The sequence below is a fragment of the Pseudomonas oplopanacis genome (genome assembly GCF_057128725.1).
The window spans coordinates 57672-171665 of sequence record NZ_JBSKHV010000008.1; the positions used below are offsets into that span (position 1 = coordinate 57672).

Sequence of the window (113994 nt, forward strand, 5' to 3'; positions counted from 1 at the left end):
TTACGAACGCTTCTTTCAGCGAGGGAGGCTGGTCAATCTGAGCGTCCAGTGCACCACGAACTTGAGGAGGAAGCCATTTGGCCCCCATGCCTAGCAATAGCTCGTCGATCTGTTCCTGCTCATCCCGGCTAACCTGGCCATCACAGGCTGCACACGCTTGTGCCACAGCTTGCATGGCAATGAGCATCCGGAAGTAGCTTTCGTTATCCGTGATTCGAGAGGTGGCCTTTTCAAGTGCCGACTCAAATCTGTTTTCGCGCTCCAAATACAAGGCCTTCGCCTTGGCCTCACCACGGGACTCAGCTTCCTTGACCTTTGCATCTTCGCGATTCTTGCGGGACGCCCAGAACTCAGTCATGGATTGACCAAAGTTACTTACATAATCCTTAGATGCATCGAAGCTGCTGCTCAATGCGTCACGCGCCGACCCATAGGTGTCAGCGATAGCATCAGCCACGACGTCTGCCGCGCTTGAAACAGTATCGCGGGTAATGTCGTACGCATCTGATGCGACCATCACAACTTTTTCGGAGGTCTCCCCCACAGTTGTCACTGTAGAGTCGTAAGCCTCAGAGACAACATCAACAACTTTGTCAGCTGCATCCGATACCGCTTCTATGGTGGCGTCGTATGCATCAGATGCCAACGTCGCGGTTTTCTCAGAAGTCACAGCCACCGTTGTGAGAGTGGAGTCATAAGCATCGGAGACGACATCTACAACCCTGTCGGTTGCATTCGATACAGCTTCTTTGGTGGTATCGAAGGCGTCGGATACGCTTTCTTTTACGTGATCAGCTGCTTGAGCAACCGAGTCGAGGAGTCGTTTGAACATTTGCCGGCGAATCCCTGTCAGGCTATAAGGGCCCGATTGTGGGAAGCTTAGCTAGATGATGTCAATATGCTTCTATTGTCGCCTTCCAGTATCTTCGCCAGGAATCTTCGCCAAGAGCGGTGGGCTGATGTTACGAGCAATGGGGAAACCTCTCACGCAGCTCAATACGATAATGCTTAAGTGGCCAAGGGCCTAGGCGACAACCATGCCAGCAGTGCGAAAGCGATCGGCCATGTAGACCTAGAGATTGCTCAACCAGCCGCGCCGCTCAAGCTCAAGCTCCGGACTAACGTTCAGGATACTGCCGGCATAAAAAAGCTCCGAATCTACTGTTCGATTGCATTGCTAAGGGGCAACTCAGATGCGCTCACCAGTACTCAGAAACTTCTGAAAACTTCCACGCCCAACGCCTCGCAAAAAGCTGCCAATGACGTAATTGCCATCTAGTGCTTCGAGCAGCCAGAAACGCCCTTCTTTCCGTACGGTGTGAATTTTTCCTGTTCGCAGAATGGCGCCATCTGCTTTGCGGTAGCCCTCGTGTTTCTCTGCGTGGTCAAAAGAAATACCTGCACACGTATCCTCGGCGATGAAAGCGTCACTAATGAAAGCGGTAATCGGCACGCTGTACTTTCGGTCGCTCGCTCGCACCAAGCGACTCAGTTGAAAGTCACTCACATCTTTACCGTGGATCTCCACTGCAATTTCTTCAGGCATCCGTCCATAGCTCCAAAACGATTCAATATGTTTTTGCTGTGTCACCGCTCACCCAGCGGACATCGAAAACGCGGCCCCCAAGCTTGCTTCTTTTCTTTGGCCTGCAGCAAGGAGCAGGTAAACCGTATTTTTGGTTTCAAACATGCAGCCTTCGTTGAATGATTTTCCGAAGTTGCTGCGCACCCACATGTTCGGCTGGAAACGGCCCTTGCTGTCCAGGACTATCTCATGAGCGAATAGCGTCATGGGAAGCAGGCCGAGCTCCGTAAGCTTTGCCTTCTCATCTGGCGTCACTGAGAAGTCGATCAAAATCCATTTTCGAACGACACAGAATGCTTTGCCTGGGAACTGCTGCGCCGCAAGGGAAACCAAGTCATCTTGGGAGCCATTCCAGCCCGAGGTCTCCCCGTCCGTACCGTAGAAGAGCTGAGCGATTTCATCCAGCGTGACCATAGGCAATACCGATGCTCTCAAATTTTAATCAGCAAATCGGGATCAAAACCTGTTTTTTGATTTGGATACCCGCGAGGATTGGAAACCACGCGGCATCCATGTTTGATGAAGTCCGCTGCGACGTGGGTATGTCCGTAGACCCAAAGATCGGTCTTACTCAACAACTCCGGCCAGTCATTGGCATAGGCTGCAACCAGATTTTCAGGATGGTCATCACCTACGTGATCCAAGGCTGGCGCATGGTGCGTGACTACAACCGTTTTTCCATCGAAGGGCTTTTCCAATTCTTGAGTAAGCCAAGCACGCGCGGCCTTTGATTTAGCTATCAGGTCATCCGGACGTAGGCGTCGGAAATTTGCATCGGTTCTGATCACGGTAAAATCGTTCATCCACTCCCAAGCGATGCGTTTCGCCGCACCGACATCCCCAGTTGACGAGTAATCCGTCCAAGCCGTTGTAACCAAAAACCGGGTTTGATCTAGGATCAGCACTTCGTTTTCGAGTACATGGACGTGCGGCATTGCAGCTTCCTTCATCTTGCGCAGCGTGTGATCGATGTGGCCACCGTAGTACTCGTGATTGCCACACACGTAGATCACCGGACACTGGAACACATCGTTTGCCCAACCCACGCCGCGTGATTTGATATCAATGTCGCCGGCGAGAATCACTACGTCCGCATCGCTTGAAGCGGGCTCGAACTGAGCGAAACCGAGGTGCAGATCTGAAAAGATTTGGATCTTCATGGATTAACCTGCTGCCGTTGAAGTGGCAGAGCGATTCGGGGTCTGATAGTTGGCACAATGGAAATGCTTCCCGGCGGCAGTCATGGCGTCGTAGATCGTTCGAATATTGCTGAGCAAGCCTGCGTCGATCACGTCGGACGAGCTGCTGTAGATTGCTCCGCTATCGACTTTATGGAGCAGTACGTACTCACCCTTTCCGTCATAGCCGACGATCACACTGATCAACTTTTCCATCCGGTCTAAAGAGCCCCCATTAATGCAAGCGGGAGTCACAACCTGAACCGCCTCAATCGTGTGCTCGCGGCTCCGCTGAGAAATTAGGTGGGCCAACATAGAGGGGTCTGTTGGCATCAATTTTTTGAACCGAACCCCTGTTCCTTCACAAATGCGAAAGCGAACGTGATACCAAAAATCTTCCGAATCTCGCTCGATCATTCGCCAAGCCGTGCGGCCAGGCCCTAGAAAGCCGGGTAGGCCGACCATACAAGGCTTATCTGAAATAAACATGATGGTTATATCCGCTACATCAATAGTTTGGTTTGGAGAGCTCTTAAAGCGTGAGTGACACCACCCGCCATAACACGCTCTGCGGCGTTTTTTCTGCATTCAACGAGCCTGGGAATTTGGCTTCGGACAAGAAGGAATGAGTCCTTGCCGGATTTTTGCGTCCACTCGCCAGGTGTCAATTTATGCCTAATGTTTTTTGTTGCATCCTTTTTGAAAGTATGAGTTAAGCAGGAAGGCGAGCACGATACCAGACCCTATAACTCGATGTACAGAGTAGCTGGGTCAATAATTTGCTGGCCTTATCCTCCGTTTTGAGGACAAGTCGTCATGCTGGCTCAGAGTCTCGCGGTGGTGCTTCGCGCGCTACGAAAAACAAGAGAGCTCACTCAGGAACGACTCCCCTCTAGTAGGAGCTACGCCTTTGCCCTAGAGGCAGGCACGCCGAAAAATATATCGTTAGGCAAGCTACTGGAGCTTTCAAAGAGTCTTGAGATCACGCCCGTGGCGCTTTTGGTGTTGTGCGAGTCTATCGAGAGTGAACAGGACTCTCTGGATGTGATAGGCAAGCTGAAGGAGGAGCTTCGTCATCTCCGCTCGATCGGCCTAGATGAGGAAATACGCAGGGAGCAGCTAAGCTCGAGCCTCGTATCAAAAGCTAAGGCTCGCGAAATCGCTGACAGCAAGAGACTCGCTGTTAAGCGTCTCAAAGAGGAAGGTAAATCAAGAAAGGAAGTCGCCGAAGCCCTAGGTATTTCAAAGTCTTCTGTCCAGAGATTCTGGGTTTGATTGATTCCAGCTACTCACCTGGGCTCAAGTCATCACTGGCAAGACCCGCTGTGTTGAAACCAGTAGCGGACAAAAAAAGCGAATTGTCTCTGGGATGTAGGGCAATGCTAAAAATACGGGTATATCAACGAATACATGCGTGCGTTGGATTGCCGCAACGATCCGGGTAGTCCGCTCGGGCTCAACATCACCCGCTGATAAATTTCGAGCTATCCACGCCCCTGACGCTTGACCCTGTGGCCCTTCTAGCCATCAGCATTTCCTTACGCAACGGTGAGCTCCCCGAAGCGGCTTTGGAACGAGCCCGTGTCGAGCTGAGATTTTCCGATCAGAAGGAGTAACTCCCGCTAAAGATCGAGACGGCGGTTACTGCTTGATCCAAAGTTGTGCATGGCACAGAGGATGTTCTGGTTGTTTTTCAGCGCCGAGTAGTAATAGCGATCAAGCCTCACCTGCAGCGGATACCTGCGACGAATAGCGCAGTCTGAGATGCTGCCTGCGAGCTCAAACTCTGGATCCTCCATGAACAAGATCGCATCCCAGTAGATACAGTCTCGGTACCGGCGTGCGGTTTCGTAAATCATCGGAGCTACAAAGCTAAGCAGACTGCCGTCATGCCTGTAATTCAGCACAAGCGTGCGACAATCTATTTCCCGAAAGTGACGAAGAATGCTCCACATTTTGTAAAAGTTGCCAATCAACCTATACATCCCTAGCTCACTCTCGCACTGTAGGGTGTCCCCGCGCAGATCAGAGCTCATGACATACGAATGCAAATGGCTTATTTTTATATGCAGCATATCCCAGGGCGAGACACCCCAGCGCCGAGAAAAGACAATCAAGTAAGCCATCACGCACGGGCATATGGTACCAAGATTGAAAGCATACCAGTTCCCCGAGGCCGTACGAACAAGACGCGCCAAACATTTTCTATGCAGGCGAATATAGCGACGATATATATATCTACGAATAGACTTAATGGTTGATACAGAGTCTTCGATATCAGCGTGTGGCTGCGTTTCCCGTATAGCATCATAACACCTGATACATTCTTCGCTAGGAGAACTAAGGATGTGATTAAATCTTATTTCCCAAGCGAGCTTTGAAAGAGGAATTTTTAGCATTGAAGCGGGCGTTTCAACCTTAGATGTAAAATATCCAGGCGATGCACGATCCGCTAGGAATTTGTAGACGACTTCTTTGTCTTGCAGTTTGGACGACTCTGCCGCCACTACTTCATAGATGTCCTGTCCTACCAAACGCGATCCACGCTTGATCCAATCTTTGAGCCCGTCACACCAAGTGATTACCTCGACTTGAAAATCTTTAGGCGCCTCTTCTGGCGATAAAACATCAAGGACAATGCCCAAATGCTTGCATCTCTCTGAAGCAGCTGCGATCCCTTCCTTTCCGAGCCATTTCTTCAATAACACGTCCGAGCATTGCTTACAGTCTTCAAGGACTTCATGATGCCAAGGACAATGCGTGATGTGTTCGAAGTAGAATATTACCGAATGATATCCCATATTGATGCATTGAGGGCAGTGTCGGATTCTGGGTCGAGGTCTCATTTCTAGAGTTTCACACTCCCAATATCCGGGCAAGGGAAACCAGCCATCTAAAAACGAATATTTAAGCTCGTTGCGCATGAGCCCACATGCGTCCTCCACTCTTGAATGAGGAACTTGAGCACCGTCCCACCAGCGATCGAACTCCTCGGGCTCGGAGCCACCAACCTCCAAAAGTTCGCGAATCTCATGAAAAGCGCGAGTGTGGTTCCATTTCATCACATGGAGAAATATCAGCCAGGAGGAAGTGTATTTGAACGGAGGCCTAAGAAAGATTAGATGAACTGGATTCGAAGGTTTCACAACACGCCGCTCTGTTTGAGAATATCTGCATAGCTGCCCAGCCCTGACTCTAACGTGGCAGATTCTATAATTTTTTGAGTCACAGTAAACTCGGGGGCGTCTCGTTTCATTGAGCGAATCAAAATAAGCCTGAACACCTCAAATACGAATGCGGTGGGAAGCAGTGGAAGATTATATTTTTTCACAGCCTCAGACATTACCTGATAAATGTCTGAGGCCGTGCTGGCAAGCCGAAAGCCAGCGGCATATGCTTGCGGAAGAAAAAACTGAGTGTAGGTGCAACTGCTTCCGGCGGGATAAGTAAAATCTTCATCATACCCTTTCATAGTTCCAGCCATCCAGGCATGGTCTGTGCAATACGGCAGATCCCATACTTCGCTAAGAAATCGGGTAGTCAACTCCGCACGCTTTTGCTCTTTAAGTAATTCAATGGCATAGCTAATTTGCGTTTGGCTAAAGCCAATGAGCGTGGTGTCGATATTAGCCACGGCTAGTTGATTTTGGATATACTGTAGCTGCTCAAAATCCTCTATCGCAAGCGTTTGAAGCTCATCTAAGAATAGAACCCAGTGCCTCCCCCCCCTGTTTCGCAGGGTGCTTTCTATGTCATTCAGCACATCTACTCGCAACGCCCCAATATCTATTCTCTTGGGCATTCGGAGACCCAATGACCTGGTCAAACTTTTAACGATATTTTCCCGACGTTGCAGATCACCGTTTGTGTCCGCGGAGACGCGCGTCAGAAATCTGTCCTTAAATTCAGGATGACTATTCAGTGCGCTGATCACGAAGTTACATGCCGTAGTTTTCCCCATCCGGGGAAAAGCCTTAAAGACAAGGCACGTCTTATGAAGCATTACACAGTCCATGACTATCCCGAGCACCTGCGGCATGCTAGGAGTTAGTGCGACATAGTTCTTTGTCACTAACGGGTGGTTCCACAGGAGCGTCTCTTGCTGCTCGGCATCATACGGGTCATAAGTGTTCATAAGGCCCTCTTAGAGCTTTTTGACCAATTCGATGAGATCTAAGCTGCTAGGTGGAACAAGAAATTCGCGCTCCGGTAAAGTAGCCTTCGGAGTCAGAGGGAGGGCTGGCTGTTGCGGCGCTACAGGTTGAGCACTATACTCAACCTCGGAAGCGCTACGAGATTGCTCAGTTCTCAGCCTGTCGAGCTTCGATGCCGACTTTCGATCTTGTTTGTTGCTCGCTGCAGCTGCTTTCAGAGTTGCTTCCAGATGTCGCTTGAAGGTCGCAAAAATGCTAACACCACTCGTACGAGCTATGATCTTCAGATACATCAGTGAGTTGATCTCGTCACGGGTTCTAAGGCTATGAGGGAGCATAGCCCAGTCTCCCTGTACCGTGAGAGGCCCTATAGGAGCGCCATTTTCTAGAAACCCTTGTACGACTCGAATGTCCGACTCGTTGACTTCAATGATTATTTTTTCCCCAACGAGATCGGGACTATCCATCAATCTGGTCGAGGTATATCTGGCTCTCTTAAAGTTAATATAAGGTCGATGACCATCTTTGACTCCACCTTTGACTGTCCGCGTGTTTTTTACGCTGACAACCCCCAATGATTGACGCATATCAAGTGGTGGTCGCCTCGGTATATAATGATCCTTCCTTACCAACTGTGCGACCGCTTGAAGTGGGTACAAATTTCGCAGGCCCTCGGTCGGCTCCGCATTCAGGTTAGCGAGATACGCGTAGACCAATTGATCGAGCTCATCACTGGTGACCCGGAACTGAATAGCGGCTAATTCGGGATCAATGGCTCTGCCTTTATCAGGGCCTGCTCCCGTAGTATTTGGAAAGCGTTGAATCAAATCCGCAGCCAGAAGCTTAAATTTATGTTCGATGTTCGGTCGTCTTTCCGGGCGGCCAGGCACACCATATTCATTTATGCATCCAATTTGCATTCGGAGCGTACTAACCTTATCACTCAGGTGTGCTAACGCATTATCAAGTCGAATGATCGACGGCTCTACCTGCGTCATCTCAGGAATGACCTCTGCGGGAAACCCCGCACCCGGATTTATATCCAAATCATTGATTGTAAACTCGGGTCTTGGGAGCTTAGCGCTAAGCATTTGGCGTATTAGTGCCACGACATCTTCAGCAGTCACGTCGTCACCATGAACGACATAAAACCAAAGCACTGCAGAAGTCAGTGACTCGACTGTTGCAAGGAGGTGCAGCTTTTTCAAGAAATGATAGGTTTCAAGCCCATATTCATGTTTAAGTATCAAGATGAATAATGCATCGACTGTATACGAATCAATCTCAATAATCTCCATCAGGCCCCTTGACTTGGTCAGTGAGGAATACCCTGTACCTACAGGTATATGCGCAATCGCACCACGATCACCAGTAATATGAACAGCCCGCTCAAAATTTTGATCTCGCACTTTACTCACATACGCAGTCAAGGTTCTAATGCCGCGATGCTTTGTGTTAAATGGCCACTTCGCTGTCGGGTGTCCATTGTCTTTTAGTATATTTATAAAGGCAATGTGAAGATCTTTTGGCCGCATTGCGAACTCATGCACTTGTTTATTTTTTCCTTTGGAATTCCTCTTCAAGATAAGATCTTTAAGCTCCGACTCAAGTTTTGGGTAAAGCGTGAAAATCGCCCCCAGAACGCCAGAGAGCCCAGCGCCCGATTGCCACAGAGACGCATCAACTTCCTTCGTACGCTTGTAGGTTTTTATTGCAATATGAGGTAAGAGCGCGCGGTAACCATAAACAGATCGATCAGGTGCTAACAGGAGGCAGCGCTTTATCATTTTCTTTAAGTAGCTGCCATCTATGTTGGTGGCATGCTTGATGGATTCGATCGTGCGTCCATCCATGTACATCTCAAGCGCCTGCTTCCTGTGCCGGTAGATGCCAGCAGCCTTCGGCTCCAAAGCCTGCACAGAGATTTCTTCCCAAGGCATCGTGGCCTGGATAAGCTCGATGATTTGCGAGCGAGAGCGTCTGCTCATAGCGCGCGCCAGGCGGTGTTATAACCAAAGCCGTTTTTGCCTACCTCAACGATCACAGATCCTGTAATGATCAATCTACAGATGACACCCAGCGCGATGGCTTGATCTGAGATATCCACATCATCAAGGAGAGACCGGATCGTCCCCTCCTTCTTCAACTGAACCTGGGTGCCCACCAGCTCAGTTTCATGGTCAAGAACGTAACTCCTCACCTGCGATGCCATAGCAATCACTTTCAGCCAGAAGCCCAACTGGTAGGCGACTAATGCAAGGTGGGCGAACGTAATCGAAACGAGCTGAGCGTGCCGAACGACCTGATCAGTGAGTCGATAACGAATGGGCATCGATTTGCGGTCTGGGTCGAGCTTTTCCTCGGCGTCGATCTGATGGAGTGCTACCGAGCCATCCCGGCGCTCAACCCATATCCCTCGGAGCTTCGTGAAATCATCGGTGTCATCCGCATTCAAGCTGATGTCAACATCCTCATCGAATCTGTAGGCCAGCACGCTCGAGCTGGTCTCAAGCTCAGTAGCCCAATGGATAATTTCCAGGTCGCCCAAGATGATGAGATCAGCATTCATTTTCGGGCTATAAGTCATCCAGAGACTTCGATTGTGACCGCTCGTCTTCCTACTAGCCGTTAGCTGCTTTCGGCGGTGACCTTTCATTGTCGCCATGGGACTGGATCTCGCTGGTTGCAGGGGTTCGAAATCGCTTCCCAAAATTTTACTACGACAGACGGCTCCTTCTAGGACTTATTGGAAACTTCAATCAGCATGCAAAGATCGGTAAGATATAAAGGTCAGGTGGTCTCAATGAATTTATGCGCCAACTGCCTTGTAATCTGCATATATTGTTAATTTTATTGGCAAGTGATTCCCTATGTACAAAATTACTTCTTAGTGATGCTATGGGTACGGAATCACTTCCCAATATTAGAAGGGACTTTGACCATATCGACTGAGCAATCGCGAAGTGGATTTTGTTAAGTTCTTGATTAGGCTTGCAACTGGTCGCTATGGAAATAGGGTCATCGTTTCTTCTGAGTACTCCCTTATCCTCGTGTAAGCCTTTCTATCAACCTCGAATACTCAGGAAACCGCTCACTGAGCTTTTCTCGATCACCCAACTCCATATCCGCGTAATCAAACCCCGGCGACACCGCTTCACTGATCAAACCGAATCCTGCCGATCCCTCTACAAGCCGCGAAGCTTTCCAAACGCCGCCAGGTACTTTCAACTGCAAACATTCTCCCGCAATGACATCGCTGCCCATCAAGACAGTCTTCAATGTGCCGTCCGGAAAAATCAGCGAGTACTCGATGGCATCGCCCAGATGGTAGTAATGAACAATATCGGACTGGTTCAGATGAAAATGCCCAACCGGAGAATCTTTCGTTAACAGATAGTAAATCGACGTCATCCGGTAACGCAGGCCACCCGTGGTTATGACCATGCTTTGATCATCCGACTGATACGTTCTGCGGTAGTAACCGCCTTCCAAATGCGGCTCCAGATCTAGCGCTGCGACCAGATCGACGATGCTGGATGCTTTTAAAGTCATTGCGCAAACCCCTGTTGTGCGAAGTTAATGCACGTTCGCAGCATTTAGCAACATAACTCGACTAAATAGTGCTTTAGATGAGTTAGCCCTGTCGGACGCTGACAGGCGCATGTTGTTCCATCAGTTCGACCACCCAATCGATGAACACCCGCAGCTTGATGCTGATATGCCGGTTTGGCGGATAGGCCACGTAGAGTGGCATCGGATCGAGCCTCCAGTCTTCGAACAGTTGCACCAGGTCACCGCGGTCCTCGTGAATTCTGGACATGTATTTTGGCAGCCAAAGTACGCCCAACCCGGCCAGCCCCGCGGCGATATAAGCATTGCCATCGTCGACGGCCAATACGTAACGGCCTTTGATTTGAAGGTGTTCACTGTGGTTATGCATGGCATAAGGCACCGGTTTGCCGGTGCGTGCCCACAAGAAACCGACGATACGATGATCCGAGTCTTCCAGTTCCTGCGGATGCGCGGGTGTGCCGTTGCGCTTCAGATAATCGGGTGAGGCAAATACACCCAGTTGCAGGTCCCCTACCCTCCGCGCCATCAGCGACTGGTCCGTCAACTCGCCGCCGCGCACCACGCAATCGACGTTTTCATCAATCATATCGACGAGGCGATCACTGACGCCCATGTCGATCTGGATGTCGGGATATCGCGCGTAAAACGCCGGCAATGCGGGTATCAGGATCGAGCTGGCCAGCGGGCTGGGGACATCCACTCGCAAGCGGCCCCTGGGCAGTGTTGATGCGTCGGACAGGCTGGTTTCCGCATCGTCCATGTCGGCCAGTAGCCGCAGCACCCGCTCGTAATAAACAGCGCCATCGGCCGTGACGTTGACTTTGCGAGTCGTACGGTTGAGCAATTTAACGCGTAACCGGGCCTCCAACTGCTGCACCAGTTGCGTCACGGTGGTCTTGCTCATGTGCAGCGTTTCGGCGGCCTTGGTGAAGCTGCCCGCCTCCACGACTCGAGCAAATGCCTGCATTGCATCAAATCGGTCCATTGTTGCCCCGGCTATCGATCGGATTGTTTGAGTTTCACAAACAGTGAAGCCTAAGGTTGCTCGTTTATCAGCCGCGCACAAGTACTTACAGTCTCTCCAACGTTAGATCCGGGTCGGTTTTGGCCCTTCGAGGAGGCACCGTATGACACCGCGTGATGTTGTTTTTCCACCTGGACGCCAGGCGCTGTATGAGCGCAATCGCTATTCGCCTGCTATTCGTTCCAATGGGTTTTTATTCGTTTCCGGGCAAGTAGGCAGCACCGAGGCGGGTTCGCCCGAGCCCGCACTGGAAGACCAGGTCCGCCGCGCGTTCAACAATCTCAATGCCATTCTGATGGAAGCGGGTTGCACCTTCGACGATGTGATTGATGTCACCATCTTCATGGTCGATCCCGAATCAACGTTCGAGAAGATCTGGAAAGTAATACCGGAATTCTGGGGTAACGCGCCGCACCCGACGTTAACCGCCGTCGGCGTGACGTGGCTCTATGGCTTCCAGTTCGAGATCAAGGTGATCGCCAGGCTCGCGGAATCTACAACCGGGTGATCCACACAGCGGTGCGCCCCATTCATCAACCTCCGAGACAACGGCAGGCGCCCCGCTACACTTCCTTATCTGCGCCGCGCCTCCCTGGCGGACGCCGATATGGAGGTTCCCCATGAGCGACAGTACCGAACTCTCGACATTCACCGGTTGGGCCGCAACGAAGGCCGGCGCGCCACTCGAGCGCCATAGCTATGATCCCGGCCCGTTGGGCAGCGAGGAAGTGGAAGTCGCCGTGGAGTATTGCGGGGTCTGCCATTCCGACCAATCGATGATCGATAACGAATGGGGCATCAGCCAATACCCGTTTATCCCCGGCCACGAAGTGGTCGGCAGCATCGTTCGCGTGGGCCCGCAGGTACGCGGTCTAAAAGTCGGACAACGGGTCGGCATCGGCTGGTTCAAGGGCAGTTGCATGCATTGTTCTTCGTGTATCGAAGGCTCTCACCAGCTCTGCAACACCGCCAAACCGACGATCATCGGCAGCAATGGAGGCTTCGCCGACCGCCTGCGCTCACACTGGGCCTGGGCGCTGCCGATTCCGGCCGGACTGGACCCGTCCATGGCCGGCCCCTTGTTCTGCGCCGGTTCGACGGTGTTCAACCCGTTGGTGGAGTTCGGCGTCAAACCCACGGACCGGGTTGGCGTGGTGGGCATCGGCGGCCTGGGGCACCTGGCACTGCGCTTCCTGAATGCCTGGGGTTGCGAAGTCACGGCTTTTACCTCGTCGTTGAACAAGCAGGATGAAGCCAAGCGCCTCGGTGCCCACAATGTCATCGCCTCGACCGACAGCAACGCCCTGAAGGCCATTGCCGGCACCCTTGATTTTCTGCTGGTCAGCGCCAGCGCCGACCTCGACTGGGCAGCCATGCTCGGCACGTTGCGCGGCAAGGGGCGCCTGCATTTTGTCGGCATCGTGCCCAGCGCAATTCCGGTGCACGTGTTTGACCTGATTCCCAGACAAAAGAGCCTGTCCGGCTCCCCCGTGGGTTCGCCCAGCAACACGGCGACTATGCTGGAGTTTTGCGCACGTCATCAGATCCTGCCGCAGGTCGAGCTTTTCCCGATGACCAAGGTCAACGAAGCCATCGATCATCTGCGCAGTGGCAAGGCGCGCTATCGCGTCGTGCTGGATGCGAGCAAGTGACCGACTGCTGATGGGCGCAGCCTGAGAACGGAGTAATGGATGCTTTATTTTCAGCAAATGTTGGGCACCGCCGTGTTTGCCATTACCGGGGTTCTGGCGATCCAGAAGGCGGGGGTCGATGTGTTCGGCGCCGTGGTGCTGGGCATCATCACCGCTATTGGTGGCGGGACCGTACGCGACCTGATACTCGATCAACCGATTTTCTGGATCGCAGACTTCAACTACATCTGGGTTGGCCTGATTGCAGCCACGCTGGCTTTTTTTCTCACCAAAAGATTCCAGCAGCGCTATCGCCTTTTGCTGTACCTCGATGGATTTGCGGCCGCGCTGTTCGGATTGGTCGCTACCGAGAAAGTGCTCGGATTGCATCTCGCGGCACCTTTTGCCGTGATGATGGGTGTACTGACCAGTATTGGCGGCGGCATCGTGCGTGATGTTCTGGCCGGCAGAACTTCCTTGTTGATGTCGCGTGAGATCTACGCCACGCCGATCCTGCTGGGGTGCATCGTCTATGTCTTGTTGCGCGATGCATTCCCGACCATCCAGGTCGCTGGGTGGATTGCCTTGCTCTTTACCTCGGGCCTGAGGTTTCTCGCGATTTACAAGGATCTGCAAATGCCAACGATTTTATCCACCCGACAGGGGTAAAAACGAAACTGACATTCGGTGCTACACGCAATGAACCGTTCAACGCTGATCGATTCGAGCAGTGTTGCTGGTAAAAAAATCTACTCAGGAGCTTGGTTATGAGAATCATCGCGACGTTTGTATGCACACTCTTGTTCTCGCTGGCTTTGCCATCGCCGTCCTTCGCCGCTTCAAATTGCAATAACGCGGGCAGTGCAAACGCTGCCAAAAACTGCGTAAAAAACAACAATGATCAAAAAGGCAATTGCAACGGTAATGGCAACTGTGACAAAGCCAAGAATGCCAAAGACAAAGCGGATGATCACGCGGTCAGCTGCATGGAGATCAACAACATGACCCTGCGCCGTCAATGTCTTGATAAGCGCAGGGATTGATTGACGGACGCCAAGTGAATAGCGAGAGCTCTTCGACAGTGCAAAGACGAGCCCTCGCCTCCCTCACTGGTACGGCCCAACCGCCCGTATCCAGCAGCGCGCAGAAAATACCAACGCTTGCATAAAACGACCTAGAACACAGCCTCAATTAAGCAGATTCTCTCGCTCGCCCCCAGGCCAGGCCTGCGTAGGCTGACAATCGAGCGGCGGTTCAGTTCTAGTCATCAAGACTGCCCGCACTCATAAAAATCCGTGACTACACTGACCCAAGTACATCGCTTGTGCCACGAGGGGGCGACCATGCTGGATTACTTCGCACTAGGCCTGCTGTTCTTTGTAGGGCTGGTCCTGTTCTACGGAATCATCGCGCTACACGACATTCCTTACGAAATCGCCGTACATCGCAATCACCCGCACCAGGATGCGATCCATGCCACTGGCTGGGTCAGTTTGTTCACCCTGCATGCGCTTTGGCCATTTCTGTGGATCTGGGCGATGGCGTACCGGGAAGACCGGGGATGGGGATTTGGTGATGGCAAGTCACCACAATTTCATGTTACGCATCTGGAACAACAGGTTGCCGATCTGCAAAGTCGCATAGAGCGACTGGAGACGGCTACAGGCACTGCGCGGGGCAATCCAGCGTCGGACAATCGAGGCGAGGGAATCTAAGCCATGGATCTTCTACTTATTCTGACTTATGCCGCCATCTGCGTTGCCATCTTCAAGATTTTCCGCATTCCACTGAACAAATGGACAGTCCCTACCGCCGTCCTCGGCGGGATCCTGATTGTGGGCGCATTGATTTTCACGATGAACTACAACCACCCGTACTCAGAGGTCGCGCGTTCTTACTTCGTCTCCGTGCCCGTGATTCCGGTGGTCAGTGGTCAGGTGATCGACGTGCCGGTCAAAGGGAATGAGCCTCTGGAAAAAGGCGACGTGCTGTTTCGGATCGATCCTGCTCCGTTCGAGTACAAGATCCAGTCCATCAAGGCACAATTGATCTCGGCAAAAGCTGATCGTGCTCGAATCACTGAGTTGATCAAGCGCAACTTCGCCACCCAACGAGAACTGGACGTCGTGATTGCTCGATCCGACGATTTGCAGGCACAACTGGACAGTGCCCAGTATGAACTGGACAACACCACCGTTCGCGCCCCGAGCAAAGGCTTCGTGACCCATGTTTCCTTGCGTCCGGGCATGATGGCGACCAAGTTTCCCTTGCGCCCCAGCATGATATTCATCCCTGACGAGGGGCATTATTTTGCCGCCTGGATGCGTCAAAACAGCCTGTTGCGCCTGTCGGTCGGCGATGAGGCGGAAGTGGCTTTCGATGGCATTCCCGGCAGAGTCTTCGAGGGACGGGTCTCAAGCGTCATCACCGTTATCGCAGAAGGCCAGGTACAGCCCTCCGGAACGTTGATCGGCTTCACCGGCTCACCGCCGGCAGGCCGGGTACCGGTCATTATCGAGATAACCGATCCGGACTACGCCCAATACAGTAGCCAGATGCCGGGCGGCGCGTACGGGCAGGCAGCACTCTATAGCAAGCACTTTGAGCACATTGCGATGATGCGCAAAATCCTGCTGCGCATGGCTGCGTGGATGAACTACATCTTTCCATTCCATTAATAAAATAACAGGCGTCCCCTTTTACCAAGGGGCGCCTGCCCTCCTCTGCGTGTCCTCGATCAACTGCATTGTCTGTCACTGCACTCCGCCGTCCAGGCGCCGCGTGGTCAGTGGCGTAGGGATTTAACGCGGCATGAAAAGTTTGGGTTGGAGCACCTCATGAACCAACAACGTAGCGATCAGGACGATCGGCTTTCAGGATTAACCCCCCGGCGGGTTGTGAGTTCCCTGCTCCCAGAGTGGCTTGGCAACTATCAACAGGGCTGGTTCAAAGGCGATGCCATCGCGGGTCTGACCGCCGCAGCCGTGGTCATTCCCAAGGCACTGGCCTACGCCACCATTGCAGGCCTGCCAGTACAGATCGGCCTCTATACCGTACTGGTACCGATGGCGATTTATGCCGTGCTCGGCAGTTCACGCCCGCTCAGCGTCAGCACCACCACAACCCTTGCCATTCTGGTCGCCTCCGCACTGGGCCAGGTCAGCCCGCCCGGCGATACGGCAACCCTGATCGTTGCCTCCGCCACCCTGGCCTTGATGGTCGGCGCCATCTTGGTCCTGGCCGGGATACTGCGCCTCGGCTTCGTTGCCAACTTCATTTCAGACCCGGTGCTGGTGGGTTTCAAGGCCGGCATCGGGATTGTCATCGTGCTCGATCAACTGCCCAAGTTGCTGGGCATCCATATCGAAAAAGGTGGTTTTTTTCACAACGTCATCGCCACTGTTGAAGGGTTGGGGCATGCCTCATTGCCGACCGTGGCCGTCGGTGTGTTCATGGTGCTGATTCTGATCGGCATGAAGCACTTTACCCCGCGATTGCCGGCGCCGCTGATTGCGGTTGCGCTCGGCATTGTCGGCATGAGTGTGCTGAACCTGGAGCAATTGGGTGTGTCGGCCGTGGGAGTCGTTCCAATCGGATTGCCCGCGTTGACGCTGCCCGACTGGTCGATCGTGTCGCAACTCTGGCCATCGGCCTTGGGCATTGCGCTGATGAGCTTTACCGAAACCATCGCGGCGGGACGAGCATTTGCCCGCAGTGATGAACCCGCGTTGCAGCCCAACCGTGAGTTGGTAGCGACAGGGTTTGCCAACATCGGCGGTGCATTGCTGGGGGCCATGGCCGCTGGCGGTGGGACCACCCAAACCGCCGTCAACCGCTTGGCCGGTGCGCAATCACAACTGGCGGGATTGATCACGGCCGGACTGGCACTGGGGACTTGCCTGTTGATCGCACCGTTCATTGGCCTGATGCCCAATGCCACGCTCGCCGCCGTGGTGATCGTGTATTCGATTGGCCTGATCCAGCCTTCGGAATTTCGCGACATTCTCTTGATACGCCGAACAGAATTTATCTGGGCGCTGGTGGCACTGGTCGGGGTCATGTTGCTCGGCACGCTGCAAGGGATCGTCGTGGCGATCATTGTTTCGTTGCTGGCACTGGCCTACCAGGTCTCGGACCCGCCCGTGCACATATTGGGACGCAAACCCTGCACCAATGTGTATCGCCCGCCCTCTGCAGAGACTGACGGCGACGAACACTTTGAGGGGTTGCTGATGCTGCGCCCTGAAGGTCGCATCTTCTTTGCCAACGCCGAACACCTCAGTACGAAAATCCGCTCGTTTATCGAGGTGGCAGAGCCTCGCGTTGTGATTCTCGATCTGCGCAGTGTTTTCGACCTGGAGTACACCGCGTTGAAAATGCTCACGGCGGCAGAACAGCGCTTGCGAGAAAAAGGCATTTCATTGTGGCTGGTGGGCATGAGTCCCAGTGTTTACGCGATGGTTATCCATGCTCCATTGGGCCAGGCATTGGGTGATACACGGATGCTCCCCAATCTGGAGCAAGCCGTTGCGGATTATCAACGCCTGCAGCGAGATCAACAGTGATTTCGCACGCGGCCCGGAAGGCGGATGACCTGCGTCATCTTGCCCTTGGTAATTTGAACTACCCTTTATTCGCAAGCCGTACCGGGAACTCGCAACCGGTACACACCCTATTCAAGACCACCAGAGGTTGAAGTATCGCGATGAAAAAAACCAATCGTGAAATAGCCGATTCTGCGGAAAAAAAAGCCGACACGCTTAGCCGCAAAGACTACGAAAAACAGCTCAAGACCCTGCACGTCGAACTGGTCAGATTGCAGCAGTGGGTGGTCGCCACCGGGGCCAAGGTCGTGATTGTTTTCGAAGGCCGCGACGGCGCCGGGAAAGGTGGCACGATCAAGGCGCTGACAGAGCGTGTCAGCCCGCGGGTGTTTCGTGTGGTAGCCCTGCCGGCACCGTCCGAGCGAGAAAAAAGCCAGATGTACCTGCAACGCTACATGCCGCACTTTCCGGCGGCCGGCGAAGTCGTGATCTTCGATCGCAGTTGGTACAACCGAGCGGGCGTCGAGCGGGTCATGGGGTTCTGCGACGAGAAGCAGGTCACCAGCTTTTTAACGCTGGCGCCGTTGTTCGAACGTCTCATGGTCAATTCCGGTGTGCTGTTGTTCAAGTATTGGCTGGAAGTCAGCCCTGAAGAGCAGGCCCGCCGGCTCAAGGAACGCATCACCGACGGGCGCAAGATCTGGAAACTGTCGCCGATGGACATCAAGTCCTACAACCGCTGGGACGACTACACGCGCGCCCGTGACGAGATGTTCGAAGCCACCGACACCGACTGGGCACCGTGGAACGTCGCTCGTTCCGAGGACAAGAAATCCGTACGGCTGAACGTCCTGACTCACTTACTGGGGAACATCCCCTATAAAAAGGTCAAGCAAGAAAAAGTCAGCCTGCCGAAACGCAAAATTGGCGGCTACAAGGCGGCCAATTACCCGTTCAAATACATCGCTGAACCCTACTAGGGTTCAGCGCGATGCGACGGCCTTATTCCTCGGATTGGGCCGCTCGCGCGGTCTCCTCGATGGCGCGGATACTGACGGCGGCGAATATCGCCGTCATCAAGACGCCATTGAAACCCAGCAAGACTGCAAGGACACGCGAGAGAGGCGTTTTGGGTACCAGGTCGCCGTAGCCGATGGTTAAACCGGTCACGAACCCGAAGTAGATCCCGTCAAGCGCCCCCCACCCTTCCAGGTAGGCGATGATCAGACCGAACAGCACGATCGTAAACAACAGAATTGAGAAAATCGGCCAGACAACTCGAATGTAGAACCACACTGTTTTGTAAAACTCGCGACGGACGTGCTTTGCATGAGATTGCGTCATGACATGGGCTTCCTGAAGTTGAGCTTGGCGACATCTGAGTGCGTGGTGCAGTAACACCTGACAGCTTGGCACATGTGAGGAAAAAGGAGTTTTTGATGGCCGACTCAAGCAAAAAAATGAGCCTCGTGGGGCTTACTACACTGGTGATGGTCAACATGATGGGGTCGGGCATCATCATGTTGCCGACCAGCATGGCCCAGCTCGGGGCCATTTCCTTGCTGTCATGGATCGTCACCGCTGTCGGCTCCATGGCCATCGCCTACTGCTTTTCCCAGTGCGGCATTTACTGTCAGCGCCCGGGCGGGTTGTCCGCCTACACCGAAGAGGCGCACGGCAAGTCCGGGTTCTTCCTGTGTTCGTATCTGTACTTCCTGTCGCTGGCCATTGCCAACGTCGCGGTCGCCATCTCCGCCGTGGGGTACATGACCTCGTTCCTGCCCTGGCTGGGCACGGGCGCGATCCCCCTGTTCATCGGCACGGTCGGCCTGCTGTGGCTGACCACCGTCGCCAACTTCGGTGGCCCCGGCATTACCGGCAGAATCGGCGCGATCACCGTCTGGGGAGTGATCATCCCGGTGGCAGGCCTGAGCATCATTGGCTGGTTCTGGTTCAAACCAGAGATATTGGTGTCCGCCTGGAATCCGAATAACCTTTCCAACGCCGATGCGATCAGCAGTGCGATTCCATTGACCCTTTGGGCGTTCCTGGGCATGGAATCAGCGGCGCAGGCCAGCGATGCCGTTGAAGATCCCAAGCGCACCGTCCCACTGGCCTGTCTGTTCGGCACGCTCGGCGCGGCGGTGGTCTACGTGCTGTCGACGACCGTCATCCAGGGCATCATTCCCAATGAACAACTGGCCAACTCCTCGGCGCCCTTTGCGCTGGTTTACGCACACATGTTCAACCCCACGGTCGGCACCATCATCATGGCGCTGGCGGTGATGGCGTGTGTGGGCTCGCTGCTGGGGTGGCAGTTCACCTTGGCTCAAACGGCGAAAATGACCGCTGACCAAGGGATGTTCCCCAAACTGTTCAGCAAGCTCAACCGGCACAACGCGCCCCTCATGGGCATGCTGGTGTGTGGTGTGTTGCAGACGCTGATGGCCCTGTCGACCATTTCGCCCAATGCCGCTGCCCAGTTCGGCAAACTGGTCAATCTTGCCGCCGTGACCAACCTGATCCCCTATGTGACGGCGCTCACCGGGCTGCTGGTCATGATGTACAAGGCGCGGGTTTCGCCAGCGGTTTACCTGCGCAATACCCCCGTGCTGCTGATCGCGATCGCCTATTCGTTGTACGCCCTGCACGCCTGCGGCAAGGATGCTGTGTTCGGGGGCGCCCTTGTGCTGGTGTTCGGCTACCCGCTTTATGGCTGGCTCGCCAAGCGCTTTGCCGTTATGCCTGCCACCGACCCCGCCAGGGTCGACACCCCTTAGCTCTGGTTTCTGGACGGTACTGACATCTGAACTCGGGGGAATCAGGACATGAACGCACAACGAAGCAAAACCATCGCGCTGCTCTTTGCCTGCCTGCCGCTGCTGGCCGCTGCCAACACCCTTGAACGGGTGCGTTCAAGCAATACGTTGACTCTCGGCTACCTGCCGGATTTCGCCCCTTTTAGCGTCAAAGTGGGCGACAAGGTCCAGGGTTATGCCATCGGCCTTTGCGAAAAAATCGCCGACAAGATCAAGGCTGAACTCGGTTTGCCGGAACTACAGGTGAGTTACCAGCCTGTCACCGTCGCCGATGAGGTCAGCGCCGTGAGCTCGGGCAAGGTCGACCTCCTTTGCACACCGACACCGCCAACCCTTGAGCGACGAAAATCAGTGAGCTACTCGGTGCCCATTTACACCGCAGGCCTCTCCGCGGTGGTGCACCAGGATGCCCCGGCGACGCTGCTGGACGTGCTCAACGGCAAAGTCGCTCACACCGGACCCACTTGGCGTGCCACCGTCAACCGTGGCCTGGCCAACCAGACTTACGTCACCACGGCAGGAGGTGTGACCGAGGCGTGGATTCGACAGCAGATGCGCTTGCTGGGCGTGGTCGCCACACTGATCACGGTCGACACTACCTCCGAGGGGCTCGAGTTGATTGCCAAAGGCAAAGCCGATGCCATGTTCAGCGAACGAATGATGCTCAGGAACCTCCTCGACAGCCGTTACCCGACCGGCAATCTGGTGTTGCTGGAGCGTATTTTCGAGTACGCCCCGACGGCCATGGCGGTGCCGCGTGACGATGAAGATTTCCGCTTGCTGGTCGACACCACGCTGAGTGAAATGTACCGCTCCGGTGAGATTGAACAGGCGTACGATAAGTACCTGGAAGGCGCCAGCGAGACGACCAAAAAGCTGTTCAAGGTCTATGCGCTGCCGTAGCGCCGGTGAAAACAGACGGTGTCCACTGGAGAACTCCCGTGATCAAGCACTTGATTCCCCCCGTCATGGTCGCCCTCCTCATCGCGATCAGCGGTTCGTCCTGCCATGACCATCAACAGGACAACGATGAAAACGCCGTGCAACATCCACCGTTTACCGATGGCAACGGCAAGTACATCCCGCAGCAGCAACTTCAGCCTCCGATGATGCCTCGGCAGAGAATGTAAACACGGGTTGAGTTGCCGTGATCCGGGTGCCCTACCGATTCTCGCGTGTATGCCAAAGGCACAGCAGGTAAATGGTTGAGCTCTGAATTTCATAACGTAGTTCGTAGTGGCCAATCAGGATTCGGCGCACATCGCGTGGCTCAAACTCTTCCAGGCGTTCACCAATGCGCGGATTAACCAACAAGGTGCCTGGAACGGCGGTGAGTTGTTGAACGGTATGGATGGCGGCGTCTTTGTTCACCGAGGCCAGAAATTCATACAATCGGGCAATGTCGGAAAGTGCTTTGCTGGTCCACTTCAACTCCATTAGCGCGGCACCGGCAACGGGGAATCTGTACTGAGACTGTCAGCCCACGCCTGAACAGCCTGATGATCGATCACGCGGCCAGCGTCTACATCGGCCAAGGCTTCACGGGTGAGACGACTGCGTTCTTCTTCCTGATCTATCCAGGCAGACAGCGCTTGCTTGACGATCCAGTTCTTGGAGCGCTCAAGACGCTCGGCAATCTCGTCAATCCTCTCGGCCAGATCTACAGGGACGTGAGCCGTCACAGATCGGGTTTTGACGTTAGTAGCCATGGTAGTTACTCCAGTGCTGCTCAGCGCAGCAGATTCTCTTTATGTATTTTCAGACGCCAAGGCCGATGCGGTACTCGCAACCACTGACTGACATTGCGATAGCTACCTTATTGCCGTAAATCACAATGCTTCATTACGATCTAAATTAAATCATAATTAATCACTTTGGGCGCAACAGTGCGGATGTGCGGTCAGTAGATGTCTGAATTGGGCCATGCGGTGGGTTGCAATGCGATGAAAACTCAAACGTGGCTCGGACTCCTTGGCATCGGCGCTCAACTGTCCTTCAGCTCTTGCGCAGGTGCCTTATACCACTTGTCCCTGGGCACCCACTTCTCAGCCTGCGGATCGCCCAAATAATGCGGCGACATGATCTGCACGCCGTACTCATTGAACACATCCTGAATATTGGCGTGCAGCATGCTCAGCAATTCCGCACGCGGTCGAGGCTCTCGAGGGATCGCCTGAGCTACCAGGCGGTATTCCGGATAAAAGTCTGATAACGCGGTTTGAAATACCTGCGGGGCCGGGTCTTCAAGAATGCCTTGGGTGCGTCTGGCGGCTTCCAGCAACATCGCTTCCACCTGTCGCCACGGCGTGTCGTAGCCAATGGTCACCACGGTGTCGACCACGTAACCGGCTCCCTGCACAGTGCGCGAGTAGTTCTTGGTCACGGTGTTGGTGATCATCGAATTGGGCAGGGTCAACACTTCGCCCAGGCCCGTGCGGATGCGTGTGGTAAACATGCCCAGCTCAGTCACCGTGCCTTCGTATTCGCCAATGCGTACAAACTCGCCGGGGCGCAATGTTCGGGTATACGTCAGGATCAACCCGGCCGCCGCTTGGCCAACCACGCTGGACGCGCCCAACGAAATCATCAAACCGATCAGCACCGACAAACCTTTAAATGCATCGGTGCCGGCGCCCGGCAGGTATGGATAAGCCATGGCCAGGGCAAACAGCCACACCGCCAGGGACACCAGGCGTTGGGTTGGTTGCAGGGTTTCATGGTTCAACCAACTGAAGGTGCCGGGGGTCGCCATGCGCCGAAGCACCCGGCGCATGAAGGCGGTAACGCCTCGGGCGATAAAGTAGATCGCCACCGCCACACCCAGCCCGGGAATGGCGCCGAGAATGCCTTGCAGCAAATAGTCGCCGAGCTCCAACAGGTAGGCGTTAAGGCTTTCGCCCCATGGCCGGGTGTAGGGGAATCGCGACAAGACAAACCCCAGCCATTCATAGGTCAGCAACACCACCACGGCCCAGCGCAGCAGTTCAAACGCACGGCTGACCAACGGATAGAGGTAACTGACGTCGAGAAGCTGTGTGCGCCCGACCTTCAGCGCCTGGGTATGGCGATGCACCAATCCCGGGAGTTTCTTCAGCAGTTTGCGCCGCAGATACGCCATGGTGTAGAGCAAGGCGATGAAAATGCCGGTGGCGAGCACCGCAGCGCCAACCGACCTGATGATCAACTGCACGCTGCGCGCTTCCTGGGTTTCAGCCACCACCAGACGCAGATTTTGCGCTGCCGCTTCGGCAGCCTGCTGCGCCGAGTCGAATTCGCTGGCGTCGAAATCCTTGGGCGAAACGATAAACGCGCGCCGGCTGCCCAGCAGCACCATATAGCTGTTCAGCACCGGGTCGACGGTGACGTTCAGGTCATCCGCCTCATCCAGCGCTTCGCCGATCACCGCTTTCGCGCGCTTGACCCGCGACACCGGGGGCTCACCCAATATCGTTGCGCGAAACACCATGACGCTACGGTTGGCGACCTTCAATTCAGCCGGTGCATCCACCACTTTGGGTGCATTTTCGGCCCACACCAACACCGACCCGCACATCCCGAAAACAATCAACATCACCGCGAGCAACCTGCTCCGCATGCGTCAGTTCCTTACGCCACAGGTTTAGATCAAGGGTCTGTATCGCAGCGTAGACGAGCGATGAGTGGTTGTCAGATTCCCGCCGTTGCTGCGTGGTAAGCGATTGTGTAGCGGTCGGCGAACAAAAAAAAACAGGAGCGCGGCAAGCCGGGCTCCTGTTTTTTGTCTGGGCTTAGTGCATCAACAGCACTTCGGCCCAGCCTTGCTGCCATATCGAGCTTCCTGGCGTTCCCTGAAGAACACCTCGTAGCTCATCACCGGTTTATCCGGGTGCTTGTTCTGCATGTGCTCGACGTAGGTATCGTAGTCCGGCATGCCCACCATCAGGCGCGCGGCCTGGCCGAGGTATTTACCGAGGCGACTCAAGTCATTGAACATCAACACCCTCCTCCATCAAGCCTGTGGAATGGCCTGGAATGGCGCTTCTTTATCCGTGCGTTCCTTGGTGCCCCAGGCGGCGATGCCGACCTTGAGTGCGAAGAACAGAATACTGAAGACCACGAACAGGAACAGCGCCGTCAGCGTTGCGTTGGTGTAGGCGTTGAAGATCACATGCTGCATCTGGTCGATGCTCTTGGCCGGGGCCAGCACCTGACCGTTGGCCAGCGCGTCGCTGTATTTCTTCGCCAGGGCGAGGAAACCGATGGCCGGGTTGGCGTCGAACAGCTTGATGAAGCCTGCGGTCACGGTGCAGATCAGCAACCAGACGGCTGGCAGCATGGTCACCCAGATGTAGCGCTGGCGCTTCATTTTGATCAGCACAACCGTTGCCAACATCAGCGCGATACCGGCCAGCATCTGGTTGGAGATGCCGAACAGCGGCCACAAGGTGTTGATGCCGCCCAACGGGTCGATCACGCCTTGGTACAGCAAGTAACCCCACATCGCCACGCAACCTGCGGTGGCGATCAGGTTGGCAGGCCAGGAATCGGTGCGTTTCAGCGCCGGCACGAAGGAGCCAAGCAAGTCTTGCAGCATGAAGCGACCGGCACGGGTACCCGCATCGACCGCCGTCAGGATGAACAGCGCTTCGAACAGGATCGCGAAGTGGTACCAGAACGCCATGGTGTTTTCACCCGGCAGGACGTGGTGCAGGATCTGCGCGATCCCCACCGCCAGGGTTGGCGCACCGCCGGCACGAGCGAGGATGGTGGTTTCACCGATGTCCTTGGCCACCGCTTGCAGGGCTTCCGGGGTAATCGCAAAGCCCCAGCTGCTGACGGTTTGAGCGACGGATACAACATCCGCGCCGACCAACGCTGCCGGGCTGTTCATCGCAAAGTACACACCCGGCTCGATCACCGAGGCGGCAACCATGGCCATGATGGCGACGAAGGATTCCATCAACATGCCGCCATAACCGATGTAACGGGCATGACCTTCACTGGCCAGCAGTTTCGGCGTAGTGCCGGACGCGATCAGCGCATGGAAACCCGAGACCGCGCCACAGGCGATGGTGATGAACAGGAACGGGAACAACCCGCCTTTCCACACTGGGCCAGTGCCATCGATGAACTGGGTCAGCGCCGGCATTTTCAGGTCGGGCATGGTGATCAGAATGCCGATCGCCAAGGCCACGATGGTGCCGATTTTCAGGAAGGTCGACAGGTAGTCACGCGGGGCCAGGATCAGCCACACCGGCAGTACCGCCGCGACAAAACCGTAACCGATCAGCATCCAGGTGATCTGAATGCCAGTAAACGTAAAGGCCTTGGCCCACACCGGATCAGCCGCGATCTGCCCGCCGAGCCAGATCGAACCGAGCAGCAACGCCACGCCGACCACGGAGATTTCGCCAATGCGACCCGGACGGATGTAGCGCATGTAGATGCCCATGAACATCGCAATCGGGATGGTCGCCATCACCGTAAAGATGCCCCAAGGGCTTTCGGCCAGGGCTTTCACCACGATCAACGCCAGCACCGCGAGGATGATGATCATGATCAGAAAGCAGCCAAACAGCGCGATGGTGCCGGGGATACGGCCCATTTCTTCGCGGACCATGTCGCCGAGCGAACGACCGTTGCGGCGAGTGGACATGAACAGGACCATGAAGTCCTGAACCGCGCCGGCCAGCACCACGCCGGCAATCAGCCACAGCGTGCCGGGCAAGTAGCCCATCTGCGCCGCCAACACCGGCCCGACCAGCGGACCCGCGCCGGCGATGGCCGCGAAGTGGTGACCGAACAGTACGTGTTTATTGGTCGGCACGTAGTCCAGGCCATCGTTATTGATGACCGCGGGCGTGGCGCGATTGGGGTCGAGTTGCATCACCTTGGTGGCGATGAACAGGCTGTAGTAGCGATAGGCAACGAGGTAGATAGCGACAGCTGCGACGACGATCCAGAGGGCGTTGATCGCTTCGCCGCGGCGCAGGGCCACGACACTTAGCGCAAACGCTCCCAGAACAGCCACGGCAAACCAGGCGAGGTGTTTAGCCAGACGGGGCATAGCGTGTCTCCTGCCGACAGCCAGTGACTGCGGCGGTAATTTTTATAATTGTGTCCGCGGTGCGGAGCTGGCCCAATATCCCCGCATGCCGTCTACAAATAAATCCGCGTTACTACGTACGCGGCGCCTACGTAGTTCTACGTAGACGGGTTTGATCCCCTGTGGGAGCGAGCCTGCTCGCGAAGGCGATGTATCAGGCGACATTGATGTTGAATGACAAAATGCTTTCGCGAGCAGGCTCGCTCCCACAGGGGTTTTGTATTTCATCTCGCTGACACACCGGTCATTCCGTCCAGCAGCGCTACTGGAAACGCATCCCTTTGGCCTATGATGCCGGCCTTCGCCCTTCTTCGGTCCGGCCTGGAGCCAAGATGCAGCTCAAACACAAAATCGTCGCGCTCGGGATACTGCCGCTGGTACTGGCCATCGCGGTGATCTGTGCGCTGGTGATTTCACTCAATCGCCAACTCGGCGATCAACAAGCCCAGTTGATCGAAGACAGCATTCTGGCCAGCAAGCGTGCCGAGCTTAAAAACTACGTCGAAATGGCACAAAGCCTGATCGCGCCGCTGTACGACGACGGCCACGGTGACGCACACGCCCAGCAGCAAGTCCTGGAAGAATTGCGCAAACTCAGCTTCGGCATTAACGGCTACTTCTTCGTCTACGACCGCGAAGGTCGCAGCCTGATGCACGCGCGCCAGACCGAACTGGTGGGCAAATACCTGTGGGACATGAAAGACCCCCACGGCTTGCCGGTGATTCAGGCGTTGCTCAAAAGTGCGCAATCGGGCGAAGGCTTTCAGCGTTACGCCTGGAACAAACCCTCCTCCGGCCAGGTCACTGACAAACTCGCCTACGTGGTGATGCTGGACCGTTGGGGCTGGATGCTCGGCACCGGCATTTACCTGGAGGACGTCGAACGCGCCACGCAGCAGGCCCGTGACGAAGTGGCTCAGGGCATCCGCAAGACCATGCTGGCGATTGCCGTGGTGGCGCTGGTGGCGGTGCTGTTTGTGTTCGCCAGTGGCATGACGCTCAACGTCAGCGAGCATCGCCTGGCGGATAAAAAACTGCAGCGCCTGACCCAGCGTATCGTCAGCCTGCAGGAAGAAGAGCGATCACGGGTCTCCCGTGAGCTGCACGACGGCATCAGCCAGTTGCTGGTGTCGATCAAGTTTCGCTTCGAACTGGCCAGCCATTTGCTGGAAAACGAACAGGGCCACGACAAGGGCTTGAGCACGCTGAAAGACGCCACCGAACGCCTGGGCGAAGCCATTGGTGAGGTCCGCAGCCTCTCCCACGACCTGCGTTCTTCCTTGCTCGACACCTTGGGCTTGCCGGCTGCCATCGGCCAACTCGCCGCCGAATTCGAGCAACGCAGCGGCCTAAAAGTGACGTATGACGACAACGAATTCGACTGTCACCTGGTCGACGGTGCAGCCGTCGCGCTGTTCCGGATCGTGCAAGAAGGCCTGACCAATATCGAACGCCACGCCCAGGCAAAGAACGTTTCCATTACCCTGCACGGCGCGCATGAATCGGTACGCCTGAGCGTGGTGGATGACGGGATCGGCTTCAATGTCGCCCAGGTCGAACGTCGCCACGCGGGCATCGGCCTGCGTAACATCCGTGAGCGGGTCGAGCACTTTGGCGGACGTTTCGAGCTGATATCGATGCCCGGCAGAAGTGAACTGGACGTGCAGCTGCCGATGAAAGTGCCCGCGACGAAACGCTGACTCACCCCTTACAACAAGAGTGAACACCCGCGATGAACCTGCCCTACCCGATCCGCGTCGCCCTGGTCGACGATCATTCCCTGGTCCGTGACGGGATCAAAGCGCTGCTGGCGGTCATGGCGCCCCTGGAAGTGGTGGGCGAAGCCGAAAGTGGCGCGCAGGCGATCGAGATGGTCGGGCGCTGCCAGCCGGACCTGTTGCTGGTCGACATCAGCCTGCGCGACATGAACGGCCTCGAACTGACGCGCGTATTGCGCAGCCGGTACCCGACGCTGAAAGTCCTGGTGCTGAGCATGTACGACAATAATGAATACGTGAGCGAGTCCGTGCGTGCCGGCGCCAGCGGCTATGTGCTGAAAAACTCGCCCTCGCGGGAAATCATCGCGGCCATCGAAGCCATTGCCAGCGGCGGCACCTTCTACAGCGCCGAAATTGCCCAGCGCCTGATCGCCGATAAAAGCACCGACAACGAGCTGACCCCACGCGAAAGCCAGGTGCTGTACAAAATGGCTCAAGGATTGAACAACAAGGAAATGGCCCGCGAACTGGACATCAGCGTGCGCACCGTCGAAACCCATCGCTTGAGCATCCGCCGCAAACTCAACATCGACAAACCGGCGGCGCTGGTCAAATACGCGATCGATCACGGGATTATTTCGCGCTAGGAAAAAAACCGCCGCCGGCCACTCGACAGTTCAAACAGCCGTCTATGCTCCAGTGATCTTTCTTGGCTGGACACGGAACTATGCCTCCAAGTCGGTCCCCGCTGGTGCAACCGGGCTACCTCACCCTGCTGGGGGCGTTGGCCCTGAGCGGCTGCATTAAGCTCGGCCCGGATTTCCAGCCACCCGGTGAAGAATGGATCAAGCATTGGGACACTCCGTCCCTTGAGCAATCCAGCCAGCGCGGGGCGAATCCGGATCTGCGCCAGTGGTGGCATGTCTTCAACGACCCGGTGCTCGATCAACTGATTGCCCAAGCGGATGCTCACAACTCCAGCCTTAAAATCGCCGGTTTGCGCGTCATGGAGTCCCGCGCCCAACTGGGCATTGCGCAAAGCACGCTGTACCCGCAACTGCAACAAGTGAGCGCTGACAGTGTGTATGTCAAACGTCACCAATACGGTGGTAACAATCCGCAGGACAATAATTTCTGGCAACACAGTGGCGGGTTTGACGTCGGTTGGGAGCTCGACTTCTGGGGACGTTTCGCCCGCGCCATCGAATCCGCCGATGCGCTGTATTTTTCTGCCCAGGCCAACTACGAAGACGCGCTGGTCCTGCTGCGCGCTCAAGTGGCCGATACCTATTATTTGTTGCGCACCACCGAAGCCCGGCTGCGCGTCGCCCGTGAAAACGCCAAACAGCAAAAGCGCAATTTCGAGATCACCGAAAAACTGTTCAAGAGCGGCCAGGACGCCGAACTCGATCTGCAACAGGCCAAAACCCAATACTTGGGCACGCTGGCCAGTATTCCCAACCTCCAGGATCAGTTGCAACGCACGCGTAACGCGCTGGCTGTGCTGATCGGGCAACCGCCGGGCGGGCTGCCGCAGGTGATCGAGAATGACAGCCTGGTGCCGCTGGTCGATCGCGCCGTACTGCAAGATGTGCCCGCCAGCCTGCTGTTGCGTCGGCCTGACGTCCGCGCCGCCGAACTCAACGTGGCCGCCCAGGGGGCGCTGATCGGTGTGGCCGAAAGTGATTTCTATCCGTCGCTGACCTTGCTCGGCAGCATTGTCTGGTCGACTGACACGATCCACGGCACGTCCAGCAGCCTGGACCTGGTCGGTGGCCCCAGCCTGCGCTGGAATGTGTTCGATTACGGACAGATCACCAACAACGTGCGCGTGCAGGACGCGCGGTTGCAGCAGTTGATCGAAGCCTACCGCGACAAGGTTCGCCAGGCTGCGCGCGAGGCCGATGATGCGGCCAACGGGCTGATCCAGTCCCTGGAAAGCGAGCGCATCCTGCGCGAAGCCGGCGGCGCCGCCACGCGTTCGCTGTCACTGGCCAGCGTGCAATTTCGCGAAGGTTACTCCGACTTCCAGCGAGTACTCGACGCGCAACGGGCGCTGCTCGAACAACAGGACAATTACCTGATCGCCCGCGGCAATGCGGTGAGCAATGTCATTGCTCTGTACAAGGCCTTGGGCGGTGGTTGGTACTCCGCCCTGCCACGTGTCGACCCGGCCACGCGCCATCTGATGGAACAACGCACCGACTGGGGCAACATGCTGGACGAGCCCGCCGCCGACCTGCCCGCTTTCCCGCTACCCGCCAAGGACATTAGCCATGAGTGACGCTGCGCAGCCCTCCCCCAACGCCGCCGAGCCCGTGGCGGCCGATCCGGCGAAAAAAGGCATCAAATGGGTGTTGCTGCTGATCATCCTGAGCCTGGTCTGGTATGTGTTGGCCGACCGTTTCACGCCCTATACGCAACAGGCACGGGTCGGTGCATTTGTCATTCCGGTGGCATCGGAAGTCGCGGGCCGGGTGATCCGGGTAAACGTTCACAACAATCAGACCGTCAAGGCCGGCGACGTGGTGTTCGAGGTGGACCCGGCGCCTTACAAGATTGCCGTCGACCGCGCCCGCGCCGACCTTGAGACAACCCGTCGGCAATTGGGCGCCAGCACTGCGGGGATTGCCTCGGCGCAAGCGGCCTTGCGCGCCGCCCAAGCCAACGAAACCAAGGCCCGCCAGGAGAATCAGCGCCTGGAAGGGTTGTACCGTGAAGACCCGGGAACCATTTCCGTGCGCGTTCTCGACGCGTCACGCACCAGCCGTGAAGCCGCGATCAGTCAAACGGCGGCCGCCCGAGCCGAGGTAGAGCGTGCAAAAGAAACCGAAGGTGGCGGTGAAGACGTCAACGCAAAACTGCGCAGCGCCGCCGGGGTGCTGGAAAAAGCCGAACTGGATCTGTCCAACACGCAGACACGGGCACGCTCGGCGGGGTTGATCACGGACTTGCGCACCGACGTCGGGCAATTCGCCGCCGCCGGCAGCCCGGTGATGACCCTGATCACAATTCAAGACATCTGGATCACAGCCGACATGACCGAGAACAACCTCGGCCTGGTGCGGCCCGACACGCCGGTGTCCATCGTCCTCGATGCGGTGCCGGGTGAAGTCTTCGAGGGCCACGTGCGCAGTGTCGGTTATGGGATCAGCGTCGGGCAGCCAGCCCCGCCCGGCACGCTACCCGGTATACAAAATAGCCGGGACTGGCTGCGACCGGCCCAACGCTTCCCGGTGGTCATCGAGTTTTCCGAGCAGTCCATGAACGCACTGCTTGGCAGCGGGAACATTCGTGCCGGCGGGCAGGCTGAAATCATGGCCTTCCCTTCACCGGGCAATTGGCTCAACCCGCTGGGCCGGGTCTTTTTAGGGATGATGAGCTGGCTGTCCTATGCCTACTAAACGCACGCCACGGGCACAACGCGCGTTGCGGTTGGCCAGCGGTGCTGCACTGTGCCTGGCAATCAGTTTCGGCCTGGCGCTGCCGATTCCGTTTCTCGCGCCTGTGCTGTGCCTGCTGCTCCTGGCCTCGGTCAATCGACCGCTGCCGTTCAAGGCTGCCATTGTTCTCGCCCTGGTGGCGATGCTGACCACCGGCATCGGCCTGCTATTGATCCCGATCCTGCGTTACTACCCGTTGAGCGGCGTGCTGTTGGTCACGGTCAGCCTGTTCCTGGTCTTTCGCTGGGGGCTCAGTGGCGGCAACAACCTGATCGTGACCTTGCTGGTGATGGGCCTGACGATGATTTCATCGGCGGGCGTCGCCGAATTCGACTTGGCGGCGATGGTCATCGGCGCGTTGGTCAAAGGTTTGTTACTGGCGGTGATAGTGATTGCGATCAGTCACTGGCTATTTCCCGAACCTGCCAATGCGCCCTCTCCGCCCGCCGCCCCACCGCCGGAGGGGGTAGAAGCCAGTCGGATCGCGCTGCGTGCAACCTTGATCGTTTTACCAACGTTCCTGCTGGCCATGGTCGACCCGGCGAGCTACCTGCCCATCATCCTGAAAGCCGTCGGCCTGGGTCAGCAATGCTCCACGACCTCCGCGCGCAATGCCGGACGTGAGCTGCTCGGCGCGACGTTGCTCGGCGGATTGCTGGCCATCCTGTTCTGGTGTGCACTGAGCCTGTTTGTGCACCTGTGGATGTTCTTCCTGTGGATGCTGCTGTTCGGCCTGATCCTGGCGCGCAAGCTGTATGCGCTTAGCCCGAGCCGGTATGGCCCGGGGTTGTGGCTCAACACCTTTATCACGCTGATCATTCTGCTGGGCCAGTCCGTGCAGGACAGCGCCTTGGGCAAAGACGTCTACACCGCCTTCGCCGTGCGCATGGGACTGTTCATCGCCGTCACGCTGTACGCCTGCGTGATGGTTCGCTTGCTTGACCGGCCGACAGCGGCACCGGCTCAGGGATTGACCTGATAACCCTTGCCTTGCAGGCAGCTGGTATAGGAAGCCTGGCTGTTGGCAGCGCTGGTTTTTTCATCCGCTCGGCGTTCCTGACGCTGGCGCGAACCACCCACCACGACACCGGCCGCCGCCGCACCTTTGGCTTGATTTTGCCGATATTCCTGCTTCACGTTGTCATTCGCGTTGTCGTAAAACTCGTCGTGCTGACGCCCGCGGGCGTCGGCTGCAACAGCACCGGCAGCGGCACCCACCGCTGCGCCCTTCACTCTTCCCCCGGAAGGCGACGTGTCGGTCGAAGCCGTCTGGCTGGCCGCGATGCTCTGGCATTCATTGATATCCAGCTGGGTCTGTTGCGAACTCTGGCCTTTGGTCGGCACAACGGTTTGCGCCCAGCCCTGGGCAGATGCAACCGATAACGCGACACACAGGCTGATGGAAGACAACTTGGGCATGACGACCTCCTGCGCAGTACCGAGCAGTCCGTTGACCACTATCCCGCGCTTGATTGAGCATCAAGAAGTGTAGATCAGCCATCACCCGCCTCAGGGCCCTTATGTCGATTGCGGCCCGTCAACATGAAACTTTTCGATCGTTTCGGCCTGATGACCTAACCTCATAGGCTGAGTGACCAACAACAGGGCCGCACGCCTATGCGTCATGTATTGATGTCAGTGATTCTCGTCGCGCTCACCCTGCTGGTGCCCAGTGGCGCAGCGCTGCCTGCCGACGATCCGACACCGTCTTCAATCATTGCGCCGGAGTCTGCGCCCGCGGCGGTGTCCACCACTGAACTGCAAGGCCTGCAACTGCGCCTGGACCTGATCAAACAGCGGGTTTCACTGGCCAATAACGTCACCATGATGGTCGGCCTGCAAGATTCCGTTCAGTCGTTCATCAATGACGTGGACAACCTGCAATCATCGCTGCTGCCCGAACAGAAACAACTGCAAGCGCAACTGGATGTGCTGAGCGGTCCGGTTTCCCTGGGTGGCGAAGCTGTCGAGAAATCGGATATCACCACGCAACGGGCTGTTCTTTCCGAGCAAAAGAAAGTCGTCGATGCCAGTTTGAACACCCTCGCCGCGCTGAGAGGCAGTGCTGTTGACCTGCTCACTCAGATTGCAAGTATTCGACGCAGTCTCCTGGAAAGCGAAGTCACGCTGCGCAGTGGCAGCATCCTGGGCCGGGATTTTTGGGAACCGTTAATTAATCCCCTCCCGGAGGATCGCCTGCGGCTCATAAATTTCATTGAGCAGGCCGGCAACACCCTTGCGGCCGCCTGGCAACCCGGCCAGCGTTTTTCGGCAATCATGATTATTTTGCTGGCCCTGGTCATCTGGATCTGGGGCCGTCGGCTGGCTGATCGCGGGCTGACCTGGATTTGCATCCATCGCCTGCCTGAAGGGCGATTACGGCGAAGCACGCTGGCGCTGGCGTCTGTCGTGGCCACGGTATTGACCACGGCGTGCGCACTGCAATTGCTGTTTTACGCGCTCACGCGAGAACTGCCGTTGTCGCCGATGATCCAGAACTTCGCCGAGGAATTCGAAAGGGTGGTCTATACCTGCGTGCTGATCACCGGGTTGAGCCGGGCATTGCTGGCCAACCAGCACCCCTCCTGGCGACTGCCCGCTATCGAAGACTCCGTCGCGGAGGCCATTCAGCCCTACCCCAAAATACTGGCCGCCACCCTGCTGGTGATGGCGTCGGCGGCGCAAATCAGCAATGTCTCCGGCATGAGCGGCCCCGCCTTGCTGTTGGGACGAGGCTTGATCGCGCTGGTGGTCGCGGTGATTTTCACCCTGCTGTTCCGCCGCGCCAGTCACGCCCGTAGAGTCCTGGTAGCCTCCGGCGAAGCTACTGAAACGGGGACGGCCCTCGCCGGCCTGATTTACACCTGCACGATCATTGCACTGGTCATCTCGTTCTTCGCCTTGCTGATCGGCTACGTCTCCCTGGCAAGGTTCATCACCTACGAACTGGTCTGGGGATTTATCATCCTCTCCGGCTTCTACATGCTGATCCAGTTGCTCAAGGACAGTTGCGAATACCTGTTCTCACCCAAGAGCCCGAGCGGCAAGGCGATCAAACAGTTGCTGGGGATGGGCGATGTACGCCTTGAGCAAGCCCAGATCATTTTGTCCGGGGCCGGTCGTGCGACGTTAATACTGTTGGCGGTCATTTCGCTGTTTGTCGGCGGCGTGGGCACCACGTTCGGGCAACTGGTGGCCCAGGCAATGTCGATTCTCGGCGGCGACGGCTTGCGCAAACTGAACATCATCCCGGGTCATTTGCTCAACGCCATCCTGGCCCTGTTTGTCGGTATCTACCTGATTCGGGCGCTGTGCCGCTGGCTGGATAACGAGTTCCTGCCAAAAACCGACATGGACCCCGGCATGTGTGCCTCGCTGAGCACGCTGTTCGCCAACATCGGCTATGCCCTGGTGATTCTGCTGACCTTGTCTTCACTGGGCATCAAGTGGACCAACCTGGCGTGGATTGTCAGCGCCCTGTCGGTGGGTATCGGTTTCGGCTTGCAGGAAATCGTCAAGAACTTCGTCTCCGGCCTGATCCTGCTGACCGAGCGTCCGGTGAAGGTCGGCGACCTGATCAGCATCAGTGGGGTCGAGGGCGATATCCGCCGCATCAACGTCCGGGCCACCGAAATACAACTCGCCGACCGCTCGATCGTGATCGTGCCTAACTCCCAATTGATCTCGCAAAACCTGCGCAACGTGACGTTGGGCGGCAGTGCCCAAGGCGTGGCGAGCCTTGAGTTGATGTTCCCGCTGGACATCGACCCGGAGCAGGTGAAAGACCTGCTGTACGACACCTACCACGAGAATGAGAACATCCTCGACAAACCGGCGACGTTTGTCCGCTTCAGCAAACTCAGCCCGGATGGCATCACCCTGACCATCACCGGTTACGTCAGCAGCCCGAGAATTGTCGGCATCACCAAAAGTGACCTGTTGTTCGAGATTTTGAAGCGCCTGGGCGCGGCGGGTATTGAACTGGCCAAACCGGCGACCCCAGCGGATTGATGAGCACCGCTCATAACTCTATAGACGAATTACGCAAAAACATTCGCCGCTCAGGCGGGTCACTCTTTCTGTGAGCCTTGGCCATGCCCAAACGAACAGGAATCGAATCAATGGACAACCGTGCCCCGCTACCGCTTTCCAGACGCACCTTCCTGATCGTCGGTGTCGTAACGGCGACAGCCATGGTGCTGCCACCCTTTATTTCGGCCAAAGCCTGCGCCGCCAATGCCGCGCAGCCGATCAAGGCTGCCGTGTCCCTGTCGGTCAATGGCCAACAGCGCCACCTGGACCTCGACACCCGAACCACACTGCTCGATGCATTGCGCGAACACTTGCAGCTCACCGGCACCAAAAAGGGTTGTGATCACGGCCAGTGCGGTGCCTGCACGGTGATCGTCGATGGCCGGCGCATCAACGCTTGCCTGACACTGGCGGTGATGCACGACGGCGCCAAGGTCACCACCATCGAGGGGCTGGGCACGCCTGAAAAGCTCCATCCGATGCAGGCCGCGTTCATCAAGCACGACGGCTACCAATGCGGTTATTGCACGCCGGGGCAGGTCTGCTCGGCAGTCGCGGTGCTCGAGGAAATGCGCGCCGGCATTCCGAGTCACGCCAGTGCCAGCCTGACCGATTCGCCGCAACTGATCGCCAGTGAACTGCAGGAGCGCATGAGCGGCAACATCTGCCGCTGTGGCGCGTACTCCAACATCATCGAAGCGATCACCGAAGTCGCGGAGGCCAACGTATGAGGCCCTTCACTTACCTGCGTGCCAAATCCCCCGCCGAAGCCGCTGCATTGGCAGCTCAGGTCAACGGCTCACGGTTTATCGCCGGTGGCACCAACCTGCTCGACCTGATGAAACTGGACATCGAAACCCCCACGCACCTGATTGATGTCAACGGTCTGGCGCTGGAGCGGATCGAAGCCACACCCGAAGGGGGCTTGAGAATCGGTGCGCTGGTGCGCAATACCGACCTCGCCGCCGACGCCCGGGTTCGCAAGGACTACGCGCTACTGTCGCGCGCCCTCCTCGCGGGTGCTTCCGGCCAGTTGCGCAACAAGGCGACCACCGCTGGCAACCTGTTGCAACGCACGCGCTGCCCGTATTTCTACGACACCCATCAAGCCTGCAACAAGCGCCAACCCGGCAGTGGCTGTGCGGCCATCGGTGGTTTCAGTCGTTCGCTGGGCGTCATCGGCGTCAGTGATGCCTGCATTGCCACGCACCCCAGCGACATGGCTGTGGCCATGCGTGCACTCGATGCGCAGGTGGAAACCGTACGCCCCGATGGCTCGACCCGGGTGATTGCCATCGCCGATTTCCATCGGTTGCCAGGCAACACGCCGAACATCGAAACCACGCTGGCAGCGAATGAGTTGATCACCGCCGTGACACTGCCGGCGCCACTCGGCGGCACGCACATTTATCAGAAGGTTCGAGACCGCGCTTCATACGCGTTTGCGCTGATTTCCGTGGCGGCCGTCATTCAGCAGGACGGCAGCGGCCGCGTCGCGCTGGGCGGCGTTGCGCACAAGCCATGGCGAGTCGAAACGGCTGAAACGGCAATGCCGCAAGGGGCAAAAGCCGTGGCAGATCAGTTGCTCGCCGGCGCGACGCCCACCCCGGAAAACGCCTTCAAACTCACCCTCGTCGAGCGCACGCTCGCGTCGGTCATGGCTCAAGCGAGGACTCACGCATGAAATTCGACACCCTCGCCACCACCAATCCCATCGACCAGATGAAAGTGGTCGGCAAGCCCACCACCCGTATCGAAGGGCCATTGAAGACCACCGGTACTGCGCCTTATGCCTACGAACACCACGACGTAGCGCCGAACCAGGCGTATGGCGTGGTCGTCGGTTCGGCCATCGCCAAGGGCCGCATTGCCTCAATGAACCTTGAAGAGGCGCAGTCCGCTCCGGGCGTGATCGCCATTGTCACGGCCACCAACGCCGGCAAGTTGGGCAAAGGCAAATACAACACCGCAAAACTGCTTGGCGGTCCTGAGATCGAGCACTACCACCAGGCCGTGGCGCTGGTGGTGGCAGAGACCTTCGAACAGGCACGGGCCGCTGCGCAGCGAGTCGACATCCAGTATGTCAAAAGCGAGGGCGCCTTCGATCTGGCCAGTGTTCACGGTTCCGGCGAGCCCACCAAAGAATCGCCGGACACCACCCATGGCGACTTTACCGCGGCCTTCGCGACAGCGCCGGTGCAGTTTGATGCGACGTACACCACCCCGGATCAAGCCCATTCGATGATGGAACCCTTTGCCTCGATCGCCGCGTGGCAAGGCGATCAACTGACCGTGTGGACCTCGAATCAGATGATCGACTGGTCGGTGACTGACCTGGCGACCACGCTCGGTATCCCGAAGAAAAATGTGCGCCTGATCTCGCCCTACATCGGCGGCGGCTTTGGCGGCAAGCTGTTCCTGCGCTGCGATGCAGTCCTCGCCGCCCTCGGCGCGCGCCTGGCTGGTCGGCCGGTGAAAGTCGCGCTGGCACGGCCGATGATCTTCAACAACTCGACCCACCGCCCAGCAACGATTCAACGCATTCGCATCGGCGCCACCGTGGACGGCAAGATCACCGCCATGGGCCATGAAGGCTGGTCCGGCGACCTGCCCGGCGGCAAAGTCGAAAACGCCTCGCAACCGAGCAAACTGCTGTATGCCGGGGACAATCGCCTGGTGTCGATGCGCCTGAGTACGCTTGATCTGCCGGAAGGCAACGCCATGCGCGCACCGGGTGAAGCACCGGGGCTGATGGCACTGGAAATCGCCATGGACGAGATGGCCGAGAAACTCAAACTCGACCCCATCGAGTTTCGGATCATCAACGACACTCAGGTCGATCCGGTCGACCCCAAGCGCCCGTTCTCCCAACGACAATTGGTCGAATGCCTGCGCACCGGGGCCGCGCGATTTGGCTGGGACAAACGTCATCCACAGCCGGGCACTCAACGCGAAGGTCGCTGGCTGATCGGCATGGGCGTCGGCGTCGCGTTTCGCAACAACCTGCAAGTGAAATCCGGAGCACGGGTGCGTCTGGATGCCAGTGGCACGGTGACCGTGGAAACCGACATGACCGATATCGGCACCGGCAGTTACACGATCATCGCCCAGACCGCCGCCGAGATGATGGGCGTCGGCCTCGATGACGTGGTGGTGCGGCTCGGCGATTCGAGCTTTCCGGTGTCCTCCGGTTCTGGCGGTCAGTTCGGCGGCAATTGCTCGACGGCGGGCGTGTACGCGGCGTGCGTCAAACTGCGCGAAGCGGTAGCCCGACAATTTGGCGTCAACGTGGAAGAGGCTGTGTTTGCCGGTGGTGAAGTCCATGCGGGCGGCAACACCTTTGCGCTGCACGATGCGGCCACCGCAGGCGAAATCGTCGCCGAGGACTCCATCGAATTCGCCGAACTGAGCAAGCAGTACCAGCAATCCACCTTCGGCGCGCACTTTGTCGAAGTCGCGGTCGACAGCGCAACCGGTGAAACCCGCGTACGGCGGATGCTCGCGGTGTGCGCAGCCGGGCGGATTCTCAACCCGACCTCGGCGCGCAGCCAGGTGATCGGCGCGATGACCATGGGTGTCGGCGCGGCGTTGATGGAGGACCTGGTGGTCGATAAGCGCCTGGGCTTCTTCGTCAACCACGACCTGGCCGGCTACGAAGTGCCGGTGCATGCGGACATCCCGCATCAGGAGGTGATTTTCCTCGACGAAACGGACCCGGCCTCATCGCCGATGAAAGCCAAGGGCGTCGGCGAGTTGGGTTTGTGCGGCGTCAGTGCGGCAATTGCCAATGCGATCTACAACGCCACCGGCGCGCGCGTTCGGGAATACCCCATCACGCTGGACAAGATTTTGCAGAAGCTGCCGCCGATGATCTAGCGTTGGCCGCCGCGCTTGAGCGTTTCACTCGGCAACTCTTTGAACAACGCCCGATAGCTGCTGGAAAATCGCCCCAAATGCCAGAACGACCAGTTCATTGCCACTTCAGCGACGGTGGTCTCGTTGGGGGTGCGGCTGAGCAGTTCGCGGTGTGCGCTGTTGAGCCGGCGCAGGCGCAGCCAATGGGTCGGCGTCATCCCGGTGAAGGCCTTGAACGCATGCTGCAACTGGCGCAACGAAACCCCGGCGACCTGGGAAAGCTCGAGCAAATTGAGGGTTTCTTCCGGGGAATCGGCGGCCCACTCGCCGATGCGTTTCATGACCGCGCGCTCTTCGCTGCGGCGCTGTAAGCCACCCCGGTCGAGGCGCACGCAGGCGTTGTCGAGGATGTACAAACAGTCCTCCAGCAATTGCTGCGTCAAGGCTTCCTTGCTCGGTGGGTCGAGGGTTTCGCCCAGGCGGGTCAGCGTGCCGCTCAACCAGCGGCTGAACAATGCGTTCTGCCCCGAGTTCAGCGGCGACAGGAACAACCCTTCCAGCCGCTCCACGTCCAAACCCTGTCGCTGAACGAACTCCGGGCCGAACACCACGGCGATTTCCTGGTAGTTCTCGGGGGTGATCCAGATGTTGCGGCTTTCGCCATTGAGCAGGTAAAGCGCGTTGTCGCTGCGATCGAAACAGAACGCCAACGACCCTTGCGGCGCGCTGAAATTCTGCTCGACGCGGGTGTTCATCTGTTCTTCGTAGATCTCCACGCCTTGCAAGTCCAGATAGCGCACACGCCCGGCGAAATGCCCCGGGGACATTTGCTGATAGTGCTGGACCCAACCCGGTGTGGCGCGGATTTGCTCGGCGACATCTTCGGTGTTGAACGCTTGAACCTGAATCGGACTGGACGCTGACATGGGTGACCTGACGCACTCGTTTGGTGCGTTTTGGTGCTGCTTAAAGTGGATAGATGGAACCGCAAGGCTCGCCCAAGATAGTCGTCAACGCGTCTCAGGGGAAGAGTGCGGTGGATGAAACCGCCCTCCCCGACGTTAATAAAACCAATAACGAGGTCTTTATGAATGTCCCTTTCGATCAGCTGTTCACTTGGCTGAAAGATCACAAGATTACCGAAGTCGAGTGTGTGGTCAGTGACTTGACCGGCATTGCACGCGGCAAGATTGCACCCACCAACAAGTTCCTGCATGAGCGAGGCATGCGCCTGCCGGAAAGTGTGCTTTTGCAAACGGTAACCGGGGACTTTGTCGACGACGACATCTACTACGACCTGCTCGACCCGGCCGACATCGACATGGTCTGCAAGCCGGACCCGAATGCGGTCTACGTGATTCCATGGGCCATCGAGCCGACCGCCATCGTCATCCACGACACCTTCGACAAGTTCGGCAACCCGATCGAATTGTCGCCGCGCAACGTGCTGAAGAAAGTGCTGCAGTTGTACACCGACAAAGGCTGGCGGCCGATTGTTGCGCCGGAAATGGAGTTTTACCTGACCCAGCGATGCGAAGACCCGGACTTGCCACTCAAGGCACCAATGGGCCGTTCGGGCCGTGCCGAAAGCGGTCGTCAGTCGTTTTCCATCGACGCGGCCAACGAATTCGATCCGCTGTTCGAAGACGTCTACGACTGGTGTGAACTGCAGGGCCTGGACCTCGATACCTTGATCCACGAAGACGGCCCGGCGCAGATGGAAATCAACTTCCGTCACGGCGACGCACTGGACCTGGCGGACCAGATCACCGTGTTCAAGCGCACCCTGCGTGAAGCGGCGCTCAAGCACAACGTCGCGGCGACCTTCATGGCCAAACCGATTGGCGATGAGCCCGGCAGCGCCATGCACATCCACCAGAGCGTGGTCGACATCGCCACCGGCCTGCCGATCTTCGCCGACGCCGATGGCAACATGAGCGAGTTGTTCCTGCACCACATTGGTGGTCTGCAAAAGTACATCCCCAAACTGCTGCCGATGTTCGCGCCTAACGTGAACTCGTTCCGCCGCTTCCTTCCGGACACCTCGGCGCCGGTCAACGTTGAATGGGGCGAAGAAAACCGCACCGTCGGCTTGCGCGTGCCGACCTCGTCGCCGGATGCGATGCGCGTGGAAAACCGCTTGCCGGGCGCCGACGCCAACCCGTACCTGGCGATTGCCGCCAGTTTGCTGTGCGGTTACCTGGGCATGGTCGAGCGCATCGAACCGAGCGCTGCAGTGCAAGGACGCGCTTATGAGCGTCGCAACCTGCGCTTGCCGATCACCATCGAGGACGCCCTGACCCAGATGGAAGAATGCGACACCGTCGAGCGTTATCTGGGCAGCAAGTTTGTTCGCGGCTATGTCGCGGTCAAACGCGCGGAACACGAAAACTTCAAGCGCGTGATCAGCTCCTGGGAGCGTGAGTTCCTGCTGCTGAGCGTCTGAGACCTGATTTGCCTGTACTGGCCTCTTCGCGAGCAGGCTCGCTCCCACATTTGAAATGCATTCCCCCTGTGGGAGCGAGCCTGCTCGCGAAAGCGGCCTCAGGAACACCAAAGAATCTCCGGAAGAATCCAATAATTAGAAGAGGTGTCGATATGCGTCTATTGAAATCCATGGTCCCGGTCGCGCTGGCGGCAATGTTCAGCGCCGGTGTGCAGGCTCAGCCACAGGTCAGCGTCTACAACTGGACCGATTACATCGGCGAAACCACCCTCGCCGACTTCCAGGCCAAAACCGGGATCAAGGTGATCTACGACGTCTTCGACTCCAACGAAACCCTGGAGGGCAAACTGCTCGCGGGCCGCACCGGCTACGACGTAGTCGTGCCGTCCAACCACTTCCTGGCACGCCAGGTGAAAGCCGGCGCGTTCCTGAAACTCGACCGCGAACAGCTGCCGAACTTCAAAAACCTCGACCCGAAACTGTTGGCGCTGCTGGAAAAGAACGACCCGCAAAACGCTCACTCGGTACCGTACCTGTGGGGCACCAACGGCATCGGCTACAACGTCGACAAGGTCAAGCAAGTGCTGGGCGTCGACCATATCGATTCCTGGGCCGTGCTGTTCGAACCGGAAAACATCAAGAAACTCAGCCAGTGTGGCGTGTCGATGATGGACTCGGCGGATGAAGTATTCCCGGCGATGCTCAACTACATGGGCATGGACCCGCGCAGTGAAAACCCTGAAGACTTCAAAAAGGCCGAAGCCAAGTTGTTGGCCATCCGCCCTTACATCACCTACTTCCACTCCTCGAAGTACGTGTCCGACCTGGCCAACGGCGACATTTGCGTAGCGTTCGGCTACTCGGGTGACGTGTTCCAGGCCGCCAACCGTGCCAAGGAAGCCAAGAACGGTGTGAACATCGCCTACGCCATTCCCAAGGAAGGCAGCAACCTGTGGTTCGACTTGCTGGCTGTTCCCGCCGACGCGAGCAACCCAAAAGAAGCCCACGCGTTCATCAACTACCTGCTGGACCCAAAAGTGATTGCCAAGGTCAGCGCGTCGGTCGGTTACGCCAACCCGAACCCGGCGGCCAAGGAATTCATGGACCCGGAACTGGTGAACAATCCTGAGGTGTATCCCTCGCAGGCCGTCCTCGACAAACTCTACATTTCGACCACCCCGCCCCAGGCGATCATGCGTTTGATGACCCGTTCCTGGAGCAAAGTGAAGTCCAACAAATGACTCAGTACAGCAACGAACACACCCATTCCTACTACGCCGCGTCGGCAAACGGCCTGACGCCGCGCCCCGCGCTGGCCTCGGACCTGACGGCCGATGTCTGCGTGATCGGCGGCGGCTTCACCGGCGTCAACACCGCCATCGAACTGGCGCAGCGCGGGCTCTCGGTGATCCTGCTGGAGGCCCGGCGGATTGGCTGGGGCGCCAGCGGGCGCAATGGCGGCCAGTTGATTCGCGGCATCGGCCACGACGTCAGCGGGTTTGCCAAGCATGTCGGTGCCGAAGGTGTGCGCTACCTGGAACGGGCCGGCGTCGAATCGGTGCAAGTGGTGGGCAACCGGGTCCGCGAACACGGCATCGATTGCGACCTGCGCTGGGGCTTCTGCGAACTGGCCAACACCCCGGCGCAATTCGCCGGGCTGAAGGCCGAACACGCGGAACTGATCGCGTCGGGCTACGCCCATGAAACCCGTCTGGTCGAACCCGGACAGATCCGCGAGCAAGTGGTGAACTCCGGCGTGTATGCCGGCGGTTTGGTCGACATGGGCTCGGGGCATTTGCACCCGCTGAACCTGGTCCTCGGCGAAGCCAAGGTCGCGCAATCCCTCGGCGTGCAGATCTTCGAGCAGAGCCCTGTGCTGGAACTGATCCACGGCAATACCGTGCAGGTGCGCTGTGCCGGTGGCACGGTGCGAGCCGGCAGCCTGGTACTGGCGTGCAATGCGCATCTGGAGGAACTCGAACCCAAGCTCAGCGGCAAGGTGCTTCCGGCGGGCAGCTACATCATCGCTACCGAACCGCTGTCGCAAGAAGCCGCGGCGCAGCTGATCCCGCATAACGTCGCGCTGTGTGACCAGAAAGTCGGCCTGGATTACTACCGGCTCTCGGCGGACCGGCGTTTGCTGTTCGGCGGGGCTTGCCATTACTCCGGTCGCGATCCGGCGGACATCGCCGCCTACATGCGCCCGCACATGCTCAAGGTGTTCCCGCAACTGGCCAATGCACGGATCGACTATCAATGGGGCGGGATGATCGGCATCTCGGCCAACCGCTTCCCCCAGGTGGGTCGCTTGAGCCAGCACCCGAACGTGTTCTACGCCCAGGGCTACTCCGGCCATGGCCTGAACGTCACCCATTGGTGCGCCAAACTATTGGGCGAAGCCATCCATGCCGGGCACAGCAAAGGCTTCGATGTGTTCAGCGCCGTGCCGCACATGACCTTTCCCGGCGGCCGCGCCCTGCGCTCACCACTGCTGGCGCTGGGCATGCTCTGGTACCGGATGCGCGAAATGTTGGGTTAACGGTGTGTGGCGAGGGGGCTTGCCCCCTCCGTCAATCGACGGGTGCGTATTGCATCTCGCCATTGCCGAACGACCAGTCCTCGCGCTTCACGTCCACCAGACTGATCCAGATATCTTCCTTGCGCAGTCCTGTCCTTGCATGAATGCCCTGGGCAATTGCCTGGTAAAACGCTTTCTTGACCTCAACGGTTCGCCCGGCATTCCAGGTCACTTGAATGAACACAATCCCCGGGGTGTAAGTCAGGCCCAAGTAGCCAGCCGACGGATAAACCAGCTCATCCTTGCGGTGGCGATTGATGATCTGGAACTTGTCATGTTCGGGAACGTTGGCCGTCTGCATCATGGCCTCGTAGACCACATCGCTGATGGCGGCGACGGTTTCTTCGGAGGTATCAGCGGCAACATCGATTCTGGCTAAAGGCATGGTGGTTTCCTGCTGGGGTTGAGGGTTTGTTTGTTGGAGGACGTTTTTAAAGCGGTTTTAAAGAAGACGCGGTGGCTATCGGGCGCGGCGCAGACTTCCCGACCTGCAATACATAGACCCCGACGACGATGCACAGCAGTGCCAGCACATCATGGGCCTGCAACGGTTCATGGATCAGCAATGCACCAATGCCCAGTGCCACGACGGGCGGAATGTAGGTGACACCCGCCGCCTTGAGCGCGCCGAGGTGCTGCACCAGGAAGTAATACAACAGGAACGCCACGCCGGTGCCGATGACCCCAAGCCCGAACACCAGCCCACTCAAGGCGACAGGCTCGTGTGCAATGCGCTCGATCCCGTGAAGGTCGGCGGTCAACAACAGCACCAGCAGTGCCAGGCCGATCTGGTATGTGGACAGCGCCAGCGGCGACAGATCCTTGTCCATCAGGAACCGTCTGGCGTAAACGAATGAGCAACCCAGGCTCAGCGAACCGCCGACCATGTACAGCACGCCACGGATATCAACGCCATTGCCGGCGCTGTTCCATGGCTGAGCGATGAGCAGCACACCGACAAAACCGATCATCAGGCCCGTCACCGTCAAGCGATTGATCGGTTCCTGGCGCAAAAACACAAACGCCGTCAAAAAGGCGAAGAGCGGAATCGCACCACTGAGCATGCCGGCGATTCCCGAAGGAAGCAGCGCCGCGCCCTTGGCAAACGCCAGGTAATACACGGTGGTGGCGAGCAACGACATAACGAAGAAATGGTGCAAGTAGCGCAAATGAGACCAGCGCAACGCACGGCGTGACAGCGCCAGGACAAGGATCGGGACGAAACCGAAGAGCACCCGCAACAGCACAACCTGCATCGGCGTAATCACCTCGGCAGCCCACTTCATGAAAATGAAATTGGTGCCCCAGATCAGCCCGAGCAAAGCAAAGGCAGGATAGACAAATTTGTTCATGATGAACCTCTCCACGGGGAGTTAATGTGCGAAGGTACGGGCTGAAGGCCGAACTGAACAAACGATTAAAAAACCTGCATGGAGTAGAAAAACTTCAGTATGAACAACATGCCTCCCCTCAAGGCCCTGCTCGCATTCGATGCCGCGATGAAACACGCCAGTTTTACTGAAGCGGCGGCTGAACTGCATGTCACCCCGGGCGCCGTGGGCCAGCAGATTCAGAAGCTCGAAGAATGGTTGGGTACGCCGCTGTTCATCCGGTCGGTGCGGCAAGTCCAGCCGACTCAAGCTGCGCTGAACTACTGGGCCGCCGTGCAACCCGCATTGCTGCGGATCCAGCAAGCCAGCAACGAGCTGCGCCTGAGCAACGTCAATGAAGTGTGGCTGTCCATGCCGCCGACGCTGGCTGCGAAGTGGTTCGCGCCACGAATGGCCGACTTCTTGAGTTTCAGGCCCGACATTTCCCTGCACCTGAGCGCATCGACGGCGTTGATCGACTTTGAGCGGGATCGGGTTGATCTGGCGATTCGCTACTTTGACGGCAACGATCCGACGCTGGACGCAACCTTGCTGTATCCGGATGAAGCCCGGCTTTATTGCTCACCCGACTATGCCCGCAAACTCAAGCTCAAAGGCCCCGAAGACCTGGTGCGGGCCACACTCCTGCAAACCACCCTGCTTCCCCACTGGACGCCGTGGTTCAAACGGTTCAGCCAATTGACCGACGCGCAGGTGGCTGGCATCCCCAGTCAACATTTCGACCAGTCCATTCTGGCCATAGAAACGGCACGACATGGACAGGGGGTTGTACTGAGTAGCGCGGTCCTGACTGAAGTGGAAATGCGCAATGGCTCGCTGTGCGAACCCTTTGAAATGCGCCTGCCGGTATCCAGAGGCTATTACCTGGTTCACCACCGTCAGGCTGTTTTACGTCCAGCCGCTGCGGTATTGAAGAAGTGGTTGATTGATCGGGCCCGCGCGGAGCAATCAACCACTTCCACGTGACCCGCTAACGCCCCACCGCTGCTTCGATCGCCGCGATGTCGATCTTGCCCATTTGCATCATGGCCTCGAACGCGCGCTTGGCCACCGCTTGATCAGGATCGGTGACCGCGGCCGTCAACACACGCGGGGTGATCTGCCACGATAACCCCCACTTGTCCTGGCACCAGCCGCAGACATTTTCCGTGCCGCCGTTGCTGACAATCGCATGCCACAGGCGATCCGTTTCGGCTTGGTCGTCAGTCGCGACCTGGAACGAAAAGGCCTGGTTATGCTGGATCCCCGATCCGCCGTTCAGGCCCAGACACGGAATGCCCATCACCGTGAACTCAACCGTCAAGACATCGCCCTGCTTGCCCGCCGGATAGTCGCTCGGCGCGCGGTGGACGGCACCCACGGCACTGTCGGGAAATGTCTTGGCATAGAAGGTCGCAGCTTCCAGCGCGCTGCCGTCGTACCAGAGACAAATCGTGTTTTTGCTGATCATCTTGGTTCTCCTGGATTGGAACTCGAAGGTGCATTTTAGCAGCGCAGAGGATTACGGCCGGACACCAAGGAATTGATCGAGGTTCGAGGCGTGTCAGCCATCAGCGAACCCCGCCGTTACACAGTGGTCACAACAAGTGATGGCATCGCAACTGATCAGCGGCCCGGGGCCTCTAGTGTTCAAGCGCGACGCTTGCAATCCCAACCTTTCAGGGTGCGCCGGATAACGTCAGCAAACCCGGTTCCTGCCAGACGCAGGCACTGACTGCTGTTCCCGTCCAAGCTCCCTTTCTCGGAGTACGGTAATGACACAATCAATACGATTCCTCCTCTCGTTCTTCCTCGCGACAGCGGCATTGGCCTCGGCGAGCTTGCTCAACACAGCAGGTGCAGCCACCGCCGAGGATCTGAACGCCGACGCTCGGCAAGAATTGAAAATCCTCTACAAATCCACCCCCGCTGCAGAAACCCTTTCAAAACAGGCAAAGGCGATCCTGGTCTTCCCGAAAATCATCAAGGCCGGCCTGGTATTCGGCGGTAGTTATGGCGAAGGCGTATTAATGAAGGGCGACAAAGCAGTGGATTATTACAACTCCGTCAGCGGGTCCTGGGGGCTGCAAGCCGGCGCCCAGTCGTACGGCTATGTGGTGTTTCTGATGACCGACAAAGCGGTGAAATACCTCGCCGAAACCAAGGGCTGGGAAATCGGTGTAGGGCCAACGGTTGTTGTAGTGGATGAAGGGATTGCGAAGAACCTGTCCAGCTCAACGCTGAAGGATGACGCGTACGCGTTCATTACCGACCAGCAAGGCTTGATGGCCGGGGTCAGCATCGAAGGCACGAAGATTTCCCAGATCAAGCGCTGAAACCGTTGGATTGATTAGGCGTCGGGGCATCCCGACGAGCACTTTCCTGGTCGATTGCTGCCCGCCGTAATGGGCAGCAATCGGCCAGGCATTGAAACGACCTCCCCCTCCCCGATACAAAGCCCCCCCCTGCTGGCGTGATGGCGCGCAATAAAGAAGCGGTCAAACTCGCCACCGAACTGACGGAAAGCGTGATGTCGTACCTGCACATCCCTACCAGCGGAAAACCTGCGAAGAGGTGATTGTGTTAACCGGCTAGCCGACAGGCATTACAGCCGAAAAGTCCGAAGTGTTGGGAATCACAGCCCATTTATCCGCCTGGGGAAATCGCATTAACTAATGCCAAGCGCCTCAACCCCGAAAGCCACACGGCAATCGACCCAGGCAAATGATCAATGGCTCTACCCCTAACTCTTCAGACCGAGGCAATCATGTCCAAACTTCATTCCCCAGTTAACGTCGGCCCCTTCACCTTCGCCCACCGCGTTGTATTGGCACCGCTGACCCGGATGCGTGCCGAAGACGGCGCCCGCCCTGGCGCCTTGATGGCCGAGTACTACGCCCAGCGCACTTCCGAAGGCGGTTTCCTGATTGGTGAAGCCACCATCGCCGCGCCAAACGGCAATGGCTATCTCGGCGCACCGGGCCTGTTCGAGGACAGCCAGATCGCAGGTTGGAAACACGTCACTGACGCCGTGCACGCCAAAGGCGGCAAGATCTTCCTGCAGCTTTATCATGCGGGTCGCCAGTCCAATGTCGACGTGCAGCCTGCAGACAGTCTCCCGGTCGGCCCATCGGAAATCCTGCACGGCGGCGTGGCTTACACCACTGAAGGTTGGGTACCCAACACCCCGAACCGCGCCCTGACCATCGAAGAGATCGCAGAACAGGTAGAAAACTTCCGCACCGCAGCGGAACGCGGCGTGAAAGCCGGTTTTGACGGCGTGGAACTGCATGGCGCCAACGGTTATCTGGTCGATCAGTTCCTGCAGGACAACAGCAACAAGCGCACCGACAGTTACGGCGGCTCGTTCGAAAACCGCGCTCGTTTCCTGTTGGAAGTGACCAACGCGCTGATTTCCGTGTGGGGCAGTGATCGCGTGGCGGTACGTGTCGGCCCGAGCGGCACCTGGGGTGACATGGGCGACAGCGATCCGGAAGGCCTGTTTACCTACGTAGCGCAGCAACTGGCGCCGCTGAACCTGGCTTACCTGCACCTGATCGAGCCGCGGATCCTGGGCAACATCGAGGACGAAAATGCCGACCCGGCGCCGGTCGCAGCCCAACTGATGCGCAAACACTACAACGGCGTGATCATTGCTGCCGGTGGCTTCAACGGCGAATCCGCCGAGGCCATCATTCAGGCTGGCGACGCCGACCTGGTGGCCTTCGGTCGTCACTTCATCGCCAACCCGGACTTGCCGGAGCGCCTGCGCCACAATCTGCCGCTGAACGCTTATGACCGCCCAACCTTCTTTGGCGGTACCGAAGTGGGCTACACCGACTACGCGTTCTATCAAGAAGAAGCCACGGCGTAATGTCTTTTTCCGGGCGCCAGCTGCTGTAGCGCAAAGACCCAATGAAGCTCCCCTTGCGGTAATGCTGTTCACTTAAACGCAACGCTGTATCTGTGGCGAGGGAGCTTGCTCCCGCTGGGTCGCGAAGCGGCCCCCTTGCTTATCCAAAAAGAAGGGGACTGCTGCGCAGTCCAGCGGGAGCAAGCTCCCTCGCCACAAGTTTTCGTTTGTCCCGAGATTTTCTTAAGTGAACGGTATTACCCCCTTGTGGGGACTGACGCTTAAACAACGAAATTCCTGCCTGTTTAAACGAAGCCTCCTGTTACCACCCAAAGGCTACAACGCCTTGCGCCATCGCCTACGGGTAAGACAGAATCCGCCGGCTTGTGCGTCTTGGGCCCCGTCGTTAACTTGAGTCCCGTCACTGCTCATCAGTGATCGGGTCTGCAAGCCCGCCGGAATACCAGTCGCATAGCCCTGCCAACGGACGCTTGTTCAAGTCCGCGAAATGGCGGCTTTGTGCGGGAGACCTTCGGGTCTGCCGGGTTCCTGGTTTCCCGGTCTTGCAGACCCGCACATAGCTGCCACCCATCATCTGCAAGTGATGGTGGTAGCTCCTAATGAACAATCAGGAGTTTCACTATGAAAAAACCAACACCCAACCCACCGGACACTGACCCGGCATCGCCCTACGAATCCCTCGATTCGAAAAAATTCCACGAAGCGGCCGAACGCGCCCTCGACCACTACCTCAACCCGGCCGCCCAGATCATGGCCAGCAACCACGAACCTGAACCGATGTTCCTCGCCAACCCCAAGTACGACACCGAATCCCTGCTGGTCAATGCCAGCGAATCACTGGGCTCGGCCACCACCATGCTCAGTAATCTCGCGGCGCTACTGGACAACTCAAACCGCAAGACACTGCTGGGGATTACACAAGTGGTGATGTTGGGGGAATTGGCGGTGAATCAGGTATTGGATAAGGTTGAAGTGAAGGTGTAAGCACAGATCCTCTGTGGCGAAGAACCGGTTCGTCGCCACAGAGGGAGAATCGATTACCCATTGGGTGGAACAGAAGACCGCCGATGGCCATGCTATTCATTTATCAAACGTACCGGTGCGCACCTCCCCGTCGCGCACATACCGGGTGATCAGCACACCGTTGGACGTGCAGGTGGAGTTCACCAACGTCAAGGCCGAAGCCTGCGCCGTGTCGTCGAACAAGCGCTTGCCGCGCCCCAGCATGACGGGAAACGTCATCAGCCGAAGTTCATCGACCAATCCGGCAGCAAGCAGTTGGCGCACCAGATCGCCGCTGCCCTGCGTCAACAGGTCGGCACCCTCTTGTTGCTTGAGCGCACGTATCGCATCGGCAATGTCCCCATCCAAGGCATGACTGTTCTGCCATTCCAGCGTATCGGGGCGATGCGTGGCCACATGCTTGGTGGCACGGTTGAACAGGTCAGCAATGCAATGGCTATGTGAATCGGCTGTTTGCCGCGGCCAATACGCCGCAAATATGTCGTAGGTGCGACGCCCCAGCAGCAACTCGAACGGCTGCGAGAACAAGTCCTGTACCGCCTCGCCGGAGACCTTGTCGGCGTGGGGCACGATCCAGCCACCGAAGCGGAATTCGTCGCTGGTGTCTTCGTCAGGGCCGCCGGGGGCTTGCATAACGCCGTCCAGACTCAGGAAAGCGGCAACGGTGAGCTTGCGCATGGTCTTCTCCTGTTAAGTGCATGTTCCGGGAATGCCGGGGATCACAGCGTATCCGCCGTCTCATTCCTTAGTAGATAGTCGAACGAGCTGCTGCGAAATCGACAGTACGCCGAACAAATGAAGGTTCACCGATACAGCACCGTTTCGACTTTCGATTTGCTCAATTGCGAGGCACTTCTATATTGAGGAGGTGCTCTGAACTTCCTGCCTACTGTTGAGCCTTGGCCCATGGCGAATACTGATCAATTGATCATCTGCGAGCACTGCGACTGTGTGTATGAAAAAGTCACGCTCGCCAAACACCAGAAAACCCTGTGCACCCGCTGCGGCGGCGTGCTCCAGCGTTACAACGGCCTGACGGTCGAGCAACGACTGGCGTTGACGTTCACGGCGTTGGTGCTGTGGATTTTCGCCAATTTCTATCCGGTCATGAGCATCAGCCTCAAAGGCCTGAAAAACAGCGCAACCCTGTGGGATTCGGTCATGGCCCTGAGCCTGGGGCCGATCACCTTCATCGCGATGGTCGCAGCGATTGCCATGATCATCGCGCCGATTTTCCAGCTGTTGCTGCTGATCTGGGTCCTGGGTTTTGCCCTCTCGCACCGACGTGCCCCCGGTTTTAAATTCTGCATGCGCTGGCTCGAATCCTTGCGGCCGTGGAGCATGCTCGAAGTCTGCCTGCTTGGGGCAATGGTCGCGGTGATCAAACTGGCCGGACTGCTCGACGTGCTGCCCGGCATCGGCCTGTTTGCCCTGGCCGTGCTCAGCCTGATGATGATCCGCATCGCCGGGCGCGATATCCGTGAATTGTGGGACATCCTATGAACACGCCCCCGGTCGCCAGAGACCTCAACCTCTGCCTGTGCCATACCTGCGGCATGGCCTGCGACATGACCGGTGAGCCTCACGAATGCGAGCGCTGCGGCGCGCCGCTGCACCGGCGTAAAACCAACTCGCTGACCCGCACCTGGGCCTACATGTTCACCGCCCTGGCGTTTTACGTGCCGGCAAACCTGTTGCCGGTGATGAACACCAAGATGGTCGGCAATGGCGCCGACAGCACGATCATGAGCGGCGTGCTGGAATTTTGGGAGGCCGGTGCGTGGGACATTGCCCTGATCATTTTCATTGCGAGTATCGCGGTACCGGGCATCAAGTTCGCGGCGCTGACCTTGCTGCTGGTGACCGTCAAGCGCGAGAGCCTGTGGGCACGCAAGGAGCGGTCGAAGCTGTACCGCTTCGTCGAGGTCATCGGCTACTGGTCGATGCTCGATGTGATCGTGGTGGCGCTGGTCGCCTCACTGGTGAAGTTTCAAGCCCTGGCCGACATTGAACCGCGCCCGGGCATTCTGTTTTTCGGTTTGGTGGTGGTGTTCACCATGCTGGCGGCGATGAGTTTCGACCCGCGCCTGATCTGGGATAAAAAGCGGGAATACCCACAAAACGAGGAGGTCATGGATGAAGTCGCAAGCCACTGAAGGGCCTCAAGCCCCCGGACAGGCCCCGGTCAAGACCGGTCGCAGTCTCTCACTGGTCTGGATCGTGCCCATTGTTGCGGTGTTGGTGGGGTTGTCACTGGTGGTCCACAGCATCTTGCAGGAAGGCCCGACGATCACGGTCACGTTCAAGACCGGTTCCGGCCTTACGGCCAACAAGACCGAGGTCAAATACCGCAACGTGGTGATCGGCCAGGTCTCGGACGTGGAGCTGAGCGACGACCAGAAGAGTGTCAACGCCACGATCAAACTGACCAAACAGGCCGAAAGCTTCACCCGTTCAGACTCGCAGTTCTGGGTCGTACGGCCACGCATCGGTGCTGGCGGGGTTTCGGGCATTGATACCTTGCTGTCCGGGGATTACATCGGCGCCGACATTGGCCAGGCCAATGGCCGCTCGAAAAACTTCACGGGCCTGGAAAACCCGCCACCGATCACTTACGGCGAGCCGGGCAAACGGTTCACCTTGCACACACCGGACCTCGGATCGCTGGACATCGGTTCACCGGTCTATTACCGCAAGATACAGGTCGGTCAGGTGGTGGCCTATGCGCTGGACCCGGATGGCAAAGGCGTAAATATCGACCTGTTCATCCATGCGCCCAATGACCAGTACGTCACCGAAAACACCCGATTCTGGAATGCCAGCGGTGTCGACGTGAGCGTCGGCGCCAACGGCTTCGCGCTCAAGACCGAGTCCTTGTCCGCCTTGCTGGTGGGCGGTATCGCCTTCCGCGCACCGGATTACAACCCGAACGACAAACCGGCCGCCGAAGAGTATGCCTACGAGCTGTTCGAAGATCAGCAAACCGCCCTCGCCCCGCCCAATGGCAAGGCACAGTTCCTGGCCCTGCGTTTCGATCAGGCCATGCGCGGGCTCAAGGTCGATGCACCGGTGGAATTCCTCGGCATGGAAATCGGCAAGGTGGTGTCGGTTAACCTGGATTTTGACCCGGTAAAACGCACCTTCCCGGTCAACGTCGGCATCGTGATCTACCCGCAACGCCTGGGTCAGGCCCACACCAAAATGATCAAGGCGCTCAATCATGACCCCAATGACGAAGCGGCTGGCGTTCGGATGATCGGCACCTTCATCGAAAACGGCCTGCGTGCCCAGGCGCGTACCGGCAACCTGCTGACCGGCCAGTTGTACATCGCCCTGGACTTCTACCCCAAAGCGGAGAAAGTGGCTTTCGACGCGACCGCGCGCCCGGTCATGATTCCAACGCTTCCGGGCAGCCTCGAACAGTTGCAGGAAAAACTCGAAGCCATGATCACCAAGATCAACAAGCTGCCCGTGGAACGCATTGCCGACAACCTCGACAGCAACCTTGTGGAACTGCGCAAAGGCCTGGTGAAATTCAACAGCAAGACACTCCCCGGCGTAGATTCCACTCTGTCAGACGTCGGCAAAACCCTGCAATCGGCCAATACAACACTGCAATCGGCTAACTCCACCATTGCCGAAGATTCGCCACAAAGGGAAAAACTGGGGCAGACCCTGGATGAGCTTTCACGCACGGCGCGATCGTTGCGTGAACTGGCGGATTACCTGGGCCGCCATCCGGAATCGCTGATTCGTGGTCGACCTGACAATGCCGCGGCAAAGGACCTGAAATAATGACCGGGCCGCAGAAGAAAGGAGCAATACCTATGGCTTTTTTGCCGAAGCTCGCCTTGGTCACTGCGCTGTTGCTGCTCGCAGCCTGCCGCAGTGATCCCGTTCACTACCACACCCTGATGCCGGCTCAAACGGGCGGTGCGACGCACTCCAGCGCGGGGTCCATCGAGATTGAGAGCCTCAGTGTGCCGGCGCAGGTCGATCGGCCACAGGTAGTGATTCGCCAAGGCAACAGCGGCCTGGTGCTGCTTGAAACCGAATGGTGGGGGGCGTCGTTGGCGGATGAGTTTCGAAGTGCGCTGGTGGATCAATTGGCCAACGCCAACCCTCCACGCAAGTTGTCGTTGCGCATCGATTTGCAGCGCTTTGACTCCGTTCCGGGACAATACGGGCTGATCGATGCAACGTGGCGCTTGCGCGTCGCCGGCGAAGGCAAAAACGCTGCAATCACTTGTCGCAGCACCCTGCAAACGCCTTCCGGAGCAACCATCGAAGATCTGGCCCTGGCCCAGCAGAACAACGTCAAGCGCCTGGCTGCACAAATCATCCAGGCGGCCAGGGGAACACAACAGAGTTGCCCGTCCTCTTGAGCCCCTTTTCTTAAACGTCGGGCACTGTTCAGCGGTGCCCCGGTCACCGCTGAACTAACCGTTGCATGACGGCTTTATTTCATAAACAAAGCGCCGACAGCTTTCGAGTAAAAGATAAGAATTTTCAATAACTAACTAAGTTAATCCCGCCTTCCCCCTGCGCAATTTTTTCACATTCGTTTCACTCCTCCGCTACCTGCGCGGCTCTAGTTTTGCTCGTAATTCTTCTACTTCAGATTACGAACAAAACATGACTTCGCGCATAGTAAAACTGGCCTCACTGATCACCGCCTCAGTGGTTGCTGTTGTCGTCACGGGTTTTGTCTTGTGGCCGAGATCGCCCACTCACTTGGCCAGCGCCGATAGCGCCGCCAAGTCTGAACTGTTGCAAGACTGGCAGGCTGGCGAGGTCGTAGCGCTGGTCCGTCACGCCGAACGGTGCGACCAATCCAGCAACCCTTGCCTGGGGCCAGCGGACGGTATTACCCGGCTCGGCAATGAGTCTTCTACGGCAGTCGGCCAGCACTTCATGCACTTGGGGATGGCGCAAACCGATGTGTTGAGCAGCTCGACCACGCGCACGATACAAACGTCGCACGCCATGTTCGGCAACGACCCGAAGACTCAGGAATGGCTGGCCAGTTGTGGCAAGACACTGCGCAACGACGTGGTCGCGCACAAGCAGGCTCATCGCAATCTGGTGCTGGTCTCTCACAGTGGTTGTATCGGCGACTTCCTGGCCGAGACCGGTTTCCCGCATGCGGCCAAGAGTGAATATGGCAGTTCACTGTTCCTGCGCATCGACACTAACGGGCAACTTCAAGTGCTCGGCATTGTTAACCCCGAAGACTGGAACGCTGTGCAGGGCCAATAAAACTCGCCATCACTCGCCACCGACTCAACTTGAGTTACCCCACTGCCTATTGAACTTCGCTACCCACGCTGCCCGCTCGCGGTATTGCGCCAAGGACGAGTCATGACTTCACATAACCCACTGCCCCTTTCTGCGGTTCAGTCAAGCCGCGCTCGCGACCCCATCGAGCGATGGCTCGTGCCCGGCCTGCTGTTGGCGTTTGTAGTTTTTTACCTGCTGGCGCTGGTGACGCACGGGTTGTGGATTCCCGATGAAGCCCGCTACGGCCAGATCAGCCAGGAGATGCTCCTGAGCGGCAACTGGGTCGCGCCGCACTTCATGGGTATTCGCTACTTCGAAAAACCCATCGCCGGCTACTGGATGATTGCCATCGGTCAGGCGATCTTCGGCGATAACCTGTTCGGTGTGCGTATTGCTTCTGCAGTGAGTACCGGGCTGAGTGTCTGGCTGACTTACCTGATCGCCCGCAGGCTGTGGAACGATCCGCGCAAAAGCGCTGCCTGCGCGCTGCTGTACATGAGTTTCGGGCTGATTGCCGGTCAGGCCGGTTACGCCAACCTCGATCCGCAATTCACCCTTTGGGTCAACCTGAGCCTGGTCGCGCTGTGGTTTGCCATCGACAGCCATACGTCTCGAAGCAAAGCAGGTGCGTGGGCATTGATGGGGTTTGCCTGTGGCATGGGCTTCATGACCAAAGGCTTTCTGGCGTGGCTGTTACCGGTGTTGATCGCCCTGCCCTACATGATCTGGCAACGACGCATGGGGGAACTGTTGCGTTACGGTTCGCTCGCCGTGATGGTCGCGGTCGCGGTGTGCTTGCCGTGGGTGCTCGCCATCGCGCATCGGGAGCCGGACTTCTGGAATTTCTTCTTCTGGAATGAACACGTGCGCCGGTTCGCCGCCGATGATGCGCAACACGCACGGCCATGGTGGTTCTATCTGCCGCTGCTGGTCGCGTCGAGCCTGCCGTGGGCTGCATTGCTGCCGAGCACGTTGATCAACGCCTGGAAGCAAAAACGCCAACCCGCCATCGCGTTCATGCTGCTGTGGTTGATGTTGCCACTGGCGTTCTTCAGCTTGAGCAGCGGCAAGCTGCCGACCTACATCATGCCGTGCCTGTTGCCGTTGGCCCTGCTGATCGGGCACACGGTCATGGAACAGCTGAATCAGGGACGAGGCCGTTCAATCCGCATCAATGGTGTGATCAACATCAGCGTGGGCACGGCGGCGCTGATCGCCTTGCTCTATATGCAAACCAGCAAGGAGATCTACCAGAACACTGAGATGTTCAGCCTGTCCCTGGTGTTCATCGTGTTGATCGGCTGGATCATTTCCAACGCCTTGCAAGTCATGCGGCCATTGACGTTTTGGGCGATGCCCGCCGTCGGTATCTGGCTGCTGGTTGCGTTGGCACCGGCCGCAATGCCCTCGCAGATCGTCAACAGCAAGATGCCGGATCAGTTTATCGCCGAGCACCTCGATGCCTTGGCGCACACCTCTTCATTGCTGAGTAATGATCTAGGGGCGGCTTCGGCGTTGTCCTGGCGTTTGAAGCGGCCACAAGTCGATCTGTTCAATACCATAGGCGAGCTGAAATACGGCCTCGCTGACCCTGCCATGGACTCACGCAAAGTCACCAAGGACAGTGTCGGGAAGTGGATGACCGAAGCACGGAAAAAAGGCGCGGTCGGGGTGGTCATGCGGGTGAACAGCGTCCAGGAAGTGCAGGAAGTCGAGCTGCTGCCTATCGACGGCGTGCGCTATCAGCGAGGCAATCTGCAGATCCTGATATTTCCGAAAACCGGCCCTGAAAGCGTTTCTGCCAACGTGCCAACTGGGAACCCGTCATGAAATTCTGGGCCAGTGACAAGGGCCGGTTAACGCTGCTGCTGGGTGTCACTGCGCTGATTCTGTTGTTGGGCCTGGGCACCCGCGAGTTGTGGGGCGCGGAAACACGCTGGGCCAACATCGCGTTGCAGATGCTGCAAAGCGGCGACTATTTCGACCCTTATCTCAAGGGTGGCGCCTATTACGACAAGCCGCTGCCCTCCTATTGGCTGATCACGGCCTCCGCCTGGTTGACCGGCGGTCTGGACCATTGGTCATTGCGCCTGTCTTCGGTAATAGCCGCGTGGCTGAGCGTGTGGCTGGTTTACCTGATTGGCGAACAGCTGTTTCGTAAAGGCACCGGTTTGATTGCCGGGTGGATGCTGGCGACCACCTTCTATTTTGTCTTCTGGGCACGGGTGGCCACGGCCGACATCCTGACGGTGTGCGGCGTGCTGGCGGCGGTGTGGTGGTATTGGCGCGGACCGGACGACACCCGCCTCGGCCGCTACCTGGTATTTTTCCTGCTGCTGTCCCTGACTTCGCTGTTCAAAGGCTTGATCGGTTTCATCCTGCCGGGCTTGTTGCTGTTGCCGCATCTGGTGCAGCAAGGACGCTGGAAACGCCACCTCAATCGGCGGCTGTGTACCGCCCTGCTGATCGCCGGTGTTTTCTACATGACCCCGTTCATGCTGTCGCATGTCTACGGTGCACCGACCTATGGTGAAAGTGGCCTGGGCCTGGTGTTGCGCGAGAACGTCGTCCGGTTTTTCCAGCCATTCGATAACATCGGTCCGATTTACACCTATCTGCTTTACCTCCCCGTCTACACCTTGCCGTGGGCACCTTGCTGGCTGTTGGCGTGCGGGGTCGCGTTGCGCAACTGGCGCAGTGTCGAGCCCACTACACGCTGGCTGATCTGGGGCCTGGGGTTACTGATGCTGTTTTTTACCGCCAGTGGCAGTCGACGCAGCTACTACGTGCTGCCGCTTGTGCCCTTCGCGCAATTGCTGGGCGCGTGGTGGATTACCCGGCGCATGGCTGAACGCAACGCGACCGGCACGTTTGCCAGTCGCGGCTTGAGGATCGGTTTCGGGGTGAGCGCAGTCGCCCTGATGGCCGTGCTCGGTGTGCTGTATCCCTGGACCAACAGCGGTGGCGGCGTGGTGGATTTCGGTGACACGGTCAAGCTTGAGGCCAGCAAACGGGCGCCCTTGAATCACTGGCGCATGGTGATGATCGACGTCGACAACAAAGTGCCCCTGTACCTGCAGACCGGCGGGCCAGCGTTTTTTTACGTACAGCAAACCGAGGACTTTCCCCGCACCGGCGACACCGCCGCGCTGATGGCCTGGCTGGACCGCACCAGCGGCCAGCACTGGAATCCGCAGCGCACCATTGTTATCGCGCAGTACCGCAATGGCGATGCACTGCCGCTGAACTACCTGAGTGCCGACCACCAGGTGATCACCACCACGCCCACCAACGGCGAGCGGCTGTTTCACGCCCGTGAAGACCAGAGCGTCGCGTTTATTCCCGAGCCGTCCACCACGAAGAATTGAAACGCCTGGCCCCGCTTCCCGGCGTGCCTTTGAGAACGGTACTATCCTTTCGCCACCTTTTACACATGAGCGGCCGCCCGCCGGTTGCTCACAACGAGGTGTGTGGAAGGAAATTCTGCCGGGGATGAACCTGACATCGTTTGATATCAGTTCCGGCGGGCAAGGCGCTGAGGGGCTGCTAATCTGAATGAAAATGACATGTATTAACGGTTTCTTTGACGTTTTTTTCTCATTTTGCGTTCTACATTCCCTGCCACTCAAAATCATGCAAATGATTCGCATTGATTTGCTAGCGAATCGGCGTGCATGACACCTAAAAAGAACAGGAGCCGCCCCCAGAATGACGCCCTCAATTCCTTCGTTCCTCAAAACCGCACTGCTGACCACTGCACTGCTCAGCGCCGGACACGTGTATGCCGCGGAAACCGCCGGTATCGTGGTCTACAACGCCCAACACGAAAGCCTGACCAAGGCCTGGGTCGAGGGGTTTACTCAGGAAACCGGGATTCCCGTCACCTTGCGCAATGGCGACGACACGGAGATGGGCAACCAGATCGTACAAGAAGGCGCCGCCTCCCCGGCCGATGTGTTCCTGACCGAGAACTCCCCGGCCATGGTGCTGGTGGACAACGCCGGCCTGTTTGCACCGGTCGCGCCGACCACGCTGGAACAAGTCGAGGCGGCTTATCGTCCGGCGCATGGCAAATGGGTCGGGATCGCTGCGCGCTCCACTGTATTCGTCTACAACCCGAGCAAGCTGCCTGAAGCCGATCTGCCAAAATCGCTGATGGACCTCGCCGGCCCCAACTGGAAAGGCCGTTGGGGCGCCTCGCCCGGCGGTGCCGATTTCCAGGCCATCGTCGCCGCCGTGCTGGAACTCAAAGGCGAAGCCGCCACCCTCGAATGGCTTAAAGGCTTGAAAACCAACGCCACGATTTATCGCGGCAACAGCGCCGTGCTCAAGGCCGTCAACGCCGGTCAGGTCGACAGCGGTGTGATCTATCACTATTACAGCTTCGGCGATCAAGCCAAGACCGGCGAAAACAGCAAGAACACCGCCCTGTACTACTTCAAGCACAAAGACCCGGGGGCCTTTGTCAGCGTCTCCGGTGGTGGCGTCCTGGCCTCCAGCAAACACAAGGAAGAAGCACAGGCACTGCTGAAGTGGATCACGGGTAAAGAAGGCCAGAAAGTCCTCGAAACCGGTAAATCCTTCGAATACGCCGTGGGCAAGAACGCGCCCTCCAATCCTAAACTGGTGCCTTTGCAGCAACTCGACGCGCCAGCTGTCGATGCCTCGAAACTCGACAGCAAAAAAGCCGTGGAGTTGATGACTCAGGCGGGACTGCTCTAATTGATGCCTGAAACCTTGCCAGGGGGCGTCGCCACGGCGATGCCCTCGAACTTGCGACGACGTTCCCGTGGCGTCTTCGCAGGTCGCGGCGGCGTGTGGGTGATCGGTTTGTCCGTACTGGTCTCCCTCCTGTCGCTGTTGCCGATTGCCTTCGTCATCGGCGTGTCGATTCAAACGGGCTGGTCGGCCATCGTGCCGCTGGTCTTTCGGCCTCGTGTCGCTGAATTACTGATCAACACCGTGTTGCTGGTGGTGATCACCATTCCGTTGTGCGTGATGCTGGGCCTGGCGCTGGCCTGGCTGACAGAGCGCACCAATCTGCCGGGCCGACGCGGCTGGTCACTGCTGGCCACTGCCCCGCTGGCCGTGCCGGCTTTTGTCCACAGCTATGCGTGGGTGAGCCTGGTGCCACCGATTCACGGGTTGTTTGCCGGCGTGCTGGTCTCGGTCATCGCCTACTTCCCGTTCCTGTACCTGCCGATTGCCGCCACCCTGCGCCGGCTCGATCCGGCCATCGAGGACGTTGGCGAATCACTGGGGCTCAAACCGTGGGCGGTGTTCTTTCGGTTGGTGCTGCCACAGCTGCGCCTGGCCATTTGCGGGGGCGCCTTGTTGGTGGGCCTGCACTTGCTCGCGGAATATGGCCTGTACGCGATGATCCGCTTCGACACCTTCACCACCGCGATCTTTGACCAGTTCAAATCCACCTTCAACGGCCCTGCCGCCAACATGCTGGCCAGTGTGCTGGCGCTGTGTTGCCTGGCAATGCTGACCGCCGAATCCGCTGCGCGCGGCACGGCGCGTTACGCCCGGGTCGGATCAGGAAGTGCACGCGCTCAGCGGGTTGTACGCCTGGGCCCATGGGACATCGCGCTCGGCCTGCTCCTGCAAGGCATCACCTGCGCACTGGCGCTGGGCGTGCCATTGATCACGCTCGGCAAGTGGCTGATTGCGGGCGGTACGGAGGTCTGGCAACTGGATGACCTGATGCCGGCGTTGCAACAAACGTTGCTGTTAGGCGCTGCAGGCGCGGTCCTCACCACCTGCGCTGCGATCCCGATTGCCTGGCTGTCGATTCGCTCGCCGGGCCGGCTGCAACGGGTACTGGAAAGCTGCAACTACATCACCAGCTCGTTGCCGGGGATTGTCGTTGCGTTGGCCCTGGTCACGTTCACCATCCATTTTGCCCGGCCGATTTACCAGACCACGATCACCGTGTTGCTGGCGTATCTACTGATGTTCCTGCCCCGAGCGCTGGTGAGTCTACGGGCCGGTATTGCCCAGGCACCGGTGGAGCTGGAAAACATTGCGCGCAGCCTCGGCCGCTCACCGGGTCGGGCCTTGTGGCTGATCACCCTGCGCCTGGCCGCGCCGGGGGCTGCCGCCGGCGCTGCACTGGTGTTTCTGGCGATCACCAACGAGCTCACCGCCACCCTGCTGCTGGCGCCCAATGGCACGCGCACCCTGGCCACCGGCTTCTGGGCCCTGACCAGTGAAATCGACTATGCCGCCGCCGCACCTTATGCCCTGTTGATGATCCTGCTGTCGCTACCGCTGACCGGACTTCTTTATCACCAATCCAAACGAACGGCTGGCCGATGAACGCACTTGAACTGCATGCCATTTCCAAGTCCTACGGCGACCATCAGGCGCTGGAGAGCATCAACCTGTCGGTGCCCGCCGGCAGCCGGACGGTGATTGTCGGCCCGTCGGGTTCAGGCAAGACCACCCTGTTGCGGATGATCGCCGGCTTCGAGTTCCCGGACACCGGCCGCCTGTCGCTCAACGGCCAGACACTCGTCGACAACACCCACGAGGTGCCGGCGCATCAGCGCCTGATTGGTTACGTGCCCCAAGACGGCGCCCTGTTCCCGCACATGACCGTGGCCGCGAATATCGGCTTCGGGCTTGCGAGCAAGGGCAGTGAAAAAAGCGAGCGTATCGCCGAGCTGATGGACAGCGTGTCCCTCGACGCAAACATGGCCAATCGTTGGCCCCACGAGCTCTCCGGCGGCCAGCAACAGCGTGTGGCGCTGGCCCGGGCGTTGGCGCAACAGCCGCGCCTGATGCTGCTGGACGAACCGTTTTCCGCCCTCGATACCGGCTTGCGCGGTGCCATGCGCAAAATGGTCGCCCGGCTGCTGTCCGATGCCGGCGTCACCACCATCCTGGTCACCCATGACCAGAGCGAAGCGCTGTCGTTTGCCGATCAACTGGCGGTGATGCGCGACGGTCGGCTGGTGCAGTCAGGCCATCCCCTGGATCTTTACCGCTACCCCGACGACGAACAGACCGCGCTGTTTCTCGGCGATGCGGTGGTCATGCCGGCCCGAATCGAAGCTGGTTGGGCGCATTGCGACCTCGGCCGGATACCGGTGAACAACCACCGCAATAACAGTGCCGCGCAGATCATGCTGCGTCCCGAACAACTGCAACTGGTCAGCGCCCAGCCCAATCCCACCGAGGCTGCCGGCTGCCGCGCGGTGGTCACTGAACGGGATTTCAGCGGCAACTCCTGCACATTGACCGTGGAGCTGGAAGCCTCGAGTGCCGGTGAACAGGCCGGACGGTCATTAACGGTTCGCAGCTCGGGCATGTATGCGCCCCCTGCCGGCAGCGCGGTTCACGTCTCGACCATCGGCCATGCCCACGTGTTCAGCGACGCCTGACAGAGGTGCGTCAAAGGTCAAAGCGATCCACTGCGCGACGCCGCTCGTTGTCGTCGCGCACATCGTAGTTGGCGGTTGTCTGGATGTTGCTGTGATGCGCCAGTTTCTGCGCGATCGATAAGTCGTGTTCCTCGATCACGCGAGTGATGAATGAACGTCGAAAATCATGCGGCATGATCTTGACCCCGACTTCAGCACCGCGCTGGCGCGCAATGTAATAGATCGCATGCTTGGTCACGCGCTCGCGGGTGATATGGCTGCCACGGCGGATGCGGTTGAACAGAAACGAGTCATCCACCTCGCCTTCCTTGAGCTGGGATCGACGGAACGCCAGCCAGGCTTCCAGCTTGGCGAAGGCCCAGGCCGGCGCGTACTTGATCAATTGCTTGTTGCCCTTGGCGGTGACCCGCAGGCTGCGCTCGGCAAAGTCGACCTGTGACAGCTCGAGGTTCACCGACTCGGACTTGCGCATCCCCGAACCGTACAAAATCCCGATGATCGCCGCGTCCCGCAACCCTTGTGGGCGTGGATCGGCAGCACACACCGCCATCAACTCCTGGATCAGCGTGCGCCGCAAGTTGCGCCCTTGCGACAGCCGGGTGCCGGCAATGCCTTTGACCGAGCGCATTTTCAGCAGGTGTTCCTGACTGATCAGGCTCATGCGCCACGCCTCATTCATCACCCCGCGTACCGCGTTCACGTACAACGAAGACGTGTTGGGCGCGTAGCCGTCTTCGCGCAACGCCGCGACCAGCGCAATGACATCTTCTGGCTGTAGCTGATGCCAGGGAATTTCCTCGATGTTCATGTCTTCGAAGCCCAACCGGTCGGCGGCATCCTGCAAAACATAACGCATGGTCAGCTGGCTGGAGGGCGCTAGCCGGGCCAGGTATACCGTCAACGGGTTGGTCTTTGATGCAACAGGATGGGTAACAGGTAAGTCAGTCAAACGAAACGGCCTTGAGTTAAAACACTGCAGTAAAACAACTAAGGATTGAAACATTCCTCATATAAAGCGGAGACTTCCGTAGGACTTTTCTTCTAAAAACCGCGATGAGCGGCAGGAGTCTGAACAGTGCCTGTATGACTCTCATATAAACGAATTGCCGACCGGGTTTTCATGTTCCTTTCACGAAATTGCGCATACCCTCAATGAGTCGCGGCTGTCCCTCACAGGCCCCCAACGTGCCGACTGAAACAGAAAAAGTCAATTGATGCGGTTTGTCAGGCATTTTATGTAACCAATTGAAGCAGCTTCTTTTTTATCGACTACGCTTGCTTTGGATCCAATAAATCCAGTACCACCGTTTGTTCAATTTCAGCCCGAGGTGCCCATGAGTCAGGCGTTTCTCCCCTTCTCCCGCCCCAGTATCGGCGATGAAGAAATTGCAGCCGTCGAGCAAGTATTGCGCTCCGGCTGGATCACCACCGGGCCCAAAAACCAGCAACTGGAAGAGCAGTTCGCCAACTATGTCGGATGCCGACATGCCGTTGCACTTTCTTCCGCCACCGGTGGCATGCACATCACCTTGTTGGCCTTGGGCATTGGTCCGGGCGATGAAGTCATTACCCCGTCCCAGACGTGGGTGTCCACCGCCAACATGATCTGCCTGCTGGGTGCGACGCCAGTGTTCGTCGATGTTGACCGCGACACCCTGATGAGCGATCTGGCAAGCATTGAAGCCGCCATCACCCCGCGCACCAAAGCCATCATTCCGGTGCACTACGCTGGCGCCGCCTTCGACCTCGACCCGCTGTATGCGCTGGCCGACAAACACGGCATTCCTGTCATCGAAGACGCCGCCCACGCCGCCGGCACCTTCTACAAAGGTCGTCATGTCGGCTCCAAGGGCACGGCCATCTTCTCGTTCCACGCCATCAAGAACATGACCTGCGCTGAAGGCGCGATGTTTGTCAGTGACGATGAAGCGCTGGCCAACCGGGTGCGCATGCTCAAGTTTCACGGCCTCGGTGTCGACGCCTACGACCGCATGACCCACGGCCGCAAACCGCAGGCGCAAGTAATGGAACCAGGCTTCAAATACAACCTGGCCGACATCAATGCCGCCATCGCCCTGGTGCAACTGGAGCGCCTGGACGAGATCAACGCCAAACGCACCGAGTTGGCTCACCTCTACCAGCAACGCCTGGAAGGCTGCGCCGTGCAACCGCTGGCGGTACCGACCTACCCGCAACAACACGCCTGGCACCTGTTCATCCTGCGCATCGATGCCGAGCGTTGCGGGCTGGACCGAGAAGCGTTCATGAAGGGTTTGCAGGAGCAGAACATCGGCACCGGCATCCACTTTATCGCCACCCATTTGCACACGTATTATCGTCAGCGGTACCCGAACATTTACTTGCCCAACACCGAATGGAATTCGGCGCGGCTGTGTTCGATTCCCTTGTTCCCGGACATGACTACCGATGATGTCAATCGTGTGGTCGATGCCATTGAAAACGTTATGGACAGATCTCAGTGAAACCTTACCCAATCCGTTGCGTGTCGGTTGTTATCCCGGTCTTCAACGAGCAAGACAGCTTGCCCGAGTTGCTTCGACGCACTGAAGCGGCCTGTGCGCAGTTGCACCATGAATACGAAATCGTGCTGGTGGATGACGGCAGTCGCGACAACTCGGCGCAAATCCTCGAAGAGGCTGCCAGTCGTGAAGGCAGCCCGGTGGTCGCGGTCATTCTCAACCGCAACTATGGCCAGCATGCGGCAATCATGGCCGGTTTCGAACATTGCAAAGGTGACGTCGTCATCACGCTCGATGCCGACCTGCAAAACCCGCCTGAAGAAATTCCGCGCCTGGTGGCCCAGGCCGAACTCGGTTATGACGTGGTCGCCACCGTGCGCAACAACCGTCAGGACTCGGCCCTGCGCCGCTGGCCTTCGAAACTGATCAATATGGCCGTGCAGCGTTCGACCGGCGTTGCCATGAGCGATTACGGCTGCATGCTGCGCGCTTACCGCCGGACCATCGTCGACGCGATGCTGGCCTGCCGCGAGCGCAGCACCTTCATCCCGATCCTGGCCAACAGTTTTGCCCGGCACACCACGGAAATCCTGGTGATGCACGCCGAGCGCGAACACGGTGAATCCAAGTACAGCCCCATGCGCCTGGTCAACCTGATGTTTGACCTGATCACGTGCATGACCACCACGCCGTTGCGCCTGTTGAGCATTGTCGGTTTCGCCATGGCCGGCCTGGGCGTGCTGTTCGCCATGACCTTGATTTTCTTGCGCCTGGTGTTCGGCGCCGAATGGGCCGGCGACGGATCGTTCGTGCTGTTCGCCGTACTGTTCGTCTTCACCGGCGGACAATTCATCGGCATGGGCCTGCTGGGCGAGTACCTGGGTCGCATGTACAGCGACGTCCGCGCCCGCCCCCGTTTCTTCGTCGAAAAAGTTTTGCGTAGCCAACCCGCCGCGCCCGCTCCCGTTGTCACCGTTGACGGCCTCACTTCCACTTCAGATCAGGTTCTCTCATGAGCGCAAAAGCTGTTGTCTTCGCCTACCACGATATTGGCTGTGCCGGTATCGAATCCCTGCTCGCGTCCGGCTTTGAAATTGCCGCCGTGTTCACTCATGCCGATGACCCGAAAGAAAACGCGTTCTATGGTTCCGTTGCGCAGTTGTGTGCCCAAAAAGGCATCCCGGTGCATGCGCCGGAAGATGCCAACCATCCGCTGTGGATCGAGCGCATCGCCAAACTCAACCCTGATTATTTGTTCTCGTTCTACTACCGCAACCTGTTGACCGAGCCGCTGCTGGCCACCGCCCGCAAAGGCGCATTCAACCTGCACGGTTCGTTGCTGCCCCGCTACCGTGGCCGTGCGCCGGCCAACTGGGTGCTGGTGAACGGTGAGACCGAAACCGGCGTGACCCTGCACCGCATGGTCAAGCGCGCCGACGCCGGCGCGATCATCGCCCAGCAAAAAGTTGCCATCGAGCGCAGCGACACCGCGCTGAGCCTGCACGGCAAATTGCGCGTGGCCGCTGTCGACCTGTTGCGCGACACCCTGCCCGCCTTGCTGCAAGGCAAAGTCACCGAAACGGCTCAGGACGAATCCAAAGCCACGGTATTTGGTCGCCGCACGGCAGCCGACGGCAAACTGTTCTGGAAGAAACCCGCTGAAGAACTGTTCAACCTGGTCCGCGCGGTTACCCAGCCGTATCCGGGTGCGTTCTGCGACGTGGGCGAGCACAAGCTGATTGTCTGGAGTGCCGAAGTTGCCAAGGGCAATGAAGGCCTGGCACCGGGCCGTGTGATCAGCGTCGATCCACTGCGTATCGCGTGTGGCGAAGACTCGCTGGTGATCACCGCCGGTCAACGCAATGACAACGGTCTGTACCTGAGTGGCCCGCAACTGGCCAACGAATTGGGCCTGGTCGATGGTTCCGTCCTGCGCGGCGCTGAATCCGGGCGCAAGCCACGTCGCACCCGCGTGCTGATCCTCGGCGTCAACGGCTTCATCGGCAACCACTTGTCCGAGCGCCTGCTGCGCGACGACCAGTACGAAGTCTACGGCCTGGACATCGGTTCGGACGCCATCGACCGCCTGCGCAGCCACCCGAACTTCCACTTCGTCGAAGGCGATATCAGCATTCACTCCGAGTGGATCGAGTATCACATCAAGAAGTGCGACGTGATCCTGCCACTGGTAGCGATTGCCACGCCGATCGAATACACCCGTAACCCGCTGCGCGTGTTCGAACTGGACTTCGAAGAGAACCTGAAACTGGTTCGCTACTGCGTCAAATACAACAAGCGCGTGATCTTCCCGTCGACGTCCGAAGTCTATGGCATGTGCCAGGACCAGAACTTCGACGAAGACACCTCCAACCTGATCGTTGGCCCGATCAACAAGCAACGCTGGATCTACTCGATCTCCAAGCAGCTGCTTGACCGCGTCATCTGGGCCTACGGCCAGAAAGGCCTGAACTTCACCCTGTTCCGCCCTTTCAACTGGATGGGCCCGCGTCTGGACCGTCTGGACTCGGCGCGTATCGGCAGCTCCCGGGCCATTACCCAACTGATCCTGAACCTGGTGGAAGGCACGCCGATTCGCCTGTTCGATGGCGGCGAGCAAAAGCGTTGCTTCACTGACATCGCGGACGGCGTAGAAGCCCTGGCGCGGATCATCGACAACGAAAACGACGCCTGCAACGGTCAGATCATCAACATCGGCAATCCGGAAAACGAAGCGAGCATTCGCCAGTTGGGCGAAGAACTGCTGCGTCAGTTCGAAGCTCACCCGCTGCGCGACAACTTCCCGCCATTCGCCGGTTTCCGCGACGTGGAAAGCAAAGCCTTCTACGGCACCGGCTACCAGGACGTGTCCCACCGCAAACCAAGCATCGCCAACGCCAAACGTCTGCTGGACTGGACGCCAACCGTGGAGATGAGCGAGACCATCGGCAATACGCTGGACTTCTTCCTGCGTGAAGCCATGCTCGAAATCGCGGATCACTCAACCGAAAAAGCATGCTAATGCAGTCAGGCCTTCGAATCGATGTCGACACCTACCGAGGCACCCGTGAGGGGGTGCCCCGGCTGCTGGAAATCCTCGACGAAGCGCAGGTCAAGGCGACGTTTTTCTTCAGCGTCGGGCCGGACAACATGGGGCGCCACTTGTGGCGCCTGATCCGCCCGCAATTCCTCTGGAAAATGCTCCGTTCCAATGCCGCCGGGCTGTACGGCTGGGACATTTTGCTGGCCGGCACTGCCTGGCCGGGCAAACCGATCGGCCGGGACCTGGGGCATTTGATGCGCCAGGCCCAGGCCGCCGGGCATGAAGTCGGCCTGCACGCCTGGGATCACCATGGCTGGCAGGCCAATGCCGGACGCTGGAGCGACGCGCAACTGATCGAGCAGATCCGCCAGGGCGTCGACACGCTCAGCGACATCCTCGGCAACAAGGTCGAGTGTTCGGCCGCCGCCGGTTGGCGCGCGGACGAGCGCGTGATCGAAGCCAAGGAAACTTTCGGTTTTCGCTACAACAGCGACTGCCGGGGCCAGAGCGTGTTTCAGCCGACGCTGGCAAACGGTGGTTTAGGTGCCCCACAGATTCCGGTGGACCTGCCGACCTTCGATGAGGTGGTGGGCCCGACGGTCGCTGCCGAGGATTTCAACGCCTGGATTCTTCAGCGCTTTACCCCCGAAAAACTCAACGTCTACACCATTCATGCAGAAGTAGAAGGGATTCTGATGGCCAACGATTTCCGTCAGCTGCTGGCCGATGCACGCCAGCGTGACATTCATTTCCAGCCCTTGGGCGATTTGCTGCCCGACGCCCCCAACACCTTGCCCACAGGACGTGTCGTTCGCGGCGTCCTTGAAGGTCGCGAAGGCTGGTTGGGAGTGCAAGGCGCATGAGCAAACGCTGGGCACTCCCCCTGCTGCTGGTCCTTTTCGTCCTGGGCTATCTGCTGCCTCTGGGCACCCATGGCTTATGGATCCCGGACGAAACCCGCTACGCGCAAATCAGTCAGCACATGCTCCTGAGCGGTGACTGGGTGTCGCCGCATTTCATGAACGTGCGCTATTTCGAGAAACCGGCGGCGGGTTACTGGATGATCGCCGCCAGCCAGGCGCTGTTCGGTCAGAACCTGTTTGGCGTGCGGTTTGCCTCGGCCCTGAGCCTGGGCCTGAGCGTGTTGCTGTGTTTCCTGATCGCCCGCCGATTGTGGAACGATCCGCGCAAAAGTTTTGCCTGCGCCCTGCTGTACATGAGTTTCAGCGTCATCGCCGGTCAGGCCGGGTACGCCAACCTTGATCCGCAATTCACCTTTTGGGTCAACCTGAGTCTGGTGGCGTTGTGGTTTGCACTGGACAGCGTCGGTCGTCGTCAAAAAATCCTGAGTTGGGCAATGCTCGGCCTGGCCTGCGGCATGGGTTTCATGACCAAGGGTTTCCTTGCCTGGTTGCTTCCGGTGCTGGTCGCCCTGCCCTACATGATCTGGCAGAAGCGCTGGAAAGAACTGCTGGTCTACGGCCCCGTAGCGATTGTCGTGGCCATCGCAGTGAGCCTGCCCTGGGTGCTCGCGGTGCATTCGGAAGAGCCCGATTACTGGCGGTTCTTCTTCTGGCACGAGCACATTCAGCGCTTTGCCGGTGAGGACGCCCAGCATGAAGAGCCGTTCTGGTTCTACCTGCCGCTGCTGGTCGGTTTCAGTCTGCCATGGGCGGCGTTGCTGCCGTCGGCGCTGAAGCAGGCCTGGCAAACCCGACGCCAGTCCAGCATCGGCTTCCTGCTGCTGTGGCTGGTGATGCCGCTGGTATTTTTCAGCATCAGCAAAGGCAAACTGCCCAGTTATATCCTGCCGTGCCTGCTGCCCCTGGCCTTGTTGCTGGGTCACACGCTGGCTGACCGACTGAAGCTCGAACAGGGACGGGTGCTGGGGCTCAACGGGTTGCTCAACCTGGTGTTGGGTCTGGTGACCCTGATCGCCCTGGTCTACCTGCAACTGAAAAAGCCGCTGTACGACCATGAACTGCACAATCTGGTGCTGGTGTTCATCGGTTTGATCGGCTGGATCATGGCCAACCTGCTGCAAGCCTTCAGGCCGCTGCAATGCTGGGCTGCACCGGCGTTCGGCAGTCTGCTGCTGATCGGCTTGATTCCCGCCGGACTGCCCAATTCGGTGGTCGCCAACAAGACGCCCGACCAATTCATCCTGCATCACATGGATGAACTGGCGCAGACCGGCAAACTGCTGAGCAACGATCTCGGCGCCGCCTCCGCTCTGGCCTGGCGCATGAAGCACCCGGACGTGTCGTTGTACAACTCGGTAGGCGAATTGAAATATGGTCTCGCCTATCCTGACTCCGTACAGCAACTGGTCACCGTCGGCCAGGTTCAGCAGTGGATGCGCGACGCCCGCCGTAGCGGCTCTGTCGGTGTCGTCATGCGGGTTAAAGGTGAGGACGAATTGCAGGAAATCGAATTGTTGCCCAAGGACGGTAAACGCTATGAACAGGGCAACCTGGTGATTCTGATTTTCCCTCAGGAGGCGCCATGAGCCTGCTACTGGTTCTGGTCGCGTGCCTGTTGACGTGCCTGGGTCAGATTGCTCAGAAGTACGCCGTCGAGAGCTGGCGCGGCCAGGCTTCGGGATGGGGCGCGAAACTGCGTTCGCCGTGGCTGTGGCTGGCGCTCGCCGCGCTGGGATCGGGCTTGCTGGTCTGGCTGCTGGTGCTGCAACGCCTCGAAGTCGGCATCGCCTACCCGATGCTCAGCCTCAATTTTGTATTGGTCACGCTGATCGCCCGCTTCGTCTTTCACGAAACCATTGATCGCCAGCACTGGTTCGGCGTCGCACTGGTGATCGGTGGCGTGGTTCTGCTGGGGCAACACGCATGAGCCTGCGTCGCGGAATCACTTTCGCCATGGGCAGCGTGGTGCTGGGCAGCGCCGCGCAACTGGGCATGCGCTGGAGCATGACCCGCCTGCCCTCGCCCGAAAACTGGCTGGCCGCCAGTTTCGAACTGGTCCCGGTACTGGTCGTGCTGAGCGCGATTGTGGCCTACGCCCTCTCGATGCTCTGCTGGCTGGCCGCCCTGCGCGACTTGCCGCTGGGCCGGGCCTATTCGCTGCTGAGCATCAGTTACGCGCTGGTGTACGTGCTGGCTGCCAGCCTGCCGCTGTTTCACGAATCGTTCAGCCTTTCCAAGACCGTCGGGGTGGCATTGGTCATTCTCGGGGTCATCACAATCAACTCTCGTTCAGTCCGTGCGACCGAACTCCGGGGTGCGTCATGAAAATCAGTGTATTTGGTAGCGGTTATGTCGGCCTGGTCCAGGCAGCCGTCCTGGCTGAGGTCGGCCATGACGTAGTCTGCATGGACATCGACGAGAAAAAAGTCGCACTGCTGCAACAGGGCCACGTGAGCATTTTCGAGCCAGGGCTGGCCAGCCTGGTACGTGAAAGCCTGGAAGCCAAACGACTGCAATTCACCACCGACGAGAAACTCGCCGTCCAGCATGGCCAGGTACTGTTTATTGCCGTGGGCACGCCGTCCCGGGACGATGGCTCGGCCGATTTGAGCTACGTGATGTCGGTCGGTGACTCCGTGGCGCGGCATCGCGAACAACCGGTGATTCTGGTGGAGAAGTCCACGGTCCCGGTGGGCACCGGCGATGCATTGCGCGCGCATATCGACAAATCCCTGGTGAAGATCGGCCGTGTGTTGCAGTTCGATATCGTCTCCAACCCCGAGTTTCTCAAGGAAGGTACGGCCGTCGCCGACTGCCGGCGCCCGGACCGGATCATCATTGGCTGTGAACGTGACGAAGTGCGCGAAGTGATGCGCGACCTCTATGCACCGTTCAACCGCAACCACGACCGCGTCATGTTCATGGACCTGCGCAGCGCCGAACTGACCAAGTACGCCGCCAACTGCATGCTGGCGACCAAGATCAGCTTCATCAACCAGATCGCCGAACTGGCCGAACACCTCGGCGCCGACATCGAATCGGTGCGTCTGGGCATCGGCGCCGACTCGCGCATCGGTTACCACTTCATCTATCCCGGCTGCGGTTATGGCGGCTCGTGTTTCCCCAAAGACATGCGCGCCCTGATTCACAGCGCCCAGGAAGCACACTGTTCCAGCGACCTGCTGCAAGCGGTGGAAGCGATCAACGAGCGCCAGAAACACAAACTGTTCGAGCGGATCAACGCGTTCTACCGTGGCGATCTGCGCGGCAAGACCTTTGCGGTCTGGGGCCTGGCGTTCAAGCCCAACACCGATGACATGCGTGATGCGCCGAGCCGGGTCTTGCTTGAATCGTTGTGGGCCGCCGGGGCCAACGTCCGCGCGTATGATCCGGAAGCGATGCAGGAAACCCAGCGCCTGTACCCTGACGAATCGAAACTGATGCTGATGGGCACTCCGGAATCCGTGCTGTCTGGCGCCGATGCCTTGATCGTCTGCACCGAGTGGCAACAATTCAAGGCCCCGGATTTCGAACTGATCGAGCAGCGTTTGAATGCGCCGGTGATTTTCGACGGACGTAACCTGTACGACACCGAACGCCTTGAGCGCAGCGGGTTCAAGTACTTCCCGATGGGCCGTGGCGAGTCACGCAACCTGCCGATTCCGCACCAGCAATGGGCCGCTGATTCGGTTGTTGCCTGATCGTGTTATCACCGACTCGCCAGCAGTCCCTGGGTATCGGGTTACTGGCACTGATCCTGTTCAGTGCAGGGGTTTATCAGCAAGCAACCATCGGTTTCGATTCGCGGTTCGTGCTGTTTGCCCAGGAAATGTTGCGTAACGGGCCATCGGTGTTTCCCACCACCTATGGCCAGCCTTACGCCGACTACTCGGCCGTCTCGACGCTGTTCATCTGGTTGCTGTCCTTGCCGTTCGGGCAGGTCAACAGCCTCAGCGCCTGGCTGCCGAGCGCGATGGCCGGTGCGGTGATTGTCACGTTGATGTACCGCTTGCTGGCGCCCTACTCCCAACGCTGGGCGCTGCTCAGCATTGCCTTGATGCTGATGACCAGCACGTTCATCACCGAAGCCCGCGCGGTGTCTCAGGACCTGATACTCGCGGCCGTCGCGTTTTCGGTGTTTTACCTGGGGTATGCCGCCGACCACTTCGGGGCACAACGCCGCTGGTGGCTGATCCTTGCCCTGCTGGTCCTCGGTTTCGGAGTACGCGGGCCGATCGGGCTGGTGGTGCCTACCGGCATCCTGTGCAGCTACTTCTTGCTCAATCGCCAATGGCGCCACCTGTTCGGCTTCGGCCTGACAGCGGCCGCATTGTTGGCGGTCAGCGTCGGCGCCTTGTTGTGGCTGGCCGACACCGATGGCGGCCCGGCCTTCATGCAAGACGTGGTGCGCATGCAGTTCATGGGGCGCCTGGACGGCAGCGAAGGCGCCAGTGGTGCGCTGTTTTACTTCACTAGTTCGATGGGCAACTATGCGCTCGCCTATCCGCTGGCATGGCTTGCGTTGGCGGCGATTGCGCTGACCCAACCCCGCCAGGCAGGCCCGGCATGGCGCCTGTTGAAGTACTGCGTGGCGGCCGGGTTGATTGTGTTGATCGGGCTGTCGATCCCGCAGGCAAAAAAGGCCCGCTATCTACTGCCGATGTTGCCGATGGCGGCGATTATTGCGGCGTACCCGTTTCAGGTGGCGCAAGGTCGGTTGTTTGCCGCGCTACGTGGGTTGATGCAAGGGTTATGGTTGCTGATCCCGATGCTCATGATCGTTGGATTGGTGGTCGCCCAGCGCCGGTTTCCCGAGCAATTGACGTCGATCCGCTCGATCGTGATCCTGCTCGGCGTGTTGCAGGCCATCGCGCTTGCCATGCTGTTCAAGCCCCGTTGGTGTGCAGAGACGCTGGCTTTTTGCGCGGTGCTGGCGGTGTGGTCGGTGTACATGAGCGTGTTCGAGCCGGTTGAGCGTCGGCTCTATGACACCCGCACATTCAGCCTGGCCGTCTATGAACAGGTCCAGGAAGCACCGGCGCCCCTGGTGTTGCACGGGATGGGCAAAGACGCCAAGGCGATCAAGTTCATGATCAACATCCCGCATGACTTGCAGCCGCTGTTTACCGACTCATTGGCGGAACTGCAAAGTCTCTCCGGGCCTGCGTGGTTGATGATGGACCTGAACGCTTACGACGCCTTGCAGGGCACTGCCCTGGGTAACTTGCAACCGGTGTTGAGCGGGCGATTCGACAAGAATGATTTCGTGCTGCTGCATAAACAAACCCCGTAGCGCGGCGCACAGGAAGTTACTGTTAGCCGACCCTGTTTGTTTCACCCGGGCGCCTTCAAATCAACCCCCAACGCCTGCGCAAACGCCTTTACCAGCGGACTGCGCACGGTGTTGTGACGCAGGATCAGATTGAACGGCGTGACGATGTTGATCAGGTCCGGGCGTACCGCGCGAAACTGTCCCTGAGCCACCAGGGACGCCGCGTAATGCTGCGGCAGGAAACCGACAAAACGACCGGTCTTGATCAACAGCGCCACGGCCTCCACCTGGGTGGCGGACGCCGAGAAGCTGTCGTAGTGAGCGAAATTCAGCTTGTCCCGATGAATCGCGTAGCGATGGTTGATGCACTCGTGATGCCTGAGCACATCGCTGCCCATTTCGGCGTCCGGCATCGAAAACAACGGGTGCCCGACCGCGCAATAAACTTCCGAGCGTTCTTCATACAGCGCGTAATAATCGAACTCCTCTCTTTTTTGATACACCGGCACGATTCCCGCCACTAATCTCCCCTCCACTACACCCCGTTCCACTTCGTCCAATTGAGACGCTTGAAGTTGAAACCTTACTTTCGGCGACTCTTCGTTTATTCGTCTAAGCGCCGCAACTAACGGTGAATTAGCATCGGAAATCGTATTATCAATAACCCCCACTCCAAGATCGCCGATCAGTTCGTTCTGCGCTGAACTAAGCCGATCCCGAAAGTTATCGACCGAGGCAAACAAGTCGATCGATGCCTGATACACCAAGCGGCCTTCTTCGGTCAGGTGAAAGCCTTCTCGACCCCGGGTACACAGGCGCATGCCGATGCGGATTTCCAGGTCGGAGATCTGTTTGCTGATGGCCGCCAGCCCCACATTCAGCTCGTTTTGCGCCGCACTAAAGCCCCCGGCCTCGACCACAGCCTTGAATACTTTGAGCAATTTGAAGTCCAGCCCACTGAGGGCCAACGGTGCCCGTTGCAGCGGTTTTGGCGGCGGGTTTCCGGAATTGGAAAGTGGGGTTTCCATAATGCTTATTTACCTCTGGCGCCGTATTCAACAACCTGTGTCCAACAACAAAAAATATGCCGGTAAATAATAATGACCACAGAAAACCAGGCTTGGCAACCGCCAATAATTTCCGTACTTCAGTGCCAACTCACTGATGTCCAACGACTAAAAGCTGACACTTCGATCAGCTCTCGTGACTTCGCAACTGCGCTTATCCCCTGCCCTTGAATTAATGATTAGGCCGAACCGCGCCCGAATGATTTCGGCGCGTGTTCCAGGCCCGGCATACCGATTTCAGTTCGCTTTACCGACGAGGAAAACAACAATGTCTCAAACCACCGACCGTCTCTGGGGTGCTCGCTTCAAAAGCGGCCCGTCTGAAGCCCTGGCGGCCCTGTCCCGTTGCCCCGAGCGCTACTTTCGCCTGACTCCGTACGACCTCGCCGGTTCCAAGGCGCATGCCCGTGAACTGCAACGGGCCGGTCTGCTGACCGAGCAAGAAACCCTGACCATGCTCGACGCCCTGGAGCGCATCGGTGATGACTTCCGCGCCGGCAGCATTGCGCCGACGCTGGACGACGAAGACGTCCACACCTTCATCGAGCGCCTGCTGACCGAGCGCCTCGGTGCCTTGGGCGGCAAGCTGCGCGCCGGCCGCTCGCGCAACGACCAGACCGCCAACGACCTGCGCCTGTTCCTGCGTGATCACGTGCGCACCCTGGCCGTCGAAGTGCTGGCCCTGCAACAGGCCCTGGTCGATCAGGCCGAGCAACACATCGAAAGCATCTGCCCGGGCTTCACCCACCTGCAGCAGGCGCAACCCATCGTCTTCGCGCACCACTTGCTGGCCCACTCGCAATCGATGCTGCGTGACGTGCAACGCCTGGTGGATTGGGACATACGCACCTCACTGTCGCCACTCGGCGCTGCGGCCATGGCCGGTTCCGCCATCGCGCGCCTGCCGCAACAGTCGGCCAAGGAAATGGGCTACAGCGGAGTCTGCGAAAACTCCATCGACGCTGTCGCCAGCCGCGATCACGTCGCCGAGTTCCTGTTTATCGCGAGCATGCTCGGGATCAACATTTCCCGCCTCGCCGAAGAATTCTGCCTGTGGTCGTCTCGACAGTTTCGCTGGGTCGCGCTGGACGATGCCTACGCCACCGGCAGCTCGATCATGCCGCAGAAGAAAAACCCGGACATCGCCGAACTGGCACGGGGCAAGGCGGGTCGCCTGATCGGCAACCTGACCGGTCTGCTCTCCACGCTCAAATCCCTGCCGCTGTCGTACAACCGCGACTTGAGCGAAGACAAGAACGGCGTGCTCGACAGCGTCGACACCTTGCTGCTGGTGCTGCCGGCCATGGCCGGGATGGTCGCGACCATGAAGGTCAACGTTGAAGAACTGCGGCGTCAGGCGCCACTGGGCTTCACCCTCGCCACCGAAGTCGCCGACTGGTTGGCCATGCGCGGCGTGCCGTTCAAGGAAGCGCATGAAATTACCGGCGCGCTGGTCCAGGCCTGCGAGAAACACGACATCGAATTGTGGGAAGCCTCGCCGGCGTTGCTGGCCGAGATCGACCCGCGCCTGACGCCGCAAGTGCGTGACAGCCTGACCCTGGAAGCCGCCATCGCCGCCCGCAGTGGCTGGGGCGGCACCGCGCCGCAACAGGTGCGCGAGCAGATCGGCCGCCTGAAAACCGCCCTCGCGGCTCAGCACGCGTGGACCGAGAACTATCAGGGTTTCCGCCTCTGAAGCAGTACGCAAAACCTGTGGGAGCGAGCCTGCTCGCTCCCACAGGGAATGTGGTTGGCGTGAATTATCCAGTGTACGGAGAAACAACATGAGCCAGACCCAGGCAGAACGACTCCAGTCGGAGCGCAAACTGGCGGAAAACCAGTTCGACATCACGCAATACCAGCATGTGCCACGGCGTTATTACGGGCGGATTTTCTTTGCCACCGTCATCGTCGTCGCCATTCTCGGTCTGGTGCGGGCCTTCGCCGAAGGCAAGATCGAATGGTCGTACATCGGCCAGTTCCTGACCTCCCAGGCGATCATGTGGGGCTTGCTCAACACCATCGTCATGGCCGTGCTGGCGATGGCGCTGGGCATTATTTTCGGGGTGATCACCGCGATCATGCGCATGTCGGCCAACCCGATCCTGCGCTACGTGGCCGTGACCTACACCTGGCTGTTTCGCGGCACGCCGCTGATCCTGCAACTGCTGTTGTGGTTCAACCTGGCGCTGATTTTCCCCACCATCGGCATCCCCGGCCTGTTCGAAATGGACACCGTCAGCCTGATGACGCCGTTCGTGGCCGCCCTGCTCGGCTTGAGCATCAACCAGGGCGCCTACACCGCCGAAGTGGTGCGCGCCGGGTTGCTGTCGGTGGACACCGGCCAGTACGAGGCCGCCAAGTCGATCGGCATGCCGCGCCTGCAAGCGCTGCGTCGGATCATCCTGCCGCAGGCCATGCGGATCATCATTCCGCCGGTCGGTAACGAGTTCATCGGCATGGTGAAAATGACCTCGCTGGCGAGCGTCATCCAGTACTCGGAACTGCTCTACAACGCCCAGAACATCTACTACGCCAACGCCCGCGTGATGGAGCTGCTGATCGTCGCCGGTATCTGGTACCTGGCCACGGTCACCGTGCTGTCCTTTGGTCAAAGCCGCCTGGAGCGTCGATTCGCTCGCGGCGCCGGCAAGCGTTCTTGAGGAGCCCCACATGAGAAGCATCGTCAAGGCCGTGAGCCTGAACAAATATTACGACCAGTACCACGCGCTCAAGGACATCAACATCGAAGTCGAGCAAGGCGAAGTGCTGTGCATCATCGGCCCGTCCGGCTCTGGCAAAAGCACCTTGCTGCGCTGCGTCAACCAACTGGAAAAAATCGACAAGGGCGGCCTCTGGGTCGACGGCGAACTGGTGGGTTACCGCGTCGTCGGCAACAAACTGCATGAACTCAACGAGTCGCAGATCGCCCGTCAACGCCTGTCCACCGGCATGGTGTTCCAGCGCTTCAACCTGTTTCCGCACATGACCGTGCTGCAAAACATCATCGAAGGGCCGTGCCAGGTACTCAAGCGTTCGCCCAAGGAGGCGCACGAAGAAGCCGTGGAACTGCTCGCTCGCGTCGGCTTGGCCGACAAGCGCAACAGCTATCCGATCGAACTGTCGGGTGGTCAGCAACAACGCGTGGCCATCGCCCGCGCCCTGGCCATGCGGCCCAAGCTGATGCTGTTCGATGAACCCACTTCGGCACTCGACCCGGAACTGGTCGGTGAGGTGCTGTCGGTGATGCGCGATCTGGCGCAATCCGGCATGACCATGATCGTCGTCACCCATGAACTGGGCTTCGCTCGCGAGGTTTCCAACCGCATGGTGTTCATGGACGGCGGGCAGATCGTGGAGGCAGGAAGCCCCGAAGAAATACTAATAAGTCCGCAAAACCCGCGCACCCAAAGCTTCATTTCTGCCGTTCGAACCTAGGTGCCCTTTGGCACTCACAACACTCATAAGAGAACGACCATGAAGAACTTCGTTATTCCAGCAGTACTCGCCGGCCTGATGGCTTCCAGCTTCACCTTCGCCGCCGAATTGCCGGCCAGCATCAAGGCCAAGGGCGAGATCGTGGTAGCGATCATGCCGAACTACCCGCCGATGGATTTCAAGGACCCGGCCACCAACACCCTCACCGGCCTCGACTATGACCTGGGCAATGCCCTGGCCGAGCGTCTGGGCGTGAAGATCAAATGGCAGGAAACCGGTTTCGAACAGATGATCAACGCGCTGACCACTGACCGCGTGGACATGGTGTTGTCCGGCATGACCGACACCGTCGAGCGTCAGGCCAGTGTGACCTTCGTCGACTACTTCACCAGCGGTCCGCAGTTCTACACCCTGCAGAAGAACAAGGACTTCAACGAGATCATCGACCTGTGCGGCAAGAAAGTCGGCACCAGCCGCCGCACCACGTTCCCGGCGGAAATCGCCGAGTGGAGCAAGGCCAATTGCGAAGCCGCCGGCAAGCCTGCAATCAACGTGATCGGCACCGAAGGTTCAGCCGATGCCCGCGCGCAACTGCGCCAGAGCCGTATCGACGCGGCGATGCAAGGTAGCGAGACCCTGCCTTACCTCAAGACCCAGGAAAAGGACATGTACAAGACTGTGGGCCTGCCGATCTCCTCGCAGTTCACCGGCCTTGGCGTGAGCAAGAAAAAGCCGGAGCTGAGTGAAGCGGTGAAGGTGGCGTTGCAGAGCATGATCGATGACGGCAGCTACCAGACCATCCTGAAGAAATGGGACCTGGAACTGGGCGCGATCAAGACTGTGACCATCAACGCCGGCAAATAAACCTGTATGGGATGAAAACATCCCTTGTGGGAGCGAGCCTGCTCGCGAATGCGGAGTATCAGTCAACGGTGATGTTGAATGTGACGGCCCCTTCGCGAGCAGGCTCGCTCCCACAGGTATTGAGTAGTGCCTATAAATTATTGGAGTGCCACTGATGTCCTCCTCGCTGCAACCCACCTGGCCCGACCGGCACAAAGCCTGCCTCGCCCTGGCCTTCGACCTCGATGGCCCGACTGGCGATGCCATGCTCAATGGCTCGATCTGGCACAAGCCCGAGTACTTTGGTTTCGGCGGATACGGCCCTTACCGGGCGTTGCCGCGAATCCTCGACTTGCTGGACGAGTACCGGATCCCTACGACATTCTTCGTCCCGGCCTGGGTCGTGGAAAACTGGCCAACGCAGTGCCAGGCGATTGTCGAGCGCGGGCATGAGGTGGCGTACCACGGCTACAAACACGAATCCTTTTACGCCCTGACGCTGGACCAGCAAAAGGACGTGATGAAGAAATCCTGCGAGGTGTTCTGGAAACACCTGGCCATCCGCGCCGAAGGCTTCCGCACCCCGTCCGGCGATTGGCGCGCCGAAACCCCGGCGATGCTGGTTGAAGCCGGCGTGACCTATTCCAGCAGCATGCGCGGTGATGACCGGCCGTATCTGGTGAAAGTGCCCGGCCACGACACGCCCTTGGTGGAAATCCCCGGCCGCTGGGAAATGGACGACTACGCCTCCCTCGCCTACACCCGTGCCCCGGACTTCCCCTCGGGCCTCGACCGCACAGCCAGCTACGAACTCACCCTCGACAACTGGTGCCGCGAATACGACGGCGCGATGAACGAAGGCCTGTGCCTGACCACGCTGTTCCACCCCAAGATCACCGGCAAGCCGGGACGCATCCTGTTGCTGGAAAAACTCTTCGAACACATGCGTCAGCGCGATGACGTGTGGTTCGCCACGTGCCGCGATGTCGCCCAGTGGTGGCTGAAGGAGCATCACCATGGCTGATTCCACTGTGTGGCCCCAAGGCAAGCGCTGCGCCGTGGTGCTGACCGTTGATTACAATGACATCCACGGCATTCTGACCCAGGCCCCTGAAGTCGCCGGGCGCGACAAGACGCTGTCCGTCTGGCGTTACGGCACTCAACGGGGGGTCGAGCGATTGCTCGGTTTGTTCAAGGAACTGGGGGTGCCCAGCAGTTGGTGCATCCCCGGCATCGTCGCCGAGGAAAACCCTGAACACATCCGCGCAATACAGGCCGGCGGGCATGAAATCGCCTGTTCAGGCTATCGCCATCAGAACTACGACACCCTCGATCTCGCCCAACAGAGCGCCGAGATTGCCAAGGGTTGCGCAGCGCTGACCGCGCTGACCGGCCAGCGTCCGACGGGGTTTCGCATCCCGGCCGGCAACGGCGCGCCGGGTTTCATCGAGGCATTAAGGGATCACGGCATTCGCTGGTCTTCATCGTTGCGTGGCGATGACTTGCCTTTCAAGCATCCGACTGCACCGGAAGTCATCGAGCTGCCGCTGCACTATGAATTGGAAGACGAGCCGTATTTCGCCTTCAACCTGAGCCCCGCCGTGCCTCCGGCGCAATCGCGGATCGCGTCTTACAGCCACACCCTGGGCAATCTGCAAATGGACTTCGCCGGGTTCCATCGGTTTGGCCTGTGCTACGTGTTGCGCCTGCACCCGGAAATCATCGCCACGCCGGGGCGCATCGGGGTCCTGCGCGAATTGCTGGAGGGCATTCAGCAGCACAAAGACGTATGGATCGCCACGGCCGCTGAAGTATCAAAATGGTGGGCCGACAAGGCGCAGCCCGTGACCGAGGATCACCCGGCCTCGGTGTATGAACGCCATTATCGGGATTACCTCGTATGACCGAACGCATGCAGCGACTGGTGCAATTCTGCATCGACACCCGCTACGAAGACTTGCCCCCGGCATTGGTGGTGCAAGCCAAGCGGCACATTCTCGACACCTTCGGCGCGACGTTGGCCGGTGCTGTCAGTGAGGTGGCGAAACAGGCGCAGCAGGTGTTCGCGGGTGAAACCGGCGAAACGTTGGTCTGGGGCACCGGGCTGCGGGTCGGGGCCATTCAGGCGGCCATGCTCAACGGTGTCGCCGCCCATGCGCTGGAACTGGACGACACCGGTGGCTGCGACCATTCCGGCGCGGTGGTGCTTCCAGCGGTCATGGCTGCGGTGTCGATGTCGCCAACCCCTGTCAGCGGCCGCGAGCTAATTGTCGCCGTGATCATTGGCTATGAAGTCGGCCGACGCGTGCTCGAAGCCTGCGGCGGTTACTCGGCGCACAACGGCGCGGGCTGGCACTCCACCGCCACCTGCGGTGTATTCGCCGCCGCCGCGGCGAGCGCTCGGATCCTGCGTCTCGATTTTCAACAAACGTTATCGGCGCTGGGCATCGCCGGCAGTTTCAGTGGTGGGTTATGGGCCTTTATCCACGACGGTTCGCACAGCAAAAAACTGCACAGCGGTCGTGCCGCAGAAGGTGGATTGCTGGCCGCGCGGTTTGCGCAACAGGGCATCAGTGGGCCGACAAAGTTGTTTGATGATGTCTGGGGCGGGTTTCTGAAAACCCTGGCCGGCGTGACGTCGCAACCTGAGGCTCTGGATGCAGAGCTGGGCGCCGTGTGGAAACTCGCCCGCTGCTCGATCAAGCCTTACGCCTCGTGCCGGGGCACGCATTCGGCCATCGACGCAGTGGGGCTGTTACTGGATCAATTGCAGGTCAACGTCGATCAGGTCGAAGACATTCATGTGTCGCTGAGCGGGTTTCTTCAAGGCATGTGCGGTGATCAGGAAGTCAGCACACTGGCGGCGGCGCAGATGAGTTTGCCGTATGCCCTTGCTGCAAGGCTGGTTCATGGTCATTGCCGGTTGCAGGCGTATGACGATGCGCAACGCAGCGATCCGCGTATCGCGCACTGGATGTCACGCATTCGTCTTGAAGTGGACCCGCAACTGTCAGAGGATGGCGAGCCGGTCGTCAGCCTGCGCACCGTGGACGGTCGGCAGGCGAGCCTGTGTGTCGAGGTGCCGCTGGGGGCGCCGGGGAATCCGTTGAGTGATGCGGAGCTGGAGCAGAAGTTTTTCAGTCTGGCTGGGCGGGTGATGGCGCGGGAACAGGCGGTGTTATTGCTTGGACAGTTGTGGCGGCTGGATGAGATGGAATCGGTTCGTTTGCTGGATCGGTGGCTGGGTTGAATAGGATTTTGTCTGTGCCGGCCCCTTCGCGAGCAGGCTCGCTCCCACATTTGGAATGCTTTCCCCTGTGGGAGCGAGCCTGCTCGCGAATGGCCGCACCTCGGTCCAACGACGAACACTACAAAACCAAATAAGGACATTTGCCCCACCGTGGCCACTTACTCGCTCGTTATCCGCCGTTTGATGATCGTCTCGCTGACGATTGTCGTCAGCCGCGCCATCACCAGCCCGCTGCTCACGCTGTTCCTGAGCAACAAACTCGGCCTCAATCAACAGGACGTCGGTTTGCTGCTGGGCATCGCGGTGTTCATCGCCACGCTGCTCGCGCTGTATGGCGGCTACATCATCGACCGTCTGGAAAAGCGCCGGCTGCTGATCCTCGCCATGCTTTCCAGCTCCATCGGTTTTGTACTGCTGACGTTCGCCGAAAACCTCTACCTGACCACCGCCACGCTAGTGATCACTGAAACGGCATCAGCGCTGTTCCTGATCGGATCGAAAGCGATCCTCAGCGAAAACCTGCCCATGGGCCAGCGCGCCAAGGCCTTTTCCCTGCGCTACACCTTGACCAACATCGGTTACGCCACCGGGCCGATGCTCGGCGTGGTGATTGCCGGCGTGTACCCGATTGCGCCGTTCCTGATCGCTGGCGGCATCGCGTTTTTCAGCATTTTCCTGATGATCGGCATTCCCAAGGATTCGGCCCAGCCACCCGCCATCGGCCAGCCCCAGAGTTTCCTCAAGACGCTGATCACCCTGAAGAACGACCGCACCCTGATCATGTTCACCTGCGGCTGCCTGCTCAGTACCGTGGTTCACGGCCGGTTCACGTTGTACCTGTCGCAATACCTGCTGGTGACTCACGATTCCAAGCGCGCCCTGGAAACCATGGCCGCCCTGCTCGCCTGCAACGCCATCACGGTGATCCTGCTGCAATACCAGATCGGCCGGTTCCTCAAGCGCGAACAACTGCGCTACTGGATTGCCGGGGGCACCAGCCTGTTCATCGTCGGCTTGATCGGCTTCAGCCTGGCCGACAGCCTGGTGTCGTGGTGCGTGGCCATGTTCATCTTCACCCTCGGCGAGATGATCATTTACCCCGCCGAGTTCCTGTTCGTCGACACCCTGGCTCCGGAAGAACTGCGCGGCAGCTATTACGGCGCGCAGAACCTCGCCGCACTCGGCGGTGCACTGAGCCCGGTGATCTGCGGTTTCCTGCTGATGCACACGCCCGCACCGACGATGTTCTATGCCCTGAGTGCACTGACCGCGATGGGCGGATTCCTGTGCTTCATGAGCGGACGGCGAGTGGCGATACTGCAAAATTAATGCATTGAAGCTGCATTAATATGAATTTGTCAGCACATCGAATCAACGGCACACTGTGCCCGTTCCTCCCCCAATAGTTGGAACACCTTCAAGGGCTTTCTGGATATCCCAGCCAAGCCTTTTTTTTTTGCTCGTTTTTTTTGTCCACGGATCGATTTCATCATGCTTGCTCGCTGGTTGCCCGCCGCCATCAACACCCGCCCTTCCGAATGGAGCCGCGCCGCCATTGGCATGGCCCTTGGGACGCTGTTCAGTGTGTGGGTTTGCGGGCAAGTATTTGGCATGGAAGTGGCGCAGCACCTTATCGGCCCGTTGGGTGCATCGGCTGTGTTGTTGTTCGCCGTGTCCTCCGGCGCCCTCGCCCAGCCGTGGTCGATTCTGGGCGGCTACTTGAGCGCCGGGGTGGTTTCGCTGCTGGTCGCTCACGTGCTCGGGCGAACCCTGGGCAGTGCCTGCCTGGCAGCGGGCATGGCGCTGATGTTGATGTGCTGGTTGCGTTGCCTGCATCCACCGGCCGGGGCTTTGGCGCTGCTGTTGGTATTGGCCGACCCCGCCACCATCGCCATGGACTGGAAGGCCCTCGGCCCGGTGATGCTCGGCGCCTCGGCGATGCTGCTCAGCGCCCTGGCGTTCAACAACCTGACACGCATTCGCTACCCGAAACGCGCCAGTGAACCGGCAGCCGTGATCCCCGCCGACCACCCGCCCGTCGACACCCAGGCCATTACCGCCCAAGACCTGAAACTGGCGTTGGCGGACATGGAGGCGTTCTTCGATGTCACCCCTGAAGACCTCGAACAGCTGATCCACGCCAGTGAATTGCACGCCAAGCGGCGCAGTATTGGTGAAGTGCTCAGCAATCGAATCTGACGCCCCCCCTTTGTGGGAGCGAGCAGGCTCGCTCCCACAAGTTGAGTGCAGGGTTTTCGTCGGGCCTTTAAGGCAAAAACGCAGACAGAACCTGCACATATCCCGGTTGTACATCACAAATTTGCACTGGTACGATCCTGCATCGCTCGCGCGCGAGCATCTCTATAAAGAACAATAAAAGCAGGGAGTTAGTGATGACTGCTCAGGTTTCATCGAAGGGGGTTTCATCGAACGAAGCGTCGTCCATCGATGCCACGCAAAACGAAGTGCTGGCCGAGGTTCGCAACCACATCGGTCACCTGACCCTCAACCGCCCCGCCGGCCTCAACGCCCTGACCCTGGACATGGTGCGCAACCTGCAGCGTCAACTCGACGCCTGGGCTCAGGATTCGCACGTGCATGCGGTGGTCTTGCGCGGTGCCGGCGAGAAAGCCTTCTGTGCCGGCGGCGATATTCGCTCGCTGTATGACAGCTTCAAAAGCGGCGACACGCTGCACCAGGACTTCTTCGTCGAGGAATACGCTCTCGACCTCGCCATTCACCATTACCGCAAACCCGTGCTCGCCTTGATGGACGGCTTCGTGCTGGGTGGCGGCATGGGTCTGGTGCAAGGCGCCGATCTGCGCGTGGTCACGGAAAAAAGCCGTCTGGCGATGCCGGAAGTCGGCATCGGCTACTTCCCGGATGTCGGCGGTAGCTACTTCCTGCCACGCATCCCAGGCGAACTGGGTATATACCTCGGCGTCAGCGGTGTGCAGATTCGCGCGGCGGATGCGCTCTATTGCGGGTTGGCCGACTGGTACCTGGAGAGCAACAAACTGGCCGTGCTCGACGACAAGCTCGATCAGCTCGAATGGCACGACTCGCCGCTCAAAGACCTGCAAGGCTTGCTGGCCAGACTCGCGGTGCAGCAACTGCCCGACGCGCCGCTCAAAGCCTTGCGTCCGGCCATCGACCACTTCTTCGCCTTGCCCGATGTGCCGAGTATTGTTGAGCAACTGCGCGAAGTGACGATTGCCGACAGCCATGACTGGGCACTGACCACTGCCGACCTGCTGGACAGCCGTTCGCCGCTGGCCATGGGCGTGACCCTGGAAATGCTCCGTCGTGGTCGGCACTTGAGTCTGGAAGACTGCTTCGCCCTTGAGCTGCACCTGGACCGTCAATGGTTCGAGCGCGGCGACCTGATCGAAGGCGTACGCGCCTTGCTGATCGACAAAGACAAGACGCCGCGCTGGAACCCGCCGACCTTGCAGGCGCTGGACGCCAAGCATGTCGCGAGTTTTTTCACCGGCCTTGATGAAAGCGGGAACTGAGCCATGCACGATATCGAATTGAGCGAAGAGCAAGTCATGATCCGCGACATGGCCCGGGACTTTACCCGCGGTGAAATCGCGCCTCACGCACAAGCCTGGGAAAAAGCTGGCTGGATCGACGACGGTCTGGTGGCAAAAATGGGTGAACTTGGGCTGTTAGGCATGGTGGTGCCTGAAGAATGGGGCGGCACCTACGTCGACTACGTGGCTTACGCCTTGGCGGTGGAAGAGATTTCCGCAGGTGATGGCGCTACCGGCGCGCTGATGAGCATCCACAATTCGGTGGGCTGCGGCCCCGTTTTGAACTACGGCACTGAAGAACAGAAACAGACCTGGCTGCCGGATCTCGCCAGCGGCCAGGCCATCGGCTGCTTCTGCCTGACCGAGCCGCAAGCCGGTTCCGAAGCGCACAACCTGCGCACCCGCGCCGAACTGCGCGACGGCCAATGGGTAATCAACGGCGCCAAGCAATTTGTCAGCAACGGCAAACGCGCGAAACTGGCGATTGTGTTTGCCGTGACTGACCCGGACATGGGCAAACGCGGCATTTCGGCCTTCCTGGTGCCAACCGACACCGCCGGTTTCATCGTCGACCGCACCGAACACAAGATGGGCATTCGCGCCTCGGATACCTGCGCGGTGACGTTGAGCAACTGCACGATCCCCGAAGCGAATCTGCTGGGTGAACGTGGTAAAGGCCTGTCCATCGCCCTGTCCAACCTCGAAGGCGGCCGCATCGGCATCGCCGCGCAAGCGTTGGGCATTGCCCGTGCCGCGTTTGAAGCGGCGCTGGCCTATGCGCGGGATCGGGTGCAATTCGACAAGCCGATCATCGAACACCAGAGCATCGCCAACATGCTCGCCGACATGCACATGCAGCTGAACGCCGCGCGTTTGCTCATCCTGCATGCGGCGCGCCTGCGCACCGCCGGCAAACCCTGCCTGTCGGAAGCCTCACAGGCCAAGCTGTTCGCCTCGGAAATAGCCGAGAAGGTGTGCTCGTCCGCGATTCAGATTCATGGCGGGTATGGGTATCTGGAAGACTATCCAGTCGAGAAGTACTACCGGGATGCGCGGATTACGCAGATTTACGAAGGGTCGAGCGAGATTCAGCGGATGGTGATCGCCCGCGAGCTCAAGAACTATCTGGTGTAAAAAGCTAAAAGCTTCGCGAGCAGGCTCGCTCCCACAGTGGATCTCAGGTGTTAATGAGATCCCTTGTGGGGAGCGAGCCTGCTCGCGAAGGCGTCAGTCAGAACAACGCATTACTTACCGACGAACTGCGCCTCACGCTTGGCAATAAACGCCGCCATCCCTTCCTTCTGATCCTGCGTCGCAAACGCCGCATGGAACACCCGGCGCTCAAAGCGCACGCCTTCGGACAGGCTCACTTCGAACGCGCGGTTCACGCTTTCCTTGACCATCATCGCAATCGGCAGCGACTTCTTGGCGATCAACGCCGCGACTTTCAACGCTTCGTCCAGCAGTTCATCTGCCGGCACGATCCGCGCGACGATGCCGCAACGCTCCGCTTCCACCGCATCGATCAAACGACCGCTCAGGCACATTTCCATGGCCTTGGCCTTGCCCACGGCGCGGGTCAGGCGCTGGGTGCCGCCCATGCCCGGCAGCACGCCGAGGTTGATTTCCGGCTGGCCGAATTTGGCGTTGTCGCCGGCCAGGATGAAGTCGCACATCAGCGCCAGTTCACAACCACCGCCCAATGCAAAACCGTTGACCGCGGCGATGATCGGCTTGCGGCGGTTGGCCACGCGATCGCTGTCGCTGAACAGGTCGTCTATATAGATTTGCGGGTAGGTCAGCTCGGCCATTTCCTTGATGTCGGCGCCGGCAGCGAAGGCTTTTTTCGAGCCGGTCAGCACGATGCAGCCGATGTTCGAATCGGCTTCCAGGCCATCGAGGGCGTGGTTCAGTTCGCTGACGATCTGCGCATTCAACGCGTTCAGCGCTTGCGGGCGGTTCAAGGTAATCAGGCCAACACGGCCATGGGTTTCCAGCAAAATCGTTTCGTAACTCACAGAGGGACTCCTTCTTATAAATTGCGCGAAATAACCATGCGTTGAATATCGCTGGTGCCTTCGTAGATCTGGCAGACCCGCACGTCGCGATAAATGCGCTCCAGCGGGAAATCGTTGAGGTAACCGTAACCGCCGAGGGTTTGCAACGCCGAGGAGCAGACCTTCTCGGCCATTTCCGAGGCGAACAGCTTGGCCATGGACGCTTCGACCAGTGCCGGTTTGCCGCTGTCACGCAGCGCCGCTGCGTAATGCACCATCTGCCGGGCCACGGCAATTTGCGTGGCCATGTCGGCGAGGCGGAACGCAACGGCCTGGTGTTCGATGATCGGCTTGCCAAAACTCTCGCGCTCACGGGCGTAGTCGCGGGCCGCTTCGAATGCCGCGCGGGCCATGCCCACCGATTGCGACGCGATGCCGACGCGGCCACCTTCGAGGTTGGCCAGGGCGATTCGGTAACCTTCGCCCTCTTCGCCCAAGCGGTTGGCGACCGGGACTTTAACGTCTTCGAACAGGATCTGGCAGGTGTCAGACGCGTGCTGACCGAGTTTGTCTTCGACCCGTGCGACTTTATAGCCCGGTGAATCAGTTGGCACGATCAACGCGGTGATCCCACGCTTGCCGGCAGTCGGGTCTGTCACGGCAAACACGATCACCACTCCGGCATTCTGCCCGGAGGTAATGAACTGTTTGCAGCCGTTGAGCACGTAGTGATCGCCTTCCAGGCGCGCGCGGGTTTTGAGGCCGCTGGCGTCGGAACCAGCCTGCGGTTCGGTCAGCGCAAAGGCGCCAAGCATCGCACCGCTGGCCAAGGGCTTGAGAAAGCGTTCTTTCTGATCGTCGTTGCCGTAGTGCAGGATCGGCACGCAGCCCACGGAGTTGTGCACACTCATGATGGTCGAGCACGCGCCGTCGCCGGCGGCGATTTCTTCCAGGGCCATGGCGTAAGCCAGGTAACCGGTGTCGCAACCGCCCCACTGCTCCGGCACCAGCATGCCGAAGAAGCCAAGTTCAGCCATCTCACCGATGGCTTCCTTGGGGAAGCGGTGTTCGCGATCCCACTCGGCGGCGAACGGTTTCAGCCGTTCCTGGGCAAATTGCCGGGCGGCTTCGCTGATCTGCAGTTGTTCGTCATTGGGAATCATGCCAAGTCCTTAAAATAAGCCTGTCGTACAAAATGACCGGTTGAAACACTGAACCTGTGGGAGCCAGCCTGCTCGCGAATGCGGTGTATCAGTCGATAAAAATGTCGAATGTGAATCCGCTTTCGCGAGCAGGCTCGCTCCCACATTGGAATAGCGCCGGCCTCAATAGAGGCATTCAACCGCCATGGCCGTGGCTTCGCCGCCGCCGATGCAGATCGCTGCGACGCCGCGTTTCAGGCCTTTCTGGCGCAGGGCCGAGAGCAAGGTCACGAGAATCCGCGCGCCCGATGCACCAATCGGATGGCCCAAGGCGCACGCGCCGCCGTGAACGTTGATCTTCTCGTGCGGGATTTCCAGTTTGGTCATCGTTACCAGACTGACCACGGCGAACGCTTCGTTGACTTCGAACAGTTCGACCTGGTCCAGCGACCAGCCGGTTTTCTTCATCAGCTTCTTGATCGCGCCCACTGGCGCCACCGGGAACAGGCCCGGGGTGTCGGCAAACGCCGCGTGGCCGTGAATCACCGCCAGCGGTTTCAGCCCTTGTTTCTCGGCTTCGGAACGGCGCATCAGCACCAGTGCCGCCGCGCCATCGGAGATCGAACTTGAGTTCGCCGCCGTGACCGTGCCGCCCTCGCGGAACGCCGGTTTCAACGAGGCAATCTTGTCCAGCTTGGCTTTCGGTGGCTGTTCGTCATTGCTGATCAGCACTTGCTCTTTACCAACCATGACCGACACCGGGACGATTTCGTCCTTGAAGCTGCCGTCCTTGATCGCCTGCTGCGCGCGGGTGGTCGAGGCGATGGCAAAGGCGTCTTGCGCTTCACGGGTGAAGCCGTTGGTTTCGGCGCAATCCTCGGCGAAGGTGCCCATCAGGCGGCCCTTGTCGTAGGCATCTTCCAGGCCGTCGAGGAACATATGGTCAAGCACACGCCCGTGGCCCATGCGATAACCGCTGCGCGCACGGTCCAGCAGGTACGGCGCGTTGGACATGCTTTCCATGCCGCCCGCGACCACCACGTCGGCACTGCCGGCCACCAGCATGTCGTGCGCCAGAATCGCCGCTTCCATGCCCGAACCGCACATCTTGTTCAGCGTGGTGCAACGGGTCGATTTATCCAGCCCGGCGCCCAGTGCGGCCTGGCGCGCCGGCGCCTGGCCGAGGCCGGCGGACAGGACGCAGCCGAACAGCACTTCTTCAACGGATTCGGCGTTGATGCCGGCGCGTTCGACGGCGGCGCGGATGGCCAGAGCGCCGAGTTGCGGGGCGGTCAGGCTTTTCAGTTCGCCCTGAAAACCGCCCATAGGGGTGCGGACGGCGCTGACAATAACAATCGGATCGTTGGCAATGGTCATGTCAAAACTCCTTACTTGGCGGCCATGCGCAAGGCACCGTCGAGACGGATTACCTCGCCGTTGAGCATGCTGTTTTCAATGATATGCCGGACCAGCGCGGCGTACTCGCCGGGTTTGCCCAGGCGTGGCGGGAATGGCACGCCAGCGGCCAGCGAATCGCGGACCTCCTGGGTCATGCCGGCCATCATCGGTGTTTCAAAAATGCCGGGGGCGATGGTCATCACGCGGATGCCAAAGCGCGCCAGTTCACGTGCGGCGGGCAAGGTCAGGCTGACGATGGCGCCTTTGGACGCGGCGTAAGCAGCCTGGCCGATCTGGCCCTCATAAGCAGCGGCCGAGGCCGTGTTGATGATCACGCCGCGTTCGCCATCGGCGTCCGGCTGGGTTTCAGCGATGGCGGCCGAGGCCAGGCGCAGCATGTTGAAGCTGCCGATCAGGTTGACGTTGATCACCTGGCTGAAACTGGCCAGTGCATGCGGGCCGTTCTTGCCGAGGATCTTCTCGCCACGCACGATACCGGCGCAGTTGACCAGACCGTTAAGGCCACCGAAAGCTTTGACCGTCGCCTGCACCGCCGCTTCCGCCGCTGCTTCGTTGCTGATGTCCGCAACCACGCTTTGCGCGCCCAGACGCTGGGCCTGCGCCGCAACGGCCTCGGCATTCATGTCCACCAGCATCACTTTTGCGCCGGCTGCGACCAGCATTTCAGCCGTGGCGGCACCCAGGCCGGAAGCGCCGCCGGTGACCAGAAAAACCTTGTTTTCGATCTGCATCATTGTTTCCTTGGATTCAAGCTGAAACGTTCTTCGCGGCGGCCTCTTGAGCCTTGGCGATTTCCTGGTTGCGCAAGATAAAGCGCTGCAATTTGCCGCTTGGGGTTTTCGGCAACTCGCTGACAAATTCGATTTCACGGGGATAGGAATGCGCCGCCAGACGCTTGCGCACGTGTTGGCGCAGTTCTTCGGCCAGTTCTGGTGTAGCGCGGTATTGCGAGCAGATCACGACGAAGGCCTTGACCAGTTCGGTGCGCTCCGGATCGGGTTTGCCGACCACGGCTGCCTCGACCACGGCCGGGTGCTCGATCAACGCGCTTTCGACGTCGAACGGGCCGACGCGGTAGCCGGACGTGGTGATCACGTCATCGCTGCGACCAACGAAGCTGATGCTGCCGTCCGGGTTCCACTCCACTGTATCGCCACTTAAATAATAGTCGCCGACGAACGCCTTGGTCGGCGCGCCTTCGTAGCCGTTGAACCAGCACATCGGCGATTGGGTGCGGTCGATGGCCAGAATGCCTGGCTGACCGACACCGAGTTCTTTGTACTCGTCGTCCAGCACCACGATGCGGTGGCCAGGCGAGGTAAAACCGGCGGCGCCAACGTGAACCGGATGTTCCAGCGCGTGGTGATTGCACAGGACCATGCCCAGTTCGGTCTGGCCGTAATGGTCGTGGATGACCACGTCGAGGTTGTCGGCAAACCAGCGGATCACTTCCGGGTTCAGCGGCTCGCCGGCGCTGCTGACGATGCGCAGCTTGCCTTTGATCGTTTTGGAGAACTCATCGCCGCCCGCGATCAGCAAACGGTAAGCGGTCGGGGATCCGGTGAGGTTGGTGATCCCGTACTTGTTGATCACCCGGCAGGTGCTTTCGAGGGTAAACGGGCCATCGTAAAAGGTGATCGGATGCCCCATCGACATCGGCCCGGTGACGCCGAAATAGATGCCGTAGGCCCAGCCCGGATCGGCCACGTTCCAGAACGCGTCTTCGGGACGCAAATCCACGGCGTCGCGGGTGTAGCTCTGGAAGGCGACGATGGCTTTCAGTGGCACGGACAAGGCTTTCGAAGGACCGGTGGTGCCCGAGGTGAACATGAGCAGGAACGGGTCTTCGCCGGTCAACAAAACGGGCTCGCACACGGCGGAATAATTGGCCAGTTCGGCCCAGAAGCTGTAATCGCCACGGACGATGCCCTGGCCTTTGGCACCACCGACAGTGACGGTGGTCGGGCAATCGGCGACTTCAGCGAGTTTCGGGCGATTGACCGCGTCGGTCACCACGACTTTCGCGCCCGAGCAGCCGAGACGGTGTTCGATGGCTTTGGGGCCGAATGCGGTAAACAGCGGCTGATACACCGCACCAATGCGCCAGGTGGCGAACACGGTGATCAACAATTCGATGTTGCGTGGCAGGAGGCCGGCGACCTTGTCGCCCTTCTTCACCCCTTGGGCCAGCAGGAAATTGGCAAAACGCGCAGCTTTGTCCTGCAGGTCGCTGAAGGTGTACGTGGCGCTGGCGCCATCGCGACCTTCCCAGAACAGCGCAATGCGCCCCGGCAAGGCATGCCGGTCGCAACACTCGACGCAGGCATTGAGCGCTTGCAGGGAACCGCTGAGTGCGGCGTCGACGGTGTGCTGATAATTGAACTGTGATGTGGCAGACAAGTAATCGCGCATTGCCAGAATCCCTCTGTATTTTTATTAGGTTGGGGGAACCGTATAAACCAGGGAAATACTCGCTCTGTGGGCAGAACGGGGCAATGGTCAAAGTTATCAAGTTGCGTGACTGCTTTGGCCAAGGTTCAGCAGGTGGGTTGGCAGGGATGTCCCCTTCGCGAGCAGGCTTGCTCCCACAGGGGGAGTGCATTCCAAATGTGGGAGCGAGCCTGCTCGCGAAGGGGCCAGACTGAACGACACAAAATCCGGATCAGTGCGCTTCGTTCAGAATCAGGCTGCGATAATGCCCCGGATTGGACCCCGACCACTTGCGGAACGCCTTGTAGAACGAGCTGGCATCGGCAAATCCCAACCGCGTCGCAATCTCGGCAAAGCTGATGTTCGGCTCGGCCAGCCAAACGATGGCCAGCTCCTTGCGTACGCTGTCCTTGAGCCCTTGATAGGTCTGCCCTTCTTCCGCCAGACGCCGGCGCAAGGTCGAGGCCGACATGCACAGTTGCTGTGCCAGCGGCTCGGTTTCCGGCCAGCGTTCTGCGGGCAACTGGCGCAAATCCTGTTTGATGCGGCTCGCCAGGCTCTCGGGATCGCGGTACTTGACCAGAATATTGGCTGGCGCATGAGCCAGGAAACGCTTGAGCTCTTCCGGGCTGCGCTTGATCGGGAAGTCCAGGCAGTCGGCCGAGAAAATCATCCGCGTGCGCGGCCGGTCAAAGCGCAGGTTCTGCGAGAACATCACCTGATAGTCGCCGGAAAAATCCGGTTCCGGGCAGCGCAATTCGACGGCCAGGATAGGAATTCGCCGCCCGGCCAGCCAACAGGCCACGCCATGGACGATCATCCAGTAGGTGAAATAGGTGAAGGCGCGGCGCGGGTCCTGGTCGTCCTCCAGCAGCACGATTTCGGCCAGGCTTTGTTGGCGAACCAATTGCGCGGGCAGGTGTTCGAGCATCAACGACAGAAAGCTCAACCCCGAGGTTAAACCGGCTGCGAGGCTCGGCTGGACCATCGAGCAGCGGCACAGAAATTCCAGGCTGCCGGACTTGAGCTTGCGCGGGTCCATGCCAAAAAATTCGTCATCGCCGCGCCGGGCCAGCAAGCGCCAGAGCCGCGCATAGGCGGTGGCCGGAACACGGGCATCGGTGGTTTGCAGCCAGGCCGGATCGATGCCGACCTTGTTCAACACCTCATCGGTGGCCTGGCCGGGGGCGCAACTTTGCAGCAGCGCTTCGCGCACCAGTTGAATGGAGATGGTGTCTTTTTCCGACATTGAGCGCGGTGAGCCTTGTTGTTTTTTGAGTGCGGGCATCTTACCGCAGCCCGCTTGAGCAAAGGAGATCCCCGGTGGAAGGAGCCCCCCTGTGGGAGCACCGGGTGGATCAGGGGAATGGGTGATGTTCAGGCTCGTTCAGGTTAGGTTCAGGTAAATGGCAATCAACCCCATATGGGAATGAGTGTCATTATGTTACAAATTAGCACCCTATCTAATTTCACCGGTGCTGAATGCTCGTCCCTTTCCTGATCATGCTGCGCGAAGGCATTGAAGCCGCGTTGATCGTTGGCATCATCGCCAGCTACCTCAAGCAAACCGGCCGTGGCCAGTGGATGCCCGCCGTGTGGATCGGAGTGTTCCTCGCCGCCGCCCTGGCCCTGCTGGTGGGCGGTGGCCTGGAGCTGGTCAGTGCCGAGTTTCCGCAGAAACAACAAGAGCTGTTTGAAGGTGTGGTCGGTCTGGTGGCCGTCGGCATTCTCAGTTCCATGGTGTTCTGGATGCGCAAAGTGGCGCGTTCGATCAAGCATTCCTTGCACGTATCCCTTGATCACGCGCTGACCGGTTCCAGAAACCAGGTGTTCGCGCTGATCGCCATGGTGTTTTTCGCCGTGGCCCGGGAAGGCCTGGAGACAGTGTTTTTCCTGCTCGCCGTGTTCCAGCAAAGCGAAGGCCCCGCCGCACCCATCGGCGCCCTGCTCGGTCTGGTCCTGGCCATCGTCATCGGTTTCCTCATCTACACCGGCAGCATGCGCCTGAACCTCAGCGCGTTTTTCCGCTGGACCGGGTTGTTCATCCTCGTAGTCGCCGCCGGCATTCTCGCCAACTCGGTGCAGGCGCTGCATGAGGCCGGGCTGTGGAATCACCTGCAAAGCGTGCTGTTCGACGTCAGCGCCACGCTGCCGATGGACGGCCCGCTGGGCTCGGTGTTGGCCGGCATGTTCGGCTATCAGGACGCGCCAACCGTCAGCACCCTCGGCGCTTATCTGATTTACCTGGTGGTGGCGCTGGTGATGTTTTTTCTCCCGGCCCCGCCGCCCGCTAAACAGTCTTCTTCCGTTTCCAGTCAGTAAGGGCTTTCATGTCAACGCCTACTCCAAACGTGGCCGCACCTTCCAGGGCATTGCGCTGGGCGGTGGCCGGTTCGGTGATCGTGATGATCGCTGCCGGCGGCCTGTTCTACTACGCCTCGAAAATGGCCGCGGCCAAGCGTCAGGCCAACCATGACGAAATCGTGGTGAACATCCACCCGCACAGCTGCGAACCGAATGCGCTGACGGTCCCGGCCGGTCGCGCCAGTTTCCGCATCGTCAACCGCTCGGACCGCGCCGTTGAATGGGAAATCCTCGACGGTGTGCTGGTGCTCGAAGAGCGCGAGAACATCGCGCCGGGCCTGAGCCAGGTGATCAACGCCAACCTTGCGCCCGGCGACTACACCATCACCTGCGGTTTGCTCAGCAACCCGCGCGGCACCTTGCACGTGACCCCGACGGCCGCGTCCGACGCCGCCGCCAAGGCCAAACCATCGATGGTCGCGTTCATCGGGCCGCTGTCGGAGTTTCGTGTGTACCTGAGCAGCCAGGGCAGCGCGCTGATCAAAGCCACCACCGCCCTTGAGCAAGCGATCGAAGCCGGCGACCTGAGCCAGGCGCAAGCCTTGTACGTGCCGGCCCGTGTCGCGTATCAACGCATCGCCCCGGCCGCCCAGCGCCTGGCCGAACTGGACAACGCGATCAACGCCCGTGCCGACTATTTCGAAAAACGCGAACAGGACCCGGCCTTCGTCGGCTTCCATCGCCTGGAATATGCGCTGTTCCAGCAACGCAACCTCGACGGTCTGACGCCGGTTGCGCTACGCCTGACCCGCGATGTCACCACACTCAAACAGCAACTGCTGGCCGAGCCGCTGCCGCCGGAGCAACTGGTGAACATTGTGGTGCGCAACCTCAACACCCTCGCCGATGTACGCGCCAGTAGCGGTGAGGAAGAACGCTACAGCCACACCGACCTCAACGGTTTCGCCGCCAACCTCGACGTCGCGCGCAAAGTCGTCGAGCTGTTGCGACCGATGCTGAGCAAGTCCGCCGCTGACGTGCTGCCGAAGATCGACAGCGCCCTCGCCGCCTTCGACAGCGAACTCAATGGCCTCAAGGTCAAGGATGGCTACGCCAGCTACGACAGCATCAGTGCCGAACAACGCAAACAGATCGCCGACAAGGCCCAGGCACTGGCCGACGCCCTCGACACCATCGATCCCGCCCTTGGCCTGTCCGGCCTGTAAGCAGAAGACGACATTCAGATGAACGATTCAGAGCAATTCAACCTCCAGCGTCGCCGGGTCTTGATGGGCATGGGCGCCGCCGGCGTGGCACTGGCCGGCACCGCCCTGAGCTGCCCGGCGATGGCCGCCAGCCCCGCGCAAGTCACCGAAGCGCCGAGCAGCGACAAGACCGAAGACCGCCATGCGTTCCATGGCAAATACCAGACTGGCATCGTCACCCCGCGCCCGGCCTCCGGCATGCTGGTGTCGTTTGATGTGTTGGCCAGTGACCGCGAAGACCTCGAGCGGCTGTTCCGTACCCTCAACGAGCGCATCGCGTTTTTGATGAAGGGCGGCCCGGTGACCCAGGTCGATCCAAAACTGCCGCCGGTGGACTCCGGGATTCTCGGCCCAGTGGTGACCCCGGACAATCTGACTATTACCGTCTCGGTGGGCGAGTCGCTGTTTGATGAGCGTTTCGGACTGGCGGGCGTCAAGCCCAAACGCCTGATCCGCATGGTCGGTTTCCCCAACGATGCGCTGGAAGCTGACTGCTGCCACGGCGACCTGAGCTTGCAGTTCTGTTCCAACACCACTGACACCAACATCCACGCCCTGCGCGACATCGTGAAAAACCTCCCGGATTTGCTGCTGGTGCGCTGGAAGCAGGAAGGCAGCGTGCCGCCGCAAGCCCCGGCGAAACCGGGTGTTCCGGCACAGAGCGCGCGCAACTTCCTCGGTTTCCGCGACGGTTCGGCGAATCCGGATTCCAACAACGCCAAGACCATGGATAGCGTCGTCTGGGTCCAGCCTGGCAGCGATGAACCGGCCTGGGCGGCGAATGGCAGCTATCAAGCGGTGCGGATCATCCGCAACTTCGTTGAGCGCTGGGACCGCACGCCGTTGCAGGAACAGGAAAGCATCCTCGGACGCGTCAAAAGCTCCGGAGCCCCCATGGGCGGCGCCCATGAAACCGAGGTTCCGGACTACGCCAAGGACCCGGAAGGCAAATTGACCAAACTCGACGCGCACATCCGCCTGGCCAACCCGCGTACCGCCGCGACCCAGGCCAACCTGATCCTGCGCCGGCCGTTCAACTACTCCAATGGCGTGAACAAGAACGGTCAGCTCGACATGGGCCTGCTGTTCATCTGTTACCAGGCCGATCTGGAAAAAGGCTTCATCACCGTACAAACCCGACTGAACGGCGAACCGCTGGAGGAATACCTCAAGCCCGTCGGCGGCGGCTATTTCTTCACCCTGCCGGGTGTCACGGGCGATCAGGACTTCGTCGGTCGCTCGCTGCTGGACGCCACCCATTCAACAACCACCGCATAACAACTCCCAACACGGAACCGCCCCATGAAAAAGTCGCCCCTCGCTTTGCTGCTGACCCTTGGCTTGCTCAACCCTGCGCTTTCAGCGTTCGCGGCGACAGCGCCGTTGGACCTGGTGGGGCCGGTGTCGGACTACAAGATCTACGTCACCGAACAACTGGACGAACTGGCCAGCCACACCCAGCAATTCACCGACGCGGTGAAAAAAGGTGACCTGGCCACCGCGCAAAAGCTCTACGCCCCGACCCGCGTCTACTACGAGTCGATCGAGCCAATTGCCGAGCTGTTCAGTGACCTGGACGCGTCCATCGACTCCCGTGTCGACGACCACGAAAAAGGCGTGAAAGCTGAAGACTTCACCGGTTTCCACCGCATCGAATACACGCTGTTCTCGGAGAAAAGCACCCAGGGCCTGGGCGACCTCGCCGACGGCTTGAACAAAGACGTCAAGGACCTGCAAACCCGCGTGGCCGGCCTGACCTTCCCGCCTGAGAAAGTCGTCGGCGGCGCCGCGGCGTTGCTGGAAGAAGTGGCGGCGACCAAGATCTCCGGCGAAGAAGACCGTTACAGCCACACCGACCTGTATGACTTCCAGGGCAACGTCGACGGCGCGAAGAAAATAGTTGATTTGTTCCGTCCGCAGATCCAGAAGCAGGATGCAGCGTTCATCGCCAAGGTCGACAAGAACTTCGCGACCGTGGACAAGATCCTGGCCAAGTACAAGACCAAGGACGGTGGTTTCGAAACGTATGACAAAGTGAAAGAGAGCGACCGTAAAGCGCTGGTTGGGCCGGTGAATACGTTGGCTGAAGATTTGTCGACGTTGCGGGGCAAGCTCGGGTTGAACTGAGTTTTTGTAGCGTCTGGGCTGTCCCCTTCGCGAGCAGGCTCGCTCCCACAGGGGGTTTGTGTCGTTCACAAATCCAGTGTGGGAGCGAGCCTGCTCGCGAAGGCATTATCACTACCACCGATATTCCCCCCGCCTTTCCCATACCCGCGCTACCATCCCCCGCAAACAACAAAAGCTCACGGAAGACTCACCTCATGACCACCCCCGCCTTCGACCTGCGCCCATTAATGGTCGCCAACATGGCCTGCTCCATGTCGATGATGGCGTTCGTCTCGTTGATCGGCCCGATTGCCCGGGTGCTGGGCCTGGCCACGTGGCAGGCCGGTGCGGCGGTTACCGTGTCCGGGGTGATCTGGATGCTGCTGGCCCGTCCGTGGGGCCAGGCCAGCGACCGCTATGGCCGGCGCCGTATTCTGCTGATCGCCACCGCCGGTTTCACCCTCGCCTATTGGGCCTTGTGCCTGTTCATCGACGCTTCATTGCGATTCTTGCCATCCGCGTTGCTGGGGTTCATCGGCTTGATGATCGGCCGTGGCTTGATCGGCGTGTTCTATGCCGCGATCCCGGTGGGAGGCAACGCGCTGATCGCCGACAACATCGAGCCGCAGCACCGCGCCAAAGCCATGGCGGCGTTAGGTGCGGCCAACGCCTGTGGCCTGGTGATCGGGCCGGCCATCGCTGCGTTGCTCTCGCGTTTCAGTTTGAGCCTGCCGTTCTACGCCATGGCTGTCCTGCCGTTGCTGGCCTTTCTGGTGTTGCGCTTCAAGCTCAAGGGCCAAGAATTGCACCTGCGGCAAGTTCCGCGCAAGGTCCACCTGAATGATCCGCGCCTGCGCCGGCCGATGGCGGTCGCGTTTGTGGCGATGTTGTGTGTGTCGATTGCGCAGATCACCGTCGGCTTCTTCGCCCTCGACCGACTCGGCATGAGCCCGGCCGACGCCGCGCAAACGGCGGGCATCGCCCTGACCATGGTCGGGTTCGCGCTGATCTGTTCGCAACTGGTGGTGCGCCGACTGGAATGGCCGCCGCTGCGGTTGATCCGCGCGGGTGCACTGGTGGCGTCCGTGGGATTTGCCGGCAGCATCCTGGCAAATACCGCGTGGGGCTTGTGGCTGTGCTTTTTCGTGTCGGCGGGCGGGATGGGGTTGATCTTTCCGTCGTTCGCAGCGCTGGCGGCAAACGCCGTGGATGCCTCGGAGCAAGGCGCGACGGCGGGCTCTATCGGCGCTGCGCAAGGCTTTGGCGTGGTCATCGGGCCACTGGCAGCCACCTTGATCTACGACCTCGAACCGCGCCTGCCCTATCTGGTGGCCGCGGCGTTACTGCTGCTGGTGGCCCTGTGGCCAAAGCCCCCGGCAGCGCGCAGCCTTACAGAATCCGATAGAGCAACCGCTCGATCCGCACCCGACTGACGCGCGTGAGGAACTTGGCCACGGCCGGCGGGTAGTCCAGCAGCGTTTCGAGGTCCTGGTAACGCTCGATGCGCTTTGTGTTCTGGAAAATCTCCACCAGCTCAGCCTTGCGCGGCTCGAGCAACTCGCCTTTCGGGTCATCGATCAGCAGTGCGTTTTCCAGGTCGAGACGGAACGCGCGCGGGTTGAGGTTGTTGCCGGTCAGCAAGGTGTAGCGCTGGTCGATCCACATGCCTTTGAGGTGATAGGTGTTGTCGCCGTCACGCCACAAATGCAGGTTCAACTTGCCGCTGTCGATGCTGTGTTGATGGCGTTTGGCAAAACGTCGCAGGCTGATTTCGTAGAGATACGGCAGCGCCGCAATCACCTTGAACGGCTCGCTCGGCGGGATATAGAAGTCGTTGGCGGTCTTGTCGCCGACCACAATGTCGACCTTCACGCCCCGGCCCAGCGCCCGGTTGATTTCCCGGGTCACGGCCAGCGGCAGGTTGAAGTACGGCGTGCAAATGGTCAGTTGATGCTGGGCGCTGGCGATCAGCTCGCAAATCACCCGGTTCAATGGATTGTTCTTGCCCACACCGAGCAAGGGACTGACGCACAAACCACCTTTGAGCGTGGTGCCCGCCGTGGTGTCGTAGGCCGCGTGCTTGAGACGGCTGCGCAGGTCGCCGATGTCATTGCGCAGGCTGCGGGTGGTCGGCAGGTTCGGCAAGTCGAGGCGGTGCACGGCTTTGGACGCGATGAAACCGTGCTGGATCAGGTGCTGCATGGAGTTGGCCAGCGCCTGGTTCTGCAGCACGTGATAACGGTCGAAGCGGTATTTGTCGAACTTGTGCAGGTACACGTTGTTCAGGCTCGCGCCGCTGTAGATCACGCAGTCATCGATGACGAAGCCTTTCAAATGCAGCACGCCGAACAGCTCGCGGGTCTGCACCGGCACGCCATACACCGGCACTTCACTGGCGTGGGTGCGGGTCGCTTCCTGATACCACGCCGAGTTGCCCGGTTGCTTGCCCGCACCAATCAAGCCGCGCTGGGCGCGCAGCCAGTCCACCACCACGACCACGTCCAATTGCGGACGCACCAGTTTGGCGGCGTGCAAGGCATCGAGGATTTCCTGCCCGGCTTCGTCCTGTTGCAGGTACAGCGCGACGATATAGATGCGGTGCGTGGCCTGGGCGATTTTCTCCAGCAGGCAACGACGAAACTCGGCAGCGCCGGAAAGGATGGTGACGGCATCGGCGGTCAGCGGAAAACTGCGCAGTTTGGGCAGCAGAGAGCGTTTGAAAAGCGACGGCATAGGGCTCGCAATGGGTCGAATCCGGAGAATTCAAGAGCTTACACCATGGATCGGTTCGGGTCTTGTTACTGTCTGTAATACCGCCTTCGCGAGCAGGCTCGCTCCCACATTTGAAATGCACTCTCCTGTGGGAGCGAGCCTGCTCGCGAATAGGCCATAACCAACAATGAAAATTTTAAGTTGACCATGGAGAACGAACGTTCTACTGTTTGCCACATGAACGAATTAACCAGCAACACCACACGCGACATCATTCTGGATGTCACCGAAAAGTTGATCTATAAAAGTGGCATCGCGGCCACCGGCATGGACCTTCTGGTGAAAACCGCCGGCGTCTCCAGAAAAAGTATCTACCGCTACTTCGCCAACAAGGAGGAGCTGACCGTCGCGGCCCTGCAACGCCGCGACGTGCGCTGGATGCACTGGTACAAAACCGCCGTTGATCAGGCTGAAACACCGGCCGATCGTCTGCTCAATCTGTTTACCGTGCTCAAAGCCTGGTTCGCCTCCGAAGGCTTCCGCGGCTGCGCCTTCATCAACACCAGCGGCGAAACCGGCGACCCGCAAGATCCGGTCCGCCTGGTCGCCAAGGAACACAAACAGAAGCTGCTCGACTACGTACGCGAGCTCTGCACCGAACATGGCGCCACCGATCCGGAGAAGACGGCCAGACAGCTGCTGATCCTGATCGACGGCGCCATTACCGTGGCGCTTGTCATGGGTGATCACAGTGCCGCCGATAATGCGCAATGCATGGCGCGAAAGTTATTGGACCTGTAACACTTTATATAAGCGCTACAACGTGTTTGAACTTTACTTTTATTGGGAGACTTTACATGTCTAACGCTGAAGTTCGTCCGCCATTGCCCCCTTTCACCCGCGAGTCGGCCATCGAAAAAGTTCGCCTGGCCGAAGACGGCTGGAACTCTCGCGACCCGCAACGGGTGTCGCTGGCCTACAGCCTGGACACCAAATGGCGTAACCGCGCCGAGTTCGCCTACAACCGCGAAGAAGCCAAAGGTTTCCTGACCCGCAAATGGGCCAAGGAACTGGATTACCGCCTGATCAAGGAACTCTGGGCCTTCACCGGCAACCGCATCGCCGTGCGCTATGCCTATGAATGGCACGACGACTCGGGCAACTGGTTCCGTTCCTACGGCAACGAAAACTGGGAATTTGATGAGAACGGGCTGATGGCTAACCGGTTTGCCTGCATCAACGACCTGCCGATCAAGGAAAGCGAGCGCAAGTTCCACTGGCCGCTGGGACGTCGGCCGGATGATCATCCGGGGCTGTCTGACCTGGGACTGTAAATTCAAACTGTAGGAGTGAGCCTGCTCGCGATGGCTGAGTGTCAGTCGATACATACATTGACTGATACACCTCAATCGCGAGCAGGCTCACTCCTACAGGGGTTTTGTGTGGGTTATGCGGCTGCGGTGGCCGGTTTGGATTGTGCCTTGGCCTCTAGCTCACGCACCAACGGCAAGACGCGCTGGCCGAAATACTCCACCTCTTCCTGAAAATGCAGAAACCCCGCCAACACCAGGTCCACGCCCACCGCCTTCAGTGCCACGATCCGCTCGGCAATCTGTTGCGGCGTGCCGATCAGGTTGGTCTTGAAGCCATCGTTGTATTGCACCAGATCTTCAAACGTCGACTTCGCCCAATTGCCCTCACCTTCCGGCGACGCCTTGCCAGCTTGTTTCGCCGCATCGCCAAAGGCATTCACTGCCTCCGGATCGGCCTGATCGATGATTTGTGCCAGCACCGCCCTTGCCTCTTCTTCGGTGTCCCGAGCGATGACAAACGCATTCACGCCGATTTTCACCGAATGATTATTCTCGGCAGCCTTCACGCGGATATCGTCGACTTGCGCCTTGATGCCTTCTGGGGTGTTGCCGTTGGTGAAGTACCAATCCGACACCCGCGCCGCCATGTCTCGGGCGGCACGCGAGCTGCCGCCCTGAAAGATTTCCGGCTGGCCCAGCGGCTTGGGTTTGAGGCTGTAGTTGTCGAAACGGTAGAAGTCGCCGCGAAAGGTGAAGTTGTCCTGGCTCCAGATGCCCTTGAGCGAACGTATGAACTCCTCGGAACGGCGATATCGCTCGTCGTGCTCCAGCCAATGCTCGCCAATCGCCTGAAACTCACCTTTGAACCAGCCGCTGACGATGTTCACCGCGACTCGTCCATTGGTCAGTTGATCGATGGTCGCCAACTGCTTGGCCGCCAGCGCCGGTTGCCACGGGCCGGGCAGGATCGCGGCGATCACTTTGAGTGTGGTGGTGGCGGCCAGCAGCGCGTGACTGAAGGCAACCGACTCATGCTGGTATTCGGCGCCGTAACCGGCCGTGAAGCGGATTTGGGTCAGGGCGTATTCGAACCCCGCGGCTTCGGCCAGTTGCGCCAGTTTGCGGTTGTAGTCGATGCCCCAGTGGGTGCGTTGCTCGATCTTGCTGACCACCAGCCCGCCGCTGACGTTCGGCACCCAGTAGGCAAATTTGACGGCTTGCTGACTCATTGGCGTGTCCTCGGGACTCAGGGATGTGCCAAGGGTTAGAGCAGCAACCGTGCCAGTGCTGAAATGGTGGTTTTGCGGGGTTTTCAGGGGGATTGGCTGTCGGGCATCAGGGCGATTTGTCGATGCACTGTTGGTGGGGCAACAGATTGAGCTGATGGGGCCAGACAAGTCGCCGCAGAAGTCGGATCTAGGTAAGATACCGCCCCTTCCCCGCAGCCCTTTCCTGCACCCCGCCGAATAAGCCGATTCCATGCCTTTCGAACTCAGCGTTGACCTCACCACCCTGGCCATTCTGGCCGTCGTTGCCTTTATTGCCGGTTTCATCGACGCGATTGCCGGAGGTGGCGGCTTGCTCACCACGCCGGCACTGCTCACCGCTGGCCTGCCGCCGCACCTGGTGCTGGGCACCAACAAGTTGAGTTCGACCTTCGGTTCGGCCACCGCCAGCTTCACCTTCTACCGGCGCAAGCTGTTCCATCCGCGGCAGTGGGTGCATGCCATCGTCGGCACCCTTGTCGGTGCATTGACCGGTGCCATCGTCGCGCATTACTTGCCCGCCGAGTGGCTGAACAAAATGCTCCCGGTGATCGTCTTCGCCTGCGGCGTGTACCTGTTGTTCGGTGGCACACCCAAGGCTCCGCTGGACAGCGATGCACCGATCAAGAAAAAGTGGCAATCGACCCAAGGCTTCAGCCTCGGTTTCTACGACGGTGTGGCCGGTCCCGGTACTGGCGCATTCTGGACCGTCAGCACGCTGCTGATGTACCCCATCGACCTGGTGAAGGCCAGCGGCGTGGCGCGCAGCATGAACTTCGTCAGCAACATTGCGGCGCTGTCGGTGTTTGTGTTTTCCGGGCAGGTGGACTGGATCATCGGCCTGAGCATGGGCGTGTCGGTGATGGCCGGCGCATTCTTTGGTGCTCGCACCGCCATCAGCGGCGGCGCGAAGTTCATCCGTCCGGTGTTTATCACCGTGGTGCTGGGCTTGACCGTGCGCTTAGCTTGGCAGCACTGGTTCAGCGTGGCCTAAGCGCCGCGCCACATAGACGTCGATCAGGTAACGGGCAATCGAGCGCGACGCCGGCAACGGCGGTAGCGCGTGGACGTTGAACCACTGGGCGTCCTCGATTTCGTCTTCCTGACAGACGATCTCGCCGCCGGCGTACTCGGCATGGAAGCCGAGCATCATCGAATGCGGGAACGGCCAGCACTGGCTGCCCAGGTACTGGATGTTCTTGACCTCGATCTGCACTTCCTCGCGAACCTCACGAATCAGGCAGTCCTCGGCCGACTCACCCGGCTCGGCAAACCCGGCCAACGTGCTGTAGACCCCGCTGACAAAACGCGGCGAACGCGCCAGAAGCACTTCATCGCCACGGGTTACCAGTACGATCATGCTCGGCGAGATCCGTGGGTAATAGCGCAAATCACACGGCTCGCAGTACATCGCCCGCTCACGCGGAACCTGTGTTGCGGCCTGACCACAGTTGCCGCAAAAGCGATGCTCGCGGTACCAGGTGCCAATTTGCGCGGCATAGCCGAGCACCTTGTACACCGTGTGATCGCCCTCGAGCATGAACGCGCGCAGGCCTTTCCAGTTGCAACCCGCCACCTCGCTGGCACTGCGCAGTTCCAGCAGGTAGACCGGCTCACCGTCGAGATGGCCAATGCCGTGTTCGGCGAGAATCGACAAGTCCTGGCGCTTGAGCCATTCACGCGGGAACAGCGCGCCATTGTCATCGAACAGGAAGCCTTCCGGGCTACGGGCCACGGCCCAGCCGCCGGGTAGGTCGGTGTCCAGTACTGCGGTGGTCCAGCGTGAAGTCATGTTTAATCAGTCCAGAAATTCGGGTTTCTGTTTGCTCATATGGGCGGCCATGGCCACGCGCAAATCAGTGGATTGCAGCATGGCGGCGTTCCAAGTGGCGACGTATTCGAGGCCGTCGTCGATGCGGTGGTCACGCATGTAGCTGATCATCTCTTTGGTGCCGGTGACCGCAATCGGCGACTTGCTGGCGATTTCCCGGGCAATGCCCATGACGCCATCCAGCAGGCTGGCACTGTCGCTGTAAACGCGATTGACCAGGCCGATGCTGCGCGCTTCCTCGGCGCCAAACGTGCGACCAGTGTAAGCCAGTTCACGCAGCATGCCGTCACCGATGATACGCGGCAAGCGTTGCAAAGTGCCTACATCGGCGGCCATGCCGATGTCGATTTCCTTGATCGAGAATTGTGCGTCTTCGGCGGCGTAACGCATGTCACACGCAGCGATCAGATCAATCGCGCCACCCAGGCAATAGCCCTGAATTGCCGCCAGCACTGGCTTGCGGCAATTATCGACGGCATTGAACGACGCTTGCAGGGCGAGGATCTTGCGGCGCAGCAGACGTGCATTGCGGCCGACATCCTTGCCCAGTTCATTGGCCACGCCGGCCAGCATCATCAGATCGATGCCGGAAGAGAAATGCTTGCCGGCGCCACTGAGCACCACCACGCGCGCTTCATCGGTGTCGTCGATCCACTGGAATATTTCGATGATCTCGCTCCAGAACGCGGCGTTCATGGAGTTGATCTTTTCCGGACGGTTGATCTGCACATGGGCGATGTTGTCGGCGAGTTCGACGGTGAACGCGGTGTACTGAGACATGGCAGTGATCCTTTTACCGGGCAAAAAATGAGGTCCGGACTATAACAAGGCATTGAGGGGGGGAGTAAGGCAGTGGTTCGGCCAAAAGCGGGACTGGCTTCAAGTTCTTTGGTGTCCGGGCTGGCCCCTTCGCGAGCAGGCTCGCTCCCACATTGGATTTATGGCGTTCACAAATCCCCTGTGGGAGCGAGCCTGCTCGCGAAGGCCGCACCGCCGATCTAACAGCCCTTCACCGCGACAAACGCCGCCGTCTCATAAGGCACCGTCACCACATCCCGCCCACGCAACGCCGGCTCCCCGGCAATCAACGCCCGAACCTGCTCATCCACCTTCGCCCGCTGCGCCTGCGGCAGCGCCGCAATAAAACTGGTTGAACGCACCCGATTGAAAATCACATCCTCAGGCGCCCCTGTATGACCATGGCTGAAATGCTGCGCCCGCAACGGCCCGAACGCCGGATGAGGAAACGCCCGACGCCAGGCACCGGTGTAATAACGTGGCGTATCACCTTCCAGCGCATTGACGATCGCATCCAGTTTCGGCACCCAACTCACCTTGGTATCGCGCACGTTCCACACCAACCCCAACCGCCCGCCAGGTTTCAGGACTCGGGCAATTTCGGTCAGCGCTTCAGCGCTGGCAAACCAGTGAAAGGCCTGGGCGCAGACCACCACGTCCACGCAGGAATCCGGCAGCGGCAGGTCCATGGCGGTGCCGCTCACCGCCAACACCTCGGGATAGGCCAGGGAGAGTTTTTCCAGCATCTGCGGTACGGGCTCGACGGCAATCACCTGAGCCCCGGTCACCAACAAGCGGCCAGTGAATTTGCCGGTGCCAGCGCCAAGATCGATCACGGTGCTGTCTGCGTTCAAGCCCAGCGTACCGGTCAACCAGTCGGCCACGGCCGGCGGATAGTCCGGGCGGCCGCGAACATAGGTGTCGGCGCCGGTTTTGTATCCCGCCGCTGCAGAATGATGAACGTGGTCTTTCATGGCAGTTCTCCGCTGGACAACGAATGCTGTCGAGCATAGCGCCAAGGTTTAAGCTTTCCTCGTAATGATCGCCAGAAAGAAATGAATAATTGTTCACGCTGCGGTGTTCTTGTATCAGCACCCCGAACGATCGTGGATCAAACCCTGGAGCCTTGCCCATGAACCTGCGTTTTGCTGTTTTCACCGCCCCGCTGCTGCTTGCCGGTTGTCTGACGGCAGCACTGACCAGTTCCCTGGCCCTGGCCCATGGCGACGAAGATGAGCCCGCCAAACCGAACTGCCCGAAAGGCCAGGTCTACGACTCCAGATCGCAAAAATGCCTGAAGCAGACCAGCAGTCTGCTGCCGGATACCGATCGCACCAATTACGCCTATCGTCTGGCCAAGGACGGTCGCTACGAAGAAGCCCTGGCCCTGCTCGATACGCTGAAAGAACCGAACACCGCCAAAGCCTTGAACTATCGCGGCTACGCTACGCGTAAACTGGGGCGCACCGACGAAGGCATCGGTTATTACCTGCAATCGGTCAAACTCGACCCGCAGTATGCGCAAGTGCGCGAGTACCTCGGCGAGGCGTATGTGATCAAAGGCCGGCTGGATCTGGCGCAAGAGCAGTTGCAGCACATCAAATCGATCTGCGGCAGCACCTGCGAGGAATACCAGGACCTGGCTGAAGCGATAAACGATTCATCGAAAACCTGACACCGAATAAACGACGGAGGTCGCTATCGCCAGCGATCAGGCAATACGGGCAGAACTGGGCCAACATCTGGCGCGTTTGTGGCGCTATGGCTTGCTGCTGTCCCGGCAACGGCATGTGGCTGAAGACCTGGTGCAGGCGACCTGCGTGCGGGCGCTGGAGCGTGCCGGACAGTTTGTCCCCGGCACGCGCATGGACCGCTGGCTGCTGAGCATTCTGCATTCGATCTGGCTCAACGAAGTGCGCGCGCGACGGGTGCGTCAGGGGCAAGGATTGGTAGACGCAGAAAGCCAGTTATCGTTTGACGGCGAGCACGCGGCGCAAACCCATGTGCGCGCGGCTCAAGTGATCCGGCGTGTCGACGCGTTGCCCGAAGCCCAGCGCGAAACGGTGTACCTGGCGTACGTCGAAGGTTTGTCGTACCGCGAAGTCGCCGAGGTCCTGCAAGTACCCGTCGGGACGGTCATGAGCCGGCTCGCCGCGGCACGTGTGAAACTGGCCGAATATCCACCGCTGCACGCTGTACCGAACCCTTCCTCGGGAGAACGTCGATGAACGACCGCGCCACACCCTCAGACGAGCAACTCGTGGCCTACCTCGACGACCAGCTCGATGCCGAGCAACGCGCCCGCATCGACACGGCCATCACCGAGGATTCGACGCTCAACCTGCGCCTGCAATGGCTGGCCCGCAGCAGCCTGCCGTTCAAGGACGCGTTTGCCCAATTGTCGCAACAGGCGCCCATGGATCGTTTGCAGTCCATGCTCGACACCTTGCCATCGCCGGAACGCCCGTCGATGGATCGTCGCTGGTTTCTGGCGGCCGCGGCCGGGTTGGTGGCCAGCAGCGTGCTGGCGGACCGCTTGTTCCTCGGCTGGCAATTGAGCCAGGAAAAGCACAATTGGCGCGGGTTGGTGGCGGATTACATGGCCCTCTACGTGCCAGAAACCCTGGAGCACTTGCCCAGCGATGAAGCCACCCAGCTTGCGCAACTGCGCTCCATCGATACGCGCCTGGGCCTGAACCTTGCGCCCGCGAAGCTGACCTTGCCGCGCTCTGAGTTCAAGCGCGCGCAAATCCTCGAATACGATGGTGTGCCGATTGCCCAGATCACCTACCTGGACCCGGCGAATGGTCCGATGGCGCTGTGCGTCACGCTTTCCAATAGCGGCAGCCGGCACTTCGCCCGTGAGCGTCGGCACGGCATGAACGTCGTGTATTGGGCGGACATGGAGCACGCGTGGATGCTGATCGGGCACAACCCGGCGGCGGAGCTCGAAGACATGGCGAAGTTATTACGATCCCGGCTCAGTACCTAGTTCTGCGCGTTCCTGTGGCGAGGGAGCTTGCTCCCGCTCGGCTGCGCAGCAGTCGTAAAACCAGCAAACACGGTTTAACAGGCAGAACGCAAGGGGCCGCTTCGCTGCCCAGCGGGAGCAAGCTCCCTCGCCACAACGGTCGGTGCTGGATCAGGGTTGGGTGGGCAGCCATAACCGGAAACGTGCGCCGCCCAGTGGCGATGGCTCAACCGTCAACGTGCCGCCCTGCGCTTCAAGCGCCCGACGGCTGATCGCCAGCCCCAAACCAAACCCGCCCGTGGCCCTGTCCCGGCTGCGGTCCAGTCGATAGAACGGCTCGAAAATCCGCTCCCGCTCGTCATCCGGAATGCCGATCCCGTCGTCATCCACCCAGATCTCACAGCCCTTCGCACACACCTGCACGCCAACCTGAATGCGTTTTTCGCAATAACGCATGGCGTTGCGCAGCAGGTTCTGGATCGCGCGGGCGGTCAGGCGCGGGTCGAGCGTGAAGCGTTCAAGTTGGCCGTGAAGCAGCACATCCATGACGATGTGCGGCGATTCCAGCTCTTCATCAACGCTGCCCAGAATGCTGTCGATAAACTCGTCCAGCGCCACTTCAACCTGCTCCGGCAGTTGCGCCGGGTTTTGCAGGCGGCTGTAGGACAGCAATTCCAGGACCAATTCATCCAGCTCACGGATGTGCGCGACCAACCCTTGCAAGCGCTCGCGACTGGTCACGGGCAAGTCATCGGACAGTGCCAGCGCCAGGCCGAAATCCAGGCGGGTCAGCGGCGTGCGCAGTTCGTGAGAGACAGCGTTAAGCAAGTCGCGCTGCTGATTCAGCAGGTTTTCGATGTCGCCGGCCATGGTGTCGAAGACATTGGCCAGGCTGCCGATGTTGGAGTGCCGGGAAATCCGTGTGCGTTCGCTCAGGTGGCCTTTGCCGAAACGCTCGGCGGTGCCTTTGAGTCGCTCCAGGTCGCGCCAGTGCGGACGCAGCCACAGTAGCAGGCAGGCGAGCATGGTCGCCCCGATCAGCACGTTGATACTCCAGTACAACAGGCTGACGTCCATCGGGTCCGGCGGCACGATCATCTGCACCACCGTCTCCGCGTTCAGCGGCGCCACAGCCAGTGTGCGCCAGCCCCAATCGCCGATGCGCACCACGTTTTCGCCGCTTTGCAGGCGTTCGCGCTCGTACAAAGTGAAGTCGGGGTCGTCATTGCGCGTCAACGCGATGTGCAGCGGGGCGAAATCCTTGTCCATCTCGACCGCCAGCGCCGGCCACTGCGCTTCGGGCACGGCGTGGAACTGTTTGACGATGAGGGTTTGCAAGCCGCGCGAATAGTCGAGGTTGTAAGTGACGAAGCGCTCGTGGAAGACCTTGATCACCAGGTCCGGCACCAGGTAAATCGCCGCGCTGAACGAGACGATGGTCACCAGATACAGGCGAAACAGAATTCTGAACATCGTCTCAGCATTCCCACTCGGAACGGCTGAACAGGTAGCCCTTGCCCCATACCGTCTTGATCTTGCGCGCCTCGCCCGCGTGGTCGTCGAACTTGCGCCGCAACTTGGAAATCGCCACGTCCACCGAACGGTCGGTGCCGTTGAATTCGATACCGCGCAGGCGCTGCAGGATCTGGTCGCGGCTGAGCACCTCGCCGGCATGCCGGGCAAGCACCACCAGCAGGTTGTACTCGCCGCTGGACAGTTCGACCAGTTGCTCACGCCAGGTCACGGTGCGCTCGGACAGATCGATGCACAGGTTGCCCATGAGGATGCGGTCGTTGGCGGTCTGTGGTTCGCCAAGGCTGCTGCGGCGCAACAAGGTGCGCACGCGGGCTAGCAGGACGCGGGGCTCGCAGGGCTTGGTGACATAATCGTCGGCGCCCATTTCCAGGCCCAGCACTTGATCGTGGCTGTCATCGCGGGCGGTGAGCATCAGGATCGGCAGCGTCGCCGAATCCGCCCGCAGCAAGCGGCAGACTTGTAGGCCGTCGAGGCCCGGCAGCATCAGGTCGAGGATCACCAGGTCCGGCGGATTGACCCGCGCGCGTTCACGCACGTGGTCGCCACGGCTGATCACGCTGACCGAATAGCCGTTGCGTTCCAGGTAGCTGGCGATCAGTTCGGAGAGCGCGGAGTCGTCTTCGACCAGGAGGATGTTGGGCATGGGTGTTTCCAGAAAGTGCTGTGGCGACTGGTAGATTGCTTTCGCGAGCAGGCTCGCTCCCACAAGGGATCTGGAGTGGACGCAGATTGTGTGAACACCCTCAATCAACTGTGGGAGCGAGCCTGCTCGCGAAAGCGGTCTACCCGTCGCAAAAAGTTTCAAGCTGCAAAGGATATACGCCCTCACCCCCGCCTGAGTAAAACCCTTACACAATTTCACACAGCACCAACAAAGCTTCACCGCTACCCTCCTCCGCTCCCCGTAGGATGCGGGTGGTCATTATTGGGGTAATTGCATGTCAAAGAATCTGTTCGCCACGCTCGGCCTGCTCGCACTGGCGCTGACGCTGAGCGCCTGTGACAAGTCCTCCACCGCCGAAGAACAGGCGCCGTTGGCCACCGTGCGCATCGAAACCATCGAAGCCCGCCCCCTGTCGATCACCAGCGAATTGAGCGGGCGGATTGCTGCGCCACGGATCGCCGAGGTTCGCGCCCGCGTCGCTGGCGTCGTGTTGCAACGCACCTTCAACGAAGGCAGCGATGTAAAAAAAGGCGACGTGCTGTTCCGTATCGATCCGGCCCCCTTCAAGGCTGACCTGGACAGCGCAGAGGCGGCGTTGCGCAAGGCCGAGGCCAATGCATTCCAGGCTCGACTGCAGGAACAGCGCTATGCCCAGTTGATCGAAGGCAACGCCATCAGCGGCCAGGATTACGACAATGCGCGGGCCAATACCCGGCAAACTGCGGCCGATGTTGCCGCCAACAAAGCCGCCGTGGAACGGGCGAAACTGAACCTCGGTTATGCCACCGT

General features: G+C 59.2%; 108 protein-coding genes and 1 pseudogene (2 of these 109 running past the window's edge). 71 read left to right on the top strand and 38 right to left on the bottom strand.

From position 1 onward, the window contains the following. From ACWKV5_RS17065 to ACWKV5_RS17085, 5 genes are all read right to left on the bottom strand, one after another. Positions 1-832: the 5' portion of a hypothetical protein gene (locus tag ACWKV5_RS17065; RefSeq protein WP_483842225.1), read on the bottom strand. It extends 137 nt beyond the left edge of the window; 832 of the gene's 969 nt are visible here — the first part of the coding sequence; it begins with the start codon at positions 830-832; its stop codon lies off the left edge, out of view. 357 nt (positions 833-1189) lie between these two features. Next, positions 1190-1546 carry a hypothetical protein gene (locus tag ACWKV5_RS17070; protein ID WP_483842226.1) on the bottom strand — a complete coding sequence of 119 codons (357 nt, stop codon included), beginning with the start codon at positions 1544-1546 and terminating at the stop codon, positions 1190-1192. Between the two features lie 48 nt (positions 1547-1594). Continuing rightward, a complete protein-coding gene (locus ACWKV5_RS17075) occupies positions 1595-1999 on the bottom strand; it encodes a DUF6957 family protein (protein WP_483842227.1) in 405 nt (134 codons plus the stop codon). A 17-nt stretch (positions 2000-2016) separates the two neighbouring features. Then, positions 2017-2745 (bottom strand): metallophosphoesterase family protein, encoded by a 729-nt coding sequence (locus ACWKV5_RS17080; protein WP_483842228.1) that lies wholly within the window; start codon positions 2743-2745, stop codon positions 2017-2019. A 3-nt stretch (positions 2746-2748) separates the two neighbouring features. After that, positions 2749-3252: a hypothetical protein gene (locus ACWKV5_RS17085; RefSeq protein ID WP_483842229.1), complete on the bottom strand. Its 504-nt coding sequence runs from the start codon at positions 3250-3252 to the stop codon at positions 2749-2751. Between the two features lie 327 nt (positions 3253-3579). On the opposite strand from ACWKV5_RS17085, the gene ACWKV5_RS17090 reads away from it, so the two are divergent. Further along, the gene (locus ACWKV5_RS17090; protein ID WP_483842230.1) at positions 3580-4038 is read left to right on the top strand and encodes a helix-turn-helix domain-containing protein; all 459 of its coding nucleotides are present in this window, start codon (positions 3580-3582) and stop codon (positions 4036-4038) included. A gap of 347 nt (positions 4039-4385) precedes the next feature. On the opposite strand, the gene ACWKV5_RS17095 is transcribed toward ACWKV5_RS17090, so the two are convergent. The 6 genes from ACWKV5_RS17095 to ACWKV5_RS17120 form a co-directional block, all read right to left on the bottom strand. Then, positions 4386-5465 (bottom strand): hypothetical protein, encoded by a 1080-nt coding sequence (locus tag ACWKV5_RS17095; protein WP_483842231.1) that lies wholly within the window; start codon positions 5463-5465, stop codon positions 4386-4388. Between the two features lie 440 nt (positions 5466-5905). Beyond that, complete coding sequence (locus ACWKV5_RS17100) at positions 5906-6898, bottom strand: AAA family ATPase (RefSeq protein ID WP_483842232.1); 993 nt, start codon at positions 6896-6898, stop codon at positions 5906-5908. Positions 6899-6907: 9 nt separating this feature from the next. Then, entirely contained in the window at positions 6908-8905 is a 1998-nt protein-coding gene (locus tag ACWKV5_RS17105; RefSeq protein ID WP_483842233.1) for a hypothetical protein, read from the bottom strand. Further along, a complete protein-coding gene (locus tag ACWKV5_RS17110; RefSeq protein ID WP_483842234.1) occupies positions 8902-9504 on the bottom strand; it encodes a hypothetical protein in 603 nt (200 codons plus the stop codon). Before ACWKV5_RS17110 ends, ACWKV5_RS17105 begins: the two co-directional genes overlap by 4 nt. A 455-nt stretch (positions 9505-9959) precedes the next feature. After that, the gene (locus ACWKV5_RS17115) at positions 9960-10469 is read right to left on the bottom strand and encodes a cupin domain-containing protein (protein ID WP_483842235.1); all 510 of its coding nucleotides are present in this window, start codon (positions 10467-10469) and stop codon (positions 9960-9962) included. Between the two features lie 82 nt (positions 10470-10551). Continuing rightward, positions 10552-11475: a LysR family transcriptional regulator gene (locus ACWKV5_RS17120; RefSeq protein WP_483842236.1), complete on the bottom strand. Its 924-nt coding sequence runs from the start codon at positions 11473-11475 to the stop codon at positions 10552-10554. Between the two features lie 142 nt (positions 11476-11617). Between ACWKV5_RS17120 and ACWKV5_RS17125 the strand changes: the two genes are divergently transcribed. From ACWKV5_RS17125 to ppk2, 8 genes are all read left to right on the top strand, one after another. Continuing rightward, entirely contained in the window at positions 11618-12022 is a 405-nt protein-coding gene (locus ACWKV5_RS17125; protein ID WP_483842237.1) for a RidA family protein, read from the top strand. A gap of 112 nt (positions 12023-12134) precedes the next feature. Beyond that, on the top strand, positions 12135-13166 hold the full coding sequence (ahr, locus tag ACWKV5_RS17130; protein ID WP_483842238.1) for an NADPH-dependent aldehyde reductase Ahr: 1032 nt from the start codon (positions 12135-12137) through the stop codon (positions 13164-13166). 39 nt (positions 13167-13205) lie between these two features. Continuing rightward, positions 13206-13814: a trimeric intracellular cation channel family protein gene (locus ACWKV5_RS17135; protein ID WP_483842239.1), complete on the top strand. Its 609-nt coding sequence runs from the start codon at positions 13206-13208 to the stop codon at positions 13812-13814. Between the two features lie 98 nt (positions 13815-13912). After that, positions 13913-14188 carry a hypothetical protein gene (locus ACWKV5_RS17140; RefSeq protein WP_483842240.1) on the top strand — a complete coding sequence of 92 codons (276 nt, stop codon included), beginning with the start codon at positions 13913-13915 and terminating at the stop codon, positions 14186-14188. 300 nt (positions 14189-14488) lie between these two features. Continuing rightward, complete coding sequence (locus ACWKV5_RS17145) at positions 14489-14860, top strand: DUF3302 domain-containing protein (RefSeq protein ID WP_483842241.1); 372 nt, start codon at positions 14489-14491, stop codon at positions 14858-14860. A gap of 3 nt (positions 14861-14863) precedes the next feature. After that, complete coding sequence (locus ACWKV5_RS17150) at positions 14864-15823, top strand: HlyD family secretion protein (RefSeq protein WP_483842242.1); 960 nt, start codon at positions 14864-14866, stop codon at positions 15821-15823. 159 nt (positions 15824-15982) lie between these two features. Then, positions 15983-17710 (top strand): SulP family inorganic anion transporter, encoded by a 1728-nt coding sequence (locus tag ACWKV5_RS17155; protein WP_483842243.1) that lies wholly within the window; start codon positions 15983-15985, stop codon positions 17708-17710. Between the two features lie 140 nt (positions 17711-17850). After that, on the top strand, positions 17851-18669 hold the full coding sequence (gene ppk2 / locus ACWKV5_RS17160) for a polyphosphate kinase 2 (protein ID WP_483842244.1): 819 nt from the start codon (positions 17851-17853) through the stop codon (positions 18667-18669). A gap of 22 nt (positions 18670-18691) precedes the next feature. Here ppk2 and ACWKV5_RS17165 read toward each other — a convergent pair whose 3' ends face one another. After that, the gene (locus ACWKV5_RS17165; protein WP_483842245.1) at positions 18692-19033 is read right to left on the bottom strand and encodes a potassium channel family protein; all 342 of its coding nucleotides are present in this window, start codon (positions 19031-19033) and stop codon (positions 18692-18694) included. A gap of 95 nt (positions 19034-19128) precedes the next feature. Between ACWKV5_RS17165 and potE the strand changes: the two genes are divergently transcribed. The 3 genes from potE to ACWKV5_RS17180 are packed head-to-tail and all read left to right on the top strand — an operon-like array spanning position 19129 to position 21638. Continuing rightward, entirely contained in the window at positions 19129-20469 is a 1341-nt protein-coding gene (gene potE / locus ACWKV5_RS17170) for a putrescine-ornithine antiporter (RefSeq protein ID WP_483842246.1), read from the top strand. A 48-nt stretch (positions 20470-20517) separates the two neighbouring features. Then, positions 20518-21411 (top strand): amino acid ABC transporter substrate-binding protein, encoded by an 894-nt coding sequence (locus tag ACWKV5_RS17175; RefSeq protein WP_483842247.1) that lies wholly within the window; start codon positions 20518-20520, stop codon positions 21409-21411. A 38-nt stretch (positions 21412-21449) separates the two neighbouring features. Beyond that, positions 21450-21638 (top strand): hypothetical protein, encoded by a 189-nt coding sequence (locus ACWKV5_RS17180; RefSeq protein WP_483842248.1) that lies wholly within the window; start codon positions 21450-21452, stop codon positions 21636-21638. A 31-nt stretch (positions 21639-21669) separates the two neighbouring features. Here ACWKV5_RS17180 and ACWKV5_RS17185 read toward each other — a convergent pair whose 3' ends face one another. From ACWKV5_RS17185 to ACWKV5_RS17205, 5 genes are all read right to left on the bottom strand, one after another. After that, positions 21670-21945: a type II toxin-antitoxin system RelE/ParE family toxin gene (locus ACWKV5_RS17185; protein WP_483842249.1), complete on the bottom strand. Its 276-nt coding sequence runs from the start codon at positions 21943-21945 to the stop codon at positions 21670-21672. Beyond that, positions 21945-22217, bottom strand: coding sequence for a CopG family ribbon-helix-helix protein (locus ACWKV5_RS17190; protein ID WP_483842250.1), 273 nt, complete (start codon positions 22215-22217; stop codon positions 21945-21947). The genes ACWKV5_RS17185 and ACWKV5_RS17190 overlap by 1 nt, the downstream gene beginning before the upstream one ends. Before the next feature lie 275 nt (positions 22218-22492). Next, positions 22493-24103, bottom strand: coding sequence for a mechanosensitive ion channel family protein (locus ACWKV5_RS17195; protein ID WP_483842251.1), 1611 nt, complete (start codon positions 24101-24103; stop codon positions 22493-22495). Between the two features lie 180 nt (positions 24104-24283). After that, positions 24284-24481 (bottom strand): YbdD/YjiX family protein, encoded by a 198-nt coding sequence (locus ACWKV5_RS17200; protein ID WP_007949127.1) that lies wholly within the window; start codon positions 24479-24481, stop codon positions 24284-24286. 15 nt (positions 24482-24496) lie between these two features. After that, positions 24497-26554, bottom strand: a complete 2058-nt coding sequence (locus tag ACWKV5_RS17205; RefSeq protein ID WP_123431644.1) for a carbon starvation CstA family protein — start codon at positions 26552-26554, stop codon at positions 24497-24499. Between the two features lie 371 nt (positions 26555-26925). Between ACWKV5_RS17205 and ACWKV5_RS17210 the strand changes: the two genes are divergently transcribed. From ACWKV5_RS17210 to ACWKV5_RS17230, 5 genes are all read left to right on the top strand, one after another. Continuing rightward, entirely contained in the window at positions 26926-28293 is a 1368-nt protein-coding gene (locus tag ACWKV5_RS17210; RefSeq protein WP_483842252.1) for a cache domain-containing protein, read from the top strand. A 32-nt stretch (positions 28294-28325) separates the two neighbouring features. Continuing rightward, on the top strand, positions 28326-28958 hold the full coding sequence (locus ACWKV5_RS17215) for a response regulator (RefSeq protein WP_483842253.1): 633 nt from the start codon (positions 28326-28328) through the stop codon (positions 28956-28958). An 80-nt stretch (positions 28959-29038) separates the two neighbouring features. Continuing rightward, positions 29039-30595, top strand: coding sequence for an efflux transporter outer membrane subunit (locus tag ACWKV5_RS17220; RefSeq protein WP_483842254.1), 1557 nt, complete (start codon positions 29039-29041; stop codon positions 30593-30595). Further along, a complete protein-coding gene (locus ACWKV5_RS17225) occupies positions 30588-31715 on the top strand; it encodes an HlyD family secretion protein (protein WP_483842255.1) in 1128 nt (375 codons plus the stop codon). The genes ACWKV5_RS17220 and ACWKV5_RS17225 overlap by 8 nt, the downstream gene beginning before the upstream one ends. Then, positions 31705-32733, top strand: a complete 1029-nt coding sequence (locus tag ACWKV5_RS17230; protein WP_483842256.1) for a DUF2955 domain-containing protein — start codon at positions 31705-31707, stop codon at positions 32731-32733. The genes ACWKV5_RS17225 and ACWKV5_RS17230 overlap by 11 nt, the downstream gene beginning before the upstream one ends. Here ACWKV5_RS17230 and ACWKV5_RS17235 read toward each other — a convergent pair. Next, positions 32718-33173: a hypothetical protein gene (locus ACWKV5_RS17235; RefSeq protein ID WP_483842257.1), complete on the bottom strand. Its 456-nt coding sequence runs from the start codon at positions 33171-33173 to the stop codon at positions 32718-32720. The genes ACWKV5_RS17230 and ACWKV5_RS17235 overlap by 16 nt on opposite strands. A 198-nt stretch (positions 33174-33371) precedes the next feature. On the opposite strand from ACWKV5_RS17235, the gene ACWKV5_RS17240 reads away from it, so the two are divergent. The 4 genes from ACWKV5_RS17240 to paoC all read left to right on the top strand — a co-directional run bounded on the left by ACWKV5_RS17240 (position 33372) and on the right by paoC (position 39662). Then, the gene (locus ACWKV5_RS17240; RefSeq protein ID WP_483842258.1) at positions 33372-35765 is read left to right on the top strand and encodes a DUF3772 domain-containing protein; all 2394 of its coding nucleotides are present in this window, start codon (positions 33372-33374) and stop codon (positions 35763-35765) included. Positions 35766-35875: 110 nt separating this feature from the next. Further along, positions 35876-36517 (top strand): aldehyde dehydrogenase iron-sulfur subunit PaoA, encoded by a 642-nt coding sequence (gene paoA, locus ACWKV5_RS17245; RefSeq protein WP_483842259.1) that lies wholly within the window; start codon positions 35876-35878, stop codon positions 36515-36517. Then, entirely contained in the window at positions 36514-37470 is a 957-nt protein-coding gene (locus ACWKV5_RS17250) for an FAD binding domain-containing protein (protein ID WP_483842260.1), read from the top strand. Before paoA ends, ACWKV5_RS17250 begins: the two co-directional genes overlap by 4 nt. Beyond that, positions 37467-39662: an aldehyde oxidoreductase molybdenum-binding subunit PaoC gene (gene paoC, locus ACWKV5_RS17255; protein ID WP_483842261.1), complete on the top strand. Its 2196-nt coding sequence runs from the start codon at positions 37467-37469 to the stop codon at positions 39660-39662. The genes ACWKV5_RS17250 and paoC overlap by 4 nt, the downstream gene beginning before the upstream one ends. Here the strand turns inward: paoC and ACWKV5_RS17260 are convergent. Continuing rightward, complete coding sequence (locus tag ACWKV5_RS17260) at positions 39659-40567, bottom strand: helix-turn-helix domain-containing protein (RefSeq protein WP_483842262.1); 909 nt, start codon at positions 40565-40567, stop codon at positions 39659-39661. The genes paoC and ACWKV5_RS17260 overlap by 4 nt on opposite strands. A gap of 161 nt (positions 40568-40728) precedes the next feature. Between ACWKV5_RS17260 and ACWKV5_RS17265 the strand changes: the two genes are divergently transcribed. The 3 genes from ACWKV5_RS17265 (at position 40729) to ACWKV5_RS17275 (ending at position 44626) form a co-directional block, all read left to right on the top strand. After that, on the top strand, positions 40729-42087 hold the full coding sequence (locus ACWKV5_RS17265) for a glutamine synthetase family protein (protein WP_483842263.1): 1359 nt from the start codon (positions 40729-40731) through the stop codon (positions 42085-42087). Between the two features lie 152 nt (positions 42088-42239). Further along, entirely contained in the window at positions 42240-43328 is a 1089-nt protein-coding gene (locus ACWKV5_RS17270) for a polyamine ABC transporter substrate-binding protein (protein ID WP_483842264.1), read from the top strand. Further along, positions 43325-44626 carry an NAD(P)/FAD-dependent oxidoreductase gene (locus tag ACWKV5_RS17275; protein ID WP_483842265.1) on the top strand — a complete coding sequence of 434 codons (1302 nt, stop codon included), beginning with the start codon at positions 43325-43327 and terminating at the stop codon, positions 44624-44626. Before ACWKV5_RS17270 ends, ACWKV5_RS17275 begins: the two co-directional genes overlap by 4 nt. 31 nt (positions 44627-44657) lie before the next feature. Here the strand turns inward: ACWKV5_RS17275 and ACWKV5_RS17280 are convergent, their stop codons facing one another. After that, entirely contained in the window at positions 44658-45050 is a 393-nt protein-coding gene (locus ACWKV5_RS17280; RefSeq protein ID WP_483842266.1) for a tautomerase family protein, read from the bottom strand. A gap of 46 nt (positions 45051-45096) precedes the next feature. Beyond that, positions 45097-46017, bottom strand: a complete 921-nt coding sequence (locus tag ACWKV5_RS17285) for a DMT family transporter (protein ID WP_483842267.1) — start codon at positions 46015-46017, stop codon at positions 45097-45099. Positions 46018-46116: 99 nt separating this feature from the next. Here ACWKV5_RS17285 and ACWKV5_RS17290 point away from each other — a divergent pair, with 99 nt between their 5' ends. Next, positions 46117-47022, top strand: a complete 906-nt coding sequence (locus ACWKV5_RS17290) for a LysR substrate-binding domain-containing protein (RefSeq protein WP_483842268.1) — start codon at positions 46117-46119, stop codon at positions 47020-47022. A 4-nt stretch (positions 47023-47026) separates the two neighbouring features. Here the strand turns inward: ACWKV5_RS17290 and ACWKV5_RS17295 are convergent, their stop codons facing one another. Next, a complete protein-coding gene (locus tag ACWKV5_RS17295; protein WP_483842269.1) occupies positions 47027-47506 on the bottom strand; it encodes a VOC family protein in 480 nt (159 codons plus the stop codon). Positions 47507-47810: 304 nt separating this feature from the next. Between ACWKV5_RS17295 and ACWKV5_RS17300 the strand changes: the two genes are divergently transcribed. From ACWKV5_RS17300 to ACWKV5_RS17315, 4 genes and pseudogenes are all read left to right on the top strand, one after another. Continuing rightward, a complete protein-coding gene (locus ACWKV5_RS17300; protein ID WP_483842270.1) occupies positions 47811-48371 on the top strand; it encodes a lipid-binding SYLF domain-containing protein in 561 nt (186 codons plus the stop codon). A gap of 131 nt (positions 48372-48502) precedes the next feature. Continuing rightward, positions 48503-48613: pseudogene (locus ACWKV5_RS17305) on the top strand (MurR/RpiR family transcriptional regulator); the annotation flags it as partial. A 189-nt stretch (positions 48614-48802) separates the two neighbouring features. Continuing rightward, the gene (locus ACWKV5_RS17310; protein WP_483842271.1) at positions 48803-49909 is read left to right on the top strand and encodes an alkene reductase; all 1107 of its coding nucleotides are present in this window, start codon (positions 48803-48805) and stop codon (positions 49907-49909) included. A 621-nt stretch (positions 49910-50530) separates the two neighbouring features. Next, positions 50531-50893, top strand: coding sequence for a DUF6124 family protein (locus ACWKV5_RS17315; RefSeq protein WP_483842272.1), 363 nt, complete (start codon positions 50531-50533; stop codon positions 50891-50893). Between the two features lie 96 nt (positions 50894-50989). Here ACWKV5_RS17315 and ACWKV5_RS17320 read toward each other — a convergent pair whose 3' ends face one another. Further along, the gene (locus ACWKV5_RS17320) at positions 50990-51610 is read right to left on the bottom strand and encodes a dihydrofolate reductase family protein (RefSeq protein ID WP_483842273.1); all 621 of its coding nucleotides are present in this window, start codon (positions 51608-51610) and stop codon (positions 50990-50992) included. A 228-nt stretch (positions 51611-51838) separates the two neighbouring features. Here ACWKV5_RS17320 and ACWKV5_RS17325 point away from each other — a divergent pair, with 228 nt between their 5' ends. The 10 genes from ACWKV5_RS17325 (at position 51839) to ACWKV5_RS17370 (ending at position 63603) form a co-directional block, all read left to right on the top strand. After that, entirely contained in the window at positions 51839-52435 is a 597-nt protein-coding gene (locus ACWKV5_RS17325) for a paraquat-inducible protein A (protein WP_483842274.1), read from the top strand. Next, positions 52432-53088, top strand: a complete 657-nt coding sequence (locus ACWKV5_RS17330) for a paraquat-inducible protein A (protein ID WP_483842275.1) — start codon at positions 52432-52434, stop codon at positions 53086-53088. Before ACWKV5_RS17325 ends, ACWKV5_RS17330 begins: the two co-directional genes overlap by 4 nt. Then, entirely contained in the window at positions 53069-54727 is a 1659-nt protein-coding gene (locus ACWKV5_RS17335) for a PqiB family protein (RefSeq protein ID WP_483842276.1), read from the top strand. Before ACWKV5_RS17330 ends, ACWKV5_RS17335 begins: the two co-directional genes overlap by 20 nt. Before the next feature lie 32 nt (positions 54728-54759). After that, positions 54760-55317, top strand: coding sequence for a PqiC family protein (locus ACWKV5_RS17340; RefSeq protein WP_483842277.1), 558 nt, complete (start codon positions 54760-54762; stop codon positions 55315-55317). A 250-nt stretch (positions 55318-55567) separates the two neighbouring features. Continuing rightward, entirely contained in the window at positions 55568-56191 is a 624-nt protein-coding gene (pmrG, locus tag ACWKV5_RS17345; protein ID WP_483842278.1) for a lipopolysaccharide core heptose(II)-phosphate phosphatase PmrG, read from the top strand. A gap of 102 nt (positions 56192-56293) precedes the next feature. Continuing rightward, on the top strand, positions 56294-58042 hold the full coding sequence (gene arnT / locus ACWKV5_RS17350) for a lipid IV(A) 4-amino-4-deoxy-L-arabinosyltransferase (protein ID WP_483842279.1): 1749 nt from the start codon (positions 56294-56296) through the stop codon (positions 58040-58042). Next, positions 58039-59580 carry an ArnT family glycosyltransferase gene (locus ACWKV5_RS17355; protein WP_483842280.1) on the top strand — a complete coding sequence of 514 codons (1542 nt, stop codon included), beginning with the start codon at positions 58039-58041 and terminating at the stop codon, positions 59578-59580. The genes arnT (ACWKV5_RS17350) and ACWKV5_RS17355 overlap by 4 nt, the downstream gene beginning before the upstream one ends. Before the next feature lie 340 nt (positions 59581-59920). Then, a complete protein-coding gene (locus ACWKV5_RS17360) occupies positions 59921-60934 on the top strand; it encodes an iron ABC transporter substrate-binding protein (protein WP_483842281.1) in 1014 nt (337 codons plus the stop codon). 3 nt (positions 60935-60937) lie between these two features. Further along, entirely contained in the window at positions 60938-62536 is a 1599-nt protein-coding gene (locus ACWKV5_RS17365) for an ABC transporter permease (protein WP_483842282.1), read from the top strand. Further along, positions 62533-63603 carry an ABC transporter ATP-binding protein gene (locus tag ACWKV5_RS17370; RefSeq protein ID WP_483842283.1) on the top strand — a complete coding sequence of 357 codons (1071 nt, stop codon included), beginning with the start codon at positions 62533-62535 and terminating at the stop codon, positions 63601-63603. Before ACWKV5_RS17365 ends, ACWKV5_RS17370 begins: the two co-directional genes overlap by 4 nt. 10 nt (positions 63604-63613) lie before the next feature. Here ACWKV5_RS17370 and ACWKV5_RS17375 read toward each other — a convergent pair whose 3' ends face one another. After that, positions 63614-64552: a site-specific integrase gene (locus ACWKV5_RS17375; RefSeq protein ID WP_483842284.1), complete on the bottom strand. Its 939-nt coding sequence runs from the start codon at positions 64550-64552 to the stop codon at positions 63614-63616. A gap of 385 nt (positions 64553-64937) precedes the next feature. Here ACWKV5_RS17375 and arnB point away from each other — a divergent pair, with 385 nt between their 5' ends. From arnB to ACWKV5_RS17420, 9 genes are read left to right on the top strand one after another with little or no spacing between them, the layout of a single operon-like run. Next, the gene (gene arnB, locus ACWKV5_RS17380) at positions 64938-66086 is read left to right on the top strand and encodes a UDP-4-amino-4-deoxy-L-arabinose aminotransferase (RefSeq protein ID WP_483842285.1); all 1149 of its coding nucleotides are present in this window, start codon (positions 64938-64940) and stop codon (positions 66084-66086) included. Next, entirely contained in the window at positions 66083-67099 is a 1017-nt protein-coding gene (gene arnC, locus ACWKV5_RS17385; protein WP_123431686.1) for an undecaprenyl-phosphate 4-deoxy-4-formamido-L-arabinose transferase, read from the top strand. Before arnB ends, arnC begins: the two co-directional genes overlap by 4 nt. Beyond that, entirely contained in the window at positions 67096-69102 is a 2007-nt protein-coding gene (gene arnA, locus ACWKV5_RS17390; protein WP_483842286.1) for a bifunctional UDP-4-amino-4-deoxy-L-arabinose formyltransferase/UDP-glucuronic acid oxidase ArnA, read from the top strand. Before arnC ends, arnA begins: the two co-directional genes overlap by 4 nt. Then, entirely contained in the window at positions 69102-69986 is an 885-nt protein-coding gene (gene arnD / locus ACWKV5_RS17395; RefSeq protein WP_483842287.1) for a 4-deoxy-4-formamido-L-arabinose-phosphoundecaprenol deformylase, read from the top strand. Before arnA ends, arnD begins: the two co-directional genes overlap by 1 nt. Then, complete coding sequence (gene arnT / locus ACWKV5_RS17400) at positions 69983-71632, top strand: lipid IV(A) 4-amino-4-deoxy-L-arabinosyltransferase (RefSeq protein WP_483842288.1); 1650 nt, start codon at positions 69983-69985, stop codon at positions 71630-71632. The genes arnD and arnT (ACWKV5_RS17400) overlap by 4 nt, the downstream gene beginning before the upstream one ends. After that, entirely contained in the window at positions 71629-71973 is a 345-nt protein-coding gene (gene arnE / locus ACWKV5_RS17405; RefSeq protein WP_027923061.1) for a 4-amino-4-deoxy-L-arabinose-phosphoundecaprenol flippase subunit ArnE, read from the top strand. Before arnT (ACWKV5_RS17400) ends, arnE begins: the two co-directional genes overlap by 4 nt. After that, on the top strand, positions 71970-72371 hold the full coding sequence (gene arnF, locus ACWKV5_RS17410; RefSeq protein ID WP_483842289.1) for a 4-amino-4-deoxy-L-arabinose-phosphoundecaprenol flippase subunit ArnF: 402 nt from the start codon (positions 71970-71972) through the stop codon (positions 72369-72371). The genes arnE and arnF overlap by 4 nt, the downstream gene beginning before the upstream one ends. Continuing rightward, positions 72368-73747 carry a UDP-glucose dehydrogenase family protein gene (locus tag ACWKV5_RS17415; protein ID WP_483842290.1) on the top strand — a complete coding sequence of 460 codons (1380 nt, stop codon included), beginning with the start codon at positions 72368-72370 and terminating at the stop codon, positions 73745-73747. Before arnF ends, ACWKV5_RS17415 begins: the two co-directional genes overlap by 4 nt. 2 nt (positions 73748-73749) lie before the next feature. Further along, a complete protein-coding gene (locus tag ACWKV5_RS17420) occupies positions 73750-75339 on the top strand; it encodes an ArnT family glycosyltransferase (RefSeq protein ID WP_483842291.1) in 1590 nt (529 codons plus the stop codon). A gap of 41 nt (positions 75340-75380) precedes the next feature. Here the strand turns inward: ACWKV5_RS17420 and ACWKV5_RS17425 are convergent, their stop codons facing one another. Beyond that, positions 75381-76346, bottom strand: a complete 966-nt coding sequence (locus tag ACWKV5_RS17425) for a LysR family transcriptional regulator (RefSeq protein WP_483842292.1) — start codon at positions 76344-76346, stop codon at positions 75381-75383. A 307-nt stretch (positions 76347-76653) separates the two neighbouring features. Between ACWKV5_RS17425 and argH the strand changes: the two genes are divergently transcribed. The 11 genes from argH to ACWKV5_RS17480 all read left to right on the top strand — a co-directional run bounded on the left by argH (position 76654) and on the right by ACWKV5_RS17480 (position 88586). Continuing rightward, positions 76654-78081: an argininosuccinate lyase gene (gene argH / locus ACWKV5_RS17430; RefSeq protein WP_483842293.1), complete on the top strand. Its 1428-nt coding sequence runs from the start codon at positions 76654-76656 to the stop codon at positions 78079-78081. An 88-nt stretch (positions 78082-78169) separates the two neighbouring features. Beyond that, a complete protein-coding gene (locus ACWKV5_RS17435; protein WP_483842294.1) occupies positions 78170-79048 on the top strand; it encodes an amino acid ABC transporter permease in 879 nt (292 codons plus the stop codon). 10 nt (positions 79049-79058) lie between these two features. Continuing rightward, positions 79059-79823: an amino acid ABC transporter ATP-binding protein gene (locus ACWKV5_RS17440; protein WP_123431697.1), complete on the top strand. Its 765-nt coding sequence runs from the start codon at positions 79059-79061 to the stop codon at positions 79821-79823. A gap of 39 nt (positions 79824-79862) precedes the next feature. After that, positions 79863-80687: an ABC transporter substrate-binding protein gene (locus ACWKV5_RS17445; RefSeq protein ID WP_483842295.1), complete on the top strand. Its 825-nt coding sequence runs from the start codon at positions 79863-79865 to the stop codon at positions 80685-80687. A 154-nt stretch (positions 80688-80841) separates the two neighbouring features. Beyond that, the gene (locus tag ACWKV5_RS17450; RefSeq protein WP_483842296.1) at positions 80842-81690 is read left to right on the top strand and encodes a polysaccharide deacetylase family protein; all 849 of its coding nucleotides are present in this window, start codon (positions 80842-80844) and stop codon (positions 81688-81690) included. Continuing rightward, on the top strand, positions 81683-82570 hold the full coding sequence (locus ACWKV5_RS17455) for a polysaccharide deacetylase family protein (RefSeq protein WP_483842297.1): 888 nt from the start codon (positions 81683-81685) through the stop codon (positions 82568-82570). The genes ACWKV5_RS17450 and ACWKV5_RS17455 overlap by 8 nt, the downstream gene beginning before the upstream one ends. Continuing rightward, positions 82567-83916, top strand: a complete 1350-nt coding sequence (locus ACWKV5_RS17460) for an MmgE/PrpD family protein (RefSeq protein WP_483842298.1) — start codon at positions 82567-82569, stop codon at positions 83914-83916. The genes ACWKV5_RS17455 and ACWKV5_RS17460 overlap by 4 nt, the downstream gene beginning before the upstream one ends. A 150-nt stretch (positions 83917-84066) precedes the next feature. Next, a complete protein-coding gene (locus ACWKV5_RS17465) occupies positions 84067-85245 on the top strand; it encodes an MFS transporter (RefSeq protein WP_483842299.1) in 1179 nt (392 codons plus the stop codon). Between the two features lie 162 nt (positions 85246-85407). Then, entirely contained in the window at positions 85408-86115 is a 708-nt protein-coding gene (locus ACWKV5_RS17470; RefSeq protein WP_483842300.1) for an HPP family protein, read from the top strand. A gap of 194 nt (positions 86116-86309) precedes the next feature. After that, the gene (locus ACWKV5_RS17475) at positions 86310-87431 is read left to right on the top strand and encodes an enoyl-CoA hydratase/isomerase family protein (protein WP_483842301.1); all 1122 of its coding nucleotides are present in this window, start codon (positions 86310-86312) and stop codon (positions 87429-87431) included. Between the two features lie 3 nt (positions 87432-87434). After that, positions 87435-88586, top strand: a complete 1152-nt coding sequence (locus ACWKV5_RS17480; RefSeq protein ID WP_483842302.1) for an acyl-CoA dehydrogenase family protein — start codon at positions 87435-87437, stop codon at positions 88584-88586. 110 nt (positions 88587-88696) lie between these two features. Here ACWKV5_RS17480 and ACWKV5_RS17485 read toward each other — a convergent pair whose 3' ends face one another. The 6 genes from ACWKV5_RS17485 to ACWKV5_RS17510 all read right to left on the bottom strand — a co-directional run bounded on the left by ACWKV5_RS17485 (position 88697) and on the right by ACWKV5_RS17510 (position 95689). Continuing rightward, the gene (locus ACWKV5_RS17485; RefSeq protein WP_140669223.1) at positions 88697-89470 is read right to left on the bottom strand and encodes an enoyl-CoA hydratase; all 774 of its coding nucleotides are present in this window, start codon (positions 89468-89470) and stop codon (positions 88697-88699) included. Between the two features lie 14 nt (positions 89471-89484). Continuing rightward, positions 89485-90612 carry an acyl-CoA dehydrogenase gene (locus tag ACWKV5_RS17490; RefSeq protein ID WP_483842303.1) on the bottom strand — a complete coding sequence of 376 codons (1128 nt, stop codon included), beginning with the start codon at positions 90610-90612 and terminating at the stop codon, positions 89485-89487. A 162-nt stretch (positions 90613-90774) separates the two neighbouring features. Beyond that, the gene (locus ACWKV5_RS17495) at positions 90775-91968 is read right to left on the bottom strand and encodes an acetyl-CoA C-acyltransferase (RefSeq protein ID WP_483842304.1); all 1194 of its coding nucleotides are present in this window, start codon (positions 91966-91968) and stop codon (positions 90775-90777) included. A gap of 11 nt (positions 91969-91979) precedes the next feature. Next, a complete protein-coding gene (locus ACWKV5_RS17500) occupies positions 91980-92741 on the bottom strand; it encodes an SDR family NAD(P)-dependent oxidoreductase (protein WP_483842305.1) in 762 nt (253 codons plus the stop codon). Between the two features lie 16 nt (positions 92742-92757). Beyond that, entirely contained in the window at positions 92758-94422 is a 1665-nt protein-coding gene (locus ACWKV5_RS17505) for an AMP-binding protein (protein ID WP_483842306.1), read from the bottom strand. Between the two features lie 250 nt (positions 94423-94672). Beyond that, entirely contained in the window at positions 94673-95689 is a 1017-nt protein-coding gene (locus ACWKV5_RS17510; RefSeq protein ID WP_483842438.1) for an AraC family transcriptional regulator, read from the bottom strand. 233 nt (positions 95690-95922) lie between these two features. Here ACWKV5_RS17510 and efeU point away from each other — a divergent pair, with 233 nt between their 5' ends. From efeU to ACWKV5_RS17535, 5 genes are all read left to right on the top strand, one after another. Continuing rightward, positions 95923-96762 (top strand): iron uptake transporter permease EfeU, encoded by an 840-nt coding sequence (efeU, locus tag ACWKV5_RS17515; protein ID WP_483842307.1) that lies wholly within the window; start codon positions 95923-95925, stop codon positions 96760-96762. Positions 96763-96770: 8 nt separating this feature from the next. Continuing rightward, entirely contained in the window at positions 96771-97970 is a 1200-nt protein-coding gene (gene efeO, locus ACWKV5_RS17520; protein WP_483842308.1) for an iron uptake system protein EfeO, read from the top strand. Between the two features lie 18 nt (positions 97971-97988). Continuing rightward, positions 97989-99287, top strand: coding sequence for an iron uptake transporter deferrochelatase/peroxidase subunit (gene efeB, locus ACWKV5_RS17525; protein ID WP_483842309.1), 1299 nt, complete (start codon positions 97989-97991; stop codon positions 99285-99287). A 24-nt stretch (positions 99288-99311) separates the two neighbouring features. After that, entirely contained in the window at positions 99312-100136 is an 825-nt protein-coding gene (gene efeO, locus ACWKV5_RS17530; protein WP_483842310.1) for an iron uptake system protein EfeO, read from the top strand. Between the two features lie 194 nt (positions 100137-100330). Next, positions 100331-101548 carry an MFS transporter gene (locus ACWKV5_RS17535; RefSeq protein ID WP_483842311.1) on the top strand — a complete coding sequence of 406 codons (1218 nt, stop codon included), beginning with the start codon at positions 100331-100333 and terminating at the stop codon, positions 101546-101548. Here the strand turns inward: ACWKV5_RS17535 and pssA are convergent. Further along, on the bottom strand, positions 101505-102848 hold the full coding sequence (gene pssA, locus ACWKV5_RS17540) for a CDP-diacylglycerol--serine O-phosphatidyltransferase (protein WP_483842312.1): 1344 nt from the start codon (positions 102846-102848) through the stop codon (positions 101505-101507). The two genes, ACWKV5_RS17535 and pssA, sit on opposite strands and share 44 nt — an antisense overlap. A gap of 216 nt (positions 102849-103064) precedes the next feature. On the opposite strand from pssA, the gene ACWKV5_RS17545 reads away from it, so the two are divergent. Then, entirely contained in the window at positions 103065-103628 is a 564-nt protein-coding gene (locus ACWKV5_RS17545) for a TetR/AcrR family transcriptional regulator (RefSeq protein WP_483842313.1), read from the top strand. 56 nt (positions 103629-103684) lie between these two features. Then, entirely contained in the window at positions 103685-104161 is a 477-nt protein-coding gene (locus ACWKV5_RS17550) for a nuclear transport factor 2 family protein (RefSeq protein WP_483842314.1), read from the top strand. Positions 104162-104274: 113 nt separating this feature from the next. Here the strand turns inward: ACWKV5_RS17550 and sfnG are convergent, their stop codons facing one another. Next, on the bottom strand, positions 104275-105369 hold the full coding sequence (gene sfnG, locus ACWKV5_RS17555) for a dimethylsulfone monooxygenase SfnG (protein WP_483842315.1): 1095 nt from the start codon (positions 105367-105369) through the stop codon (positions 104275-104277). Between the two features lie 250 nt (positions 105370-105619). Between sfnG and ACWKV5_RS17560 the strand changes: the two genes are divergently transcribed. Further along, the gene (locus ACWKV5_RS17560; RefSeq protein ID WP_140669240.1) at positions 105620-106399 is read left to right on the top strand and encodes a TSUP family transporter; all 780 of its coding nucleotides are present in this window, start codon (positions 105620-105622) and stop codon (positions 106397-106399) included. Here ACWKV5_RS17560 and nudC read toward each other — a convergent pair. The 3 genes from nudC to ACWKV5_RS17575 all read right to left on the bottom strand — a co-directional run bounded on the left by nudC (position 106367) and on the right by ACWKV5_RS17575 (position 109008). Continuing rightward, on the bottom strand, positions 106367-107197 hold the full coding sequence (nudC, locus tag ACWKV5_RS17565; RefSeq protein ID WP_483842316.1) for an NAD(+) diphosphatase: 831 nt from the start codon (positions 107195-107197) through the stop codon (positions 106367-106369). The genes ACWKV5_RS17560 and nudC overlap by 33 nt on opposite strands. Before the next feature lie 6 nt (positions 107198-107203). Then, complete coding sequence (locus ACWKV5_RS17570) at positions 107204-108016, bottom strand: crotonase/enoyl-CoA hydratase family protein (RefSeq protein ID WP_483842317.1); 813 nt, start codon at positions 108014-108016, stop codon at positions 107204-107206. A 218-nt stretch (positions 108017-108234) separates the two neighbouring features. Beyond that, positions 108235-109008 (bottom strand): class I SAM-dependent methyltransferase, encoded by a 774-nt coding sequence (locus ACWKV5_RS17575; protein WP_483842318.1) that lies wholly within the window; start codon positions 109006-109008, stop codon positions 108235-108237. Between the two features lie 158 nt (positions 109009-109166). Between ACWKV5_RS17575 and ACWKV5_RS17580 the strand changes: the two genes are divergently transcribed. Genes ACWKV5_RS17580 through ACWKV5_RS17590 form a run of 3 tightly spaced genes read left to right on the top strand, consistent with a single transcriptional unit; the run spans position 109167 to position 111026 of the window. Next, entirely contained in the window at positions 109167-109709 is a 543-nt protein-coding gene (locus ACWKV5_RS17580) for a tetratricopeptide repeat protein (RefSeq protein WP_483842319.1), read from the top strand. 55 nt (positions 109710-109764) lie between these two features. Continuing rightward, the gene (locus ACWKV5_RS17585; protein ID WP_081743930.1) at positions 109765-110262 is read left to right on the top strand and encodes an RNA polymerase sigma factor; all 498 of its coding nucleotides are present in this window, start codon (positions 109765-109767) and stop codon (positions 110260-110262) included. Continuing rightward, entirely contained in the window at positions 110259-111026 is a 768-nt protein-coding gene (locus ACWKV5_RS17590; RefSeq protein WP_483842320.1) for an anti-sigma factor family protein, read from the top strand. Before ACWKV5_RS17585 ends, ACWKV5_RS17590 begins: the two co-directional genes overlap by 4 nt. Positions 111027-111176: 150 nt before the next feature. On the opposite strand, the gene ACWKV5_RS17595 is transcribed toward ACWKV5_RS17590, so the two are convergent. Both ACWKV5_RS17595 and ACWKV5_RS17600 read right to left on the bottom strand, forming a co-directional pair. Then, positions 111177-112478: an ATP-binding protein gene (locus tag ACWKV5_RS17595; RefSeq protein ID WP_483842321.1), complete on the bottom strand. Its 1302-nt coding sequence runs from the start codon at positions 112476-112478 to the stop codon at positions 111177-111179. 4 nt (positions 112479-112482) lie between these two features. After that, positions 112483-113184: a response regulator gene (locus ACWKV5_RS17600; RefSeq protein WP_123431727.1), complete on the bottom strand. Its 702-nt coding sequence runs from the start codon at positions 113182-113184 to the stop codon at positions 112483-112485. Between the two features lie 295 nt (positions 113185-113479). Here ACWKV5_RS17600 and ACWKV5_RS17605 point away from each other — a divergent pair, with 295 nt between their 5' ends. Continuing rightward, a protein-coding gene (locus tag ACWKV5_RS17605; protein ID WP_483842322.1) for an efflux RND transporter periplasmic adaptor subunit crosses the window boundary here: on the top strand, positions 113480-113994 show its 5' portion. Its footprint extends 643 nt past the window's final position; 515 of the gene's 1158 nt are visible here — the first part of the coding sequence; the start codon lies at positions 113480-113482; its stop codon lies beyond the right edge, outside the window.

Coding starts and splice junctions, on each gene's coding strand:
- ACWKV5_RS17285 (WP_483842267.1), bottom strand. CDS start 46,017: ATGAACAAATTTGTCTATCCTGCCTTTGCTTTGCTCGGGCTGATCTGG.
- ACWKV5_RS17280 (WP_483842266.1), bottom strand. CDS start 45,050: ATGCCTTTAGCCAGAATCGATGTTGCCGCTGATACCTCCGAAGAAACC.
- efeU (WP_483842307.1), top strand. CDS start 95,923: ATGCTCGTCCCTTTCCTGATCATGCTGCGCGAAGGCATTGAAGCCGCG.
- ACWKV5_RS17505 (WP_483842306.1), bottom strand. CDS start 94,422: ATGCGCGATTACTTGTCTGCCACATCACAGTTCAATTATCAGCACACC.
- ACWKV5_RS17265 (WP_483842263.1), top strand. CDS start 40,729: ATGAATGTCCCTTTCGATCAGCTGTTCACTTGGCTGAAAGATCACAAG.
- ppk2 (WP_483842244.1), top strand. CDS start 17,851: ATGAAAAAAACCAATCGTGAAATAGCCGATTCTGCGGAAAAAAAAGCC.
- ACWKV5_RS17120 (WP_483842236.1), bottom strand. CDS start 11,475: ATGGACCGATTTGATGCAATGCAGGCATTTGCTCGAGTCGTGGAGGCG.
- paoC (WP_483842261.1), top strand. CDS start 37,467: ATGAAATTCGACACCCTCGCCACCACCAATCCCATCGACCAGATGAAA.
- ACWKV5_RS17295 (WP_483842269.1), bottom strand. CDS start 47,506: ATGATCAGCAAAAACACGATTTGTCTCTGGTACGACGGCAGCGCGCTG.
- arnT (WP_483842288.1), top strand. CDS start 69,983: ATGAGCAAACGCTGGGCACTCCCCCTGCTGCTGGTCCTTTTCGTCCTG.
- ACWKV5_RS17535 (WP_483842311.1), top strand. CDS start 100,331: ATGACCACCCCCGCCTTCGACCTGCGCCCATTAATGGTCGCCAACATG.
- ACWKV5_RS17080 (WP_483842228.1), bottom strand. CDS start 2,745: ATGAAGATCCAAATCTTTTCAGATCTGCACCTCGGTTTCGCTCAGTTC.
- ACWKV5_RS17260 (WP_483842262.1), bottom strand. CDS start 40,567: ATGTCAGCGTCCAGTCCGATTCAGGTTCAAGCGTTCAACACCGAAGAT.
- nudC (WP_483842316.1), bottom strand. CDS start 107,197: ATGACTTCACGCTGGACCACCGCAGTACTGGACACCGACCTACCCGGC.
- argH (WP_483842293.1), top strand. CDS start 76,654: ATGTCTCAAACCACCGACCGTCTCTGGGGTGCTCGCTTCAAAAGCGGC.
- ACWKV5_RS17435 (WP_483842294.1), top strand. CDS start 78,170: ATGAGCCAGACCCAGGCAGAACGACTCCAGTCGGAGCGCAAACTGGCG.
- ACWKV5_RS17175 (WP_483842247.1), top strand. CDS start 20,518: ATGAACGCACAACGAAGCAAAACCATCGCGCTGCTCTTTGCCTGCCTG.
- ACWKV5_RS17105 (WP_483842233.1), bottom strand. CDS start 8,905: ATGAGCAGACGCTCTCGCTCGCAAATCATCGAGCTTATCCAGGCCACG.
- efeB (WP_483842309.1), top strand. CDS start 97,989: ATGAACGATTCAGAGCAATTCAACCTCCAGCGTCGCCGGGTCTTGATG.
- ACWKV5_RS17220 (WP_483842254.1), top strand. CDS start 29,039: ATGCCTCCAAGTCGGTCCCCGCTGGTGCAACCGGGCTACCTCACCCTG.
- ACWKV5_RS17210 (WP_483842252.1), top strand. CDS start 26,926: ATGCAGCTCAAACACAAAATCGTCGCGCTCGGGATACTGCCGCTGGTA.
- sfnG (WP_483842315.1), bottom strand. CDS start 105,369: ATGAGTCAGCAAGCCGTCAAATTTGCCTACTGGGTGCCGAACGTCAGC.
- ACWKV5_RS17145 (WP_483842241.1), top strand. CDS start 14,489: ATGCTGGATTACTTCGCACTAGGCCTGCTGTTCTTTGTAGGGCTGGTC.
- ACWKV5_RS17185 (WP_483842249.1), bottom strand. CDS start 21,945: ATGGAGTTGAAGTGGACCAGCAAAGCACTTTCCGACATTGCCCGATTG.
- ACWKV5_RS17315 (WP_483842272.1), top strand. CDS start 50,531: ATGAAAAAACCAACACCCAACCCACCGGACACTGACCCGGCATCGCCC.
- ACWKV5_RS17190 (WP_483842250.1), bottom strand. CDS start 22,217: ATGGCTACTAACGTCAAAACCCGATCTGTGACGGCTCACGTCCCTGTA.
- ACWKV5_RS17110 (WP_483842234.1), bottom strand. CDS start 9,504: ATGACTTATAGCCCGAAAATGAATGCTGATCTCATCATCTTGGGCGAC.
- ACWKV5_RS17425 (WP_483842292.1), bottom strand. CDS start 76,346: ATGGAAACCCCACTTTCCAATTCCGGAAACCCGCCGCCAAAACCGCTG.
- ACWKV5_RS17205 (WP_123431644.1), bottom strand. CDS start 26,554: ATGCCCCGTCTGGCTAAACACCTCGCCTGGTTTGCCGTGGCTGTTCTG.
- ACWKV5_RS17070 (WP_483842226.1), bottom strand. CDS start 1,546: ATGCCTGAAGAAATTGCAGTGGAGATCCACGGTAAAGATGTGAGTGAC.
- ACWKV5_RS17450 (WP_483842296.1), top strand. CDS start 80,842: ATGTCCTCCTCGCTGCAACCCACCTGGCCCGACCGGCACAAAGCCTGC.
- ACWKV5_RS17165 (WP_483842245.1), bottom strand. CDS start 19,033: ATGACGCAATCTCATGCAAAGCACGTCCGTCGCGAGTTTTACAAAACA.
- ACWKV5_RS17090 (WP_483842230.1), top strand. CDS start 3,580: ATGCTGGCTCAGAGTCTCGCGGTGGTGCTTCGCGCGCTACGAAAAACA.
- efeO (WP_483842308.1), top strand. CDS start 96,771: ATGTCAACGCCTACTCCAAACGTGGCCGCACCTTCCAGGGCATTGCGC.
- ACWKV5_RS17300 (WP_483842270.1), top strand. CDS start 47,811: ATGACACAATCAATACGATTCCTCCTCTCGTTCTTCCTCGCGACAGCG.
- ACWKV5_RS17195 (WP_483842251.1), bottom strand. CDS start 24,103: ATGCGGAGCAGGTTGCTCGCGGTGATGTTGATTGTTTTCGGGATGTGC.
- ACWKV5_RS17480 (WP_483842302.1), top strand. CDS start 87,435: ATGCACGATATCGAATTGAGCGAAGAGCAAGTCATGATCCGCGACATG.
- ACWKV5_RS17275 (WP_483842265.1), top strand. CDS start 43,325: ATGACTCAGTACAGCAACGAACACACCCATTCCTACTACGCCGCGTCG.
- ACWKV5_RS17085 (WP_483842229.1), bottom strand. CDS start 3,252: ATGTTTATTTCAGATAAGCCTTGTATGGTCGGCCTACCCGGCTTTCTA.
- ACWKV5_RS17550 (WP_483842314.1), top strand. CDS start 103,685: ATGTCTAACGCTGAAGTTCGTCCGCCATTGCCCCCTTTCACCCGCGAG.
- ACWKV5_RS17510 (WP_483842438.1), bottom strand. CDS start 95,689: ATGTCGGAAAAAGACACCATCTCCATTCAACTGGTGCGCGAAGCGCTG.
- efeO (WP_483842310.1), top strand. CDS start 99,312: ATGAAAAAGTCGCCCCTCGCTTTGCTGCTGACCCTTGGCTTGCTCAAC.
- ACWKV5_RS17155 (WP_483842243.1), top strand. CDS start 15,983: ATGAACCAACAACGTAGCGATCAGGACGATCGGCTTTCAGGATTAACC.
- ACWKV5_RS17545 (WP_483842313.1), top strand. CDS start 103,065: ATGAACGAATTAACCAGCAACACCACACGCGACATCATTCTGGATGTC.
- ACWKV5_RS17330 (WP_483842275.1), top strand. CDS start 52,432: ATGAACACGCCCCCGGTCGCCAGAGACCTCAACCTCTGCCTGTGCCAT.
- ahr (WP_483842238.1), top strand. CDS start 12,135: ATGAGCGACAGTACCGAACTCTCGACATTCACCGGTTGGGCCGCAACG.
- ACWKV5_RS17415 (WP_483842290.1), top strand. CDS start 72,368: ATGAAAATCAGTGTATTTGGTAGCGGTTATGTCGGCCTGGTCCAGGCA.
- ACWKV5_RS17600 (WP_123431727.1), bottom strand. CDS start 113,184: ATGCCCAACATCCTCCTGGTCGAAGACGACTCCGCGCTCTCCGAACTG.
- ACWKV5_RS17360 (WP_483842281.1), top strand. CDS start 59,921: ATGACGCCCTCAATTCCTTCGTTCCTCAAAACCGCACTGCTGACCACT.
- ACWKV5_RS17455 (WP_483842297.1), top strand. CDS start 81,683: ATGGCTGATTCCACTGTGTGGCCCCAAGGCAAGCGCTGCGCCGTGGTG.
- arnB (WP_483842285.1), top strand. CDS start 64,938: ATGAGTCAGGCGTTTCTCCCCTTCTCCCGCCCCAGTATCGGCGATGAA.
- arnD (WP_483842287.1), top strand. CDS start 69,102: ATGCAGTCAGGCCTTCGAATCGATGTCGACACCTACCGAGGCACCCGT.
- ACWKV5_RS17240 (WP_483842258.1), top strand. CDS start 33,372: ATGCGTCATGTATTGATGTCAGTGATTCTCGTCGCGCTCACCCTGCTG.
- ACWKV5_RS17290 (WP_483842268.1), top strand. CDS start 46,117: ATGAACAACATGCCTCCCCTCAAGGCCCTGCTCGCATTCGATGCCGCG.
- ACWKV5_RS17580 (WP_483842319.1), top strand. CDS start 109,167: ATGAACCTGCGTTTTGCTGTTTTCACCGCCCCGCTGCTGCTTGCCGGT.
- ACWKV5_RS17150 (WP_483842242.1), top strand. CDS start 14,864: ATGGATCTTCTACTTATTCTGACTTATGCCGCCATCTGCGTTGCCATC.
- ACWKV5_RS17595 (WP_483842321.1), bottom strand. CDS start 112,478: ATGTTCAGAATTCTGTTTCGCCTGTATCTGGTGACCATCGTCTCGTTC.
- ACWKV5_RS17355 (WP_483842280.1), top strand. CDS start 58,039: ATGAAATTCTGGGCCAGTGACAAGGGCCGGTTAACGCTGCTGCTGGGT.
- ACWKV5_RS17100 (WP_483842232.1), bottom strand. CDS start 6,898: ATGAACACTTATGACCCGTATGATGCCGAGCAGCAAGAGACGCTCCTG.
- ACWKV5_RS17365 (WP_483842282.1), top strand. CDS start 60,938: ATGCCTGAAACCTTGCCAGGGGGCGTCGCCACGGCGATGCCCTCGAAC.
- ACWKV5_RS17445 (WP_483842295.1), top strand. CDS start 79,863: ATGAAGAACTTCGTTATTCCAGCAGTACTCGCCGGCCTGATGGCTTCC.
- arnA (WP_483842286.1), top strand. CDS start 67,096: ATGAGCGCAAAAGCTGTTGTCTTCGCCTACCACGATATTGGCTGTGCC.
- ACWKV5_RS17075 (WP_483842227.1), bottom strand. CDS start 1,999: ATGGTCACGCTGGATGAAATCGCTCAGCTCTTCTACGGTACGGACGGG.
- ACWKV5_RS17470 (WP_483842300.1), top strand. CDS start 85,408: ATGCTTGCTCGCTGGTTGCCCGCCGCCATCAACACCCGCCCTTCCGAA.
- ACWKV5_RS17115 (WP_483842235.1), bottom strand. CDS start 10,469: ATGACTTTAAAAGCATCCAGCATCGTCGATCTGGTCGCAGCGCTAGAT.
- ACWKV5_RS17460 (WP_483842298.1), top strand. CDS start 82,567: ATGACCGAACGCATGCAGCGACTGGTGCAATTCTGCATCGACACCCGC.
- pmrG (WP_483842278.1), top strand. CDS start 55,568: ATGACTTCGCGCATAGTAAAACTGGCCTCACTGATCACCGCCTCAGTG.
- ACWKV5_RS17575 (WP_483842318.1), bottom strand. CDS start 109,008: ATGAAAGACCACGTTCATCATTCTGCAGCGGCGGGATACAAAACCGGC.
- ACWKV5_RS17320 (WP_483842273.1), bottom strand. CDS start 51,610: ATGCGCAAGCTCACCGTTGCCGCTTTCCTGAGTCTGGACGGCGTTATG.
- ACWKV5_RS17200 (WP_007949127.1), bottom strand. CDS start 24,481: ATGTTCAATGACTTGAGTCGCCTCGGTAAATACCTCGGCCAGGCCGCG.
- ACWKV5_RS17225 (WP_483842255.1), top strand. CDS start 30,588: ATGAGTGACGCTGCGCAGCCCTCCCCCAACGCCGCCGAGCCCGTGGCG.
- ACWKV5_RS17215 (WP_483842253.1), top strand. CDS start 28,326: ATGAACCTGCCCTACCCGATCCGCGTCGCCCTGGTCGACGATCATTCC.
- potE (WP_483842246.1), top strand. CDS start 19,129: ATGGCCGACTCAAGCAAAAAAATGAGCCTCGTGGGGCTTACTACACTG.
- ACWKV5_RS17370 (WP_483842283.1), top strand. CDS start 62,533: ATGAACGCACTTGAACTGCATGCCATTTCCAAGTCCTACGGCGACCAT.
- arnT (WP_483842279.1), top strand. CDS start 56,294: ATGACTTCACATAACCCACTGCCCCTTTCTGCGGTTCAGTCAAGCCGC.
- paoA (WP_483842259.1), top strand. CDS start 35,876: ATGGACAACCGTGCCCCGCTACCGCTTTCCAGACGCACCTTCCTGATC.
- pssA (WP_483842312.1), bottom strand. CDS start 102,848: ATGCCGTCGCTTTTCAAACGCTCTCTGCTGCCCAAACTGCGCAGTTTT.
- ACWKV5_RS17495 (WP_483842304.1), bottom strand. CDS start 91,968: ATGACCATTGCCAACGATCCGATTGTTATTGTCAGCGCCGTCCGCACC.
- ACWKV5_RS17340 (WP_483842277.1), top strand. CDS start 54,760: ATGGCTTTTTTGCCGAAGCTCGCCTTGGTCACTGCGCTGTTGCTGCTC.
- ACWKV5_RS17560 (WP_140669240.1), top strand. CDS start 105,620: ATGCCTTTCGAACTCAGCGTTGACCTCACCACCCTGGCCATTCTGGCC.
- ACWKV5_RS17590 (WP_483842320.1), top strand. CDS start 110,259: ATGAACGACCGCGCCACACCCTCAGACGAGCAACTCGTGGCCTACCTC.
- ACWKV5_RS17310 (WP_483842271.1), top strand. CDS start 48,803: ATGTCCAAACTTCATTCCCCAGTTAACGTCGGCCCCTTCACCTTCGCC.
- ACWKV5_RS17230 (WP_483842256.1), top strand. CDS start 31,705: ATGCCTACTAAACGCACGCCACGGGCACAACGCGCGTTGCGGTTGGCC.
- ACWKV5_RS17570 (WP_483842317.1), bottom strand. CDS start 108,016: ATGTCTCAGTACACCGCGTTCACCGTCGAACTCGCCGACAACATCGCC.
- ACWKV5_RS17135 (WP_483842239.1), top strand. CDS start 13,206: ATGCTTTATTTTCAGCAAATGTTGGGCACCGCCGTGTTTGCCATTACC.
- ACWKV5_RS17235 (WP_483842257.1), bottom strand. CDS start 33,173: ATGCCCAAGTTGTCTTCCATCAGCCTGTGTGTCGCGTTATCGGTTGCA.
- ACWKV5_RS17490 (WP_483842303.1), bottom strand. CDS start 90,612: ATGATTCCCAATGACGAACAACTGCAGATCAGCGAAGCCGCCCGGCAA.
- ACWKV5_RS17270 (WP_483842264.1), top strand. CDS start 42,240: ATGCGTCTATTGAAATCCATGGTCCCGGTCGCGCTGGCGGCAATGTTC.
- ACWKV5_RS17325 (WP_483842274.1), top strand. CDS start 51,839: ATGGCGAATACTGATCAATTGATCATCTGCGAGCACTGCGACTGTGTG.
- ACWKV5_RS17125 (WP_483842237.1), top strand. CDS start 11,618: ATGACACCGCGTGATGTTGTTTTTCCACCTGGACGCCAGGCGCTGTAT.
- ACWKV5_RS17440 (WP_123431697.1), top strand. CDS start 79,059: ATGAGAAGCATCGTCAAGGCCGTGAGCCTGAACAAATATTACGACCAG.
- ACWKV5_RS17475 (WP_483842301.1), top strand. CDS start 86,310: ATGACTGCTCAGGTTTCATCGAAGGGGGTTTCATCGAACGAAGCGTCG.
- ACWKV5_RS17140 (WP_483842240.1), top strand. CDS start 13,913: ATGAGAATCATCGCGACGTTTGTATGCACACTCTTGTTCTCGCTGGCT.
- arnE (WP_027923061.1), top strand. CDS start 71,629: ATGAGCCTGCTACTGGTTCTGGTCGCGTGCCTGTTGACGTGCCTGGGT.
- arnF (WP_483842289.1), top strand. CDS start 71,970: ATGAGCCTGCGTCGCGGAATCACTTTCGCCATGGGCAGCGTGGTGCTG.
- ACWKV5_RS17500 (WP_483842305.1), bottom strand. CDS start 92,741: ATGCAGATCGAAAACAAGGTTTTTCTGGTCACCGGCGGCGCTTCCGGC.
- ACWKV5_RS17250 (WP_483842260.1), top strand. CDS start 36,514: ATGAGGCCCTTCACTTACCTGCGTGCCAAATCCCCCGCCGAAGCCGCT.
- ACWKV5_RS17335 (WP_483842276.1), top strand. CDS start 53,069: ATGAAGTCGCAAGCCACTGAAGGGCCTCAAGCCCCCGGACAGGCCCCG.